The sequence below is a fragment of the Albibacillus kandeliae genome (assembly GCF_003116585.1).
GTDB classification, from domain to species: domain Bacteria; phylum Pseudomonadota; class Alphaproteobacteria; order Rhodobacterales; family Rhodobacteraceae; genus Albibacillus; species Albibacillus kandeliae.
This window is the reverse complement of the sequence record NZ_QEHM01000004.1, coordinates 164,928-273,204: the sequence shown is the minus strand read 5'-3', so window position 1 is coordinate 273,204 and position 108,277 is coordinate 164,928. Positions and strand designations below refer to the sequence as shown.

The window sequence follows — 108,277 nt, the reverse complement described above, 5'->3', positions numbered from 1 at the left end:
CGCCTGCGGGCCAAGGGCGCGCAACCGGCGGTCGACCTCTTCCTCAGCCGCGACGCGGTGTCTCCCGCCGCCCTCAGGGCCTACCTGTCCGACCGCGCGGCGCGGCGCCTCTGCGACCGGCTGGTCAGCCTTGGCGTGGTGCGCGAACTGACCGGGCGGGACAGCTTCCGCCTTTACGGGCTCTGACATGGCGCGCGCCGCGAAACCCGCCGGACTTGACCGCGACCTCGCCGCGCTGCCGCCAGAGCGCCGCTGGCGCGAGTGGATGGGCCGGATCGAGGCGGTTCTCTTCGCCTCGGCCAGCCCCGTCCCGCGCGAGGCGCTGGCGCGCGTGGTGGGCGCGGATGCCCCGGTGGAACTGCTGGTCGATGACCTTGCCGCTGATCTGGCCGACCGCGCCTTCGAGGTCGTCCGCACCCCCGAGGGCTGGTTCATGCGGACGCGGCCCGCCTATGCCGCCGCAGTGCGCGAGGCGGCGGACGTTTCGGGGCAGGAACTGGACCTGAAGGAATTCGATGCCGCTGTCCTCGCCGCCATCGCCTATTACCAGCCCATCACCCGCGAGGGGCTGCGCGAGATATTCGGCAAGGAGATCGCGCGCGACCTGATCGGGCGGCTGCACGCCCGCGACCTGATCGCCACCGGGCCGCGCGACCCGCGCCGGGGCGCGCCCTATACCTTTGTCACCACTGCCCACTTCCTGACGGTCTTCGGAATGGAGAGCCTGCGCGACCTGCCGGACCGTGAACAGCTCGATGACGCCGGTCTGGGCCGGGCCGCTGCCAGCCCCTAACGCTGGCCGCGCTCGTGATCGAGCCGCTGGCGCGCGATTTCCTCGTTGCGCCTCGCGCGTTGCTGGTCCCGCAACGCCTGTTCGACATAGTCGAGATGCGCGCGCACCGCCCGCGCCGCGCCCTCTGGGTCGCGGGCCTGCAGCGCATCGTTGATGGCGCGGTGCTGGTCCAGCAGGGCGGTCCGCGAGGTGCGCTGCGCGAACATGACCTGCCGGTTGTAGAACACGCCCTCGCGCAGCAGGTCGTACATCGAACGCATCATGTGCAGCATCACCACGTTGTGGCTGGCCTCGATGATGGACGAATGGAACTGCGCGTCCAGCTTGGCCTCTTCCTTGGCGTTGCGCTTGGTCAGGCTCGCTTCCATCTTGTCAAAGACGGTCTGGATCACCTGCAGATCACTGTCCGAGCCGTAGCGCGCCGCGCGCTCGGCGGCGAGCGCCTCCATGTCGCGGCGAAAGGCGACATAGTCGAACATCGCTTCCTCGTGGGTGGCGAAGAGGCGTTGCAGGGCAGGGGAAAAGGCCGAACCCAGCACCTCGGCCACGTAGATTCCCGACCCCGCGCGCGCCGTCAGCAGCCCCTCGTCCTGCAACTCGGCAATCGCCTCGCGCAGCGAGGGGCGCGAGACGCCAAGGCGCTCCGCCAGTTCGCGTTCGGCGGGCAGCCGTTCTCCGGGGCGCAGAATGCCGCGCAGGATGAGCAGTTCGATCTGGCGCACCACCGAGGTCGAGAGTTTCTCAGGCTGCACTTTCTGAAACGGCATGGCTCGTCCTGTTGTCGTTTCGCCTTCATAGGCCCCGCCCCGGGGCGGCTCAATGGATTTTGCCCGCTGCGCAAGGGATTGTTAACCCGTCCCGTGCAAGTCTGGCGGCATGATCCGTGCCCTGCTCCTGCTTCTCGTGATGCTCGCCGCCTGCGATACGCCCGGCCTCGCCTTTCGCGACCGGGCCGTGACCCGCATCGCCATAGCGGGGGACATCTTTGATGTGCGTCTCAGTGGCCGCCTGGCCGAGGCGATCCGCCTCAACACGCGCTATGCGCCCCGCGCGGGCCCGATTGCAGCCCGCGCCGTCGCCGCCATGACCCTTGCCAGCGGCTGCGTTGTGTCCGACCTGCGCGGCGATCAAGCGGTGTTCACGGGCCTCCTCGCCTGCAAGGGCGTGCGCGACCCGACCGCGCCTCTCTCCGTGCCGTCCGGGTACAGTTGCCTCGAAACCCGCGCCACGGGAACAGGCGGCCGCCGCTACGCGGAGTTCGACTGTGACCCGATCTAGGCCCCGGGCGGCCCGTGCCTCACAGGTGCTTTTCCATGAAGATGCTGCTGCCCTCGGCGGTGAACCCGCCATAGGGCGGGCAGGGTACGAACCCCTGACGCTCGTAGAGCCTGCGCGCGGCTTCCAGCAGGGGGCCGGTCTCCAGCTTGAGCATCGCCAGCCCGATCTCGCGCGCCCGCTCCTCCAGCCGGTCGAGCAGGGCAGTGCCCACACCGCGCCCGCGCGCCGCATCGGTCACGAACATCGACTTGACCTCGCCATAGGCGTGCTTGTCGACCAGCGCGGCGCAGCCCAGCGGCACGCCCTCCGCCTCGGCCACGTAGAAGCTGACGTCGTCGCCCGCCAGGGCGACGAGCGGCAGGAACCGGATCACCTCCGGGTGGAACAGGTCGCGGATCATGGCCTGACCGCTTTCAATCAGGGCACGCGCGCCGGGTTCCCTTGGGTCGGCCTCGCGGATCGTGATCGCCATCGTCTTGCCCCCGTTTCAAAGCTTTGACAGAAAAGCGGGGCACCCCGCCGGGGTCAAGCCGGTTCACCGGCGAGAATCCGCAACATCTTGTGGATAACCCGGGGCCAAATCCCAGATACAGCGGCGCAACCTTGACTCACGGGGCCCTCGCGCCCCAATCTGAACGGCAAACCGGAATCAAGGGACCAGCCGCAGCCTTGCGTTTCACCAAACTCAGACTGACCGGGTTCAAGAGCTTCGTCGACCCCACCGATCTGATCATCGCCGATGGTCTGACCGGCGTGGTCGGCCCGAACGGCTGTGGCAAGTCCAACCTGCTCGAAGCGCTGCGCTGGGTCATGGGCGAGAACCGCCCGACCGCGATGCGCGGCGGCGGCATGGAAGACGTGATCTTTGCCGGGGCCGCCACCCGCCCGGCCCGCAACTTTGCCGAGGTGTCGCTGATCCTCGACAACTCCGAGCGCCTCGCGCCCGCCGGGTTCAACGATCAGGACCAGCTGGAGATCATCCGCCGCATCACCCGCGACGTCGGCTCGGCCTACAAGGCCAACACCAAGGACGTGCGCGCCCGCGACGTCCAGATGCTGTTCGCCGATGCCTCCACCGGCGCGCATTCGCCCGCTCTCGTGCGGCAGGGCCAGATTTCCGAGCTGATCAACGCCAAGCCGCAGGCCCGCCGCCGCATCCTCGAAGAGGCCGCCGGCATCTCGGGCCTCTACCAGCGCCGGCACGAGGCCGAGCTGAAGCTGAACGGCGCCGAGAGCAACCTGACCCGCGTCGACGACGTGCTGGAACAGCTCGCCCAACAATTGGCCCAGCTGGCCCGGCAGGCCCGTCAGGCCGCCCGCTACCGCGAGATCGGCGAGGCGCTGCGCCAGTCCGAAGGCATGCTGCTCTATCGCCGCTGGCGCGACGCCGACGAGGCCCGCTCTGCCGCCGAGGAAGCGCTGCGCGAGCGCACCACCGCCGCGGCCCGCGCCGAGACGCTGGCCCAACAATCGATCAAGGCCCGCGCCGCCGCCGAAGAGGCCCTGCCGCCCCTGCGCGAGGAGGAGGCCATCGCCTCCGCCGTGCTCCAGCGCATCTCGGTCCAGCGCGACGCCCTGAAGGATCAGGAAGAGCGCGCGCGCCAGCAGATCCAGACCCTGATGGGCCGGATCGAACAGCTGACCCGGGATATCGAGCGCGAGAGCGGCCTCAACCGCGACGCGGGCGAGACGATCGAGCGGCTGGAATGGGAGCAGAAGGAACTCGCCAAGGCTGGCGAGGGACATGCGGACAAGCTGGCCGAGGCGTCTGACGCCTCGCACGAGGCGGCGCATGTGCTGCAGGACCGCGAGAGCCTGCTGAGCGAAGAAACCGAGGACGTCGCCCGCCTCGCCGCGCGCCACCAGTCGGCGCAGCGCCTGCTGGACGACAGCCAGAAGACCCTGGCCCGTGCCGAGGGCGAGGCGATCAAGGCCCGCACCGCCGTCGAGGATGCGCGCGCCGCCCTCGGCAAGGCCGGGTCCGACTTCGAGACCGCGCAGTCCGCCGAGGAAGAGGCGGTCGCCGCCGCCGAGGCCGCCGAGGAAGCGCTCGCCGCCGCCGACGACGCCCGTGCCGAGACCCAGTCGCGCGAGGCCGACGCCCGCGCCCAGAGGTCCGAGGCCGAGGGCGAGGCCGGGGCGCTGCGCGCCGAGGTCACCGCGCTGGCCAAGCTGCTCAGCCGCGACACCGCCGAGGGCGGGCAGGTCCTCGACGACATGAAGGTGGCGCCCGGCTACGAAAAGGCGCTCGGCGCTGCTCTGGCCGACGATCTGCGCGCCCCGCTGGTCGAGGCCGACGGCCCCTCCGGCTGGGTCGAGATCGGCAATTACACCACCGCGCAGGCGCTGCCCGCCGGGGTGATCCCGCTCTCGCTCCACGTCAAGGGCCCCGCCGCGCTGTCCCGCCGGATCGACCAGATCGGGCTGGTGGACGCCGACGAGGGCGCCGCGCTGCAGGCCCAGCTCAAGCCCGGCCAGCGCCTCGTTTCGCTCGAGGGCGACCTCTGGCGCTGGGACGGCTACCGCGCGTGGTCCGAGGATGCGCCCTCGGCCGCCGCCCTGCGGCTGGAGCAGCTGAACCGGCTCGAAGCGCTCAAGCAGGAGATGGCCGAGGTCACCGCCCGCGTCGAAGGCGCGACCGCCGCGCACGAGACGCTGAAACGCCTGCTGGCCGAGCGCACCGAGGCCGACCGCCTTGCCCGCGAGGCGCGCCGCCGCGCCGATCAGGCCGTGGCCGAGGCGGCCCGCGCCCTATCCCGCGCCGAGTCCGAGCGCAACCTTGCGCAGGGTCGGCTGGAAAACCTCGCGCTGGCGGTTGCGCGGCACAACGAGGATGCCCTCTCGGCCCGGTCGCAGGTCAAGGAAGCCGAGACCGCGCTGGCCGGGCTGGGCGACCTCGCCAGCGCCCGTGACCGGATCGAGGAGATCAAGCAGACGGTCGAGGCCGCGCGGATCACCATGATGACCCGCCGGTCGCACCACGACGAGATCCGCCGCGAGGGCGAGGCCCGCACCCGGCGCGCGCAGGAGGTCACCAAGGAGATCAGCGGCTGGCGTCACCGGCTCGACACCGCCGAGCGCCGCATCGCCGAACTGGTGGAGCGCAAGGACGAAACGCAGGAGGAACTGGAGGAGGCGAGCGCTACCCCCGAACGGCTGGCCGAGGAGCGCGACGAGCTCTCGATCCAGATCGCCCATGCCGAGAAGCGCCGCGCCGGAGCCGCCGATGCGCTGACGCAGGGCGAGGCGACGCTGCGCGAGACCTCCCAGGCCGAACGCGATGCGGAGCGTGCCGCCTCCGAGGCCCGCGAGGCCCGCGCCGCCGCCCAGGCCCGCGCCGAGGCCGCGCGCGAGACGGTCGCGCAGGCGGCCGAGCGCATCGCCGAAGATCAGCAGGTCACGCCGAACCAGCTGCTCAACCGGCTCGACACCGCGCCCGACCAGATGCCGACCACCGACACGCTGGAAGCCGATGTGAACCGCTACAAGCGCCAGCGTGACGCGCTTGGGGCCGTGAACCTGCGCGCCGAGGAAGACGCGCGCGAGGTGCAGGAAGAGCACGACACGCTGCAGAGCGAGAAGGCCGACCTCGAGGAGGCGATCAAGGCGCTGCGCACCGGCATCGCCAGCCTCAACCGCGAGGGGCGCGAGCGTCTGCTGACTGCCTTCGAGCAGGTGAACTCGAACTTCTCGATGCTGTTCCGTCACCTCTTCGGCGGCGGCGAGGCGAACCTCGTCATGGTCGAGAGCGACGACCCGCTCGAGGCCGGGCTCGAGATCATGTGCCAGCCGCCGGGCAAGAAGCTGTCGACCCTCTCGCTGCTCTCGGGCGGCGAACAGACCCTGACCGCGATGGCGCTGATCTTCGCCGTCTTCCTCGCCAACCCGGCCCCGATCTGCGTGCTCGACGAGGTCGACGCGCCGCTCGACGACGCCAACGTGACCCGCTTCTGCGATCTGCTGGACGAGATGTGCCGCCGGACGGAAACGCGGTTCCTGATCATCACCCACCACGCGGTGACGATGAGCCGGATGGACCGCCTGTTCGGCGTGACGATGCAGGAACAGGGCGTGAGCCAGCTGGTCTCGGTCGACCTCAAGAAGGCCGAGCAACTGGTGGCGTAAGCCCGGGCACTGCCCGCCGAACTTGGCTGTCACCGCTGGGCTTGGGCCTTTCTTAACCGTGCTGCGATTAGCCTGCCGATGCCGCGACCCTTCGCGGTGATCGGAGGTGATGAAGCTGAGCGAACAAACCTATTGGAAATGGATGGTGATCCTCTCGGCAGCCATGCTGCTGGTGACCGTCATCCGGCTCCTGACCGGCCAATAGGCCGAAAAGGAAAGGCCGCGCAGGGAAAGCCCCCCTGCGCGGCCAACTATTCAAGCGATGAAGCTAGAACGACATATTGGAGACCCTTAGTCTATCACGCCCCCCGTCACCGGTAAACGAATTCCCAATTCGTGGTTTACAGCTGGTTGCCGGCCGGGGTCACAGCCGGTTCAGCAGCGCCGAGGTCGGCCAGCCGTCCTCGATCATGCCCAGCCGCTTCTGTTCCGCCCGCACGGCGTCGCGGGTATTGGCCCCCAGGATGCCGTCCACCGTGCCCACATGGTACCCCCGCGCCTGCAACTTCTGCTGCAGCGCCTTCATCTGCTGGCCCGACAGGCCCGCATCCGGGGTGCCCGCGTCAAAGACCGACGCGCCTTCGAGTCGGTTCGCGAAATAGGCGGCGGTCAGGACATAGGTAAAGCTCTGGTTCCACTCGAAGTAGACCCGGAAGTTCGGATACGCGATGAAGGCAGGTCCCTTGTAGCCCTGCGGAATGATGATCGAGGCGGGCAGCTTGCCGTTCCCGAGACGCCCCTCGCGCGGGCGGACCCCCATCTGGGTCCACTGGTCGACGGTGCGGGTTTCATCCAGCCCGGTCAGCGACCAGTCCATCCCCTGCGGCAGCACGACCTCCTGCAGCCAGGGTTCGCCCTTGCGCCAGCCGAGCGTGCTGAGCATCCGCCCGCCCGACATCAGCGCGTCCGGGGCCGAGGTCTTGAGCCTGACGTGGCCGTCGCCGTCGCCATCCACCCCGTTCTCGAGGATGTCGAGCGGCAGCATCTGCACCATCCCGATCTCTCCGGCCCAGGCGCCCGTGGTGGTCTGCGGGTCGAAATCGCCGTGTTCGTACAGCTCGATCGCCCCGAAGATCTGCGGGCGGAACAGGTTCGGGCGGCGGCAGTCATGCGCCAGCGTCACCAGCGCGTTGCGGGTGTTGAAGTTGCCCTGAAACCCGCCGTAGTCGGTCTCGAAGGCCCAGAAGGCCAGCAGCACACCACGGGAAACGCCGTAGTCGCGCTCGATCCGATTGAAGACGGCATCGTACTTCTTGGCGTTCTGACGGCCCTTGTTCAGCCGGTCCTGCGAGATCAGGTGGCGGGTGAAATCAATGAAGGGCTTCTGGAACACCCCCTGCGCCCGGTCGGCCTTGAGCACCGCGCCATCCTGCTGAACCCCGCGAAAGAAGGCATCGACGGTGGCGGGGGCGTGCCCCTTGGCCACGGCCTCCTGTTTCAGGCCCGCCACAAAGGCGGAAAACGAACCGCCACATTGCGCGAGGGCGGGCGAGGTCGAAAGGCAGAGGGCGGCAAGGACGGCAAGAAAACGCATGGGCTCAAATCCATTGGTGACAGACGGGGCTCAGGTGAAGGACAGACCACATGCCACGAGGATCGTAAAGATCATCACCGCCCACCACGCCCGCCAGAGCAGCGAAACCGCGCCGTCGATCTCGGCCGGCCCGATGGACTTGCGGCCGCTCTCGTTGACCCAGGCCAAGTGCCGCAGCTGGCCATCGTAGCTGCGCGGGCCCGCCAGAGCCACGTCCAGCGCGCGCGCCATCACGGCCTCTGGCCAGCCCGCATTGGGAGAGCGGTGCCGCCGCGCATCGGCGATCATCGCGCCCCAGCCGGTCCATTGCCCTGACAGCAGGACAAGGATCAGCGCGGTCAGGCGCGCGGGGACGAGGTTCAGCAGGTCGTCCAGCCGCGCGGCGGCCCAGCCATAGGCCGCGTAACGGGTGTTGCGATACCCGACCATGCTGTCCGCCGTGTTGGTCACCTTGTAGAGCAAAAGGCCCGGCAGCCCGCCCACGAGGAACCAGAAGGCGGGCGCGATCACACCGTCCGAAAAGTTCTCGGCCCCGCTCTCGATGGCGGCGCGGGCCACCTGCGAGGCGTCCATGTCGGCGGTGTCGCGGCTGACGATCATCGCCACTGCCCGCCGTCCTTCGCCGACCGATAGTCGCAGGCCCGCCGCCACCGCGCTCACATGCTGGACGAGCGATTTCTGCGCCAGCAGGACCGCGACGCAGAGGGCCTGTACCACGACGCCACCCAGTTCCAGCAGCGCCCCCAGCGCCAGCGCGCCTGCCGCCAGCACCAGCATGGCCGCCACGCCCTTGGCCTTGCGGTGCCTGCCGGTGTTCCAGCGCCGCTCCAGCGCGCCCACGACCCGGCCCATCAGCACGGCAGGATGCGGCAGCCGGTTCCACAGCCAGCGGGGCTCGCCCAGCCAGCCGTCCAGCAGCATCCCAGCGGCAAGCCCGAGCGCGTTGCTCACAGGGCCGCGTCCAGTTGCTGCCAGCCCTCGCCGTCGGGCAGGCCCAGCCGCAGAAAGCGTTCGGAATAGGGGAACACGCGGGTCCAGATGCAATGGCGAGCCAGACGCTCCTGCCATGCGACGGCATCGTCCACGTCATAGAGGCGGAACAGGTCGGTTCCCCCCGCGCGTCCGGCCCCGGCACGGGCCATCATCGCGTCGAGCCGGAGCGCATCCTGCGCCAGCCGCGCCCGGGTATCCTCGGCCCAGGCCGGGTTGCTGAGCGCCTGCGCGCCGATCCGCAGGGCAGGCCCCGAGACCGCCCAGGGCCCAATCAGGTCGCCCAGCCGGGCGATGGTCGCAGGCGTGGCGATGGCAAACCCCAGCCGCAGCCCCGCGAGGCCCCAGAACTTGCCAAAGCTCTTCAGCACCACGACACGCTCCTGCGCCGCGAGATGCACCAGCGAGGCACCCGGCATCACGTCGCAAAAGCTCTCGTCGATCACGGTCAGTCCGCCGCCCACGTCCGCCTCGGTCCACAGACGGCCATCGGGGTTGTTGGGGTGGACCATAACGCGGGCCTCGGCGGCACCATCCTCGACGACCTCCCAGCCCTGCAGGGCAAAGGACGCCGCGTGCTCGTTGTAGGTCGGTATCTCGATCCGAACCCGCGCGGCGGGGGCCAGCGCCGGGATGCGGGCGATCAGCGCCGATGCGCCGGGTGCTGCAAGAACGGCGGCCGCCTGCGGGATGCGCCAGAACCGTCGCGCCGCCGTCTCCAGCCGGGCAAAGGCGTTGCGGTCGGGCAGGGCGGTCCAGTCCGTTGGAGCGAAACCGGTGATCTTGTAGGGGCGGGGATTGATGCCGGTCGACAGGTCAATCCAATCCGCCCGGTCACCGCCAAATCGGGCGATTGCGGCGTCCAGTCCTCCGCCATGATCGCGTGGCGTTGCAGTCGCGTCGGTCATGAAAAGCCATCGGTCCCTTGCGGCGTTTCCGCAGGTTCAAGCGGAAAACAGCCAGAAAAACAAGCGCGGCTTTCAAACTCCTTGATTCGTTATCCACCGGTTAAGGATTTGTTAACCACTTGGGCACATCACCAAGGCAGAAGGAAACGGCACCGTCAGGCCCCGGCGGATGGAACCCCGGTGGCAACCCCCTGCCGATTGCGCGCCATGCTAGTGATGATCGTTCAAGGCAACGCCGACCTTGGCGGCCTCTGGAAGGCCCACCTGGAACGCCAGGGGTTCGAGGTCACCCTGGTCTCGAACCAGGAAGAGGCCATCGCGGCCCTGCAGAACACGGCCTATGATGTCATCATCCTCGATCTGATCCTGCCGCAGGGCAGCGCGCTCGCGGTGTCCGATTTTGCCAGCTACCGCCATCCCCGCACGCGGGTGATCTTCGTGACCAACACCACATTCTTCTCGGACGGGTCGATCTTTGCCCACAGCCCGAATGCCTGCGCCTATGTGCAGAGCGAGACCCCGCCGGAGGATCTCGCCGCGATGGTCGACTACTACGCCGCCGAACGCTGATCGCGCCGGTGCGGCTCGTCGTAATCCAGCACCGGGTTGATTGGGAGGATCCGGTTGGGGTTTATGGTCGCGTGGCTGTAGTGGTAGTGCCGCACGAAATGGTCCACCCGCACCGTCCCTGACACACCCGGCCACTGGTAAAGCTCGCGGGTATAGGCCCAGAGGTTGGGGTAGTCGATCAGCCGCCGCCGGTTGCACTTGAAGTGCAGGTGATAGACCGGGTCGAAGCGGATCAGGGTGGTGAACAGGCGCCAGTCGGCCTCGGTGATCCGGTCGCCCATCAGGTAGCGGTTGCGCGCAAGGCGCTCCTCCAGCCAGTCGAGCGAGTCAAACAGCGGATGCACCGCCTCGTCGTAGGCCTCCTGCGTGGTGGCGAAACCGGCCTTGTAGACGCCGTTGTTGACCGTGTCGTAAACCCGCGCGTTGACCTCCTCGATGCCGTCGCGCAGCGCCTCGGGCCAGTAGTCGTCGGTGTTGCCGGTGATGCCGTCGAAGGCCGAGTTGAACATCCGGATGATCTCGGAGCTTTCGTTCGACACGATGGTGCCGCGTTCCTTGTCCCACAGCACCGGAACCGTCACCCGCCCGCTCATGTCGGGCCGGGCCCGGGTGTAGACCTGATGCATGTAGGCGTGGCCGAACAGCCGGTCCCCGGTGGCGCCGTCGAAGTCGGTCGAAAAGGTCCAGCCGTGCTCCAGCATGTCGGGATGCACCACACTGACCCCGATATGATCCTCGAGGCCCTTCAGGGCGCGGAAAATCAGTGTGCGGTGCGCCCAGGGGCAGGCGTAGCTGACGTAGAGGTGGTAGCGGCCCGATTCGGCCTTGAACCCGCCCTCGCCGCTGGGGCCTGCCGATCCGTCCTGCGTGACCCAGTTGCGGAACCCCGCATCCTGTCGCTTGAATTTCCCACCTGTGGACTTGGTGTCATACCAGTCGTTCTGCCACTGTCCGTCTACGAGAATGCCCATCTGGTCCTCCGCCTGTCGTTCCCCCAACAAAATAACGCCCCGGCGCGAAATCCCACCCCGGTTGTGCGCGCAGACGCGGTGCAGTGCTGCACAGCAGAGGATTGTGGCTGCGCAGGAAACGATTTTTCCGTGCCGACCCACTCTTGATTTTCAACAGGCTTGGGGCATCCTTAATCATGGCCGCCTGGGAGTAACGTGCCATGTCTACATTTTTGTCGAAAGAGGTGCAGGAGGGGCTGCACGCCGCCCGCCTCGCCAGTTTGAAGAAAGCCTCCCGCCTGCGTGTGCAGGTCGGAGACGATATTTTCCCCGTGCTCTGCCTCAAACGTGACGGGTTTTCCGTCGAGGCGGGGACGGTACCGCCGCTGCGCGGCCTGGTCGATCTCTACGACGGGGCCAACCATCTCTACCAATGCCTGATCGTCGCCTCCGAGGAGGAACTGGGCGAGATGCGCTACGAGTTCAAGCGGTCTACCGTGGTCCACGACCACGCGCCGCTGGACTTCTACCGTGACCCGGACGGGCCGGTTGCGCTGATCGGCAACTGAGACGGTCGGGTTAACCGATCTCGGCTTCGGTTAACCCGATGTCAGGACGTGTGACCGCGCGTTAAGATGTTTCGCGCGCGAAACAATTTTTCCGCAAGGTTTTGGAAAGGCGTGACCAGCCGCGCCCGGAATGGGCACTTTAGACCCGTCGCATTCCATCATTGGCATGTGTTTAGGGTGACGGATGCGGGCCAGAACCGGGCGCGTCGCCGCGCCCGTTCACACTTTACCTGCAATCACTGCAGATCGGCAAAGGCGTCCCTGAGACGGCGGCAAGCTTCCTCGACCCGGGCCCGCTGGGTCCCGATGTTGAAGCGTGCGCAGTATTCGCCGCCCACGCCGAAGGTCGCGCCGTGGTTCACGGCGATCTTCGCCTCTTCGTTCACGCGGCGATAGAACTCCTCGGGCGACATGCCGGTCCCCTCGAAATCCACCCAGCTCAGGTAGGTCCCCTCCAGCCGCATCGAGCTCAGCCCCGGAATGTCGGCGATGGTCGCGTCGAGGATCTTCCGGTTCTCGTCGAGATACACCATCAGCGCATCCACCCACGCGGCGCCCTCGGGCGAATAGGCGGCGGCGAGCACCATGTCCCCGACCGAGTTGCCGGCAAGGTTGATCGCCAGCATCGCGGCGCGGAAGGTCTCGTTCAGCTTCGGATCCGAGATGATCACGTTCCCGGTGTGCAGCCCGGCCACGTTGAAGGTCTTGGAGGGCGCGGTCAGCATGATCAGCCGGTCGTGGATCGACGGGTCGACCAGCGGCATCGGGATGTGCTTGTGGCCGGGGTAGACGAGGTCATGGTGGATCTCGTCCGAGACCAGCAGCAGGTCGTGTTTCTTCGCGAAATCGGCCACCGCCTGCAGTTCTTCCCGCGACCAGACCCGGCCGCCGGGGTTATGCGGCGAGCAGAGGATGATCATCTTCTCCTTGCCCGTCAGCATCCCCTCGTAGGCGTCGAAATCCATCCGGTAGAGACCCCCGGCATCCTTCACCAGCGGCATTTCCACCAGCTCGCGGCCCGCGTTGCGCACCACCTTGCCGAAGGCATGGTAGACCGGCGCAAAGACGATGATCCCGTCGCCCTTCCGGGTAAAGGCGTTCAGGCACATGCCCACCGCGTTGACGATCCCGGTGGTGGTAAAGATCCAGTCGTTCTCGACGGTCCAGCCATGCCGGTTCTGCATCCACCACTTGATCGAGGCGTTGAACTCGTCGGCATTGGTGAAATAGCCGAATATGCCGTGCTCGGCGGCCTGCTTCACCCGGTCCAGCACCACCTGCGGCGGGCGGAAATCGGTATCGGCCACCCACATCGGAATGCCGTCCTTCGGAGAGACCCCGTACACCTCCTCCATCTTGTCCCACTTGGAACTGCCCGTTCCGACCCGGTCGATGAGGGTGTCGAAATCCATCTGGTCTTCTCCTTGCCTGATCCGCCCGCGGGCGGTCCTTCCAACTGGGGCACGCTAGAGCGTTTGTCGTCAGGTGCAAGGGGGGCGTTGCGGTGCTCCCGGCAATCCCCTAAATCGTGAACATGAAGCGAGATATCCTGATCCACCCCGATCCCCGGCTGAAAAAGCTCTGCAGCCCCGTCGATGACCTGAACGACGAGCTGCGCAAGCTGGCGGATGACATGCTGGAAACCATGTACGACGCGCCCGGCATCGGCCTTGCGGCGCCGCAGGTGGGTGTGCTCTCGCGCCTGATCGTCCTCGACTGCGTCAAGGAAGAGGGCGAGAAGCCCCGCCCGCTGATCATGTTCAACCCCGAGGTCACCGCCTCTTCGGACGAAACCAGTGTCTACGAGGAAGGCTGCCTGTCGATCCCGCAGGAATACGCCGAGGTCACCCGCCCCGCCGAGGTCGAGGTGAGCTGGCTCGACCGCGACGGCAAGCTGCAGAAGGAGGGCTTCTCGGGCCTCTGGGCCACCTGCGTCCAGCACGAGATCGACCACCTGAACGGCAAGCTGTTCATCGACTACCTGAAACCGATGAGGCGCCAGATGATCACCCGCCGCATGGTCAAGCTGAAGCGCGAAAAGGCGCGGGGCTGAGCGTGGCGGTCCTGCCGATCCTGCGCTGGCCCGATCCGCGCCTCGCCACCCGCTGCGAACCGGTGCATGACGTCGCCGAGGTCTCGCAACTGGTCAGGGACATGTTCGAGACGATGTACGACGCCCCGGGCCGCGGCCTCGCCGCGCCGCAGGTCGGTGTGCTGAAACGCCTCTTCGTCATGGACTGCACCTGGAAAGAGGGCGAGAAGACCCCGATCGCCATGATCAACCCGGTCATCATGGCCGTGGAACGCCGCTACGAGGTGATGGAAGAGGGTTGCCTCTCGATCCCCGGCATCCTCACCCCCATCAGCCGCCCGGTCGCCGTCACCGTGCAATGGACCGCCCCCTCGGGCGAGATCCACATGAACGACTTCGACGGCTTCGAAGCCCGCTGCATCCAGCACGAGTTCGACCACCTGCAGGGGATGGTCACCTTCGACCATCTCTCGCCCGAGGATCGCGCCCGGGCCGAGACCGCCTACGAGGAGGCCGGCGCATGACCGTCCGCACCTGCCTGCCCTGGCCCGACAAGCGCCTGCGCACCGCCGCCGCCGACGTGACCGGGATCACCGACGAGGTCCGCGCCACCTGGACCGACATGATCGACACGATGGAGGCGATGCCCGGCGTCGGCCTCGCCGCCACCCAGATCGGCGTGATGCTCCGCCTCGCCGTGGTCGATGCCTCCTCCGAACGGGGCCGCGCCGTCCGCATGGCCAACCCCGAGGTGCTGCACGCCTCGATCGAGTTGCGCGACCACGAGGAAGCCAGCCCCAACCTTCCCGGCGTCTCGGCGGTCATCAAGCGGCCCCGCGCCGTCACCGTGCGCTTCCTGAACGAAGATGGGGTGATGGAAGACCGCGATTTCGTCGGCCTCTGGGCCACCAGCGTCCAGCACCAGATCGACCATCTCGCGGGCAGGATGTACTTCGACCGCCTCGGCAAGGTGAAGCGCGACATGCTGATCCGCAAGGCGAAGAAACTGGGCGGCTGACAGGGCCGCCGCTACCCGAACAGCTCGCGGAACCCCCGCGCGCCCGGCGGCGTAAAGACCAGGTGACGGCCGGTCTCGCGCCGCCTGATCCAGCCCTGCGCCCGGAACCGCTCCAGCATCGCCGCCCCCAGCGCGCCCGAGAGATGCGAGCGCCGCTCGCTCCAGTCGAGGCAGACACGGCACAGCGGCCGCCGCGCCGCCCGCAACGGGCCGAGGTCGACCCCGAGGTCCGCGACGAAATCCGCGCCCGCCTCGGTCAGGTCGATCTCCTCCCGCGCCACGGTCAGAAAGCCGCGCCCGGCCATGCTCTCGAACATCCGCACCGCCGCCGCCCCGGCGAGGTGATCGTAGCAGATCCGCGCCTCGCGCAGGGCCGCGTCGTTGGGGCCGGGCCGGGTGCGCAGATGCCCGCGCGAGGCGGCGAGCCCCGCCAGTGTCTCCAGCGCCTGGGCCACGTCCTCGCCGGCCAGCGCGAAATAGCGGTGGCGCCCCTGCTTCCTTGGCCAGAGCAGCCCGGCCTCGGCCAACTGCCCAAGATGGCCGGAGGCAGTCGCCGGGGTCACCCCCGCCGCCTCGGCCAGTTCACGCGCGGTCAGGGCCTGCCCGCCCAGCAGGGCGGAGAGCATGTTGGCGCGCGCGGGTTCGCCGATCAGCGCGGCGATACGGGTGATGTCTGGTCCCTGTTGCATGGCGCCATCCTGCGCCGCGCCGCCTCGCCCGGCAAGTCCGCAGGCTTCGGTCCCGGCCGAACCGTCGCGCGCCCCGCCCGTGGCAGAGCAGGGGCCGAAAGGACCGCTGCCATGACCGCCCGTGCCCTCACCCGCGATCGCCGTCCCCGGAGGGGTCTCGCCCTCCTGCGACTCTGGCACCGCCGCAGGGTGACCCGCCGCCACCTGCGCGCCCTGCCGCCGGAGCGGTTCGCCGATGTCGGGCTGACGGCCAAGCAGGCCCGGGCCGAGGCGCGCCGCTGGTTCTGGCAGGGCTGAACCCTCTTCTTTGGGTCGATAAATATCCCCGCCGGAGGCATGGCGCCGCGAGGCGCCATCGAGGTCACATTCTGGCCAAGCCGCGCGGTGCCTGCTACATCGCGCCCAAAGCCAGGCCAGCGGAGACCCCACATGCGCATCATCTTCATGGGCACCCCCGATTTCTCGGTCCCCGTCCTCGACGCGCTGGTGCAGGCCGGTCACGAGATCGCAGCCGTCTACTGCCAGCCGCCCCGGCCCGCCGGGCGCGGCAAGAAGGACCGCCCCTCGCCGGTCCAGGCCCGGGCCGAGGCGCTGGGGCTGCCGGTGCGCCATCCGGTCTCGCTGAAGTCACCCGAGGAACAGCAGGCCTTCGCCGCGCTCGGCGCCGATGTCGCCGTGGTGGTCGCCTACGGGCTGATCCTGCCGCAGGCGATCCTTGATGCGCCCGCGCAGGGTTGCCTCAATATCCATGCCTCGCTGCTGCCGCGCTGGCGCGGCGCTGCGCCGATCCACCGGGCGATCATGGCGGGCGATGCCCGGACCGGGGTCTGCATCATGCAGATGGAAGCCGGGCTCGACACCGGCCCGGTGCTGCTCAGCGATGCGACGCCCATCGGTGTCGCCGAGACGACGGACCAGCTGCACGACCGCCTTTCTGCAATGGGGGCGGCGCTGATCGTCGAGGCGCTGGCCAAGCTGCCAACCCTCACGCCCGAGCCGCAACCCGAGGAGGGGGTCACCTATGCCGCCAAGATCGACAAGGCCGAGGCGCGGGTCGACTGGAGCCAGCCGGCCGAGGCGGTCGATCGGCTGATCCGGGGTCTCTCGCCGTTTCCGGGCGCTTGGTGCGAGATCGGCGGCGAGCGGGTCAAGCTGCTGCATTCCGAACCGGCCGAGGGGCAGGGCGCGCCGGGCGACGTGCTCGACGACGCGCTTACCGTGGCCTGCGGCAGCGGGGCAGTTCGTCTCACCCGCTTGCAAAGGGCCGGCAAGGCGGCGCAGGATAGCCAGACCTTCCTGCGCGGCTGGCCGGTTGCGCGGGGCACGCGGCTCTGAAGGGAACGCCATGTTCTTCACCATGATGGGAACGGTGGTCATCGCCGGGATCGTCGGCTACCTCGCCGAGCGCTCGGGGTTCACCCGCAACGGCTATCTCGCCTCCATCATCATCTGTGTCGGCGGCGCCTTCCTGTTCTTCCTGTTCCGGCGCATGTTCCACATCGGTTTCGGCTCTCCGGGGCTCGACGCGATCCTGTCCTCGGTGGGCGCTCTGGTGATCGTCCCCTTCCACTGGCGGCGGAGGTAGTCCGATGGGGATCATCGCCCTGGTCATCATCGGCGCTGCCGCCGGGTTTCTCGCCACCCGGCTGATGCGGATCGAGGCGGATATCCCGACCACCATTCTCGTCGGTGTCGTCGGGGCGCTGATCGGCGGGCTGATGCTGCGCGCGCTGCTCTTCGTCACCGGCATGGTCGGCGGGCTGATCGGGGCGGTGCTGGGCGCGATGCTGCTGATCTGGGTCTGGCAGACCTATTTCCGCAGGTAGCCCCCCATGTTGCATCAGCTTGCCATCGGCTCCGGCCTCCTGGTTCTGTCCGTGCTGCTGTCCGGCACGATCTTCCTCGGGCTGGAACTGGTCCTCGGGCGGTTCCGGCTCTGGCTGCTGAGGCCGCCCCTGCGGCTCAAGGCGTCGGTGATGCTGGTGCTTGTCGTGCTGCTCGCGCTCGGCATGATCACCGCCTCGGTCTGGCTCTGGGCCGCGGCCTATCTCTTTCTCGGCGTTTTCGACACGCTGGAGCCGTCGCTCTACTTTTCGCTTGTCTGTTTCACCACGCTTGGCTTTGGCGACATCGTCCTGCCGCTGGAGTGGCGGCTGCTCTCGGCGATGAACGCGGCCAACGGGTTCCTGAACATCGGCATCATTTCCACCATCACCCTCGAGGCGCTGCGGCGCGTGCGCAAGATGCAGCTGGACGGGCCCGGCGACTGACGCCGGACCGGGGCGGGTTCAGCTCTTGAAGGGCTTCATCCCGGCGCGGGCCAGTTCGTCGGCGCGCTCGTTCTCGGCATGGCCCGCGTGGCCCTTGACCCACTTCCAGGTCACCTTGTGGCGGGCCTGCGCCGCGTCCAGACGCTGCCACAGTTCGGCATTGGCCACCGGTTTCTTGGCGGCGTTCTTCCAGCCGTTCTTCTTCCAGCCGAAGATCCAGCCGGTGATGCCGTTCTTGACGTAGTTGCTGTCGGTCACGACGGTGATCTGGGTCGGGCGTTCCAGCGCTTCGAGCGCGTTGATCGCGGCCAGCAGTTCCATCCGGTTGTTGGTGGTCTGCGCCTCGCCGCCCTTCAGCTCGCGTTCCTTGACGATCTCGTCGCCATTCATGGCGCGCAGCAAAACGCCCCAGCCACCGGGGCCGGGATTGCCGGAGCAGGCTCCGTCGGTATAGGCAAACAGGTCTGTCATGTGATCCTTCAGGCAAGCGCCCGCATCACGATCCAGTCGGCGTCCACGCCATCCAGTCCCTTGTCGCGCCCGTAGGCCCGGAACTGTACGGCGAAACCGGCGTCGCTCAGCAGGTCTTCGAGTTCTGCCTCGGTGTAATAGGTGTAGAAGCGACCGAGCGCATCCCGTTTTTCACCGGTTCCGGTCTTGAGCCCGATATGGAACAGCCCGCCGGGTTTCAGCGCTGCGTGCAGCGCGGCGAGGTGGCGGGGCATGTCCGCGCGGGGCGCGTGGAGCAGGCAGAAATTGGCCCAGATCCCATCGTAGAGGGCGCTCCCCTCGATCTCGTCGAAACTCGCCTGCCATGCGGTGACGCCGGGGCGGCGCGCGGCCAGCGCGACCATCTCGGGCGAGGCATCGGTGGCATCGACCTCGAACCCGGCCTGTGCCAGCACACCGGCAGCGACGCCCGGACCGCAGCCGAGGTCGAGCACCCGGCCACCGGCCTCGCATTCCTCGATGAAGGCGGTAAGGTGGGGGTCGCTGGCCTGGCTCTCGCCGGTCAGCCGGGCGTATTCGGCGGCGCGGGCGTCGTAGACCTTGAGGGTGTCCCTGTCGCTCATGACGAAGCTCCCGGGGTCAGGCGCGTTCTGCCATCAGTCGCGCGGCGAGGCCCGCGAAGGTGGCCGCGAAGGCCCGGCGCATCCATGTCATGGCGCGGAGGTTCTCGACCAGATGAAGCCGCAGCGCGCCCGCGACGAGGGCGTAACCCGCCATCACCACCCCCGTCGTGGCGACGAAGCCGACACCCAGTTCCAGCATCAGCGCGGTCGGGTCGGCGGCGTCGGCGGGAATGAACTGGGGCAGGAAGGCCACGAAGAACAACGGCAGCTTGGGGTTCAGCAGGTTCAGCAGAATGCCCCGCAGCACGATCGAAAGCGGCGTTACCTCGCGCGCGCGGCCGTCCGGCGTGACCTGCAGCGCGCCGGTGCCGCGCAGTGTGGTCCATGCCATCCACAGCAGGTAGGCGACCCCGGCGAACTTGATCGCCTGAAACAGCAGGGCGGAGGTATGGAGTACTGCGGCGAGACCGGCGAGCGCGGCGACGAGGTGGAGCCCGGTGACGAGGGTGCAGCCTAGCGCCGCCCAGAGCCCTCGTGCCAGCCCGCCGCCAAGTGCCGTGGAGAGGGTGTAGATCACCCCGATGCCGGGCGCGAGGCATACGATCAGGGCGGTGGCCAGGAATTCGAGGGTCATGGATCGGTCCTCCGGTTCGCTCGACCGAAGTTCTGGCACGGCCGGAGGGCAGGTGGCAAGGCCGGGGCCGGGAGACCGTGGTCAGAGGCGCCTGTCGGGGACGCTCGCCTTGGATGTGGCGCGCGGGGGCGGACCGGCTGTCAGGCCGGTTCGCGCAGGACGCGGGGGATCTTGAATTCGACGTGCTCGACGGCGGTCTCCACCATCTCGACGGTGACGTCGTGGCGTGCCTTCAGGGCGTCGATGACCTCGTTCACCAGCGTCTCGGGGGCAGAGGCCCCGGCGGTGAGGCCGATGGCCCGGACGCCCTCGATGGCGCGCCAGTCGATGTCGCCCGCGCGCTGCACCAGCATGGAGTAGGCGCAGCCGTTGCGGGCCGCGACCTCGACGAGGCGCTTGGAGTTGGAGGAGTTCGGCGCGCCGACCACCAGCATGGCCTGCACCTTGGGCGCGATGGCCTTGACCGCGTGCTGGCGGTTGGTGGTGGCGTAGCAGATGTCTTCCTTGTGCGGGCCGACGATGGCCGGGAAACGCGCCTGCAACGCGGCGACGATCCCGGCGGTGTCGTCGATGGAGAGCGTCGTCTGGGTGACGTAGGCGATGCGTTCGGGGTCGCGGACCTCGACGGTGGCCACGTCCTCGACCGTTTCCACCAGCACCACGTCACCGGGGGGCAGCTGGCCCATGGTGCCGATGGTCTCGGGGTGGCCGCGGTGGCCGATCATGATCATCTGGAGGCCGTTCTCGGCGTGGCGCTGGGCCTCGATATGAACCTTGGAGACGAGGGGGCAGGTGGCGTCGACGTAGATCATCTCGCGCGCGGCGGCCTCGGCGGGCACCGACTTGGGCACCCCGTGGGCCGAGAAGATCACCGGGCGGTCGTCGGGGCAGTCTTCCAGCTCTTCGACAAAGACGGCGCCCTTGGCCTTGAGCCCGTCGACCACGTACTTGTTGTGCACGATCTCGTGGCGCACGTAGACCGGCGCGCCCCATTTCTCGAGCGCCGTCTCGACGATCTTGATGGCACGGTCGACCCCGGCACAGAACCCGCGCGGGGCTGCGAGGTAGAGAGTGAGGGGCGGTTTTGCTGTGGTCATCGTCGTCTCCTTGCGGAGAGAGGTAGTGCACCCGGGCGGCGGCGTAAAGCGGGCCGGGCGCGGTTCGGGGCGCGCAATCTGCATCCCGGTGGCGCGCCCGGCGCGTCGCCGCCTGTCTGGTCAGGGGGCGGCACGGACGGGGCCAATCCTTCCCGTCCGTGCCTTTGTCCTGTTTTAGCGTGCGGCCGCGACGCGGGTGTCTTCGGCTGCGTTGTCGCGCGGCGGGCGACCGATGACTTCCTTGAGCTCTTCGAGTTCGATGAAGTTGTCGGCCTGGCGGCGCAGGTCGTCCGAGATCATCGGCGGCTGGCTGCGGATCGTGGAAACGACAGAGACCCTAACACCCTGACGTTGTAGGCTTTCCACCAGCGGACGGAAATCGCCGTCGCCAGAGAAGAGCACGATGTGATCCACGCGCGGTGCCAGTTCCATGGCGTCCACGGCAAGCTCGATATCCATGTTGCCCTTGACCTTACGCCGACCCATGCTGTCGGTGTATTCCTTGGCAGGCTTCGTCACCATGGTGAAACCGTTGTAATGCAGCCAGTCGACCAGGGGGCGGATCGGAGAGTATTCATCGTTCTCGAGCAGGGCAGTGTAGTAAAATGCGCGCAGCATCTTCCCGCGGCGCATGAACTCCTGCCGCAGCAGCTTGTAGTCGATATCAAATCCAAGTGCTTTCGCGGCCGCATACAGATTCGAGCCATCGATGAACAGCGCGAGCCGTTCGTCTTTGTAAAACATCAAATTGTCCTTCCGGTAAGCCGCTTCGCCTTGTTTTCCGTGAGTGAGTGCTAAATAAGTCGGCGAAACGGGTGGACACAAAATAAGGCAGATCGGTCCATTCGCAAGTGTAAAGACTTTACGTCGCGGCGTCAAAAATGGATGAGTTTGGCTCAAAATCGCTCATCGCATTAGGAAGTAATCAGAAACTTCCCGGAAGCGACCCGGCGGAAATTCTCCGTGAAGCGATCGTTACCATGGCGCGCGGCGGCCTCGTGATTCGCGCGGTCAGCCGGTTTTTCGCGACCCCCTGCTTTCCTGCCGGCGCTGGGCCCGACTATGTGAATGCGGCGGTGCTGGCCACCGGCGGGGACTCGCCCGGGGCGGTGCTGGACCTGCTGCATGAGATCGAGGCCGGGGCAGGGCGGGAGCGGGTGCAGCGCTGGGGGATGCGGACGCTCGACCTCGACCTGCTGGATTTCGACGGCCGGGTCCTGCCGGATGCCGAGACTCATGCGCTCTGGCGCGACCTGCCGCTGGAGGAGCAGATGCGTCGCGCGCCCGAGCAGCTGATCCTGCCCCACCCCCGGATCCAGGACCGGGCCTTCGTGCTGGTTCCGGTGATGGACATTTGTCCCGATTGGGTGCATCCTCTCCTGAACCTGACGGTCAGCGAGATGCTGGCGGCGCTGCCGCCGGGCGAAATTGACGCGGTCAGACCTTTGTGAACCGGTTGGCCTTGTCATTGCCCGGATTCGCCTATATTCAGCGTCCTTCTACCCGGATTATTCCAGACTGGAGATTTTCATGGCCCGCGTGACGGTTGAAGACTGCGTCGACAAGGTTCCGAACCGATTCGAGCTGGTGATGCTCGCCGCCCATCGTGCGCGCGAGATCTCTTCCGGTGCGCCGATCACCGTGGACCGCGACAACGACAAGAACCCGGTCGTGGCCCTGCGCGAGATCGCCGACGAGACCCAGCGCGCTGACGACCTGCGCGAGCGTCTGATCGAGAGCAACCAGAGCCAGATCGAGATCGACGAGCCCGAGGAAGACTCGATGGCGCTGCTGATGGGCGCCGAGTCCGACAAGCCGGCCACCGACGACATGTCGGAAGAGAAGCTGCTGCGGGCACTGATGGAGGCCCAGGGCCAGGGCTAAGCCCCGCATGGGTGAGGTGCGGACCGAATGATTTCTGCCGACGACCTGATCGAGCTGGTCCGCAACTACAATCCAAAGACAAATGCCAAGCGCATCGCCGAAGCCTATGCCTATGGGGCGGCGATGCACGAAGGTCAGTTCCGCCACTCGGGCGAGCCCTACTTCAGCCACCCCGTTGCCGTCGCGGCGATCCTGACCGAACAGCGGCTGGATGATGCCACCATCATCACCGCGCTCCTGCACGATACCATCGAAGACACCAAGGCCTCCTACAACGAGGTCGCCTCGCGCTTTGGCGACGAGGTGGCGATGCTTGTCGATGGCGTCACCAAGCTGACCAACCTGCAGCTTTCCAGCGTCGAGACCAAGCAGGCCGAGAACTTCCGCAAGCTGTTCATGGCCATGTCCAAGGACCTGCGGGTGATCCTCGTCAAGCTGGCCGACCGCCTGCACAACATGCGCACCATCAAGTCGATGCGCCCCGAAAAGCAGGTGCAGAAGGCGCGCGAGACGATGGACATCTTTGCCCCGCTGGCGGGCCGGATGGGCATGCAGTGGATGCGCGAGGAACTGGAAGACCTGTCGTTCCGGGTGCTGAACCCCGAGGGGCGCCAGTCGATCATCCGCCGCTTCATCACGCTGCAGCGCGAGTCCGGCGACGTGATCCCGCGCATCACCCGCGACATGCGGACCGAACTCGCCAAGGCCCATGTCGAGGCCGAGGTCTTCGGGCGGGCCAAGAAGCCCTATTCGATCTGGCGCAAGATGCAGGAGAAGGAGCAGGGGTTCTCGCGGCTCTCAGACATCTACGGGTTCCGCATCATCACCGGCTCGGAAGAGGACTGCTACCGCGCGCTCGGGGCGATCCACCAGCGCTGGCGCGCCGTACCGGGGCGGTTCAAGGACTACATTAGCCAGCCCAAGACCAACGGCTACCGCTCGATCCATACGACGGTGTCGGGGCGTGACGGCAAGCGGGTCGAGGTGCAGATCCGCACCCGCCAGATGCATGACGTGGCCGAGACCGGGGTGGCAGCGCACTGGTCCTACCGCGACGGCGTGCGCTCGGAGAACCCCTTTGCCGTCGATCCGGCCAAGTGGATCGCCTCGCTGACCGAACAGTTCAACGCCGAGGAGGATCACGAGGATTTCCTCGAGGCGGTGAAGCTCGAGATGTACTCGGACCAGGTGTTCTGCTTCACCCCCAAGGGCGACGTCATCAAGCTGCCCCGGGGCGCGACGCCGATCGACTACGCCTATGCGATCCATACCCGCATCGGCAACGGCTGCGTCGGGGCCAAGGTGGATGGCATCCGGGTGCCGCTGTGGACCCGGCTGAAGAACGGCCAGTCGGTCGAGATCATCACCGCCGAGGGGCAGGTGCCGCAGGTCAGCTGGCTTGAGATCGCCACCACCGGCAAGGCGCGCACCGCGATCCGCCGCGCCCTGCGCGAGGTCGACCGCGAACGCTTCATCAAGCTGGGCAACGAACTGGCGCGCGCCGCCTTCGAGCATGTGGGGCGCAAGGCCACCGACAAGGTGCTGGAGACGGCGGCCAAGGCGCTGCGCGTCAAGGACCGCTCGGAACTGCTGGCCCGGATCGGCAGCGCCGAACTCACCGCGCACGAGGTGGTCCAGGCGGTCTACCCGGACCTGGTGCAGCACGAGGGCGATCAGATCTCGCCCCGGCGCGCGGTGATCGGCCTGGAACCGGGGCAGAGCTTTGAGCGGGCGGCCTGCTGCCAGCCGCTGCCGGGCGAGCGCATCGTGGGCATCACCTTTCGCGGCAAGGGCGTGGTGGTGCACGCCATCGACTGCGAGCGGCTGAGCGAATACGAGGACCAGCCCGAACGCTGGATCGACCTGCACTGGCACGACGGCACCCACCCGGCGGTCTATGGCGCGACGGTGGAGCTGACCATCGGCAACGACGCGGGGGTGCTGGGACGTATTTGCACATTGATCGGAGAGAAGAAGGCCAATATCTCGGACCTGAAGATCGTGGACCGAAAACCGGATTTCTACCGTGTGATGATTGACGTTGAACTGCGCGACGCCGAACAACTCCATTCCCTTATGCTGACGCTGGAGGCCGACAACGACGTGGCCGCGGTCGAGCGCTACCGGGAGAAACCGCAAGCCCGGGCCCGCGCCAGCTAGGACCGTTATCGATCAAAGGGACGTATCCTTGGTTTTCAGACGCCGTGACCGCCGCCCTCCCCTGCGCGTGCTCGCGGAAGTGCTGTACCCGAAGGGCGGCTGGAAACGGGCGTTTCACTACGTCAAGCACCGCGTCCGCCGCCTGCCCGACACGCCCGAGCGCATCGCGCGCGGCATCTGGGTCGGGGTCTTTACCACCTTCACGCCGTTCTACGGGCTGCACTTCCTGGTGGCGGCCCTGCTGGCGACCATCTTCCGTGGCAACATCCTCGCCTCGCTGATGGCGACCTTCTTCGGCAACCCGCTGACCTACGTGCCGATCGGTGTGATCTCGCTGAAGACCGGCCACCTGATCCTCGGGACCGAGTTCCGCGAGGGCGAGCACCGCTCGTTCGGCGGCAAGTTCGTGGACGCGGCGGACGACCTCTGGGAAAACTTCATGGCCATCTTCTCGGACCGCGTCGCCGACTGGCACGGCATCAGCGTGTTCTGGCACGAGGTGTTCTTTCCCTACATGATCGGCGGTATCCTCCCGGGCTTCGTTGCCGGGGGCATCGCCTATTTCCTCTCGCTGCCGCTGATCCGCGCCTACAAGAACCGCCGCCGCCGGGTGCTGAAGGCCAAGTTCGACGCCATCAAGAAGCGCGCGGAAGTGGCAACCGACACGCCGCCCGCGCGCGACTGACGCGCCCGGCCTCGATCGCCCTGCCTGCGTCGAGGTCAGGGCCGTTTGAGTATTTGAGAAGAGAATAAACGAGGGAGCGGGCGCGCTTTCTTCTCTTTGCAAATACTCATGCCCGGCCATGCCGCCAGCGCAGGTTTCCCCTTGCCGGGCAATCCGCTAACCTCCGGTCAACGGATGAAAAGGAGTCGGTCATGGCGGCGAAGGATCTGCGGCTGGGCGTGAATATCGATCATGTGGCGACGGTGCGGAACGCGCGGGGCGGGGCCTACCCGGATCCGCTGCGCGCGGCGAGGATCGCCGAGGCGGCGGGCGCCGACGGGATCACCGCGCACCTGCGCGAGGACCGGCGCCATATCTCGGACGCGGACATCGACGGGCTGATGGAGGTGTTGTCGATCCCGCTGAACTTCGAGATGGCGGCGACTGCCGAGATGCAGGCGATTGCCCTGCGTCACAAGCCGCACGCGGTCTGCATCGTGCCTGAGAAGCGCGAGGAGCGGACCACCGAGGGCGGGCTGGAAGTGGCGCGAGAGGAGAACAAGCTGGCGCATTTCATCGCGCCGCTGCGCGAGGCGGGCTGCCGGGTGTCGATCTTCATCGCCGCCGACCGGCGCCAGATCGAGGCGGCGCACCGGATCGGGGCCGAGGTGATCGAGCTGCACACCGGGGCCTATTGCGACGCCCATGCGGAGGGGCATTTCACCGAGCGCGACCGCGAGCTCGAGTCGCTGCGCGAGATGTCGGCCTTTGCCCATTCGCTGGGGCTGGAGGTGCATGCGGGGCATGGTCTGACCTATGACACGGTGCAGCCGGTCGCGGCCTTCCCGGAGGTGCGCGAGCTGAACATCGGGCATTTCCTGATCGGCGAGGCGATCTTCCGGGGGCTGGAGCCGGCCATTGCCGAGATGCGCCGTCTGATGGACGAGGCGCGGCTGAGGCTGGCGGCGGGCTGATGGCGGACGTGGGTCTCCTTGCCTCGGTGCTGACCTTCGCCGTCGCGGCGGGGTCGCCCGGACCGGCGACGCTGGCGGTATCGGGCACTGCCATGGCGCGGGGCGCGCGCAGCGGTGTCGGGATGGCGCTGGGCCTGACTCTCGGGCTGGCGGCATGGGGCCTGCTGGCGGGGCTGGGGTTTGGCGCGCTGGTGGCGCGGATCGGCGCGGCGCTGGTGGTGCTGAAGCTGATCGGGGGCGCCTACCTGCTGTACCTCGCGTGGAAGATGGCGCGGAGTGCCATGACGCCCGGAGTTGAGACCGCCGACCCGGTGGGCGGGCGCAATGCGCTGCGCAGCGGGGTGATCCTGAACCTTGGCAATCCCAAGGCGGTGCTGGTCTGGGTGGCGGTGCTGGGCCTTTCGGGGCAGGCCGAGCCGCTGGCCGTGGCCGCGACGGTGGCCGCCTGTACCGCCGCGGGCGCGGCTATCTACCTGGCCTATGCGCTGATCTTCTCACGGGCGCCTGTCATGGCCTTCTACCGGCGGCAGCGCCGACGCCTTGAAGCGGGGTTTGCCGCGCTCTTCGGGCTGGCGGGGCTGCGCCTGCTGTTGTGGCGCGGCACGCCGGGCTGAGCGGCGTTGCCAAGCGGGCGGAATGGTGCCACATCGCGATAGGGCCACGGCAGGGCAAGGGAAGCGCACATGATCCTCGGTATCGGGACGGACCTGGCGAACATCGACCGGATCGCGGCGACGCTGGAGCGCTTTGGCGACCGGTTCCGTGACCGCGTGTTCACCGAGATCGAGCAGGCCAAGGCCGAGCGGCGCGCCGATACGCCGGGCACCTATGCCAAGCGCTGGGCGGCCAAGGAGGCCTGCTCCAAGGCGCTGGGCACCGGGCTGCGCATGGGCATCTCGTGGAAGGACATGTCGGTCAAGAACCTGCGCACCGGGCAGCCGGTGATGGAGGTCACGGGCTGGGCCAAGGACCGGCTGGACCAGATGACTCCGCCGGGACACGAGGCGATCATTCACGTCACCCTGACCGACGATCACCCCTGGGCGCAGGCCATGGTGGTGATCGAGGCGCGACCGCTGGCGTCGGCGCCCGCCGAGCCTCAGTAGAGCGTGTAGTCGAAGCTGAACATGTAGTCGCTGACCATGCTGCGGGCGAAGCCCGACAGCGTGACCGAGCCGCCGTCCCAGGCGATGATGGCTGCGGTCTCGTCGCCCATGACGGTCAGATCCTCCCAGGACGAGGGGCCATCGGTGAAGGCGATGGTGTCGAAGTCGCCGTAGAAGTCGAAGTCGTAGATCCGGTCCTGGCCGCTGTTGCCGTCGAAGACGAAGGTGTCGCTGCCGTCGCCGCCCCTGAGGCGGTCGCGGCCGGTGCCGCCGACGAGAACGTCCATGCCGTCGCCGCCCAGCAGCCGGTCGCGCCCGCCTTCGCCGTAGAGGTAGTTGGGAGTGTAGGCGGTGTCGCCATCGCCCGCGATCAGCCAGTCGCTGCCCTTGCCGCCATAGAGCCGGTCGGTTCCGGCGCCGCCGTTCAGCGTATCGTCGCCGCTGCCGCCGTAGAGCCAGTCGTTGCCGCCATTGCCTTGCAGGCTGTCGTCGCCATCGCCCCCGTAGAGCTTGTCGAGACCGGCGCCGCCCTTGAGGATGTCCTCTCCCGCGCCGCCATTGAGCGTGTCGTTGCCCGCCTCGCCCAGCAGCCGGTCATCGCCGCTGCCGCCGAAGAGGTCGTCGCTGCCCTTGCCGCCCTTGAGGATGTCGTCGTGCTGGCCGCCGTAGAGTTCGTCGTCATGCGCGCCGCCATCGAGGGTGTCCTTGCCCTTGCCGCCCGACAGCCTGTCATTTCCGGCACCGCCATAGAGCGTGTCGCGGCCCGCACCGCCGACGAGGTCGTCGTTGCCGCTGAGGCCCTTGAGGATGTCGTTGCCGCCCCGGCCATCCAGCGCGTCGTCATCGCCGGTGCCGCGCATCCGGTTGTCGTGGCCATTGCCGTAGTCGAAGCGCGCGGTGTTCCAGGGCAGGTCGTCCTCGGTCACGTCGGCGTGGTCGATGTAGGTGATCTGGCCCGATGACACGACGCTTTGAAGCTGGTCTTCGAGGATGTCGTACTCGGGGTTGTAGAGGATGGCCGAGATATCGAGCACCTGAACACCGTCGTCCTCGCCGTTGTTGTAGAGGATGAAGCTGGTATCGGTGGCGGCGTTGGTCAGCACCTCGTAGTCGTCGCCACCGGTCTGGATGCGCACCCCGATGGACGAGACGAAATAGGCGTCGTCGATGGCGACCACGAGGGTTTCGCCGTTCAGGGTGACGCCCTCGGCCTCGGTGCCGAAGTTGATGGTCGAGATGTCGGAGCTGTCGAGTCCTTCGAGCGTCAGCGAGGCGGTCGTGGTCATGCCGGTGTGCGGCGTCTCGATGAAGTCGCTGTCATCCATCGCCCCGAAGTAGAGGTAGACCACATCGCCCTCGTAGACGGTGAGGGTGGTGTTGGGGATGGAGAGGTTGACGTAGCCCACGACCGAGGGAACGTCGTAGGTCACCGAGTTGTAGTCGGAGTGAAAGACCTGGGCGAAGATGATCCAGTCCTCGCCGTCGTTCAGGTAGTCTTGAAGATAGCTTGCCATCGCAGCGCCCCGCGGAGTCTTGTCGTCGGGATTTCGATAGCCAGCGGAAGGGCTTGGCCAAAGGATGAATGCGCCCACGGGCGGGTTCCGTCGCGTCAGGCCGGTGTGGAATGCCCGCTTGTCGGGCTGTCCGGAGGCGAGCGGCAACCGGCGGTGGTGCCCGGGCCGGGCGATTGCGTGCAGCCGCGTCGGAGACGGCGGCACATAAGGGGTGGGGCCGCTTTGCCGAGGCGGCAGCCTTCGCCTTGACACCAGCGGGGCACAGCCGCATGTAGCCGGGGTATCCATACCAAGCCCGGAGCGCCGCATGGCCAGCAAAGCCAAACAGGGAAATGCCGTCGTCGAGACGATCAAGACGATCGTCTACGCCCTCTTGATCGCCGGTATCTTCCGCACTCTGTTCTTTCAGCCGTTCTGGATTCCCTCGGGCTCGATGAAGGAAACGCTGCTGATCGGGGATTTCCTCTTCGTCAACAAGATGGCCTACGGCTATTCCTACGCCTCGTGCCCGAGCATCAAGCTGCGCCGGTTCGGGATCGACATCGACGCCGAGGACCTCTGCGGCTGGATGAAGAACGACAACGGCCGGATCATGGGCGGCGATCCCGAGCGCGGCGATGTCGTGGTGTTCCGTCACCCGGTCTCGGGCGTGGACTTCATCAAGCGCCTGATCGGCCTGCCGGGCGATCGCATCCAGGTGCGCAACGGGCTGCTCTACATCAACGACGAGGCGGTGAAGGTGCAGGATGACGGCGTCTTTACCGAGCTGATGGAGGCCCAGGGGCCGGAAGGCAATCCGCCGCGCTGCGCCAACGGGCCGGTGGGCATGGGCGGCGCCTGCGAGAAAGAGCGCCAGATCGAAACGCTGCCGGGCGGGGTGTCGCACAAGATCCTGAACATCGGCAACGAGCCTCTGGACAACACCGGCGTCTACGTGGTGCCCGAGGGCTATTACTTCTTCATGGGTGACAACCGTGACAACTCGACCGACAGCCGCGTTCCGCGCACGGCCGGTGGCGTCGGCTTTGTTCCCTACGAGAACCTGATCGGCCGCGCCGATCGCATCATCTTCTCTTCCGCTGGCCGGTCCATGCTCTACTTCTGGACCTGGCGGGGCGACCGCTTCTTCAAGGGGATCGAGTGAAACTCTCTGCCGAGCTGCGCGCGTTTCAGGACCGGATCGGACATGAGTTTGCCGATCCGGAACTGCTGATCCGCGCGCTGACGCACGGCTCGATTTCCTCTTCGGTGCGGGGCGACAACCAGCGGCTCGAGTTCCTGGGCGACCGGGTGCTGGGGCTGGTGATGGCCACCGCGCTGCTGGAGCAGGACCGCGACGCGACCGAGGGGCAGCTTGCCCCCCGGTTCAACGCGCTGGTGCGCAAGGAGACCTGCGCCGACGTGGCCCGCGAGGTCAGCCTGGGCGACGTGCTCAAGCTCGGGCGGTCCGAGATGATGTCGGGCGGGCGCCGCAAGCAGGCGCTGCTGGGCGATGCCATCGAGGCGGTGATCGCGGCGGTCTACAAGGATGCCGGGTTCGACGCGGCGCAGGGCGTGATCCTGCGGCTCTGGGGCAAGCGCATCGTGAATGTCGAGGAAGACGCGAAGGATTCCAAGACTGCGTTGCAGGAGTGGGCGCAGGCGCGGGGCATGAGCCCGCCGCGCTATGTCCAACTGGCGCGCTCGGGTCCGGACCATGCCCCGGTCTTTACCATTTCGGCCGAGCTGGAAGACGGGAGCAAGGCCGAGGCGACGGCCCGGTCCAAGCGCAATGCCGAGCAGGCGGCGGCTGCCGCGCTGCTGGAAGCCCTGCCCAAGAACTAGGCGGATTCCTTGCAAAAGCGGGATTTCGCGGGGGCCGTTCGCGGCCAGTCCGGTCAAAAGTGTGGGATTTCACATAGCGACAGGATGCTGCCCTAATTTCGTCTCAAACCGATCCTAGCGAATTAACCAAGAGCAATACTGGTTAATCCGCCGCCGGCCTTCGCGCCCCAACGAGCGGGACATCGAGGGCAGGCCAAATGTCTGGCGAAGCGATCCTACTTTCCGGCGACCAGATCGCCACCTATGCGACCACCAAGGTCACCTACGACTCGGACGGCAACACCATCCGCCTCAACGGTTACCAGACCCTCGGCGACTCCGATTCCCGCTACTTTCTCGTCCGCACGCAGGGCGATGGCGATACGGTGACCAACGGCCAGTGGTTCGAGGTGCGCGAGGCGGTGGAGGACGAGAACGGCAATCTCGTTCCGGGCAACGTCGTGCTCTCGGCCAACTACGCGACCCCGGATGGTTACGAGGGGATCTGCGGCGGCGACGACTACCAGATCTTCGGTGTCTTCGGCGGGACCAAGTTCGCGGTGAACCTCGACGGCTTTCCCAAGCAGGGCGGGACCTACACCTTTCCGCATGACACCGATGCCTGCGAACAGGGCGATGGCGAGTTGCAGATGTCCGAGATCTCGGCTGCCAGCCCCGCGACCGCCGTCTGTTTCGCGCGCGGTACGCTGGTCGACACCCCGGAGGGCGAGCGCGCCATCGAAACGCTGCAGCCCGGCGACACGGTGCTGACGGCCGATCACGGGGCGCAGGTGATCCGCTGGATCGGCAGCACCCGCGTCCGCCTGCACGCACGTAACCGGCACCTGCGGCCGGTGACCATCCGTGCCGGCGCCCTCGGGCGGGGCCTGCCGGCCCGCGATGTGACGGTCTCGCCCGCGCATCAGGTGGTGATCGGCGGCGGAGCGCTGGAGCTGCACCTCGGCACCGGCGAGGCGCTGGCGGCGGCGCGCTTTCTCGAGAACGGTTCGACCATCGCCCGCGACGACAGCGCGGCAGAGGTCGAGTACTGGCACATCGTCTTCGACCGGCACGAGATCGTCTTTACCTCTGGTCTCGCGACCGAGAGCTTCCACCCGGGCGGCTATGCGCTGACCGCCCTTGGGCAGGCGCAGCGGCAGGAGCTGATCGAGCTGTTTCCCGAATGGTCGGAGCGCAATGCCCCGGCCTATGGCGAGACCGCGCGCCCCGTCCTGCGCCGCTTCGAGGCCCGTGCCCTGCCCGAGATGCTGGCGGCCTGAGGGCGCCGCTCTGCGCTCTGGTGCCGGGCGGGTAAATCCTGTATGGGCTGCCCGGTCAAACCCCGGGATAGAACCATGACCACAAGAGCCGGCTTTGTCGCCCTGATCGGCGAGCCCAACGCGGGCAAGTCCACCCTGCTGAACCGCATGGTGGGCGCAAAGGTGTCCATCGTCACCCACAAGGTGCAGACCACCCGCGCCCGCATCCGCGGCGTCGCGATGGAGGGCGAGAGCCAGATCGTCTTTGTCGACACGCCCGGTCTGTTCCAGCCGCGCCGCCGGCTCGACCGCGCGATGGTCGCCGCCGCATGGGGCGGGGCCTCGGACGCCGATGTGATCGTGCTGATGGTCGAGGCCCACCGGGGCATCACCGACGGGGTGGAGCGCATCCTCGAGGGGCTGGCCGATGTCGGGCAGGGCCGCAAGGTCGCGCTCGCCATCAACAAGATCGACCGGGTGCCGTCCGAGGCGCTGCTGGGCCTGACCAAGGACCTGAACGACCGCTACGCCTTTGCCGAGACCTTCATGATCTCGGCCGAGAAGGGCTATGGTGTCGATGCATTGCGCGAATGGCTGGCGGGCGAGCTGCCCGAGGGGCCGTGGCTTTATCCCGAGGACCAGATCGCCGACCTGCCGATGCGCATGATCGCCGCCGAGATGACCCGCGAGAAGCTGACGCTGCGCCTGCATCAGGAACTGCCCTACCAGATGACGGTCGAGACCGAGAACTGGGAAGAGCGCAAGGACGGCTCGGCCCGCATCGACCAGGTGATCTACGTGGTGCGCGACGGGCACAAGGGCATCGTGCTGGGCCACAAGGGCGAGACCATCAAGGCGGTGGGCAAGGCCGCGCGGGAAGAGATGGAAGAGTTTCTCGGGCGCAAGGTGCACCTGTTCCTGCAGGTGAAGGTGCGCCCGAACTGGCTGGAAGAGGCCGAGCGTTATTCCGAGATGGGGCTCGACTTCAAGGATGGGAACTGAGCCCTTGGGCCTCTTTCCCCTGCAAGTGCTCAAGCCCCGCGCCCGATGACCCGCCTGACCTCCGAGTTCTGGGTGCAGGCCTATCTGACCCGCCTGCGACTGACCGATATCCCGGCCTTTGTCACCGCCCACGGCGACAACACGGCGGGCGCCGTGCTGGTCAAGCTCAACACGCTGGACGGGCAGGCGGTGGCCTTCCAGCGCAGTTTCGACCTGATGAGCGGCGACCGCACCTGGGTGGAACTGGCCAGGGGCGCGGAACGGGATGTGGACGAGGCAATCCGCCGTCAGCGCGGGTTCGACCCGGACCTCTGGGTCATCGAGGTCGAGGATCGCGCCGGGCGCCACCTGCTGGACCAGCCGGGCCTCGCTGACTGACCCCTTGGCATTCCGCCCGCGCTGGTGTGACATGCGCCGGAGCACGGCGGAGACGACATGGACTGGCGCGATCACGGCATCCTTCTGAGCGTAAGGCGCCACGGCGAGACCTCGGCCATCATCGAGGTCTTTACCGAGGGCCACGGACGCCACGCGGGCGTGGTGCGCGGTGGCACCAGCCGCAAGGCCGCCCCGGTGTTGCAGCCGGGCAGCCAGCTTGACGTGGAATGGCGCGCGCGGCTGGAGGACCACATCGGGACCTTTCGGGTCGAACCCCTGCGCAGCCGCGCCGCCGCCGCCATGTCGGGCCGCCTCGCGCTCTCCGGCCTGAACGCGGTCTGCGCCCTGCTGGGCTTCGCGCTGGGCGAACGCGAGACGCACCCGGCGCTCTACACCCGCACCGAGCGCCTGCTGGACCTGCTGGGGCAGGACGAGGTCTGGCCGCTGGCCTATCTGAAGTGGGAACTGGCGCTGCTGGAGGAACTGGGCTTCGGCCTAGACCTCAGCCGTTGCGCCGCCACGGGGGTGAACGACGAGCTGATCTACGTCTCGCCCAAGTCGGGCCGCGCCGTCTCGCGCCACGGGGCGGGGGAATGGGCCGACCGTATGCTGCCGCTGCCCGCCTTCCTGCGCGACGAGGGGCCGGCGACGGATGAGGCGATCTCCGAGGGCTTTCGCCTGTCTGGGCATTTCCTCGAGAACCGGCTCGCGCCCGCGCTGGGGCACAAGCCCCTGCCGGAGGCGCGGGCGCGCTTCGTGGAGGCGTTTCAGCGGACCCTCTGACGGCGCGCGTGGGGAGGCTGCGGGATTTGAGTATTTAACGAGAAAAGATGAATAAGGGTCATCCTTCCATCTTTTCTCTTCAAATACTCACCTGCGCGACCGTGCCGCGCAGGCGACGATCAGGCCAGCAGGCGGCGGGCGATCACCTGCGCCTGGATCTCGGCAGCACCTTCGAAGATGTTCAGGATGCGCGCGTCGCAGAGCAGGCGGGAGATCTTGTACTCCAGCGCGAAGCCGTTGCCGCCGTGGATCTGCAGCCCGTTGTCTGTCGCCGCCCAGGCGACGCGGGCGCCGAGGAGCTTGGCCATGCCGGCCTCGAGATCGCAGCGGTGGCCGTGGTCCTTTTCCCATGCCGAGAAGTAGGTGAGCTGGCGCGCCACCATGATCTCGACCGCCATCATCGCGAGCTTGCCCGAGACGCGGGGGAATTCGATCAGGGCCTTGCCGAACTGCTTGCGGTCGAGCGCGTATTGCATCGCGGTATCCAGCGCCGACTGGGCCACGCCGATGGCGCGGGCGGCGGTCTGGATGCGGGCGCTTTCGAAGGTTTCCATGAGCTGCTTGAAGCCCTTGCCCTCCTCGCCGCCGAGCAGGTTCTCGCCCTTGACCTTGAAGTTGTCGAAGCCGAGTTCGTATTCCTTCATGCCGCGGTAGCCCAGCACCTCGATCTCACCGCCGGTCATGCCTTCGGTGGGGAAGGGGGCCTCGTCGGTGCCGGGGATCTTCTCGGCGAGGAACATCGAGAGGCCGCGGTGGTCCTTGCTGTCGGGATCGGTGCGGGCCAGCAGGGTCATCACGTGGGTGCGGGCCGCATGGGTGATCCATGTCTTGTTGCCGGTGATGGCATAGTCGCCGTCCGCGCCCTTGACCGCGCGGGTGCGCAGCGAGCCGAGGTCGGAGCCGGTGTTGGGCTCGGTGAAGACGGCCGTGGGCAGGATTTCTCCCGAGGCGATCCGGGGCAGCCACTGGGCTTTTTGCGCGTCGGTGCCACCGCAGAGGATCAGCTCGGCCGCGATCTCGGAGCGGGTGCCGAGCGAGCCGACGCCGATGTAGCCGCGCGAGAGTTCCTCGGAGACCACGACCATCGACGCCTTGGAGAGGCCGAAGCCGCCGAGGTCCTCGGGGATGGTCAGGCCGAAGACGCCCATCTCGGCCAGTTCGCCGATCACCTCCATCGGGATCAGCTCGTCCTTGAGGTGCCACTCGTGGGCGAAGGGTTCGACCTTGTCGATGACATAGCGGCGGAACTGCTCGCGGATCATCTCGAGTTCTTCGTCGAGGCCGGAGGCGCCGACGGTGATGTTGGCGGCCTGTTCCTGCATCAGCGCGACGAGACGGGTGCGCGCGGCCTGGCTGTTGCCCCGGCGGGCGAGCGTGGTCACCGCCTCGGCGGACAGCGGGGCCAGCGCCTCGGGGGCGACGCCGATGTCGCCGAGCCGGATGATCTCGCCCTGGCTCATGGGGATGCCGCCGATGATCTGGGCGAGGAATTCGCCGAAGGCGATCTGGTGGATCAGCTGCTCGATCTCGCCGAACTTGCCCTCGGCGGAGAGCTTCTCGGCCCACTTCTGCATCTGCCGCAGGCTCTCGGCGTAGGTGGCCAGCCACGAGAGGCCGTGCGCCGCCGTCTGGTTGGCCTCGATCAGCCCGGCGGAGACCTTGCCGTCGCGGCTCACGGTGGCGCGGAGCGCTTCGCGCGCCGCTTCGAAGACCTGTTCCACCGGCGCGACTGCGGCGCCCGTGAGGCTGAGCAGGTCGGGGAGGAGAATGGCGGCGTCCTGGGGCAAGTCCTGACCGTCGTGGGGCATGAATCGGCTCCTTGTCTGATGTCGTCCGGTCCTAATCCCTTCGCAGGTGCAGCGCAACAAAAATACCCATGATAATCTCTGCAAGACCGAAAGTTACGCAGTGATTTTTGCCGTGCAGCCGCCGGGGAGGGTGATATGAGGAGGGAATGAGCAGTTTCCTGACCTTTCTGAGCCCTGTCGAGCTGGGCTTTGCCGTTCTCGTCGTGCTGGTGGCCGGGGTGGTCAAGGGCATGGTGGGCTTTGCCATGCCGATGATCATGATCTCGGGGCTGAGTTTCTTCCTGCCGCCGGAACTGGCGCTGGCGGGGCTGCTGTTTCCCACCGTGGCGACCAACGGGTTCCAGGCGCTGCGGCAGGGCGCGGCGGCGGCCTGGGAGTCGATCGTGCGGTTCCGGCTGTTCCTGATCGTGGGCGGCGTGCTGCTGCTCTCCAGCGCCCAGCTGGTGCGGGTGCTGGAGCCCGACACGCTGCTGGTGATGATCGGGGGGCCGGTGGTCTTCTTCGCGGTGATCCAGTTGCTGGGCCTGCGCCTGCGGCTGTCGTCGCGCAGTGCGGTGGTCGAAGGGCTGGTGGCCTCGGTCGCGGGGTTCGTCGGTGGCATGTCGGGGATCTGGGGGCCGCCGACGGTGATGTACCTGACCGCGCTCGACACGCCCAAGGACGAGCAGATGCGCGTGCAGGGGGTGATCTACGGCCTGGGCGCGGTGATGCTGGTGGCGGCGCATATCGGGTCGGGTGTGCTGACCACGGCGACGGCGCCCTTCTCGGCGCTGATGGTGGTGCCGGCGCTGGTGGGGATGTGGGTCGGCGGGCGTTTGCAGGACCGGATCGACCAGGCGACCTTCCGCAAGGCGACTCTGGCGGTGTTGCTGATCGCGGGGCTCAACCTGCTGCGGCGCGGGCTGATGGGCTGATCAGCTGCCGAGGTAGCCGATGCAGCCGTTGGCGATCTCGGGCAGGGCCTCGGCCGGGACCACTTCGAAATTCACGCTGTAGAGCACGTCGCCCGCGTAGACGGCGGTGAGCGTCCAGGTGCCGGTCACCAGTTCCTCGGGGAGATCGAAGCTGTAGGCGTTGATCGAGGCGTCGGAGCCTCCGAGGGTGGTGTAGTAGGTCTGGTGGCTGGTGCCGGACTCGGTGAAGGCCGGGTGGGTAAGCTCGATCATCACCGGCCAGAGGCTCTCGGCATCGTGGGTCATGGTGCGGACCCCGAAGGAGATGCCGGGCGCGGCCGGGATCACGTGGCCGGGCCAGCGGATCTCGGGCGTTCCGTCGATCAGGTCGATCTTCTTGGCGGCGGTGTCGGGGGCCGGGACCTCGCCCACCGAGGGGCGCTGGCAGAAGGCGCCGAAGGTGATCGTGAGGCGGCTGGCGTCATACTGCGCGGCGTTGTCCCCGTTGGCGTCGGCCAGGGCCGGTGCGGGCAGCAGCAGGAGGGCGGAGAGGACGAAAGCGCGCATGGCGCCAAGTGGCCTGTTGCATGGGCGCGAGTCAAGCGGCGGATGGTGCGGCATGGGCGGGTGGTGGCCGGTTGTCCCGGCGGGAGCGCCCGCCGGGACCGGTGGTGTGCGAGCGCCTAGTGGGCGAGCATCGCGTCGACGATGTCTTCGGGGCTGAGGGCGGAGGGGTAGTAGGTGGGCCAGTTGGTCACTTCCTCCAGCAGCGCGGCGCGGTCATCGCCCCAGTAGAGGTGGTAGTGGTCGGCCTGCGCCGGGGCGATGCGGTGGTCGCTGAACTGGATGAAGGCGGGCGCGGCGGCATCGCCCCCGGTCTTGGCAAAGATGAAGCGGACGCCTCGGTTGCCCTTCTTGTAGGTCAGGACTTCGTAGCCGTCATGGGCATAGTGGCCGACCAGCGGGGTGCCGTTCTGGTAGAAGGTCACCGTGTCGCCCTCGATGGTGATCCGCTCGACGCCGGTGCGGTAGCCGACCTCGTAGTAGGCGCGGTAGTCTTTGGCGGACATCGTGCCGCTGTCGGCCTTGTGCGCCATGACCGGGGCGAGCGTGCCGTCCATCAGCAGCGGGTACACCGATTGCCAGTCGCCCTGCCAGTCCGCGAGGGGGCGGTCGGCGATCTGGTCGTCGTTGAAGTAGCCCTTGTAGATCGACGCCTGGTCGCCGTGGTCATGAGTGTGATCGTGGGCGTGGTCGTGAGTATGATCGTGGGCCTTGTCGCTGGCGTTGGCCGCGCCGGCGGCCATCAGGAGGGCGATCGACAGGGCCCGGGCAGCCGGGGAGATGACGGAGTGCAGCATTCTGAACCTCTTCGCTTGGGCATCCATGATTCGTTATGTTATAACGTAACAATCATGGAGCTACGCGAGATCGGCGCAGGGCGCAAGGCGGGCGAGGGCGAATGCAAGTCGCAGGAGTGCAACGAAAAACGCCCCCGGAAACCGGGGGCGTCATGGTCGTTGCGCGGTGTCGTGGGCTTAGCCGATGGCGGCGGCCTTCACGTCATCGTCGATGTAGGGAACGTACTGTTCGAAGTTGTCGGCGAACATCTGGACCAGCTTGGCGGCCTGCCTGTCGTAGCCTTCCGGGTTGCCCCAGGTGCGGCGCGGGTCGAGCAGGACCTGCGGCACGCCCGGCACGTCGACCGGGACATCGAAGCCGAAGTTCGGGTCCTTGCGGAATTCGACCTCGGCCAGGGTGCCGTCGAGCGCTGCGGTCAGCAGGCTGCGGGTGGCCTTGATCGGCATCCGGTTGCCGGTGCCGTAGGCGCCGCCGGTCCAGCCGGTGTTGACCAGCCAGCAGGTCGCGCCGTGCTGGGCGATCTTGTCGCGCAGCAGGTTGCCGTAGACCTCGGGGCGACGCGGCATGAAGGGCGCGCCGAAGCAGGTGGAGAAGGTCGGCTCGGGCTCGGTCACGCCGCGCTCGGTGCCGGCCACCTTGGAGGTGAAGCCCGACAGGAAGTGGTACATGGCCTGCGCCGGGGTCAGCCGCGCGATCGGGGGGAGAACCCCGAAGGCGTCGCAGGTCAGCATGATGATGTTCTTGGGGTGGCCGCCAAGCGCGGTGGACGACGCGTTGGAGATGTACTCCAGCGGGTAGGCGCAGCGCATGTTGGCGGTCAGCGAGTCATCGTCGAAGTCGAGTTCGAAGGTCTCGGGATCGAAGATCATGTTCTCGATCACGGTGCCGAACTTCTCGGTGGTCGCGTAGATTTCCGGCTCGGCTTCCTCGGAGAGGTTGATGGTCTTGGCGTAGCAGCCGCCCTCGAAGTTGAAGGTGCCACGGTCGGACCAGCCGTGCTCGTCGTCGCCGATCAGCACGCGCTCGGGGTCGGCCGAGAGGGTGGTCTTGCCGGTGCCGGAGAGGCCGAAGAAGATCGCGGTGTCGACCGGGTTGCCGACCGCGTGGTTGGCCGAGCAGTGCATCGGCATGATGCCCTTCTCGGGCAGCAGGTAGTTCAGCAGGGTGAAGACCGATTTCTTGTTCTCGCCCGCGTATTCGGTGCCGCCGATCAGGATCAGCTTGCGGTCGAAGTTCAGCGCGATGACGGTATCGGTGCGGCAGTCGTGCTTCTTGGGGTCGGCCTTGAAGCTCGGGCAGTTGATGATGGTGAAATCGGCGGTGAATTCGTCGAGGTCGGCCAGCTCGGGGCGGCGCAGCAGGTGGCGGATGAACAGCCCGTGCCAGGCCAGTTCGGTCACCATGCGCACGTCGATGGAATTCGCCGGATCAGCGCCGCCGACGAGATCCTGGACGTAGTAGTCGCGGCCCTTCATGTGCTCGAGCATGTCGGTGTAGAGGGCGTCGAAGCCTTCCGGCGACATTTCTGCGTTGTTTTCCCACCAGATCTTGTCGGCGACCGAGTCGGTCTTGACCACGTGCTTGTCCTTGGGGGACCGGCCGGTGAACTTGCCGGTGGTGACCAGCAGCGCCCCGCCCTTGCCGAGCGTGCCCTCACCGCGCTTCAGCGCTGCTTCGACCAGGGCCGGCTCCATGAGATTGTAATAGACATTGCCCAGGCCCTCGATCCCCTGATCTTCGAGGCGAAAGTTCGGGTTTACCCGTCCAGATGTCATGTGTGTATTCTCCTTTGGCGGCGCAGGCCGGTTCGTTGCACGCGAGCGGTGCCGGTGCCGCGCCTCATAACATGTCGTTTTAAAGTATGAACAGGACGCTTTGTTGCAGTTAGCGCAACCAAGGCAAACTTTAGCGCAACCATCTGGAGGGGCTGCCTAACGCCGGAGTCGGAACTGCGACAATTCAGCCAATCCTAACACTTTTTTGCCAGTTTCGAAAGCGAACGCACGGGCGATTCGCAGTTAAGGATTGATTCGAATGGCCAAAGAGGCGATGAATATCCAAAAAATAGCGATATACAGAGCAGAATAGGGGCATTCGATGTCTAAAATCGCGTTGGTCGACGACGACAGGAACATCCTGACGTCCGTTTCCATGACTCTCGAGGCCGAGGGCTTCGAGGTCGAGACCTACAACGACGGGCAGGCGGCCCTTGACGCCTTTAACAAGAAGCTGCCGGACATGGCCGTGCTCGACATCAAGATGCCGCGCATGGATGGCATGGATCTGCTGCAGCGCCTGCGCCAGAAGACCCAGATGCCGGTGATCTTCCTGACCTCGAAGGACGACGAGATCGACGAGGTTCTCGGCCTGCGCATGGGGGCCGACGACTACGTCAAGAAACCCTTCTCGCAGCGTCTGCTGGTCGAGCGCATCCGCGCCCTGCTGCGCCGCCAGGAAGCGGTCGAGGGCGACGCCACCGGCACCGGGCCCGAGGCCAAGGTGATGGAGCGGGGGCACCTGCGGATGGACCCGCTGCGCCACTCGGTCAGCTGGAAGGGCCGGGACGTGTCGCTGACCGTGACCGAGTTCCTGCTGCTGCAGGCACTGGCCCAGCGGCCCGGCTTCGTGAAGTCGCGGGACCAGCTGATGGACGTGGCCTATGACGACCAGGTCTACGTCGACGACCGGACCATCGACAGCCATATCAAGCGGCTCCGCAAGAAGATGCGCAGCGCCGACGACGACTTCTCGGCGATTGAGACGCTTTACGGCATCGGCTACAGGTACAACGAAGAATAGAAAGCTCGAATGAGCATCGCCGAAAGGACTTTTGTGCGTGATACCGTGAGTTCTCCGGCTGACCGTGGGGACAATAACGATGTTGTTCTGGGCGACGACTGGGTCGCCCCCCAGAGCACGGTAGCGGCTGAACTGCGCCACAAGAGGGCGCGGCGGAACTTCTTTTCCCTGAAGGGATCGCCGCTTACCCGCAAGATCATCATGTTCAACCTGATCGCGCTGGTGATCCTGACGGCAGGCATCCTGTACCTCAGCGACACCCGCGACAGCCTTGTGACCCAGCGCGCCAACGCGCTGGTGGGCGAGACCGGACTGGTCGCCAACGTCTTTGAGGTCCAGCTGGCCGAGGGGACCCAAGGCGATCTCGGGCGGGATCTGGGCGCGACCGCGCAGGCCACGCTGGACGGGCTGAGCCTGCGCAACGGTGTCGAGGTCTTTGTCTTCGACGCCAGCGGCGCGCAGACGGCCCGCATCATCGGGAGCGACGAGGGGCGGCGGCTGACCGCGCTGACGCGCGAGCCGGCGGGTCCGACGATCATCACCGATGGGCTGTCCAAGGTATGGGACGGCGTTTCGTCGGTGCTGGCGCCCAAGCGCAAGGTCGCGCCGGAACCGCTGGAAGCGCAGCTGCAACGGCTGAGCGTGCAGGCGATGGAGAACGCCTCCATGCTGGAAGTCGGGCTCGACACGCCGGGCGGTACCGTGCTGTCGGTCACCGCGCCGATCCTGGTGGACGGCAAGCCGGTCGGCGTTGTCGCCATGGCCAGCCGCTCGGGCGAGATCGACGCGCTGGTGCGGGGCGAGCGCGAGCGCGTCCTGCAGATGTTCATCGTGGCGATCCTGGTGTCCATCGGGCTGAGCCTCGTGCTGGCCTCGACCATCGCCAACCCGCTGGCGGACCTCGCCGAGGCTGCGGAGCTGGGCCGCGACCGCGATGGCGGCAAGGTCACGCCGGGCCGCATCCGCATTCCCGACCTTTCGGCCCGTCCGGACGAGATCGGCCGCCTTAGCCGGGCGCTGCGCGGCATGGTTTCGGCGCTCTACAACCGGATCGACGGGAACGAGCAGTTCGCGGCGGACGTGGCGCATGAGATCAAGAACCCGCTGGCGAGCCTGCAGTCCGCGGTCGGCACCCTGCGGCTGGTGACCCGCGAGGATCAGCGCGAGAAGCTGCTGAACGTCATCGAGCATGACGTGCGCCGGCTGGACCGGCTGGTCAGCGACATCTCCAACGCCTCGCGGCTGGACGCGGAACTGGTCAAGGAGGAGGAGGAATCCTTCGACCTGCTGGTGATGCTGAACAACCTGAACCAGTACCTGAGCGAGGACGCGCTGGCGCGGGGGATCGACTATATCACCGACATGCCCAAGGGCCCGATCATGGTGCACGGGCTGGAGGCGCGGCTGGCGCAGGTCTTTGTCAACCTGATCACCAACGCCATCAGCTTCTGCGGCGAGGGCGACGCCATCCGGGTCTGGGTGCGCAAGCGCGAGAACCGGGTGCTGGCGGTGGTCGAGGACACCGGGCCGGGCATTCCGGACCAGGCGCTGAACAAGGTCTTCAAGCGGTTCTATTCCCAGCGCCCGGAAGAGCATTTCGGAAACAACTCGGGCCTTGGCCTCGCGATCTCCAAGCAGATCGTCGAGGCGCATGGCGGGGTGATCTGGGCCGAGAACATCCGCCCGACCGATGCCGACATCAACTCCGACCCGCTGGGCGCGCGCTTTGTCGTGGGCCTGCCGGTCTGACAGGAGCGCAGGGGCCCGCCGGAGCGGACCCCGCAGCCGATCATGACGCGCGAGACCATCCTTCATGCGAGCTGTGTCGCCCTTGGCGGGCGCGCGGTGCTGATCATGGGGGCCAGCGGCAGCGGCAAGTCGGGCCTGGCCCTTGCGCTGATGGGGCTTGGCTGTGGCCTTGTCGCGGACGACCGGGTGGTGATCCGGAGCGAGGGCGAGGCGCCCGTCGCCGATGCCCCGGAGCCGATCCGGGGCGTGATCGAGGCGCGCGGGATCGGTCTGCTGAACGCAGCTCCCGCCGGGCCGGCGCGGGTGGTGCTGGCGGTGGATCTTGACCGGACCGAGACGGCCCGGATGCCGCAAGCGCGAAATTTTGATCTCGCCGGGCACCCTATCCCCTTGCTTCTGCGGGTGGATGGCCCCCATTTTCCCTATGCCGTCCTTCAGTATCTGAAGGCCGGCAGATGGGAAGACACGTGATGCAGCCGCAAGCCACCCGGGAGAAACTCGTGCTGGTGACCGGGCCCTCGGGCGCCGGACGCTCGACCGCGACCCATGTTCTCGAAGACCTCGGGTTCGAAGCCATCGACAACCTGCCGCTGGGGTTGCTGCCGCGCCTGCTGGAAGGCGGGCGGACCGACCGCCCGCTGGCGCTGGGCATCGACGCGCGCAACCGCGACTTTTCGACCGCCGGGCTGATCGAGGCCATCGACACCCTGCGCCGCAGGCCCGAGTTCGACGTGACGGTGCTCTATCTCGACTGCCAGACCGAGGTGCTGCTGCGCCGCTTCTCCGAGACCCGGCGCCGCCATCCGCTGGCCCCGGCGGAGAGCCCGGAAACCGGCGTCGCCCGCGAACTCGACCTGCTGGCACCGGTGCGCGACCGGGCGGACACGCTGATCGACACATCGGAGCTGAACGTCCACGAACTGCGCGCCGAGATCGAGCAGTGGTTCGCGCCGGACAAGGCCGGACGGCTGGCGGTGTCGCTCCATTCGTTTTCATACAAACGGGGCCTGCCGCGCGGAATCGACATGGTGTTCGACTGCCGGTTCCTGAACAATCCCTACTGGCGCCCCGAATTGCGCGCGCTGGATGGACGGGACGAGACGGTGGCCGCCTATGTCGGTGCAGACCCCCGATTCCCGCCGTTTTACGAGAAAGTGCTGGATCTGATCCGTTTCCTGCTGCCGGCTTATGTCGACGAGGGAAAGTCGCACCTGTCGATCGCCTTCGGGTGTACCGGCGGGCAACACAGGTCTGTTGCACTTGCAGAAACCCTGGCCAAGGCCCTTGCGGAGGATGGTCAGCAAGTGTCAATTAGGCATCGCGAGCTGAAAGCTCCACGTGGTTGATGAGAGCAGGCCGTGATCGGGATCGTTATCGTTGCACATGGTGGGTTGGCCAAGGAGTACCTGGCCGCCATCGAGCATGTGGTGGGCAAGCAGCCCGGCATGGTGGCGATCGCGATCGAACCGGAGCATGACCGCGCGGCCAAGGAACGCGAAATCTGCGAGGCCGCGGATGCGGTCGACAGCGGCGACGGCGTTGTGGTGGTCACCGACCTCTTCGGCGGGTCGCCCTCGAACCTGAGCCTGCTGGCCTGCCGCCCCGATGACAGGCGCATCCTGTACGGGGCCAATCTTCCCATGTTGATCAAGCTGGCGAAAAGCCGCCAGCAGCCGGTGGGCGACGCTGTGCGCTCGGCGATGGATGCCGGTAAGAAGTACATCAATACCCAGAATGTGAGCCACGATTAGGCTCCCCGAGCAGAAACGACTGAACATGACCCACAAGACCCTGAAAATCGTCAATGAAAAGGGTCTCCACGCCCGCGCCTCTGCCAAGCTGGTCGAGGTGGTGGAGGCTTTCGACGCCCAGGCCGAGGTCTCGAAGGACGGGCTTTCCGCCTCCGGCGACAGCATTATGGGACTTTTGATGTTGGCAGCGTCCAAGGGAACCTCTATTGACGTGGCAACGTCGGGACCGGATGCAGAGGCCCTGGCAAGTGCCATCGAAGCCTTGGTGGCAGACAGGTTCGGCGAAGGGATGTAATCTGTCCCGCAGGCCGGACAGCGTTGAAACGGGAATGGGGTATCCCTGTGGTAGACCGCTTTCATGACAGCTCACCCATATTGACCGGTTCCGAGAGCGAGGACCTGGTCGAGTTCAAGACCTACGACCGGGCGACACTGTCTTATGCATCGACCTTCGAGGAGCCTTGGAAGCGGAACGTGATCCGCTCCATCGAGGCGCTGACGGGCAAGATGACCATCATCCGCCTGATCCGGAAGTTCGAGAAGCGCGGCGCGCCGCGCGGGCAGGCTTTCTGGCGGGCCTGTCTGGACGTGATGGGAATCGACCTCACGACCCCGGACTACCAGCTGGCGCGCATTCCGAAGGAAGGCCCGGTGATCGTCGTGGCGAACCACCCGCACGGGATGGTCGATGGCATGATCTTCGGCGACCTGATCGGCCGGGTGCGGCTGGACTACAAGATCCTGACCCGCTCGCTGCTGACCGCCATCGACGACGTGGCCGGCAGCTTCATGATCCCCGTGCCGTTCCCGCACGACCCGGATGCGCAGCGCAAGGGCGTCGCCATGCGGGCGGAGGCCATGCAGCACCTGAAGGACGGCGGGCTGGTCGCGCTGTTCCCCTCGGGCGTCGTGGCGCATTCGAAGGGCTGGTGGGGCCCGGCGGTCGAGGCCGAGTGGAACGTCTTTACCGCCAAGATGATCCGTCGTTCGGGCGCGACCGTGGTGCCGATGAAGTTCCCCGGCGCCAACTCGCGCGCCTACCAGATCGCCAATCAGGTGTCGCCGCTGCTGCGGCAGGGGCTGCTGTTGCACGAGATCGTGCATTCGCTGAACAAGCCGCAGGGGCCCATCGTGGGCGACCCGATCCCGCAGGAGACCATCGACCGCTACGCGGACGATCCGCGCGGGTTCATGGCCTACCTGCGTGAACATACCCTCGGTCTTACCGACTGAGGAGGCGCACGGCGGTCAGTCCGCCGTGCTGGCCCGCCCCCTCGACAGCCGCGCCCGCAGGCCGGGCAGGAAGACCGAGGCGAGGAAGATCAGGCTGATCACCATGAACACCGCGCTGATCGGGCGTTCGAAGAAGATCAGGATGTTTCCCTTCGACAGCAGCATGGCGCGACGGAAGTGCTCTTCGAGCAGCGGCCCGAGGATGAAGCCGAGCAGCACCGGCGTTGCCGGGAAGCCGGTGCGCCGCATGACGTAGCCGATGATCCCGAAGCCGAGCACCACGAAGATGTCGAACACGTTGTTGTCGGCGGAGTAGACGCCGAGGCAGATGAAGATCAGCACACCGGGGTAGAGCAGGTGGTAGGGGATCGTCAGCAGCTTTACCCAGAGCCCGATCAGCGGGATGTTCAGCACCAGCAGCATCAGGTTGCCGACCCAGAAGCTGATGATCAGACCCCAGAACATCTGGGGCTGGTCGTTGATCAGGTTGGGGCCGGGCGTGATGCCGTGCAGGATCATCGCGCCGAGCAGGACGGCGACCACCGCGTCGCCGGGGATGCCGAGGCTGAGGGTGGGAATGAAGGCGGCCTGCACCGAGGCGTTGTTGGCGGCCTCGGGTGACGAGATGCCCTCCAGCGCGCCGTTGCCGAAGCGCTCGGGCGTCTTGGAGATGCGTTTCTCGACCGCGTAGGCCATCAGCGAGGCGATGCCGGGGCCGGTGCCGGGCAGCGCGCCGATGAACGAGCCGATGCCGGTGCCACGCAGGGTGGGCCACCAGATCTGTTTCCACTCGGAGCGGTTGGGCCACATGTCGGCAAAGCGGATCTTGCCGACCTTGTGCAGCACGCCCTGCGGCTGGCCGATGTTGGCGATGATCTCGGCCACGCCGAAGAGGCCCATGGCGACGGCGACGAGGCTGAAGCCGTCGGCCAGTTCGAGGATGCCGAAGGTATAGCGGAACTGACCGGTGTTGATGTCCGTCCCGACCTGCCCGAGGGCGAGGCCGAAGACCACCATCGCCAGCGCCTTGAAGGGCGAGCCGAGGGTCATGGTGGAGGCGGCGACGAGGCCGAGCAGGATCACGGCGAAATACTCGGCCGAGCCGAATTCGAGCGCGAACTCGGCAATGACCGGGGCAAAGCCCATGACCAGCACGATGGCGAGCGACGAGCCGACGAAGCTGTTGACGGCGGTGACGAAGAGCGCGAGCGGGGCCTTGCCCTGCTGCGCCAGCGGGTAGCCGTCGAGACAGGTGATGGCCGCCGTGGCGGTGCCGGGCAGGTTCAGCAGGATCGAGGCGGTGGAGCCGCCGTACTGGGCGCCGTAGAAGATGCCCGCGAGCATGATCAGCGCATCGGTCGGGTCGATGTAGTAGGTCAGCGGCAGCGCCAGCGAGATGGCGGCCAGGGCGCCGATCCCGGGCAGCACGCCGACGAAGGTGCCAACGGTCACGCCGATGAAGCAGAACATCAGGGTGTGCCAGCTGAGGGCCGTCTGAAGGCCGATCTGGATGCCGTGCCAAAGGTCCATCAGGAGGCTCCGAACGCGCGAATGGGAAGGCCGAGGCCCCAGATGAAGACGGCGGTGCCGAAGAACGCCATGAAGGCCGCGACGACCGCCATCATGATCCAGTCGTTGTCGCGCTCTCCGAGGGCGGCGGTGCCGATCAGCAGGAGCGAGGCCGGAACGTAGCCGATGCGTTCGACGAGGAACGCGAAGAGCAGGATGCCGGCGGAAGTGCAGAGCACGGCGCGCCATGCGAAGGGCTCACGATCCTCGGGGGGCAGGGCGGCGCGGGCCTCGACCATCACGCCGACGCCGAGGGCCGCGAGGATCAGGGCGATCACGAGGGGGAAGAAGCCCGGTCCGGGCCGCAGCAGCGACCCCAGCGGGTAGGTGACGGCGACCGAGGCCATGGCGAGGCCAAAGGCGACGACGGTGAGACCGGGGAGGTATCGGGTGAGGGAGGGCTTGGGCAATTTCCGCTCCGGAACGGGCAGGACGGGGGACGGCATGGGCCGGCGCATGGGGGACGCCGGCCCGCTGTGGCGGGCAGGTTAGTTCTTCAGACCTGCTGCATCCACGACTTTCGTCCACTTCTCGACTTCGGAGGCGATGAAGGTCTTGGACTCGGCGGGCGGCATACCCTCGACGAGGAAGCCGCGCTCCTTGAACAGGGCCTGAAGGTCATCGCTGGCCACCGCGTCGGAGATGGCGCCGTAGAGCTTGTCGAGCACCTCGGGCGGGGTGCCCGCCGGGGCGAAGATGCCCTGCCACGAGAAGGCGGCGTAATTGGTCAGCCCGGCTTCGGCCATCGTCGGCACGCCTTCGAGCAGGTAGTGCTCCTTGGTTCCGGTCACCGCCAGCGGACGGAGCCGCCCGGCCTTGACGTATTCCGAGGTCACGAGGATGTCGCCGAACATGGAGTCGATCTGGCCGCCCAGCAGGTCCTGCAGGGCCGCGGCGCTGCCCTTGTAGGGGACGTGCACCAGCTTGGTGCCGGATTCGAGACCGAAGAGCTCGGCCGCCATGTGCATCGAGGTGCCGACGCCCGGGGTGCCGTGGGTGAAGGTCTCGGGGTTTTCCTTGGCGTAGGCGATGACGTCCTCGACCGAGGTGTAGGGGCTCTCTGAGTTCACCACGAGGACCAGCGGCGAGGAGATCACGATGCTGACCGGGTCGAAGTCCTCGGTCGGGCTGTAGGGCAGGTCGTCGCGCAGCGCGGCGCTGATGGCGTTCGAGCCGGTGACGCCCATCAGCAGGGTATAGCCGTCGGGGTCGGACTGGGCGACGTAGTTGGCGCCCACGGTGCCGCCCGCGCCGCCGCGGTTCTCGACTACGACGGGCTGGCCCAGCGGGCCCGAGATGGCCTCGCCGATCTTGCGCGCCAGCAGGTCGGTGGAGCCGCCCGGCGGGAAGGGCACGACGATGGTGATCGGTTTCTCGGGGTAACCCTGGGCCTGTGCGGCGGGGCCGGCGAACGTGGCTGCCAGGGCGAGCGCGCCAAGGCCGAAGCCCTTGATCAGGTTGCGCATTTGCAAGTCTCCTTTTCTCTCCTGTTGGTCATGCTGGTCCTTGTTGCGGACCACTATGGTCTTTGGGTCGTCAGCGGTAGCCGCACCTTACGCGGCGCGGCCAAATCGGAAGCGGTCGGGGCGGAATGGCGCGAGATCGACCAGCGGCGCACGTCCGGCAACCAGGTTGGCGATCTCGCGGCCGGTGGTGGCGCCCCCGCACATGCCCACGTGGCCGTGGCCGAAGCCGAGCCAGGCGTTTTCGACGCCGGGGGCGGCGCCGATCACCGGCATCGAGTCGGGCATGCAGGGGCGGTGGCCCATCCAGGCCGAGTAGTCGGCCCCGTTGAGCTTGGGGAACATGGTCTTGCCAACCGAGAGCAGCGACTCGGCGCGGCGGTAGTTCGGCGGGGCCTTGAGCCCGGCGAGTTCCACGGTGCCTGCCAGCCGCAGGCCCATCGACATCGGGTTGACCATGATGTTCTGCTCGACCGCCATCACGTTGCGGCCAAGCGAAACGCCGGGATTGCGCACCGTGACATGGTAGCCGCGCTGGGATTCGAGCGGGACGCGGGTGCCGAGCATCCGCGCCAGCGCGCCAGACCATGCGCCCGCCGCGACGACGACGCCATCGACGTCGAGATCGGGGCCGCCGTCGGTTTCGATGGCGTCGATGCGCCCGCCCTTGCGGCGAAAGCCGGTGACCGAGGCGCGCAGGTGGCTTGCGCCGTCCTCCATCGCCTGCCGGTAGATCGCCTTGACGAGGCCCGAGGGGTCAGGGGTCGAGCCGTTCTCGGGCGCGAATTGTCCGAAGCCGAAGAGGCCGCGCAGGTCGGGCTCCATCTCCCACAGTGCTTCGCTGTCGAGTTCCTCCATCTCGACCCCGAGACTGCGGCGCAGGTTCGCGCCCCAGGACCAGCGCTGGGCGGACTGGCGCGAGGAATAGACGTAGAGGCAGCCGTCGCGGCGCATCAGGCTGGTCGCGCCCGCGCGTTGCAGCAGCGGCAGGTAGGCGTCGAAGACCGGCAGCAGCAGGCCGCGCATGGCGGTGGCGATCCGCGTGACCTCCTTTTCGTTGGCGTAGCGCAGGAACTGCATCAGCCAGGGCAGGACGGTCGGGAGGTAGTGGGTGCGGATGACCAGCGGGCCGTCCGGGTCCAGCAGCCACTTGGGCACCTTCTTCCACATGCCGGGCATCGCGACCGGAAGCACGGCGCTGGGGGAGAGCGAGCCGGCATTGCCGAAGGAACAGGCCTCGCCGGCCTCCTTCGGGTCGATGAAGGTCACCCGGTGGCCGTCGCGCTGGAGCCAGCCAGCGGTGGTGACGCCGACGATTCCGGTTCCGATTATTCCGATGTGCATTGCTGGGGCAGGTCTCGCGGCCGTTCGTGGGAGGGATCACGAGGATTGTTTAATGCATGAAAGGTTAATACAAACGAAATGATCTTACCGAGTCATAAGGTTTGCTGATGACACTGTCCGTCAGACAGATCCGCGCCTTTCAGGAAGTCGCCGAGGCCGCGAGTTTCACCGGGGCGGCGGAACGGCTGAACCTGACCCAGTCGGCGGTCAGCATGCTGATCCGGCAGCTGGAGGAAGAGCTGGGCATCCCCCTCTTCGTGCGCACAGGGCGGGGGGCGCGGCTGACCGAGTTCGGTATCCAGATACGGCCGACCGTGCTGCGCGTGCTGGCCGACTTGCAGAACATCACCGACGGGGCCGCCGACCTGCGCTCGCTGCGGCGGGGGCATCTGCGGATGGCCGTGCCGCAGATGCTAGGCTGTTGCTGGCTGCCGCCGGTGCTGGCCGCGTTCCGCAGCCGGTTTCCCGATGTCGGGGTCAGCGTGCTGGACACCACCGGCGACCGCGTGGTGCAGGCTGTGGCGGATGGCGATGCCGAGATCGGCATCGGGCCGGAGCGGCCGCTGGCGAACGGGGTCGCCGGATCGTTCATGTGGAACGTTCCGATGCAGGTGGTCGTCTCGAGCCAGTCCGAACATGCCCGCCACGACCGCGCGCCGGGGCTGGAGGAGCTGGGGCAGGCGCGGTGGATCCACTACTCGGACGATTTCAGCAACCTGCTGGTGCGCACGATTCTGACCCAGCATCAGGAATTCGGGCAGCAGGACATGCGGGTGCGGGGGATGACGACCGCGCTGGCGCTGGTGGCGACGGCCGAGTTCATGACCGTGGCGCCGGGCTATGCCAGCCTGTTCGAAGAGACCTTTGGTGTGCGGTTCCTCGATTTCGAAGGACCGGCCTCGCGCCGGACCTTCCTGCAGTACAGCCGCGATGGGCACGAGCTGTCTCCGGCGGCGCAGGCCTTCCTCGACATTGCCCGGTCGGCGGGCCCCAGGGGCGCCCGCGCCAGAGATTGACCGGGCGCGCCCGGTCTTTCGGTCAGAGGAGGAAGTCGTCCGCCCCGAGGGTGAGCGTGCCGTCGAGCGTGATGGTGAAATCGGCCGTGCCGTCGCCATCGGTGTCGCCCGCCACGAAGGTCTGGCCCGCGTCGGACCAGACTCGCAGTTCGCGGACGCTGCCCGAGAAATCGTCGTCGCCGATCAGGCGGAAGGACTGGTCGCCGCCCTTGGCCTCGTTGGCGTCGATCGCGCTGAGGTCGATGATATCGCCCTGCTTGCTGCGGAAATCGGTGATGGTGTCGCCATCGGCCTGTGCGGCGGAGGAGAAGATGAAGGTATCGGCCCCCTTGCCGCCGGTCAGCGTGTCGGCGCCCTGACCGCCGTTGAGCCTGTCGTCTCCGGCGCCGCCGTTCAGGATATCGCGGCCGTTGCCGCCGAGCAGACGGTCGTTGCCATTGCCGCCGGCCAGCCTGTCGTTGCCGCCGCCCCCGTTCAGGGTGTCGTTGCCCGCGTTGCCGAAGAGCCGGTCGTTGCCTGCGTTGCCGTAGAGCTTGTCGGCACCGCCGCCGCCATAGAGACGGTCGTTCCCGGCATCGCCATAGAGCCTGTCGTTGCCGCCGTTGCCCGAGAGCGTGTCGTCGCCGCCCTTGCCGTGCACCACGTCGCCGAAGCGGGTGCCCGAATAGGTGTCGTCGCCAGTGGAGCCGGTCACGTTGTGGGCCTCGGACCAGATCACGTCGTAGATCGGGTCGGGGTCGGCCTCGGTTCCGTCGAGGCCGCCGCCCATCATGCCGGCGACGATCTCGTGGACGTCCCCGGCCACCCCGGCGGCGTTCTGGATGTTCAGACCCGAGATGGTGATGATGTCGGACATGTCGGTGACCAGCCCGTCCTCGAGCGCGAGGTCGCTGGTGGATTCGTCCCAGGCGTCGCCGAGCGTGCCGATGTGGATGGTCTCGATGGTGCCGCTGACGGTGTGGTTGGCGAAGGTGTAGTAGAAATCGGCCCCTTCCAGCAGCACCACGCGGGTGTCCTCCTCCTCGCCTTCGGTGGGGGTGTCGAGGTGCAGGATCTGGGTGGTCTCGTCGCTGCCGTCCTCTTCGAGGAAGACCGGCATCTGGTAGGGGGTGAAGTCCTCGAAGAACGAGACCAGCTCGGCGTTGAAGTCGACGCCCTCGCCGGTTTCGGCATCGGCGGTCAGTTTGATCTTGATGGTCATGGCATGTCCTTTCGGGCCGTCCCGCTCAGAACCGGAGAGTCAGCGAGGCAAGCGCGTTGAACCCGGGGTAGGGGCGGGTTTCGAGGTGGGGCGTGTAGGTTTCGTCGAAGATGTTGTTCAGGGCGAGACTGACGCTGGCGCGGTCCGAGACCTGCTGGGTCAGGAAGAGGTCCATGGTCTGCCAGCCCTTGGACGGCTCGTCGCCGCCCTCCTTGGCGCTGACGAAGGTCAGGCGAGCGCCGCCCTGACGGCGGCGGTCGGCGCTGCGCATCCCGGCGGTGAGGACGAGGCGGTCGGGGGCGACCTTGGTCAGTTCGCTGCCGTCGGAGAGGTCCTCGCTCTCGGTGATCTGGCCCGCGAGGCTGCCGAAGAAGCGGCCGGTATCGTAGGTGCCTTCCAGTTCGAGGCCCTTGATGCGGACGTGATCGACGTTGTTGTACTGGTAGTAGCTGTTGAAGACGGTCCCGAGCGATTCAAGGTCGATGTAGTCGTCGACATTGCTCTGGTAGATCGCGGCGCGGAGCGAGAGGCTGTCGCCCGGCACCAGCAGACCGTCGCGGGCATAGCTGACGCCAAGCTCGATGGTGCGGGCGCGTTCGGGCACGAGGTCGGGGTTGGGGATGATCGGGAAGTCGGCCGGTTCGGGGTGCATCCCGCTGACCAGCGTTTCGTTGAGCGATGGCGGGCGGTAGGCCATCGCGGCGGAGGCGTTGACGGTAAAGCCCGCGCCCAGCGGGTATTCCAGCGCGATGCTGGGCGAGACCGCATCGCCGCTGGCGGTGCCGTCGTCGCTGTCGAGCCCGTAGCTGTCGGCGGTCAGGCCAAAGGTGACAGCGAGCGCGCCGAAGCTGACCGTGTCCTCGGCGGTCAGCGACCAGACATCGCGGTTGCCCGAGGGGGTGAGGGAGCCGGAATCGTCGAGCGTTCGGGCAGTGTCGCGGAAGGCTTCGAGGCGGAGGGCGATATCGTGGGTCCGGTTGCCGAGCAGGAAATCGCGCTCGGCTTCTAGCAGCAGGCCGAGGGTGCGTGTCTGGTAGGAGCGGGTGATGCCGGTGCCATTGAGGTCGTCGTCCAGCCGTTCCTGCCAGAGCCGGGTGCGGGTGTCGTAGAGGGTGCCGTTCACGTCCCAGCCGCCGAGGATGTCCTTGGCTTCGTAGCCGAGCGAGAAGCTGTGCTGGCGCAGGTCGGTGTCGCGCGGAAAGCCCGAGTAGCTGCCGGTGATGTAGTCCTCGGAGAGCTGGCTGGCGGTGAAGGTCAGCCGCTGCCCGTTCGCGGTGTTGTAGCCCAGCGTGGCAAGGCCGCTGCGGATCAGGTTGCGCGAGATGACCTTTGTGCCGTCCGGCGCGGTATAGTCGTCGTCCTCGGACCGGGTTCCGGCGACGGTCAGGTCGAAGGCCTCGCCCAGGCGGGTGGCGTAGGCGCCGTGCACGGTGGGTGTGGCGAGGTCGGAGCCGTAGCGCAGGCGGAACTCGCCGCCGCTGTCGCCGCCGTCTTCGGGCAGCAGGTCCTCGGCGGCGACGCGGCGCAGTTCGAGGGCGCCGCCGATGGCGCCGCTCTTGGCGCCGGGGCCACGGGTGACGGTGACCTCGCGCAGCATCTCGGGGTCGACGGCGAAGCTGCCGTTCGCCGAGTGCCCGGAGCGTGCGAAGTTCTGGCGCATGCCGTCGATGGTTACCGCGACGCGGCCGAATTCCTGCATGCCCCGGATGTTGACGCTGATCTCGCCGCCCTCGGCCTTGCCGCCCTGGGTGGTGACACCGGCCATGCCGCGCAGGATCGTGTCGAGCCCGGCGCCCTGGTACTCGGTCTCGAGCTTGTCCTTGTCGAAGGTGGTGGCCGAGGGGCTTGCCTGCTCGTCCTCCGCGCGCACGACGATGGTGCCGAGATCGACCGCATCGGTCGGCGTGTCCTGCGCGCGCGCGGCCAGCGGTACGGCGAGGACGAGGAGGGGCAGGGCAATTCGGGAACGCAGCGGGTGCGTCATGGGCAACTCGGCTTTGAAACTGTCTTGGGAAATGGAAAAAGGGGCGACCGAGGGAGACCGCCCCTTTCCGGATCAGAAGGCGAAGATATCGTCCGAGAGATCCGCCTCGGTCAGTCCGACCAGGCGAATGGAGACATCGTTCACCGACAGTTCCACCCAGTTGCCGCCTTCGGTGACGGCGAAATCGTCAAGGCTGTCGACGCCGAGAGCGGAGACGTCGAGTGTGTCTTCGCCGACGGTGAAGTCGCGGACCACGTCGCTGCCGCCGTGCTTGGCGAACACGAAGGTGTCCTCGCCTTCGCCGCCGATGAGCACGTCGTCGCCGCGCCCGCCGACCAGCGTGTCGTTGCCGGCGTCGCCCACCAGCCGGTCGTTCCCGGCGTTGCCCTTGAGCACGTCGTCGCCACGGCCGCCCTTGAGGATGTCGTTGCCGTCGCCGCCCCGGAGGATGTCGTCCCCTGCGCTGCGCAGCAGGCGGTCGTCGCCGTCGCCACCGATCAGGAGGTCATTGCCCTTGAAGCCCTTGAGCACGTCGTCGCCGGAGGTGCCGACTTCGCGCACGTCGTAGCCCGAGAGCAGGTCCTTGAGGCCGTCGGCGTCGCCGTTCTGGATGATCTTGTAGAGCGCGTAGACCGCGTTGGTCGTGGCGTCGGAGCCGGAGCCCGGTTCGGCCGAGAGGTTGAGGTTGTCGATCACGACCTCGGTGGCAAGGCCGGCGATCTCGCCGTCTTCGCCGGTGCCTTGTTCGCCGGTGGTCTCGCCCTCGACCCAGTCGCCGAAGGTCACGCTGTCGACTTCGCCGGTGATGCCGTGGCCGTAGGTGGAGCCGTAGTGGATGAAGTCATAGGCCAGATCTTCACCGTCGATCACGACGACGGAATCGAGCGCGGCCTCTTCGGCGTCTTCGTAGGTCGCCAGGACCTGAGAGCCGTTCATGTAATAGGTGCCGCCGAATGCGGAATCCGGCGTGCCGCCGTAGAAGGTCATCGAGCCCGCGGTTGCGGCGTCGGCGAAGTAGTTGCTGAAATAGGTGGTGATATCGAAGCCGCTCTCGGCGAGCGCCGAGGCGTCGATCAGAAGTCTCTGAGCCATGTCCATGTCCTGTCGTTCGAGGCTTAACAACGAATGCTGACTGGCAAAGAGCTCGCTACATCTGTCGAGGCGACTTAGTAGAATCTTATGTTTTTTGTCAACTATATTGCTGTGGACGTCGGGTATGTTTCCCGGCTTCCTCTCGGGATGTGCCGTATCGGGGGTCGCCATGTGTCGTTGGCCGCAACCGGGAGGAGAGGGGCAGCCGAAGCGCCTGAAAGCGGGGCCAGATCACGAGAAAGTGCGGTCTTGGCTGCATCTAGTTGCGAATGCCTCGCATTTGCATTTGACTTTTGAGAATGGTTCGCATTTGCATTGGCGGAGAGTTTTACCGCGAGGAGCCGCGATGACGTCCCGACCGACCAGACTTGTGCTTGCCGCCGTGCTGTCTGCCCTGATGGCCCCCTCGGCGATGGCCGCCGACCGGATGAAGGTGGTGACGACCTTTACCGTGCTGGCCGACATGGCCCGCAACGTTGCGGGCGACGCCGCCGAGGTGGTCTCGATCACCAAGCCGGGGGCGGAGATCCACGGCTATGAACCGACGCCGCAGGATATCGTGCGCGCCCATGATGCCGACCTGATCCTGTGGAACGGTCTGAACCTCGAACTGTGGTTCAAGCAGTTCCTGTCGAACCTCGGCGAGGTGCCCTCCGTCACGCTGAGTGACGGGATCGACCCGATCTCGATCTCGGAAGGGGCCTATGAGGGCAAGCCGAACCCCCATGCCTGGATGGGGCTGGCCAATGCCCAGATCTATGTCGACAACATCGCCAGGGCCTTTGCCGCGCAGGACCCGGACAATGCCGCGCTCTACGAGGCCAATGCCGAGACCTACAAGCAGGAGCTGCGGCAGACCATCGAGCCGCTGCGCGACCGGGTTGCGCAGATACCGGAGGACAAGCGCTGGCTGGTGACCTGCGAGGGGGCGTTCAGCTATCTCGCGCGCGACTTCGGGATGCAGGAGCTCTATCTCTGGCCGATCAATGCCGACCAGGTGGGCACGCCGAAGCAGGTGCGCTCGGTCATCGACGGGGTGAGGGAGCACGACATTCCGGTGGTCTTCTGCGAGAGCACGGTGAACACGGGACCGGCCGAGCAGGTCGCCCGCGAGACCGGGGCCACCTATGGCGGCGTGCTCTACGTTGACAGCCTGAGCGAGGCGAACGGGCCCGTACCGACCTATCTGGACCTTTTGCGCGTTACCTCCGAGACTATCGCGAAGGGTCTCGAAGACGGGACCAACTGAGCCGATCCCGCCAGACTGCCCGCCGCCGGCGAGATCGGCGGAGGGCGCCAGCCACCGATCAACACCGAAGGCCATCATGCCCGAAGACCAACTGCTGAAAGAGACCCCCGCCCCGCTGACCCCCTCCGCCAATGGCGGTGACGACGGGATACGCGCGGAGCACCTGACCGTGACCTATCGCAATGGTCACACCGCCCTGACCGATGCGAGCTTTCACATTCCGCGCGGCACCGTGACGGCGCTGGTCGGGGTGAATGGCGCGGGCAAGTCGACGCTGTTCAAGGCGATCATGGGCTTCGTGCCCGTCGCGCGCGGCGATATCCGTCTGCTGGGGCTGAGCGTCAAGGACGCGCTGCGCCAGAACCTCGTCGCCTACGTGCCGCAGTCGGAAGAGGTCGACTGGGCCTTTCCGGTTCTGGTGGAAGACGTGGTGATGATGGGCCGCTATGGCCACATGGGCTTTCTCCGGCGTCCCCGTGCCGCCGACCGCGCGGCGGTGGACGAGGCGCTGCGCCGGGTGAACATGCTCGACTACCGCCACCGCCAGATCGGCGAGCTGTCGGGCGGGCAGAAGAAGCGCGTCTTCCTCGCCCGGGCGCTGGCGCAGGACGGCAAGGTGATCTTGCTGGACGAACCCTTTACCGGCGTCGACGTGAAGACCGAGGAGCAGATCATCGAACTGCTGCGCGAGTTGAAGCGCGAGGGGCGGGTGATGCTGGTCTCGACCCACAACCTTGGTTCGGTGCCGGAGTTCTGCGACCGGACGGTGCTGATCAAGGGCACCGTGCTGGCCTTTGGTCCGACCGACACGACGTTTACCCGGGCCAACCTTGAACAGGCCTTTGGCGGCGTGCTGCGCCACTTCACCCTTGGTGGCGATGCGCTGCACGACGACGACGATCCGCGGCAGGTCACCATCTTTACCGACGACGAGCGGCCCTTTGTGCAATACGGCGACCAGACCCACCGGCAGCGGGAGCGCAAGAAGTGATGAGCCTGCTGCTGGAGCCGTTCGGCTATGGCTACATGACCAACGCCATGTGGGTCTCGGCCCTTGTCGGCGCGGTCTGCGCCTTCCTGTCGTCCTACCTGATGCTGAAGGGCTGGTCGCTGATCAGTGACGCGCTCTCGCACTCGGTGGTGCCCGGCGTGGCCGGGGCCTACATGCTGGGGCTGCCCTTTGCGCTGGGCGCCTTCCTGTCCGGCGGGCTGGCGGCGGCGGCGATGTTGTTCCTGTCGGACCGGTCGGGGCTGAAGGTGGATGTGATCATCGGGATCATCTTCACCTCGTTCTTCGGGCTCGGGCTGTTCATGGTCTCGGTCAACCCGATGGCGATTTCGGTCCAGACCATCATCATGGGCAACATCCTTGCGATCACGCCGCAGGATACGCTGCAGCTGGCGATCATCGGGATCGCGTCGCTAGTGATCCTGCTGGCCAAGTGGAAGGACCTGATGGTCACTTTCTTCGACGAGAGCCACGCGCGGTCGATCGGGTTGCGGCCCGGTGTGCTGAAGGTGGTGTTCTTTACCCTGTTGTCGGCCTCGGTCGTGGCGGCGATGCAGACCGTTGGCGCCTTCCTCGTGATCGCCATGGTGGTGACGCCGGGCGCGACGGCCTACCTGCTGTGCGACCGCTTTCCGCGGCTGATCGCGCTCTCGGTGCTGATCGGGGCGCTGACCGGCTTTGGCGGGGCCTACATCAGCTACTTCCTCGACGGGGCGACCGGCGGGGTGATCGTGAGCCTGCAGACCGTGATCTTTCTTGCCGCCTTTGTCTTTGCGCCCAAGCACGGGCTGCTGGCGGCGCGGCGGCGCGCGGCCGAGGCGCTGCGGGCGCAGGAGGCGGCATGATGGATTCGCTGCTGCTGCCCTTTCAGTTCCCGTTCATGCAGAACGCCTTTCTGATCTGCGCCATCGTCGCCGTGCCGACGGCGCTGCTGTCGTGCTTTCTCGTCCTGAAGGGCTGGGCGCTGATGGGCGATGCGATCAGTCATGCGACCCTGCCGGGGATCGTGCTGGCCTATATCTTTGGCATCCCGCTGATCGTCGGCGCCTTTGGGGCGGGCATGGTCACGGCGCTGATGACCGGGTTTCTCTCGGATAACAGTCGGGTCAAGCAGGACACGGTGATGGGCGTCGTGTTCTCGGGTATGTTCGGGGCGGGCATCGTCCTTTACAGCTCGATCACCAGCGACGCGCACCTCGACCACATCCTGTTCGGCAACATGCTGGGCGTCGGCACCGATGACCTGTGGACCGCCGGGCTGATCTCGCTGGTGGTGAGCGCGGCGCTGCTGCTCAAGTGGCGCGACCTGCTGCTTCATGCCTTTGACCCGGCGCAGGCGCGGGCCTCGGGCCTCTGGGTCGGGATGCTGCACTACGGGCTGCTGACGCTGCTGTCGCTGACCATCGTGGCGACGCTGACGGCGACGGGGCTGATCCTGGCCGTGGGTCTGCTGATCTCGCCCGGGGCGATCGCCTTTCTCACTGTCCGGCGGTTCGGCGCGATGCTGGTGCTGTCGGTGGTGGTCTGCCTTGGCGCGATGTTGGGCGGGACCTACGCCAGCTTCTTCCTCGACAGTGCCCCGGCGCCGACGATCATCCTGATCTTCACCGTGCTGTTCGTGCTGGCCTTTGGCTGGCGCATGTACCAGACGCGGCGCGCCTCGATGCTGTTGCAGGGGCAGGGCTGACCGGGGCGGATAAGCTCCGCCAGGGCGTTGACCCGGAACGTGCATGGGCGCAGGCTGCCCTGTGCGCGGGCCCTTTGCCTGCCCGCCGTGATTGACAAGCTTGAGCGTTTTGGTCAGGGACAGGGCATCGCCCGGCAGCAGGCTGCCGGTGACGGCGCGCGCCGGGGCATTCCCCGGGCGCGGGCCTGACATTACGGGAAAGAGACCGACATGCTGCGCCAGTTCTTCGCCTATTACCGCCCCTGGATCGGTCTGTTCTGGCTCGATTTCGGTTGTGCCGTGCTGTCGGGCCTGCTGGAGCTGGCGTTTCCGCTGGCGATTACCGGCTTCATCGACCACCTGCTGCCGATGGGTGACTGGAGCCTGACGCTGACCGCCGCCGTGGCGCTGCTGGTCATCTACCTGCTGAACACCGGCCTGATGGCGATCGTGATCTACTGGGGTCACATGCTGGGCATCAATATCGAGACCGAGATGCGCTCGCGCGCCTTTGCCCACCTCACGCGGCTGTCGTGGCGCTGGTTCGACAGTTCGGCCACCGGCAAGCTGGTGGCGCGGGTGACCCGCGACCTCGAGGAGATCGGCGAGGTGGCGCACCACGGGCCCGAGGACCTGTTCATCGCCATCATGACCTTTGCCGGGGCTTTTCTGCTGATGTTCTGGCTGCATCCCGGCCTTGCCGTGATCACCGGCGTCATCGTGCCGCTGACGGGCTGGATCATTGCCTTTTACGGCGGGCGGATGACCAACGCATGGCAGGCGATCTATGCCCGTGTCGGGGCCTTCAACGTGCGGCTGGAAGAGACCATCGGCGGTATCCGCGTGGTGCAGGCCTTTGCCAACGAGCGGCACGAGCACGGGCTCTTTGCCGACGACAATGCCAAGTACCGCAGCACCAAGCTCAGCGCCTACAAGCTGATGGCCGCCTCGACCTCGATCAACTACATGGGGATGCGGCTGGTGCAGGTGGTGGTGATGGTCGCCGGTGCCTACTTTGTGCTGACCGGCGCGATGACCACCGGCACCTTCGTCGGTTTCCTGCTGCTGGTGAACGTGTTCTTCCGGCCGCTGGAAAAGATCGCGGCGGTGATCGAGACCTATCCGCGCGGCATTGCCGGGTTCCGCCGCTACCTTGAACTGCTGGCGACCGAGCAGGAGATCGCGGACCGCCCCGATGCCACTGCCGCGCCCGCGCTGAAGGGCGAGATCGTGCTGGACCACGTGAGCTTTGCCTATGACGAGACGCGGCCGATCCTGCACGATATCTCGCTGACGGTGCGTCCGGGCGAGACGGTGGCGCTGGTCGGCCCCTCGGGGGCGGGCAAGTCCACCCTGCTAGCGCTGGTGCCGCGGTTCTACGAGCCGGTGACCGGCGAGGTGCGCATCGACGGGCGGCCGCTGGCCTCGATGACGCTGGAGTCGCTGCGCTCGCAGATCGGGCTGGTGTCGCAGGACGTGTTCCTGTTCGGCGGGACGCTGCGCGAGAACATCGCCTACGGGCGGCTCGGGGCCAGCGAGGCGGACATTCTCGAAGCGGCGCGGCTGGCCCAGCTTGGGCCGATGATCGAGCAACTGCCGAACGGGCTCGACACCATCGTGGGCGAGCGGGGCGTGATGCTGTCGGGCGGTCAGAAGCAGCGGGTGGCGATCGCGCGGGTCTTCCTGCTGGACCCGCCGATCCTGTTGCTGGACGAGGCGACCTCGGCACTGGACCGCGAGACCGAGCGGGAGATCCAGCAGGCGCTGAACACCCTGTCCGAGGGGCGCACGACGCTGGTCATCGCACATCGGCTGGGCACTATCCGGGACGCCGACCGTATCCTCGTGATGGAGTCGGGCCGGATCGTCGAGCAGGGCAGCCACGAGGAACTGCTGGCGCGTCAGGCGGCCTACGCGCGGCTGTCGGCCTGAGCGAAGATCGTTGGCGGAAACGAAAAACGCGCCGCTGTAGCGGCGCGTTTCTGCGTTTGGGGATGACCCGGATCAGATCGTCTGGTCGTAATCGCCGACGCCCGGCTCGGTGCGGATGACCGCGTCGATATCGGCGAAGATCGCGCGCATCTCCTCGTCGCTCTCGGAGCTTTCGCAGACCACCACGAGGTTCGGCGTGTTCGAGGAGGCGCGGACGAGGCCCCAGGACCCGTTGTCGAGGATCACGCGGGCGCCGTTGACGGTGACCACTTCCTTGATCGCGCGCCCGGCGAAGGTTTCGCCTGACTCGCCTTTGGCGACCAGCTTCTGCACCAGCCGTTCGAGAATGTCGTATTTCTCGGTGTCGGCGGCATAGGGCGACATGGTAGGGGTCGACCATGTTTTCGGCAGGGCTTTGCGCAGGTCCGACATCTTCATGTCGGGGTTGCGGTCCATCAGCTTGCAGATCTCGACCGCGACGCGCATTCCGTCGTCGTAGCCGCGGCCCACCGGCTCGGCCATGAAGTAGTGGCCGGACTTTTCGAAGCCCGCCAGCGCGCCCAGTTCATGCACGCGCCGCTTCATGTGGCTGTGCCCGGTCTTCCAGTAGTCGGCCTTGACTCCGTTGGCGATCAGCTCCGGGTCGGAGGCGAAGAGGCCGGTCGACTTGACGTCGGCCACGAAGGTCGCGCCCGGATAGATCTTGGACAGGTCACGGGCCATGATCACGCCGACCTTGTCGGCGAAGATTTCCTCGCCTTCATCGTCCACCACACCGCAGCGGTCGCCGTCGCCGTCGAAGCCGAGCGCGAAGTCGGCGCCCGACGCCTTGACCGAGTGGGCCATGTCATGGAGCATCTCCATGGCCTCGGGGTTCGGGTTGTAGTTGGGGAAGGTGTAGTCGAGCGTGTTGTGGCTCTCGACCACTTCGACGCCGATGCGTTCGAACAGGGCCGGGGCATAGGCGCAGGCCGTGCCGTTGCCGGTGGCGCAGACGACCTTGAGCTTGCGGGACATTTTGAAGTCGCCCACGAGGTCGTCCATGTAGGCATCCCACACGCCGTCGACGAACTCGTACTTGCCGCCGTCGCGGGTTTCCCAGTCGCCGTTCAGGACGATCTCCTTGAGCTCGCCCATCTCGTCGGGGCCGTGGGTCAGGGGCATGTTGAAGCCCATCTTGACCCCAGTCCAGCCGTTCGGGTTGTGGCTGGCGGTGACCATCGCCACGGCGCAGCCGCCGAGGTGGAAGGAGGAGAAGTAGGCCATCGGCGTGATGCAGGGGCCGATGTCCTTGACCGTGATCCCGGCCCGCATCAGGCCGAGGATCAGGGCGTTCTTGATGGTCAGCGAGTAGTCGCGATAGTCGTTGCCGACCGCGATCACCGGCGCGATGCCGCGGCGGATCATCTGGGTGCCGAGGCCGAGGCCGAGGGCCGTCATGCCGGGAAGGTTGATCTCTTCGGGGTACTTCCAGCGTGCGTCGTATTCACGAAAGCCCGTCGGGGTGATCATCGGGTCGCGCAGGAACTCCCAGGTGTTCGGTGTCACCTTGGCGGCAGGTTTGGTCATGAAAAACTCGCTGTTGGTTCAGAGGAGGATGGGATCAGACTTAGCAATACCATCCAGAGCCATCAACGTTCCGATCAGGTGGTCCATCTGATCCAGAGGGATCATGTTCGGCCCATCCGAAGGGGCGTTGTCCGGGTCTTCGTGCGTTTCGATGAAGACCGCGCCGACGCCGATCGCCACCGCTGCACGCGCCATTACAGGGGCAAACTCGCGCTGGCCGCCGGACGAGCCGCCCTGGCCGCCCGGCTGCTGGACCGAGTGGGTGGCGTCCATGACCACCGGGTAGCCGGTCTTGGCCATCTCCGGCAATGAGCGCATATCCGCCACCAGAGTGTTGTAGCCGAAAGATGCGCCACGTTCGGTCAGCAGGATCTTCTCGTTGCCGGTGCTCTCGATCTTGGCGACCACGTTCACCATGTCCCACGGTGCGAGAAACTGGCCCTTCTTCACGTTGATGACCGCGCCGGTCTCGCCCGCGGCGAGCAGCATGTCGGTCTGGCGGCAGAGGAAGGCCGGGATCTGGATGATGTCCACGGCCTCGGCCGCGGGGGCGCACTGGTCGGGCATGTGCACGTCCGTCAGCGTCGGCACGCCGAATTCGCGGCCGACGTCGGAGAGGATTTTCAGGCCCGCGTCCATGCCGAGCCCGCGCTTGCCCTTGAGCGAGGTGCGGTTGGCCTTGTCGTAGCTGGCCTTGAAAACGAATTGCGCGCCGTGCTTGTCGCAGACGGTCTTCATGGTCTCCGCGATCATGCGCGCGTGGTCTGCGCTTTCCAGCTGGCAGGGGCCCGCGATCACGGTCAGCGGGCGGTCGTTGCCGATCGTGAGACCGGCGGCTTGGACATGTTTCATGGCTATGAGGTGACCTGTTCTCGAAGGATGGATGCCGTCAGTGAGAACATAAGGTATATCCCGGAAAATATAAGGAAGGCCAGAATGGTGTCCTCGAAGCTGCGCGGGTAGGAGGGCGACTGGCTTGCCACCGGCTGGACCGAGGTGGTCAGGTAGCGCACCTGCCGGTTGGCCTCCATCCGGGTCTGTTCGACTTGTTGCAGCGCCGATTGCAGCATCATGTCCCGCGTGGCGAGGTCGGCCTGCGCCATCTGGATCCGCACCGTCAGTTCGGCCAGCGAATTCTCGCCCGCCGAGGCGTCGATCATCTTGCGGTTCAGCTCGGCCAGCAGGTTCTCGATCCGCCGCACGTCGCCCTTGGCGCCCTCGACCCGCGCCTCGTTGGGGCGGAGGTTGTCCTGCAGCGCGGCCAGTTGCAGCTGCTTCTCCTGCAGCTGCATTTCCATGTTGTTGATCTGCGCGCGCAGCCCGGCGATGACGCCCTCGGGGTCCAGCATCGCGCCCTGCTGCTGCAGCTTGACCAGAGCCTCCTGCGCGGCGCGGCGTTCCTGCTGGGCGGTCTCGAAGCCCGACATGGCATCGCGCATCTGGTCGCCGCGTTTCTGTTGCGAGAGATTGTTCACCCGATCCTCGGCATAGGAGATCAGGTGGGTCGCGAAGGACGTGGCGACCTCGGGGTTGGCGGCGACGACCTCCATCCGGATCACGCCCTCGGTCGGGTCATAGCCGATCTGGACGTTCTTCTTGTAGATCTTGTAGGCCTCTTCGTTGGTCGCATCGGGCGAGAGGCGCTGGATCGGGTCGATCCAGGGTTGCGAGAAGTGCGACTTGAAGCCAACATCGCCGTCGAGCCGCAGCATGGCGTCCTTGGACTGGAGATAGGATTGCGTCGCGATGGAATCCTGGCTGGTGGCGAACTGGGTGCCCGACAGCAGGCCGCCGAGCCCCGAGCCGCCCACGTTGTCGGCCTGCAGGATCAGGAACTCGGACTTGGTGGAGAACATCGGCGTGGCGACGGCGTAGAAGTAGTAGCCGGCGAGCACGGTGGGGAGGAAGACGAAGAAGGCGAGGCGGCTGATCAGCAGCATCAGGCGGCGCCGCCGCCGCTTGGCGATGTCGCGCTGGATCTGGCCGATTTCCAGCTCGCGCTGGTGGGCCGGGCTCATCTCGGGCGAGGGGCGGAGATATTCGCGCCCGGCGGGCAGGTTGCCGCCGCCGCGCACCGTCTGGGGCAGTTGCTGGAGCGCGTCGGGCTCGCCGTCGTGGGAGGCGCCGCCCTGCGGCACCACCAGTTCCAGCATGTTCGAGCGTGCGAAGGGGTCGATACCCTGTTCGCGCAGCAGGCGGACCGCGTCGAAGTCGGAGGTGGCGGGCAGGTTGTGTTTCTGCGCCACGCGCCGGGCCATGCGCAGCTGGCGGCCGGTCAGACCTTCGCGGCGGATCGCTTCGATATCGTTGTCGGCACCGGCCTCGCGCGCCGAGGCGACCTCTCCCTGGCGGGCGGGCTCGGGGCTGGTCTCGGGCCGGGGGGCGGGAACCTCGGCGCGGGTGCTGGCGGGCTTCTCGGGTGCGGGCGGAGCGCTCGGGGGCGGGGCCTTTGCGGGTTCGGCGGCCGCCGACGCGGGAGCGCTCTTGGCGGGTTCGGTGGCGGCGACGGGGTCTTTCAGCAGCAGCGCCTCGCGTTCCTGCACGGCACGGCGGAGGGAGCGGGCGGCGCTGGTGCCGGAGGCGGCCGGGGAAGTTGCGGGGGAAGCTGCGGGTGCAGCCTCGGGGCCGGGCACCGGGCGCGCGACGCTGCGGGGTCTTTCGGCCTCTTTGCGGGGGGCCGCGGCGGTGGGGGCGGCGGGGACGCTGCCCAACTGTTCGCGCTCTGCCTGCTCGGCCCGTTCGGCGGCAACCGCCAGGGCACGGAACCTCGACGACACCGTGGTACTGCGTTTCACGCGGAATTTCCGGGCCTTAGGCTTCGTAGTCATAAAGCTGTTTTGCCTCTTCGAGGGTGTCGAACATGTAGAGCTTGCCGTGTTTCAGCACGGCGGCGGAGCGGGCGAACTTTTCCAGCGTGCGGGCCTGGTGCGAGACGATGATGATGGTCGTCGTGCGCAGCCGTTCCTCGAGGATTGCGCCGGCCTTCTTGTTGAATTCCACGTCGGTGGTGCCGGGCATGCCTTCGTCGATCAGGTAGATGTCGAAGTCGAGCGCCAGCATCAGCGCGAAGGAAAACCGCGACTTCATGCCCTGCGAGTAGGTGCCGAGCGGCTGGTCGAAGTATTCCCCGAGATTGCAGAGCCAGCGGCAGTACGCCTCCACGTAGTCGGGGTCGAGCCCGTAGAGCTTGGCGATGTAGCGCGAGTTCTCCATCGCCGAGATACGGCTGATCACCCCGCCCATGAACCCGAGGGGAAAGGAGATCTTGCACATGCGGCGGACCTCTCCCTCGTCGGGTTTTTCGAGTCCTGCCATCATGTTGATCAGGGTGGTCTTGCCGGTGCCGTTGGGCGCGAGAATGCCGAGCGAATTGCCCAGATCGACGCGGAAGGACACCTTGTCGAGGATCACCTTGCGCTGCGTTCCGGTCCAGAACGATTTGCTGACATTCACGAACTCAAGCATTCGCCTACGCTGCCGTCCCCGCGTGCCCTGTTCCCGCGAACCCGTCCCTACGGTCGCTTTCGCCTCGGATCCCTCTTTAGCAGAGGTGTGTTAATGCTCCATATACCGTGCCTAGAGGCCGATATTGACCATATTATGTCGTAAAGACAAAGCTGTGTCCAAGGGTGTTGCGACCCCTTCGCCGCGATTGCCGACCGGTGCGGCCCGAATGTGCCATTTGACGCCGCCCGCGCGGCCCCCCACATTCAGCGCATGCGCCATGACACTGCCCCGGCCCAGTCCCCCGGTGAGGATCTGATCGCCCGCATTAGGGCCTGCCACCTCTGCGCGGACCGCTTTGCCGCGACCCATACCGCCCATGCGCCGCGTCCTGTCGCGTGGTTCCGGCCCGGCGCGCGCATCCTCGTCGCGGGGCAGGCGCCGGGTGCGCGCGTTCACCTGTCGGGGAGGCCCTTTACCGACCCGTCCGGCGACCGCTTGCGCGACTGGCTCGGCATGGACGAGGCGACGTTCTACGACCGGGACCGGGTCGCGGTGGTGCCGATGGCCTTCTGCTTTCCCGGCTACGATGCCAGGAAGGCCGACCTGCCGCCCCCGCCGATCTGCGCCAGGACATGGCACGGCGAGGTGATGGAGGCGCTGGGGGACGTCGACCTGATGGTGCTGGTGGGCGGCCACGCCCACAAGTGGCACATCGGGGCAAGGACCGGCGTGACCGAGACCGTCGCGGACTGGCGCCGCCATGCGCCGCGCGTCTTCCCCTTGCCTCATCCGTCCTGGCGCAATACCGCATGGCTGAAACGCAATCCCTGGTTCGAGGCCGACCTGCTGCCGGTGCTGCGGGCCCGGGTCCGAGAGATCCTGTGAAGGAGAGACAGACGTGAGCGACATCACCCCGCTCGATACCGCCCACGCGGCGATGGAGGCCGCCCCGGACGATGGCGCGGCCCGCCTGCGGTTCTATGAGCGCCTCGCCGATGGCGAGCTGTTCCTGATGCTGACCGAAGAGGCTGATGGCGACAGCATCAGCCCCGAGGTCTTCGAACTGGCGGATGGCACCTTTGTCCTCGCCTTCGACCGCCCCGACCGGCTGGCCGCCTTTGCCGGCCGCCCGGCGCCCTACGCGGCGATGTCGGGCCGGGCGCTGGCGCAGATGCTGGTGACGCAGGGGATCGGGCTGGGCCTGAACCTCGAGGTTGCGCCGTCGTCCATCCTGATCCCTGCCGAAGCGATCGCGTGGCTGGTGGAGACGCTGGGCAACGTGCCGGCCGAGATCGAGGCGCAGATCGCCGAGGTTTCGCCGCCCCGTGGCTTGCCCGAGAGCCTTGTCGCCGCGCTCGACACCAAGCTGGCGACGGCGACGGGGCTGGCGGCCTCCGCCTATCTCGTCGGGGTCACCTACGAGACCGGGGCCAAGGGGCACATGCTGGCCTTTGTCGATGCGGTGGACGGGGCGAAATCGGCGCTCGCCAATGCCACCGGCGAGGCGCTCACCTTCTCCGGGATCGAAGCGGGGGCGCTGGATGTCGGCTTCTTCGCCGCCTCCGACCCCATCGCGGCAAGTCTCGCCCGGGCCGGGTTGCGGTTCGACCTGCCGGTGCCGCAGCAGCCCGAGATGGTCCGCGCGGCGCCCGGCAGCGACCCGGCCAAGCCGCCGATCCTGCGCTGAGCCGCGCTAGGCGGCCGCGCCGCCGAGCCCTGCAAGGTGGCGCCGGTCGTCGAGCGTCGACAGCAGGATCGCGGTCGCAAGCCCGACGCTGGCCCCGAGCAGCGTGTCCAGAACCCGCTCGGGCGCCATCGCCGCGCCCGCCGCGCCGGGGGTGGCGAGCGAGGTCATCACCAGCGCCATCGGGGTGACGAAGATCAGCCCGAGCGCGTAGTTGAAGCCGATCACCACCTCGGTCAGCAGCTGCAGCAGCATGATCACCGCCACGATCTCCCACAGGCCGGGCTCCTGCAGCAGGATCACCCAGGCGAGGACCGACCCCACCACCGTGCCCGCCATCCGCTGCACCGCGCGGCTGAGGTTCACGTGCAGGTAGGCGCCCTGCAGCACCGCCAGCGCGCCCATCGCCGCCCAGACCGGATGATCGGCGCCGAAGGCATGGCTGGCCAGCCCGGCGATCGCGGTGGCGATGCAGATGCGGCTGGCGGCGAAGAGGCGGTGGGAGAGGGGGCGGCGCGGCTCTGCCGGGAAGGGGCGCGCTTCGCTCGGGAGCGGACGCCAGCCCTCGGTCAGGGCGCAGACCAGCAGGGCGAGACCGGCGACCGCAGCGGTCGCGGCCCCCCGCGCCGCGATCTCCGGCAGCGTCGGCTCGCCATGCAGGGCGGCCCCGGCGGCAAAGACAAAGATCAGCGCGCCGGGCGCGCCGACGTCGGAACTGGCCGTCAGCAGGTAGAAGAGCCCGCAGGCCAGCGCCAGCGCCAGCAGCTGCATCCCCATCGGGAGCGCCAGCGCCGCCAGGGCAGACATCGAGAGCACCGCCAGCATCTGCCAGAGCGCGCAGAGCCAGAGCAGCCCGAGGCGACGGCCACGGGGCGCGAAGCGGGCGAAGAGGGCGACCAGCGCACCAAGCGCGCCGTAGCCGGTCAGCTCGGGCCAGGGCGAAAAGTGCAGCACCGGCACGGCAAGGCCCGCGGTCACCGCGGTCTGGGCCCCGGCGAGGACAGAATTGCCGAGTGAGGCCTGCCTTGCAAGGGCGAGGCTGGCGCCAAAGTGATCGCGCCGCAGCAGGCGGCGGGCGGTTGCGATGCGACCGGCAGATGCGGAGAGGAGGGGTTGGGTGGACGCGCTCATCCGGCGGTCTCCTTGTCGCCGGTTGCGATGCGCGCGGCGAGATTGGTTTCGATCTGCGCGATTCCCTCGAGCATCCGTTCGAGTGCGGCGTCGTCGAGACCGGCCAGCATCGCCTGCTCGGCCCGGATCAGTTCGGTCCGGATCTCGCGGACGCGCGCCTCGCCCGCCGGGGTCAGGAACAGCAGCCGGGCGCGGCCGTCGTTGGCGTCGCGGCGGCGCTCGATCAGGCCCTGCCGTTCGAGGATGTCGAGCACGCGTACGAGGCTGGAGCCGTCGACCCCGACCCGCTGGGCGAGGTCCTTCTGGGCAATGCCGCCGCCGCTGTCCTCGAGGTGCACCAGCGGCACCCAGGTTGCGTCGGTCATGCCGGAGGCGGCGAGATGGGCGTCCAGCGCCTGCCGCCAGCGGCGGGCGAGCATCGAGAAGCGCAGGCCGAAGCGCGCACGGGGAGAGGAGAGATCGGGCATGAGTCGTATCTAGGGAAAAGTAATTTGATTTGCAATTCAAATCATATTGCGCTGCAGCGAAAATGTTTCAGACCGGGCTGTTGCTGCGAGTTCGGCAGGGGCGAACATGGCCGAGCTGAAACAATCCGCGCCCTTTCCCTCACGCCCGCGCCGCCCTCGTCACGGATGCGTCAGCGGGGCTCCCCGCACTGAAGCCGGGCGCCTATCCTGATTGCGCAGGGGGCCGGGCGGATCGGCCCGGAGAGGAGACCCTTCCTATGACAGCACGAAACACCACCGCCCTGACGCTCGCGCTCGCCGCGCTCTGGGGCGTGTCGGCCCATGCGGGACCGCAGTTCGTGGACGAGACCGGCTTTGCCGTCTCCGGCTACGACGTCGTCTCCTACCGCGCCCTCGACCAGTCGCCGGTGGGGCAGCACCAGCCCGAACCGCTGCCGGGCCGCGCGTCGATCACCGCAGAATACAACGGCGCCACCTTCGCCTTCGCCAGCGAAGAGAACCGCGCCGCCTTCCTGCAGGATCCGGCGCGCTATGCGCCGCAATACGACGGGCACTGCGCCTATGGCGTGTCGAAAGGCGGAAAGGTGCCCGGCAACCCGACCCTCTGGCGGATCGTCGATGACAGGCTCTACCTCAACATCACGGAAAACGTGGTCGGTTTCTGGGAAGAGGACATCCCGGGCAACATCTCGCTGGCCGAGGGCAACTGGCCGGGGATCGAGGCCGGGGCCGCCTCGGAGAGCCCGATCCCAAACTACACCTCGCCCGCGCCGTCGAGCGAGTAAGGGGGCGCTGCCCCCTTCTTGGCCTGCGGCCAATTCATCCCCCGGGATACTTGAAAACCCAAAGAAGGACGGCGCGGAACCGGCTTCTTTGGGTTTCGAAATATCCCGGGGGAGTCGCGCATCGCGCGACGGGGGCAGCGCCCCCTGGCGGTTCCGGCCGCGTTACCGCTTGCGGTCGCGCCGTGCGCTCATCGGCTGGAAGGCGACGCCGACATGGGCCTCGCAATAGGGTTTGCCCGCCTGCACCGGCAGGCCGCAGAACCAGAAATCGGGGGTTGCCGGGTCGCCGACGGGCCATTTGCAGGTCCGCTCGGTCAGTTCCATCAGGCTGATCTTCTTGGCCTTCTTCTCGACCTCGTTGACCTTGGCGAGCGCCTCGGGGCTGATCTCGTTGGCCGAGGGCTGCGGCGGCAGCGGCTGGCCTGCGGGGATGATCTGGCGCCGGGCGGGCACCGCGGACTTGGTCTCGGGCGCCGGGGTTGCCGGGCGGGCGGCCTCGGTCTTGGGCGCGGGCTTGGCCTTGGGTTCCGCCTTGGCGGCGGGGGCGGGCTTGGACTTGACCTCGGGCTTGGCCGCGGGCGCGGGGGCGCCGGCGGTGCGGTTCGAGAGGCCGAGGCGATGCACCTTGCCGATCACCGCGTTGCGCGTCACGCCGCCCAGCTCCTTGGCGATCTGGCTGGCCGACTGGCCATCGCTCCACATTTTCTTGAGCAGTTCAACGCGCTCGTCAGTCCAGGACATCGCAGGCCTTTCCAGATAAAAAGCGGCCCGCTGGCCGCTCCCGATTGTTCGACAGTCCCCTATTCTAGTCACTCCGGGGCGAGTTACAAGGCATGGCGGTGCCGCTCAGGTCCCGGCGGGGGCGGGCTGGGCGCCGCGGGCGCGGCCAAGGCGGGGGTGCATCCGCGCGGCGATGGCGCTGGCGGTGAACATGGCAAGGCCCCCGGCGGCGAAGATGCCGAAGAGCGGGGTCACCTGCAGCACCGCCCAGGCAACCCCGGGGGTCATGATGCCCGAGACGTCGCGGAAGCTGGAATAGACCGCCGACATCTCGGTGCGTTCCGAGGGTTTCACCGCCATCAGGAAGGGCAGCCCGGCGCAGACGTCCAGCACGATGAGCCAGCAGGAGCAGAGCATCAGCAGCGCCACGGCGACCATCGGCAGGCCCGAGAGCGCGGCGGCGGCGAGGAAGAGGATTCCGGCGGCGGCGAAGCCGGTCTGCACCGCCTGCTTGAGGCTGCGCCGTCGCATCCAGGCCTGGATCAGTGGCGTGCCGAAGAGGCAGCCGTTGGTGATCGACAGGACGATGCCGCCGAGTTCGGGCGAGAGGCCGGATTCGATGGCGTAGATCGGCAGGTAGACCACGTAGACCCACCAGCCGCAGGAGCGGATCACGGCGAAGAGCCAGCCTGCGACCAGCCGGGGCTGGTGAAAGAAACGCGGCAGGAAAGCCAGCGGGTTCTGCGGCGGTCGCGTCGCCCGGGTGATCAGCCGCCCGTTGCCGAGGCGCATGTACCAGAACACCGCCAGCATGGTGAGGGCGGCGACGGCCGAGATCACGAAGGGCGCGGGTGCCCAGAGCCGCATCAGGGTGACCCCGGCGACCGGTCCGATGGTCCAGCCAAGGGCGCTGTAGAACAGCCGCGCGGTTTCGGCCCGGCCCAGTTCGACCCGGGCCACGTAGTCGAGCACGTAGGCGTTGAAGCAGACGAAGGTGGTGACCGTCGCCACGGTATTGGCCGCCAGCGCCGCGACGACCATCGTCGGGCTGCCCGCGATGGCGAGGGCCGAGCCGAGGACGTAGAACAGCGCCCCGGTGGTATAGACCCAGCGGCGCGGCACGAAGCGGATCAGCCAGGGCACCATGAGGCCGGTGCAGAGCGACACGATACCGATTACGAAATAGGTCGAGGAGACCGTCTCGGCGGCACCGAGGGCGCGGTACATGATGATCGGGAAGACCGAGATCAGGATGCCGCGCACCACTGCCTCGAGCCCGGCGAGGGTGGCAAAGCCCCGGATGCCCGGGGCGGGGGGGTGGCGCAGCCATTCGGGGATGCGGCGTTCATGCATGGGTCGTCTTCCTCTCCACCCCGCTCTCGCGCTTTCGGCGCGGCCTGTCCCCGCCGAAAGCGACACCGGGGCGGGTTGTTTTGCGACCTTTCCGGGATCGGGCGGAGCGGCGCCGGTCGGTCAGGGCGTGTTGGCCGGGGGCAGGGGCGGCGGGACGGCGAGGCGGCGGGCCCGGGCCTCGCGCAGGACCAGCAGCAGCGCGCCGGACAGGATGATGGCGGCGCCGAGCAGCGATACCGCGTCGGGCACCGCGCGGAAGCCGAGGAAGTCGTAGAGCGCGGCGAAGATCAGCGTGCAGTAGCTGAAGGGCGCGGCAAAGGAGGCGTCGGCCCGGGCCATGCCGTTGATGAAGAGGGCTTGGGCGCAGGCCATGATCACCCCGATGGCGGCGAGGGCGAGCCATTGCAGCGGTTCGGGTGTCTGCCAGACCGGAAAGGCCACGGCGCTGGCGATGCAGGCGCCGATCAGGTTGTTGACCAGCAGGATCTGCGCCAGCGGTTCCCGCCGCGACAGTGTCTTGATGAAGATCAGTTCGAGCCCCATGAACCCGGCGGCGACCAGTGCCAGCAGGGCCGCGGGCTGGAAACTGCCGGGCGTGGGGCGCAGCAGGATCAGCGCCCCGGCAAAGGCGATGGCGGCGGCGGTCCAGCGCACGGGGCCGACCTTTTCGCCCAGCAGCGGGATGGCGAGGATCATGGCGAAGACCGGGTTCAGGAAGCTGATCGCGGTGGCGTCGGTCAGCGGGATCCGGGTGACCGCGGTGAACATCAGGGTCAGCCCGGCCCAGCCGCAGAGCGTGCGGCCGAGGTTCAGGCCCCAGTGCACCTTCTTGAAGCCGGGGCGGCGCAGCAGGAAGAAACCTGCGAAGACGAGGAAGGCGAAAACGAAGCGCGCCTGGCTGACCTGCAGCGGATGCAGCGCCGGGCCGAGCGCGCCGGTCGCCAGAGCCTTGGCGATCAGCGTGGTCGCCGCGATGAAGGCGGTGGCCGAGCTGATCATCAGCGCCGCGAGCAGCGGGTTATCGGGGGTCTGCTGGGTCATGATCCGCCTATGACGCGGGTCCTGCACCTCGGCAAGGGGCCACGTGCAGTTGACCGGTCAGGGGCGGCTCCGCCATGCTGACGGGGGCGGCCGAGACAGGGAGACGGCGATGAGCGCGAAATGCCAGAGTTGCGGGATGCCGTTGTCGCGGGACCCGTTGGGAGGGGGTGCCGAGGCCGATGGCAGCCGCAGCCGGACCTATTGCTCGCACTGCTACGACAACGGGGCCTTTCGTGCGCCCGATGCCAGCTTTGCCGAGTTCCAGGCCCATTGCATCGAGATGCTGGTCGCGAAGCGCGTGCCGCGCCCGCTGGCCTGGCTCATGACCCGGGGCATGCAGCGGCTCGACCGCTGGCGTGGGGACTGATGAGACGCTACGCGGGCGGTTGCCATTGCGGCGCGCTGGCGCTGGTCTTCGAGACAGAGCGGGATCCGGGCGAGATTGCCGTGCGGGCCTGTCAGTGCAGCTTTTGCCGCAAGCACGCCACGCGGGCGATCACCGACCCCGGGGGGCGGATCACGCTGGGTCTGATCGTACCCGATGCCGTTTCGCGCTACAGCTTCGGGCTCGGCACGGCCGACTATTACCTCTGCGCCCGCTGCGGTGTCTACGTGGCCGCCGTGGCCCGGGCCGAGCCGCCCACCGCGATCGCGATCCTGAATGCGCTGGACGAGGCCGGGGCCTTTGTCGCGCCGCCGCGCCCAACGGTCTACGATGAGGAAACCGCCGACATGCGCCGGGACCGCCGGGCGCGATCCTGGACGCCCGCGCGGATCCTCGGGGCCGACGATTTTTCCTCTTTCCGCAAGGGCGGTGCGGCGCTATAAGCCGCCGCATGAGCATTCACGCGATCACCACGATTGTCCGACGCCGACGCTGAGATTCAGCGCTCGCGCCCCTATGCTCCCGGCCTGCGACTCTGCAGGCCCCCCCGAACTCACGATATTGACGTCACCGCCTGACATGGGGCAACCATGAAGGCTCTGTTCCCAAGAGGATGATCCCTATGATCCCGTCCGTTCTGCCGACCTACAACCGCGCGCCGTTTTCCTTCGTCAAGGGCGAAGGCTCCTGGCTGATCGAGGCGGATGGCCGACGTTTCCTCGACCTCGGAGCCGGCATCGCGGTCAACGCGCTGGGCCATGCGCATCCGGCGCTGGTCAAGGCGATCACCGATCAGGCCAACGCGCTCTGGCACACCTCGAACCTCTACCGGATCCCGAACCAGGAAGCGCTGGCCGACCGGCTGGTCGAGCACACCTTTGCCGACACTGTCTTCTTCACCAACTCGGGCACCGAGGCCTGCGAGCTGGCGGTGAAGATGGCGCGCAAGTACTGGTACGAGAAGGGCAAGCCGGAAAAGACCGATATCATCACCTTCGACGGCTCGTTCCACGGCCGGTCCGCTGCGGGTATCGCGGCAGCGGGGACCGAGAAGATGGTCAAGGGCTTTGGCCCGCTGCTGCCGGGCTTTGTCCACCTCGCCTGGAACGACTGGGACGCGCTCGAGGCCGCCGTGGGCGAGACCACCGGCGCGATCCTGATCGAGCCGGTGCAGGGCGAGGGCGGCATCCGCCCGCTGCCGGATGCCGACCTGAAGAAGCTGCGCGCCTTCTGCGACGACAAGGGCCTGCTGCTGATCCTCGACGAGGTGCAGTGCGGCGTGGGCCGGACCGGACGCCTCTTTGCCCATGAATATGCCGGCATCGCGCCCGACATCATGATGGTGGCCAAGGGCATCGGCGGCGGTTTCCCCCTCGGGGCCGTTCTGGCGACCGAAGAGGCCGCCTCGGGCATGACCGCGGGCACCCACGGGTCGACCTATGGTGGCAACCCGCTGGGCTGTGCCGTGGGCTGCGCGGTGATGGACGAGGTGACTGCGCCGGGCTTTCTCGAGTCGGTCAACGCCAAGGCGGGCCTGTTCCGCCAGAAGCTCGAGGGGCTGGTCGCCGATCACCCCGAGGTCTTCGAGAGCGTGCGCGGCTCGGGCCTGATGCTTGGCCTCAAGTGCAAGGCACCCAACACCGATATCGTGGCCGCGGGTTATGACAATCTGGTGCTGACGGTGCCGGCCGCCGACAACGTGATCCGCATCCTGCCGCCGCTCACCATCAGCGAGGAGGAGATCGCCGAGGCCGTCACCCGCCTCGATGCCGCGGCCAGCGCCGTCGAGTCCGCCAGCGCGGCGGCCTGACATCTTTTCTCCGAAAGTACTCTCGGGGGGTGCGGGGGGCAGATGGCCCCCCGCCTCGCCAACAGACAAGAAGCATGACCAGATGACCCATTTTCTCGATATCCACACCACTTCCCCGGAGGATCTCCGGGGCATCATCGATCAGGCCGGGGCGATGAAGCAGGCGCGCAAGGACCGGCCCAAGGGAGCGCCCGACGACGACCAGCCCCTCAAGGGCCGCATGGTGGCGCTGATCTTCGAAAAGCCCTCGACCCGGACCCGCGTGTCCTTTGACGTGGGCGTGCGCCAGATGGGCGGCGAGACCATGGTGCTCTCGGGGGCCGACATGCAGCTGGGTCACGGCGAGACCATCGCCGACACCGCGCGGGTGATGTCGCGCTATGTGGATCTGATCATGATCCGGACCTTCGAGGAACAGACGCTGCTCGAAATGGCTGAACACGCCACCGTGCCGGTGATCAACGGTCTGACCAACCGCACCCATCCCTGCCAGATCATGGCCGATGTCATGACCTTTGAAGAGCATCGCGGCCCGATCGCGGGCAAGAAGGTCGTGTGGTCCGGCGATGGCAACAACGTCTTTGCCTCCTTCGCCCATGCCGCCGGGCAGTTCGGCTTCGACCTGACCTTTACCGGCCCCGAGACGCTGGACCCGGAAAAGACCTGGCTCGACTGGGCTGCGGCCAAGGGCCGGCCGGTCACCATCGACCGCAACCCCGAGCGGGCCGTCGCAGGCGCCGACCTCGTGGTGACGGACACCTGGGTGTCGATGCATGACCCGCAGTCCGCGCGCGAGCGGCGCCACAACCAGCTGCGCCCCTACCAGGTGAACGAGGCGCTGATGGCGCATGCCAAGCCGGACGCGCTGTTCATGCACTGCCTGCCGGCGCATCGTGACGACGAGGCGACCAGCGCGGTGATGGATGGGCCCCATTCGGTGATCTTCGACGAGGCCGAGAACCGCCTGCACGCGCAGAAGGCGGTCATGCGGTACTGCCTCGGGGTCTGACCCCGTTCCGGTGCGGCGCGCCTAGCGCGCGCTGCACTTGTAGGTCGAGCGGGCCAGCCACTCCGGCGTGACCTCGATACCCCAGCCGGGGGCATCGCTGACCGTGACCTGACCGTCGCGCACCGTGTAGGGATCTTCGACGAAGAGCCCGCGCTGCCACGGGTAGTAGTCGTCGCCCTCGATCGAGAATTCGAGATAGCGCCCCGGGTTTGGCACCGCGCGCAGCAGGTGCATGGTGAACAGCGTCACCAGCGACAGGTTGGCCGCGTGCGGGGTGCAGGGCAGGTTTGCCGCCGCGCCCATGCGCGCCACCTCCATGCTGCGGATCATGCCACCGAGGTAGAGGATGTCGGGCTGGACGATATCCACCGATTTCAGCGCGATCATCCGTTTCCAGTTCTGCAGGTCCCAGTCCTGTTCGCCGCCCGCCACGTCGATGATCAGGGCGCGGGCGACTTCGGCGGTCTGTTCCAGCTCCCAGTAGGGGCAGGGTTCCTCGAAATGTTCGTAGCCGTTGTCTTCGAGGATGCGCCCGACCTCGATGGCGCGGGCGGGTGAAAAGCCCGAGTTCGCATCCACCAGCAGCGCTGCATCGTCGCCGAGCGCGTTGCGGATCGCGGGAATGATCTCTTCCGTGCGGCCCGGCCATTCGTCGCGGTCCTGCCCGCATTCGGCCCCGACCCGTACCTTGAAGGCGTCGAAGCCGAACCTTTCGCGCAGGTCGGTCATCCGCCGTGCCTCGTCCTCTGGCGTGATGTCGCGCCGCATCGAGGAGGCATAGGCGCGGATCGGCCCGGCGGACCCGCCCAGCAGCTCGGCTACGGGCTTGCCCGCCGCCTTGCCGCGCCAGTCCCAGACGGCGGTGTCGAGCCCCGCCATCGCGCGGCGCAGGTAGGTGCCGGGGAACTTGTGCTCGCGCAGCGGGATCTCGGCGATCACCGCCTCCAGCGCATCCATGCCGCGCCCCAGTGCCCAGGGCGCGACCTGGCGATGCAGGATCTCGCAGGTGATGTCGCTGCTGTAGGTCGAGACCTGGCCCCAGCCCTGTGTTCCGTCCTCGGCGGTGACGCGGACGAAGCCGATCAGCGGGGTGCAGAAGGTCTCGATCCTGTCGATGCGGAGGCCGGTGTCGTCGCTGCCCCGGTCGTAGGTGACGGGGACGGCGCCCGAGGCGGAATAGGGGGTGGTCATGCGTCCTCCAGGATCAGGTCTGCGGCCCGGTGGGCCAGCATCATCGTCGGGGCATTGGTATTGCCCGAGGTGACATTGGGAAAGGCCGAGGCGTCGACCACGCGCAGGCCGCCGAGCCCGTGCACCTTGAGCCGGTGGTCGGTGACCGAGGTCGCCGGGTCGCTGCCCATCCGGCAGGTGCTGGTCGGGTGGAACACGGTGCCGCAGCGCTGGCGAAAGTCGGCGAGCAAGGCGTCGTCGTCCATGGTCAGCAGGTTCGGTTCCATCGCGCTTTCGACGAGCTTCTGCAGGGCCGTAGTGCGCATGATGCGCTGGCACAGCCGGGCCCCGGCCAGCACCTCGGCGATGTCGCTGTCGGTGCTGAGCGAGTTGGGCCGGATGAGCGGGCGGTCCATCGGGTTCGGGCCGCTGATGTCGATGCGGCCCCGGCTGGTGGGGCGCGAGGGCTGGAAGCTGATGATGAAGCCGGGGAAGGGGTCCGGCTGGACCACGGTGCGCTTGCCGTTCGGGGTGAGCGTGTAGGTCACCGGGTTGAAGTAGAGCTGCTGGTCGGGTTCGGCGAGGTCGGGGGTGGAGCGGAAGAAGCCGCCGCACTGGTTGACCGAAAGGGCCAGCGGGCCACGCCGGGTGAGCATGTAGCGCAGCGCCGCCGCCGCCTTGCCGTGGAACGGGCGCAGGGCGTTGTTCAGCGTCGGTTCGGTGGCGCGGAAGTAGTAGTTGATGCCGAGATGGTCCTGCAGGTTGCCGCCCACGTTGGGCTGGTCGAGCAGCGTGGCGATGCCGTGCTGGCGCAGCAGGTCGGCGGGACCGACGCCCGAGAGTTGCAGCAGGCGCGGCGAGTTGACCGACCCGGCGGCGAGGATCACCTCGCGTCCGGCGCGATAGCTGACGGGCTTGCCGCCGACACGCGCGTTCACGCCCACGGCGAGGCGGCCCTCGAACTGGATCGTCTCGACCATGACATCGGTGATCAGCGTGACATTCGACCGCCGGAGCGCGGGCGACAGGAAGGCGCGGGCCGAGTGCATCCGCCGCCCGCCGCTGGTGTTGATCCGGTAGATCGCGGCGCCTTCGTTGGTGTCGCTGTTGATGTCCTCGGTTACCGGCAGGCCCAGTTCGCGGACGCCCGCGAAATAGTGGCGCGTGGCCGGGTGGATCTGGTCGGAGACGTCCTGGACATGCAGCGGCCCCTTGCCCCTGCGCTGGCCATCGGCGCCGATCTGAGTCTCCATCTCCTCGTAGGTGGCGCGCACCGTGTCCCAGCCCCAGCCGTTGGCGCCGGCGGCTTCCCAGTCCTCGAAGTCGCGGGGCAGGCCGCGCGCGTAGACCAGCGCGTTGATGGCCCCGGAACCGCCGACCACCTTGCCGCGCGGCCAGTAGGCGCGACGTCCGCCGAGCGCCTCTTCCGGTTCTGCCTCGAACTTCCAGTTCACGGCCGGGTCGAAGTAGGTCTTGCCGTAGCCCACGGGCAGCGCGATCCAGGGCGACCGGCCTCGACCGCCGGCTTCGAGGATCAGCACGCGGTTGCGTCCCGACGCGCTCAGACGTTCCGCGAGGACGCAGCCTGCCGAGCCTGCGCCGACGATGATGTAGTCGTATTCTCTCACTGGGGAATTGCCTGTCAGGAGTGGTGTCGCACAACCGTTACAAAGCCTTCCGCCGAAACCAAAACGAAAAAAATTTTGCCATTACCTCGAAAAAATTCTCGGCTACTCTCGGACGCAATGTATAGCCAATTGCCCCCTCTGAGCTGGCTGCGCGCCTTCGATGCCAGCGCGCGCCTCGGCAGCTTTACCCTGGCCGCCGAGGAACTCGGGCTGACGCCCTCGGCGGTGAGCTACCAGGTGCGCGGACTGGAGGCGAAGCTGGGTCACGCGCTGTTCCGGCGCGAGCACCGGATGCTGCAGCTGACACGGCTTGGGCAGGCCTATCTGCCGGTGGTGGCGAAGGCCTTTGCCGATATCGACGCGACCACATCGAGCCTGTTCGGCAAGGCGGCGGAGGCCGAGATCACCCTGCGCTGCGTCAGCTCGCTGAGCCTGTTGTGGCTGGTGCCGAGGCTGGAGCGGTTCCGGGCGGCCTTTCCCGAGAGCCGCCTGCGGTTCCTCTCGGCCTCGTGGTCGGAGATGCCGGAGGGCGAGGAGATCGACGTCGATATCCGCTTTGGGGACGGCACATGGACCGATGGCGAGGTGCTGCCGCTGATGCACAGCGAGGTGATTGCCGTCGGCACGGCGGGGCGGGTGCAGGATGGCGTGCCGGATACGCTGGTCACCGCGCCGCTGATCGAACTGGTCGGGGTGGTAGATGGCTGGCAGCAGTTCTTTGCCCACCATCTGCCCGGCCTGACGGCGCCGGAGCCTGCCTACAAGGTCGACCAGTCGCTGATCGCGCTGGAACTGGCGTGCCGGGGGCTTGGCGTGGCGCTGGTCGCCGAGGTCTTTGCACGGCCCTACCTGGCCGACGGACGGCTGGTCCGCGCCGCGGCGGCGCCGTTGCCCGCGCGGCAGGGGCACTACCTTGTGCTGCCCGCCAGCCGCAACAGCCGACGGCGCGAGGTGGCGAGCCTGGTGGCCTGGCTACGGGCCGAGGCGGCGAACGAGGAGCAGGCGGGGGATGCATGAAAAACGCGCCATACGCCCGTTTCACTCTCAGCCCACGCAAAAATTCACCTGTCGGGGCTGCTTAATGCGCGCTTTCCGCACCAGCTTGGGGGTATCAACGGCAGGGCATCATCGGAGTAGGACCACATGAGCGGCAAGATCCACGTCTATCAATCCATTGCGCAGGCGGTGAGCGACCACGGCGTCGACACCATGTTCGGCCTGATGGGCGATGCGAACCTGTTCATGGTGGACCACTTTGTGAGGGAGTGCGGCGGGCGCTTTGTTCCGGTGTCGCACGAGGGCAGCTGTGTGCTGATGGCGCTGGCCTATGCCCATGTGGCGGGCAAGGTCGGGGTGGCGACGGTGACCCACGGCCCGGCGCTGACCAACTGCGTGACCGCCCTGACCGAGGCGGCGCGGGGGCATATCCCGGTGGTCCTGCTGGCCGGGGATACGCCGGTGGTGAACCCCCGCCATCCGCAGAGCATCGACCAGCGCGAGGTGGTCAAGGCGACCGGCGCCGGGTTCGAGCAGGTGCGCGCGCCCAACACCGTGGGCGCCGATATCGCGCGCGCCTTCTATCGCGCCCGGGTGGAGCGCCGCCCCATCGTGCTGAACATGCCCGCCGACTACATGTGGCAGGACATCAACCACGAGGTTCGCGTGCTGGACGTGTTCAGCGCGCCCGGCGGTGTGGCCGAGGGGGACATCCTTGACGAGGCCATCGGCATGATCGCTTCGGCGCGTCGCCCGCTGATCCTCGCCGGGGCGGGTGCAGTCGCCGCGCGCGACAAGATCATCAAGCTGGCCGACCGGCTGGAGGCCCCGCTGGCCACGACGCTGAAGGCCAAGGGGCTGTTCACCGGCCACCCCTACGACATGGACATCTTTGGCACCCTGTCGACGCAGGCGGCCTATGACCTGATTGCCAAGACCGACTGCATCATCTGTTTCGGCGCCGGGCTGAACGACCTGACCACCGACCGTGGCAAGCTGACCAAGGACAAGCGGATCGTGCAGATCGACATCGAGCCGACGGCGATCGGGGGCGGCGTGCATCCGGATGCCGCATTGCTGGCCGATGCCGGGCTGACTGCCGATACCATCCTCTACTGGCTGGACGAGGCCGAGATCGCGCCCAGCGGTTTCACCCGCGAACTCGACACGGCAACCCTGCGCCTGCATCCCATCGGGCCCGACAAGACTGCCGATGGCTGCGTCAACTACGTGCAGGCACTGGAGCGGCTGGAAGAGGCGCTGCCCCGCAACCGCGTGCTGGTCACCGACGGCGGCCGCTTCATGACCGAGGTCTGGTGCCGCATCACCGCGCCCGATCCGCAGAGTTTCGTGGTGACGGCCAACTTCGGCTCCATCGGCCTTGGGCTGCAGGAGGCCATCGGAGCGGGTGTCGCGGCGCCCGACCGCCCGGTGGTCCTGTTCACCGGCGACGGTGGTTTCATGATGGGCGGTCTGAACGAATTCAACACGGCGGTCCGGCTGGGGCTGGACCTGATCGTGATCGTCGCCAACGACTCGGCCTACGGGGCCGAGCACATCCAGTTCATGGACCGGCAGATGGACCCGAGCCTGACGCAGTTCGACTGGCCCTCTTTCGCCGAGGTCGCGACCGCGCTGGGCGGGCAGGGGATCATGGTGACCTCGATGACCGAACTGGACGCGGCGCTGAAGGGGCTGGAGCAGCGTGACCGGCCTGTCCTGATCGAGCTGAGGCTCGACCCGAACGACGTGCCGCGGATGCGCATCTGAGCGAAACCGGCCCTTCGGGGGTCGGTGACCGGAGCGATAATGACTGCCCGTGCATTGAGCGCCGGGGCTGGCAATCCGCCGGTCCCGGCGTTCGCTTTATTGAGATAATTGGTTTTCATGTTAGCCTTATGAGGCGCGCACTGCGGGCCGGGATGACCGGGACGGATCATCGTCAGGTCGCCTGGGTCCCGTGACTGGATTGCGCGCACCGTGCCCGGAATTTCAAGGGGTGCGGGAAGATCCGAATTTCGAGTTTCAGTTCGTAAAAGTGATTTGTAGTCAACATGTTGCAGGTTAACCCAGCAGAATTCAGAAGGCCGGCAAGCGGCAATCAGGCGCGGTATGTCAAGGCCGAGCTGGCCGGGGCAGGCACCTACATGATCCCGATGGGGCACCTCGTTCAGGGGCCTCTGGACCGGGCGCGGCTGCGGTTTGCAGCAGATTCGCTGGTGCGCCGCCACGATGCTTTGCGGACACGATTCGAGATCAATGATGGTCAGGTGGCCGCATTGATCACGCCGGAGGCGGAGTTCTGCTTTGACCTTCTGGAGCTCTCCGACCGGGATTTCGAGCACTTCCGCGCCCAGGCGGTGCCGTTGCTGTTCGACCGCGTCGATCCCCGCGTTCCCGGCTCGCTGGTGCGCTTCGTGGTTGCGGATTACGGGGATTGCTGGCGCTTCACCATCGCCGCGCATCACGCGATTACCGATGGCTTCTCGCGTGGCGTCATGAACCGGGAACTGCTCAAGCTCTACGCGGGCGAGGAGCTGACGGCGCCTGGGTCCTACTACGAACATTCGACGACGACCGGCCCTGCGCAGGACCTCGCGGAGGAGATCGGCGCCCTGATCGGTGGCCTGCCGAACCCGGTGCGGCTGGTGGGGGATGGTCTTGGCACCGGTTCGGACGACGACACCGGCCAGATCGCGGTGCGGTCCTTCGACGGGCTCAGCCGGTCGTTGCGGATGCTTGGCAAATCCTCGGGCGTGACCAAGTTCGGGCTGCTGGCGGCGGCCTATGCGCTCGGGCTCAGGGGCTTTTCGGGCGAGTCCGGGGTGTCGAGCTTCTTCCAGACCGAGGGGCGCAAGGGGCTTGGCGCGTCGAATTCGGTCGTGGGGCCGTTTTCCAATACCCTGCCGCTGGACCTGAGCGTGGATCTCGACAGCGACTTCGTGACCTTCGCGCGGGAGATCTCGGAGCGGACGAAGGCGACGGTTGCGCTGGAGAGCGGGCCGGTTCTCGAGGGCACGCTGGCGGCGGGCAAGGCGCCCAGCGTCTCGCTCAACATGTTTCCGCCGGCCAGCCGTATCCGGGCCGGGGACCTTGAGATCGGGCCGCGCGAGTTCCTCGACAGGCGGACCGAGTTCGACCTGAACCTTGTCTGGTCCGAGGATGGCGACGTGATGACGGCGCGGGCGTTCTTTGATCGTGCGCAGCTGACCGCGCGCCGGGCGGAGTTGTTCGTGGAGTTCCAGGGGCGGCTGCTGGCGGCCGCGATCGAGACGCCGGGGATCGGCTGCCGCGCGTTGCTCGCAGCGGCGCGGCGTGGGCACGAGGCGATGTTGCCGCAGACCACGCTGGAGCCGGAACCGACGGAACGGCTGCACGAGGCCTTCTTTGCCACGGCGGCGCGCAGTCCCGAGGCAACGGCGGTGATCACCAGCAGGGGCGAGATCAGCTATGGCGCGCTGGCCGAGCGGGCCCGGTCGGTAACCGCCGCGCTCCAGTCGGCCGGGGCGGGCGAGGGCGACCGGGTCGTGCTCTACGCGCAGCGCGATCCTGCGCTTGTCGCAGCGATGCTGGGGGTATCGGCCTCGGGGGCGTCCTTTGCCCTTGTCGACGCGACCTATCCGCAGGAGCGGGTGCGCTACATGATCGAACGGCTGGGCGCCCGCTACTTGGTCGAGGCGGGGGCCGCGCTGCCGCCGGAACTTACCGAAGGACTGTGCGTGGTCTCGCCGGATGATGGGAGGGCGGCGGAGGCCGTGGTCGTGAACGGTGCCCCGCGCGCCGAGGCCTATCACATGTTCACCTCGGGCACGACGGGCCATCCGAAGCTGCTGACCCACCCTGAAACCACCCTTGCGCGGTTCAACAGCTGGCAGGCCGCCACGCTGGACCTGCCCGGTCGCATCACCACCCTGATGATGGCGGGGCTCGCCCACGATCCGACGCTGCGCGACGTGTTCATGCCGCTCTCGCACGGGGGCGCGGTGGCCGTGCCGATGCCCTGCGAGATGGCGCAGCCGAAGGACCTGCGCGCGCTGCTGGCGCGGGCGGGGTGCAACGTGGTGCGGTTCAGTTCCTCCACCGCGCGGCTCCTGTCGGCCGGGATCGAGGAGGCGGGCGAGGTTCGGTCGCTGAAGGCGATCTTCTGGGGCGGCGAGCGCCTGTCACACGCCGATGCCGAGCGCTGGCGGGCGCTGGTTCCGCAGGCGCGGCAGTTCAATGTCTTTGGCACCACCGAGACGCCGCAGGCCTTCCTCGTGCACGAGATCGATGGCTCGGAGGAGGGGCGGGACATTCCGATCGGGCGGCCGCTGCCCTGGACCGGTGTCAGGCTGATTGACGACGACGGTGCCCCGGTCTCGATGGGAGAGGTCGGCGAGATCGTCGCCGAACTGGCCGATCCGGTGATCGGAGTCAGCCAGAGGATCGAGCTGCCCGGGATGCATGCGCCCTGTCACCACTTCACCGGCGATCAGGGCTACCAGACGCCAGATGGCGCCATCTGCTTTGCCGGTCGCCGGGACTGGCAGGTCAAGATCAACGGGTTCCGGGTGGAACTGGGCGAGATCGAGGCGGCGGCGGAGGCCCTGAACGGGGTCGAGCGCGCCTGTGCCATCCTGTCCGATGACCGGCTGCTGTTGTTTGTCCTAGCCCCCACGGATGATGTGGAGGACCGGCGTGTGCGCGGGGCGCTGTCGCGCAGCCTGCCGTCCTACATGATCCCGGCGCAGATCGTGGTCCTCGGGACATTTCCCGCCACGGCCAACGGCAAGGTCGACCGCGACGGGCTGGTTGCCCTTGCATTGCAGGCCGAGGCAGCGCGCGAGGAGCGGGGCGCGGCGACGCCTCCCGCCGGGGCGGATGAGCAGGCGGTCGCAAAGGTCTACGCCCGCCGGACCGCGCGGCGGCAGGTTCATCGTGACGACTCGCTCTTCGACCTCGGTGCCGACAGCCTCTCGACCATCGAGATCCGGCTCGAGCTCGAGGCCCTCGGCTTTGACCTGCCCGAGATGTGGGAATGGCTGCCGGTCTCGGAACTGGCGCAGCATGGCCCGGCCAACGCCCCGCCTGCGGAGGCGAAGGGCTGGCTGGACCGCTTCCGCCGCCTCGACACCTTCATCGTTCTGCGCAGCCTCGCCATCATTGTCGTCGTGCTGCACCACGAGGGGCTCAAGCTCGGGGTCGGGGCGTCGCTTGTCCTGATCGCGCTGGCCGGGTTCTCCTTTGGCCGCATGCACCTGCCCGCGATCATGACCGATGGCCGGACCGGTCGCATCTGGGCGCTCATCGCCAAGCTGCTGGTGCCGCTGGTCCCGGTGTCGCTGGTGCTCTACGTGGCGCACCTCTACCTCGGCGACAATCCGGCTCTTTCCACCATCCTGCCCTACGAGAACCTCTGGCGCCTGGCCGACTTCCTGTTCCCCGACCCGGGGACCGAGTACCTGCACGTCGGCTGGCTGTGGTTCCTGCATGTCTACCTGCAGATCTTTGTTCTGCTCGGGGTGCTGCTGGGGGTGCCGCGCATCCTGGCCGCGCTGAAGCGGGACCCCTGGCGTGGGACGCTGGTGTTCTTTGGCATCGCCGAGGGCGTCGGGATCCTGCTGACAGGGCTGATGCTGGGGCCGCTGCAGGTCGGAAACCTCTGGGAGGTGGCCGTGCTGCTGATGCGCTCGCCGACAACGATCCTGCCCTTCTTCACGCTGGGCGCACTGCTGGCGGTGGCCGATACGGACCGGCGCAGGAACGTGGCACTGGCGCTGGCCGTCGCGCATTTCGCCCTGGCACAGCTGATCTACACCACCAACGGTGAGGTCGCGTGGATGGTCGCACTGGCGCTTTGCGTCTTCGTGCCCTACGTCCGGCTGCCGCGGCTGCTGTCGACCGTGCTGATGGCGATCTCGGGCTATGCGCTGATGATCTACCTCGGCCACCGCGTCATCGCCTTTGTCATTGACGGGGTTGCGCCGGGGTTGGTGCCGCTGCCCCTCCTCGTCGCGCTGCAACTGGCGGGCGGTGTCCTGCTGGGCATGGCCCTGCGGCCGGTCACCGACTGGCTGGGCATCAACAGGCTTGCCAGCAAGCGCATAACCTTTGGCGCGCGCAACCGCCCGCAGGGCTCGAACCGGGAAGAAACGACCTCATGACATCGCTGAACATTCTTGTGCTGGGCGCGGCTTACGGCCTGTTGCCCGCGGTCCGCATCTGCCTTGCGGGGCATCGCGTGACCCTCGTCTGCCGTGATCAGGAGCAGGCCCAGATCTCGGATCATGGCGCCTCGGTCACCCTGCTGCGGCGGGGCGGTCAGATCGAAAAGCGCCTGCACGTGCCCGCACGGCGCGGACTGGCCGCCGAGGGCGTGCTGGGGCTGACCGGGACGGAGGTGTCGCCGAAGGGCTTCGACCTCGTGCTGCTGGCCATGGGCGAGCCGCAGTATGCCGCCCCCGAGGTCACCGCGCTGGTGCAGCGGATCGGCGAGGCCGGTCTGCCGGTGATCTCGCTGATGAACGCCCCGCCGCCGCCCTTCCTGCGTCGCCTCTCGACCTTCGACGTGGCGGAACTGGAGCCGGCCTATCGCAGCTGGGAGGCATGGCAGGCGATCGACCCGGAGCGCATCACCGCCGCCAGCCCCGATGCCCAGGCGGTCCGGCTGGACCCCGGGCGCCCGAACGACCTGACCGTGACGCTGACCTCGAACTTCAAGGTCGCGCCCTTTGCCCGACCCGCGCACCAGGAGATGCTGGAAACGCTGGCGCGCGATGTCTCGGCCTATCGCGTCGAGGGCGCGCCGCTGCCGGTGCGCATCCTGTCCCACCGCGCGGTGCACGTGCCGCTGGCGAAATGGCCGATGCTGATCGCGGGCAACTGCCGCTGCCTGCGCCCGGACGGCACCATTGTGACGATCCGCGAGGCGGTGCACACGGACCTTGAGGAAAGCCGGGCGCTCTACGACTGGACGCTGGACGTGGTCCTCGGCGCCGGTGCCGAGCGCGACGACCTCGTCCCCTTCGAGCCCTACGCCAAGGCGGCGCTGGCCCTCACCCGGCCCTCGTCCTTCGCCAAGGCCATCGGCGCCGGGGCCCCGGCCGTGGAACGAGTCGACAAGATGGTGCAACGCACCGCACAGGCCCTCGGCCTTGATGCGACCCCGGGTCTCGATGCCCTCGTCGGACAGGTCGACGCTGTCCTTGCCACGCGCAACGGGTAGGGGGCGGGCGCCAGAGCGGCGCGGCTCATATTGGGTGGATGGCGGAGACGAAGGGATTCGAACCCTCGATACCGTTTCCGGTATACTCCCTTAGCAGGGGAGCGCCTTCGACCACTCGGCCACGTCTCCGTCGACCCGTGTAGCGGCGATGCGGGGGGGAGACAAGGCGAAATTGTCCGGGGTCGGGGATGCGCGGCGAATTTGTCGTGGGGGTGGGAAATTGGTGCGCCGGGCCGGGGGCTTGCGGGGGAGCGGAGCTTTTGCGGGGGCGCGGTGGTGGGGCTGGTTCTGGTGGTTGAGTGGTTCGCGCGCCTTGTCGCGGGATGGGGCTTCGACGGTTCCCTTGTGGGTGTGGCTCCCGGAGTCAGGAGCCTGCGGGTGGCATTGCTGCCGAGAGGTGCGCGTTGATGCCGGCGGCGCAGAAGGCGATCAGGGCCTCGGCGGTTCCCGTGGCGCCGGTGTCGCCGGCGAGGGCGCCGATGCGCCAGTGCGAGGTCTGGTAGGCCAGCATGGCGGAGACCGAGTAGACGAAGGCTTCGGACACGTCGGCAGTACGCACGCCGGGATAGAGGCGCGCGATCCCGGCAATGAAGCGGCGGGCGGTCGGGTCGAAGTAGGTCTCGGAGAGGTGGTGCCACGTGGGGTCGGCCGAGACCTGCGCCACCAGCCTTGCGTAGGCGCGCCACTTGGCGTCGGCCCCGGCCCGGTCGAGGTAGGGGCGGAAGAAGGCGCCGAGCAGGCGGTCGAGCGTGATCCCGTCCTCGCGCTCGAGGGTGTCGAGCGCGTCAAGGCGCGCGGTCGAAAGCTCCTCGGCGCGGCGGCCGACCACCGTCTGGAACAGTGCTTCCTTGCTACCCATGTGGTGGTTCACCAGACCCAGCGGCACCCCGGCCAGCTCGGCGATCCGGCGGATCGTCGCGCCGTCGAATCCATCCCGCGCAAAGACCTGTTCGGCGGCGTCCAGGATGCGGGCGCGGTTCTCCAGCGCCCGTTGCGACGGGGCTCTTTGTCTTTGTTTCGGCGTGGTTTTCCCGGCTCCCATGAAAACAGCTTGCCTTATATTGAACAAATGTTCAAGCTAAGAGGCGGAGAATGGGAGGAACAGGATGACGCAGCCTGAGGGCAAGTTTGCCCTGATCGGCGCCGGCCCGATGGGGCTCGCCGCCGCCAAGGTACTGAAACAGCAGGGAATCGATTTCCAGGGGTTCGAGCTGCACTCGGATGTGGGCGGCCTCTGGGATATCGATGCGCCACGCTCGACGATGTACGAGTCGGCGCACCTGATTTCGTCCAAGACGATGACGGAGTTCACCGACTTCCCGATGGCGCCCGAGGTGGCGGAGTATCCCTCGCACCGCGAGATGGCGCGGTATTTCCGGGCCTTCGCCGATCACTTCGGTCTGCGCGACCACTACCGCTTCGGGGCGGAGGTGCTGCGGGTCGAGCCGCTGGGCGGCAGTGGTGAAGGCTGGCGGCTGCGCTGGCGCGACGCTGGGGGGGAGCACGAGGAGATCTTTGCCGGGGTGATGATTGCCAACGGCACGCTCTCGGAGCCGAACCTGCCCGCGTTCCCGGGCACGTTCGACGGCGAGCTGATCCACTCGGCCGCGTACCGGTCGGCCGAGCAGTTCCGCGACAAGCGGGTGCTGGTGATCGGTGCGGGCAACTCCGGCTGTGACATCGCGGTGGACGCGATCCACCACGGCAAGAGCTGCGATATCTCGATGCGGCGCGGCTATTACTTCGTGCCGAAGTACGTGTTCGGGCGGCCCGCCGATACGCTGGGCGGAGCGATCAAGCTGCCCATGTGGCTCAAGCGCAAGGTCGACGGGATGATCCTGAAATGGTTCGTCGGCAACCCGCAGAAGTACGGGTTTCCCGCGCCGGATTACCGGCTGTACGAGAGCCACCCCATCGTCAACTCGCTGATCCTGTTCCATGCGGGACATGGCGACCTGAAGGTGCGCGCGGATATCGAGCGGTTCGATGGCAACACCGTGTACTTCAAGGATGGCAGCGCGTCGGATTACGACATGATCCTCGCGGCCACCGGGTATCGGCTGCACTATCCCTTCATCGACACGGCAGAGCTGAACTGGCAGGGCGATGCCCCGCATCTCTATCTCAACTGCATGCACCCCGACCGCGACGACCTCTTTGTCCTCGGCATGGTCGAGGCGAGCGGGCTGGGCTGGCAGGGGCGGCACGAACAGGCCGAGATGGTGGCGCGCTATCTGAACGGGCTGCGCGCCGGGGAGGCCGGGGCGCTGAAGCTGCAGGCCGAAAAGGCCGCCGGGTTCGACCGGGCCACGGGGGGGATGCAGTACCTCAAGCTGCCCCGCATGGCCTATTACGTCGACAAGGCGACTTATCGCAGCGCGGTGACAGGCTGGATCCGGGCGCTGGGCGGAAAGGCCGCGGCATGACCCCCATCGACGACGTCGTCCTGAACTTCGACGAGGGGTCGCTGACCCTGCTGAACGCAATCCTCGCCATCGTGATGTTCTCGGTGGCCATCGACCTGACCCCGCGCGATTTCCGCGCGCTGGCAAAGACGCCGCGCCCGCTGGTGGTGGGGTTCCTGTCGCAGTTCCTCGTGCTGCCGGTGCTGACCTTTCTGCTGGTGCTGGCGCTGCAGCCCGCGCCCTCCATCGCGCTGGGCCTGATCCTCGTGGCGGCCTGCCCGGGTGGCAATATCTCGAACTTCTTCACCAACCGGGCGGGGGGCAATGCCGCGCTCTCGGTGTCGATGACGGCGCTGGCGACGGTGATGGCGATCCTGCTCACGCCGCTCAACATCGCGCTCTGGGGCGGGCTTTATGCGCCGACCCGTGCGATCCTGCAGGAAACCGCGATCGACCCCGTTTCGGTCGCGATCACGGTGGGGCTGATGCTGGTGCTGCCGCTGATCCTTGGCGTGACGCTGAACACGCGGCGTCCGGACATCACGGCGCGGCTGAGGAAGCCGCTGCAGTGGCTGTCGATGGCGATCTTCATCCTGTTCGTCGCCCTCGCGCTGGCGGGGAACTGGCAGTACTTCCTCGACTACGGCGTCGGCATCTCGTGGTACGTGATCCTGCACAACTCGCTGGCGCTGGCCGGAGGGTTCCTGTTTGCGACGCTCGCGGGGCTCTCGCCTTATAACCGGCGCGCGGTGACCATCGAGACCGGCATCCAGAATTCCGGTCTCGGGCTGGTGCTGATCTTTGCCTTCTTCCACGGGTTGGGCGGCATGGCGATCATCGCCGCCTTCTGGGGCATCTGGCACGTGATCTCGGGCTTTGCCGTATCCGGCCTGATGTCCCGGAGTGAGGCGGCGCGATGACACGGATCCTCGTGACCGGTGCGGCCGGGATGATCGGCCGCGCCCTGCTGTCAGACCTTGAGGGGCATGAGATCATCGCCACCGACCTCAAGGCGCCGGCCGACCTGCCTGCGGGCGTCCGCTTTGAGCCGCTGGATGTGACGGGCGAGGACCCGGACCGGGTGATCGGCGAAACCCGCCCGGAGGTCGTCGTGCATCTGGCCTCCATCGTGACGCCGGGGCCGGGGATGGGGCGCGCGTTTGCGCACCGCGTCGACGTGGAGGGCACGCGCCGGGTGATCGACGCCGCACTGGCGCACGGGGTGCGGCGGCTGGTCGTGACCTCGTCGGGCGCCGCCTATGGTTATCATGCCGACAACCCGGTGCCGCTGAGCGAGGGCGATGCGCTGCGGGGCAACCCGGAGTTCGCCTATGCCGACCACAAGCGGCAGGTGGAGGAGATGCTGGCCGAGGCCCGGGCCGCGCATCCGGAGCTGGAGCAGGTTGTGCTGCGCGTCGGCACCGTGCTGGGTGCGGGGACCGACAACCAGATCACGGCCCTGTTCCGCAAGCCTCGGCTGCTGGCGATCCGGGGCAGCGACAGCCCCTTCGTCTTCATCTGGACCCGCGATCTCGCCCGCATCCTGGCGCGCGCGGCGACCGACGGGCCCGCGGGTATCTACAACGTGGCAGGTGACGGCGCCCTGGGGGTGGATCAGCTGGCCGCGCGGCTTGGCAAGTCGGTCATGCGCCTTCCGGCCTGGGGCCTGAAGGCGGCGCTTGCCGTCGCGCATCCCCTGCGCCTGAGCCGCTATGGACCCGAGCAGGTGCGGTTTCTTCAATACCGCCCAGTGCTGGACAACGCGGCGCTGAAGCGGGACTTCGGCTACACACCCGAGAAGACGAGCGTCGAGGTCTTCGATCTCTGGTGCAGGGAGGCGGGGCTGTGAAGACGGCAGTGATTTCCGGCGGCGCCGGGGGACTCGGGCAGGCTCTGTCCGCCGCGCTGCAGGCGGCGGGCTGGCACGTGGTGCTGATTGACCTGAACATCGAGGGGCTGGCCCAGACCGTGGCGCAGACGCCCATCGGCTGCGATCTGACCGATGCGGACCAGCTGGACGCCGCCTGCGCGCGGATCGCGCAGGCGCATCCCCGCATCGACCTGGTGATCTACAACGCCGGGATCACCCAGATCGGGGCCATCGACACGCTGAGCGATGCGGCGCATCGCAAGGTCTTTGAGATCAACTACTTTGCCGCGGTGAACATGGCCCGGGCGCTGTTGGGGCCGGTCCGCGCGGCGGCGGGTACTCACCTCGCGATTTCCTCGGTGGCGGGGTTCACGCCGCTCTACCACCGCACCGCCTATGCCGCGTCCAAGCACGCGCTGGAGGGGTTTTTCAAGTCGCTCCGCTCGGAGGAACGCGGCCACGGGGTTCGGGTCCTGATCGCCGCGCCGTCGTTCGTTGCCACCAACATCGGGCGGTCCGAGCGGCAGGAGGACGGCACCGCCCGCCCGGGTTCGGCCGCGGACGGGATGGACTACATGACGCCCGATGCCGCTGCCGCCGAGATCCTGAAGGGCCTGCGGCGGGGCAGACCGATGATCCCGGTGGGGCGTGTCGCGCGGCTGGCCTGGTGGATCAACCGCGCCTCGCCGCGTCTGTTCCAGCGTTTGATGGAGCGCAGCGTCGAGGGGCACGGGGGCTGACCCCGATCGACGCGCGTGCGGGTCGGGTGGCTCATTCGAGTATTTGAAGAGAAAAGATGGGCGGGGGGCGCGGTCTTGAGGCCGCGTTTCCTGCCCCGGTCCCGCTCGCCGAACTGGACCTGCGGGCGCTTCCCTGTCAGCATTCCCGCGATCCCGTTCTGAACAGGCGCACAGACCCTGTTCCGCGATGCCGGTTTATGGAGGCGCCGGCAGTTGCGATCTAGGCGGGGACAGAAGAGGAGTTCATCATGGATCCCCGTATCGAAGGGTTTCACGCCCACGTCTATTACGACGCCGAGACCATCGGCACCGCCCGCCGGGTCTGCGAGGCCGCGCGCGACCAGCTGCCGGTGGTGATGGGGCGCATGCACGAAAAGCCGGTGGGGCCGCACCCGATGTGGAGCTGCCAGCTGGCCTTTGCGCCCGAGGCCTTTGCCGATGTGGTGACATGGCTTGCCCTGCACCGGGAGGGGCTGACGGTGTTTGCCCATCTCGAGACCGGCGACGAGCTGGCGGACCACCGCGATCACGGCATCTGGATGGGCAGCATGCCCGCGCTGGACCTGAGCCTGTTCGAGAAGGCGGAGGGAGAAACGGCATGAGAAAGCTTCAGGCCCAGGGGGTTCACCACATCACGCTGACCGGCGCCGACCGGCAGACCTCGATCGATTTCTGGGAGGGGGTGCTGGGCATGCCCTTCGTCTTCGATCAGCCCAACCTCGACAACGCGGACGAGGGGCATCTCTATTTCGATCCGGGCGACGGGCGGCTGATCACGGTCTTTACCAACGAGACGCGCAAGCCCGATCCGCGGCGCACTCCGACCGAGCCGGGCTGTGTGCATCACCTGGCCTTCAACGTATCCAAGGCGACCTTTTCGCAGGCGGTGACCCGGCTGGACGAGCGCGGCATCACCCATTCTGGGCCGAAGGACCGGGGTTTCATGGATTCGATCTACTTCAAGGACCCGATGGGACTGCTGATCGAACTGGCCTGCTATCGCTTCGAGCCGCCGGAGGGGTTTCGCCATGCCGACGTGATGATCGAGGCGCACCGTATCCGGGTGGATCGGGGCGATCGGAACATCGAGGAGGTGCACCTTGCCGACGCCATCGAACTGCTGGTGCAGCGCGGGCAGCAGACCCTGTCGGCGGATCGCGGGGCGAAGAACCCGTACTGAGGCTGGCCCGTCAGGGCCGGCCTGCCGTCAGAAGTTCACCTCGACGCCGGGCAGCTTCAGCTCCTTCATCATGTCGCGCAGTTCCTGACGCGCGGCGACGTTGGAGATGTTCAGCTGCTTGACCCCGATATCCTTGAGGTCGAGCAGCGTGAGGCCGCGCGGGAACAACTCGCGGAAAATCACCCGCTCGCTGAAGCCGGGCACGATGCGGAAGCCGACGCGCTTGGCGAGCATTTTCACCGCGCGTTCCATCTTTTCCTTGTTCACCATGCGCTGGGTGCCGACCCGGTTGCGCATCACCGCCCAGTCGATGGGCTTGAGCCCCGCCTGCGCGCGCAGTTGCCGCGCGCTCCAGACCATTTCGGAGTAGACCGAGGGGCCGGTGATCTTTTCGCCCTTGGCATCGGTATGGGCCAGCAGGTCGAAGTCGATGAAGCTGTCGTTCAGAGGGGTGATCAGCGTGTCGGCCAGCGAATGGGCCACCTGGCTCAACCGGGTGTGCGAGCCGGGGCAGTCGATCAGGATGAAATCGCTGTCGGGCTCGAGCGCGGCGACGGCGGCCGACAGGCGGTGGTCGTAGATGTTTTCGCCCGGGCGCAGCTCGGACGGGTCGATCTCGGGCAGGTCGTGATACTCGGCCGAGGGCAGGCTGAGCCCGCTGGTGCGCAGGAACTCCTTGCGGTTCTCGGCATAGCGGCCAAGGGTCCGCTGGCGCAGGTCGAGGTCGAGTGCGCTGACCTTGTGGCCGAGCCGCGCGAGGGCCGTGGCCACGTGCATCGACACCGTCGATTTCCCGGCTCCGCCCTTTTCGTTTCCGACCACGATGATATGCGCCATGCCCGTTTCCCCGACTTGTGCCGTCCCTGCACGGCCTGCCTGTTCCGGCCACTATATGTTGTGGAGGGGTCAATGGGAAGCAGAACAGGGCCATTTCGAGTCTAACTTGGTGAAATTTGCACCAGCCCGGCTGCGGTGAGGGCGGTGGCGAGCGGGCGGAGCTGCGGGGCATAGGCGTGCCATGCCGTGTCGTGCCCGGGGCGGATCGGCTGGCGGACCTGCGCGGCACTGGCGGTCAGCACAGCGCCCGTCGCGTGATGCGGGGTGAGGCAGTCCTCGGACCAGTCCAGGCCCAGATCGCCGATCAGCCGGCGGATCGCCTGTTCTGGCTCGGAGGTCAGGGTGGCGTAGTCGAGACTGAGGAGCCGTGGTTCGAACCGGGTGGACCATGCCGCCGTCATCTCCTGCGCGAGGCGCATGAAGGCGGCGATGTCCACGACGTCATGGGCGAACCCGTTGCCGCGCCCGCCGAACATGTGGCGGTAGAGCGACCAGCCGACGGCCATCGGGTTGCGGTGGAGGTGAACGGCGCGCGCCTCTGGCAGGGCGGCGAGCACAAGGCCGAGCCAGCGGAAGTTCAGCGGCATCTTGTCCACCACGATGGGCTGCCCTTCGGCCCGCTGGTGCAGCCCGGCACGGACCTCCTCGCGGAAGGTCCGGAAGACATCGGGTGCGACGTGACCCTCGCCGCGCGCCTGTGTCTCGCGCAGCAGGCGGGCGGCGGCGGTGGTGACAATGGAGAGTTCGCCGCAGGGGCGCACGCCGGGCGACCCGGCGAGGATACGTTCCACGAGGGTCGTGCCGGAGCGGGGCAGCCCGGTGACGAAGATCACCCTTGGCCCGGGGGGAGGTTCGTCGGGCAGCGGGGGCAGGTCGGCGCAGAGCTTCATCACCGCGCCGCTGACCGCGATGTCGCGGGTGATATCGTAGCCGAGCCATGCCTTGCGCAGCCGGTTCGCGGTGACGAGGTGGCCAAAGGCCTCGTCCCGTTCGCCGAGGTCGTCGAGAGCGCGGAACAGGGCGAAGTGGAGCGGCGCCTGCGCAGGGTCCGCGCCAGCGCGGCGCGCCTGAGCGCGGAGGTCGGCGAGGTGGGGCTCTCCCGGGTGGTAGGTGATGGCGCGCGAGAGGTTGTGGTGCAGGTCGGCAGAGGCGGGGGCAAGGACGAGGGCCTGCCGGAAGTACGCGGCGGCGGCGGGCCGGTCGTCCTGCGCGAGGGCGAGGATGCCGAGGTGGTTGAGGGGGCCAGCATCGGCGGACCCGTGACCCAGAGCGGCGCGGTGGCAGTTGGCAGCTTCCGTGACGCGCCCGAGGTCGCGCAGGCAGCGGCCCCGGAGATCGAGGGCGGCGGGCAGGGCCGGGCAGGCATCGAGAAGGCGGTCGACCGCGTTCAGCGCATCATCGGGGCGGCCGAGGCCGAGGCGGCATTCGGCCAGCGCCAGCCCGGCCTCGGCGTCTTCCGGTTGCCGGGCGAGCTCGGCCCAGAGCGGTTCTGCGGCCCCGAAGGCGCCGGACACCAGCAGCCGACGCGCCTCTGCCCGCTTGTCCGCGGGGTTGCCGGCGACCGTTCGCAGCCCCTCTCGCGCGGCGCGGTTGCCGGGGAAGCGCGTCAGGACCTCGCGGAACAGCCGTTCCGCCCCGGCACTGTCACCGGATCTGAGGGCGCGACGTGCTGCGCGCAGCGCGGTCCCGATGGATTGCGGGCTGGGCATGGCGTCTCCGACCGTGGTTCCTGGCCCCGGACCCTGCGGCAAAACCCCGAATATTCCGTCAACACGGCGCATCGGCCCGCACCAGTGCTCTGGCGGGGGGCGGCATGGCGCGCTAGGACGGGAGGATGAGCGACGATCCGATTCAGAACCCGACATCCCCGGCAAGGTCCCATGGGCGCAAGACGCTACGGCCCGTGCTGAAGCCGCGCGAGCTGATGACCCCGGCGCCTGACTTGAGCGGCGTGTGGAAGGCCAAGGTGCTGACCCTGTTCCCGAACGCCTTTCCCGGCGTGCTGGGAGAGAGTCTGACGGGGCGGGCCCTGACCGAGGGGCTGTGGCAGCTGGAGGCCATCGACCTGCGCGACTACGGGATCGGCAAGCATCGCAATGTCGACGATACGCCCGCCGGGGGCGGCGCGGGCATGGTGCTGCGCGCCGACGTGCTGGGCACGGCGATCGAGGATTGCATGGCGGGCGTCCGGGGCAACTGGCCGCTGATCTATCTGAGCCCGCGCGGGCGGCGGATGGATCAGGCGTTGATGCGGCGGCTGGCGCGTGCCGATGGCGTGACCCTGCTGTGCGGCCGCTTCGAAGGCGTCGACGAGCGGGTGCTGGAGCATTACGGCATCGAGGAGGTCAGCCTTGGCGATTTCGTCATGACGGGCGGCGAGATCGCGGCGCAGGCGCTGATCGACGCGACGGTGCGGCTGATGCCGAACGTGCTGGGCAACGCGGCCTCGACCGAGGAAGAGAGCTTTTCGCAGGGGCTGCTGGAACATCCGCAGTATACTAGGCCCGCCGAATGGCAGGGCCGCCCGATCCCCGATGTGCTGATGTCGGGCCATCACGGCGAGATCGCGCGGTGGCGCAGGCGCAAGTCGGAAGAGATCACCGAGGCGCGGCGCCCGGACCTGTGGCAGGCGCATCTCGATCGCGAGGCGGGTGGCGGCGACGACTGAACTCAGGTTGCCGCTGACGTCAGGTTAGTCATGACAGGCTGCCCGGGGACCGGCATGATCCGGCCGCATGACCCGGGGAGGCGACCTATGCGCATCGTGAAATATGTCCTGGCCGTGATCGGCCTGCTTGTGGTGGCGCTGGCTGCCGTGCTTGTCGTGAACACGCTACGCTACCGGCCCGCGCCGGTGACCGGGGTGGAGCCCTACAGCCTTGGGGTGGATGCCGAGGCAGCAGCGGGAACGCTGGCGCGCGCGGTGCAGTTCCGGACCGTGTCGGACGATCTGAGCCGCCCCGACTTTCCGGCCTTCCTCGCCTTTCTCGACGAGACCTTTCCGGGGGTGACGGCGGCGACCGAGAAGGTCGTGCTCGAGGCCAACACGCCGCTCTACAAGTGGCAGGGCAGCGATGACAGCCTGCCGCCGGTCCTGCTGGCGGCGCATTACGACGTGGTGCCGATCCCGCCGGGCTCCCTGGAGCGGTGGGATTACGATCCTTTCGCCGGTGAGATCGCCGACGGTTACGTCTGGGGACGCGGCACGCTGGACAACAAGGGCGCGCTGATCGCGCTGCTGACTGCCGCCGAGACGCTTGTCGGTCAGGGCTTTGCGCCCAAGCGAACGATCTATTTCAGCTTCGGCGGTGACGAGGAGATTGGCGGCGCGGGCGCCAAGGCGGTGGCCGCGTACCTGAACGGGCAGGGCGTCAAGCTGGCCTGGGCGCTGGACGAGGGCTCTTTCGTGCTCGACGGGATCATCCCCGGGCTGGACCAGCCGGTCGCCTCGATCAACCTGTCGGAAAAGGGCTACATGACCGCCCGGCTGGTGGCGACGGGGGCAGGGGGCCATTCCTCGATGCCGCCGCGCGTGACGGCGGTGGGGGAGCTGGCGGGCGCGCTGGACCGTTTGCAGAAGGCGCCGGTGCCGGGCGGGCTGACCGATGTTTCGGCCACCTTCTTCGACACGCTCGGCCGGTATTTCCCGTTCGGTCAACGCATCGTCTTTGCCAACACCTGGCTGTTCAAACCGGTACTGGAGGGCATCCTCTCCGGCTCGGCCTCGACCGACGCCATGCTGCGCACCACCACGGCGCCGACGATGCTGGAAGGCTCCAGCACCGAGAACGTGCTGCCGACGCGCGCGACGGCGGTGATCAACTTCCGCCTGCATCCGCGCGACAGCATCGACGACGTTGTGGCCCATGTGCATGAGGCGGTCGCCGACGAGGGGATCGCGGTGGAGGTCGACCGCGAGACCGCCGCGGAGGCCTCGCCGGTGTCGAGCGCGACATCGCAGGGGTACAAGGATATCGAGGGTTCGATCCTTGCCGCCTTCGGTCCGCTGGCGACCGTGCCGGGGCTGACCATCGCCGCGACCGACGCGCGCCACTATGCGATGGCCGCCGAGGACACCTACCGCATCAATCCCTTCAAGATCACCGGGGACGACCTCGAGCGGTTCCACGGCATCAACGAGCGGCTCTCGATCGAGAACCTCGGGCTTGGCATCGACTTCTACGGCGCGCTGCTGAGCAAGCAGTAGGCGCGCCGCGCGCCGACTTGATCGCCGTCAAGGCAGCGCCTCCCGTGATGTGATCTCTTCAGAGGAAGAGTTGCGTCACGGGGAGACGGTGCCATGAAGCTGCTGGTTGGCTACGCCACGACAGAGGGGCAGGCGCGCAAGATCGCGCGGCATGTCGCGGATCGGCTTTCGGATCTTGGACACATGGTCGAGCTCTTGCCCCTAGCGGAAGCCGAGGGGTTGGACCTCGCGCGGTTCGACCGGGCGATCCTCGTGGCCTCGGTCCACGTCGGGCACTACCAGACGGCGCTGGCGGCCTTCGTCGTCGCGCAGCGGGAGGCGCTGGCCGCCATGCCGACGCTGTTCCTGTCCGTCTCGCTTGCGGCTGCGGGGCATGACGCGGCGGACTGGCTGGGGCTGGACGAGGTGCTGGCCGATTTCACCGAGGCGACGGGCTGGACCCCCGGACATGTCGAGCAGGTGGCGGGCGCCTATGCGCCGGAGCGCTACGACATCCTGCGCCGCTTCGTCATGCGGCGCATCGTGGCCCGCAAGGACCCCGGCGCCGACCTTGACCACGGCAGGGAATACACCGACTGGCCCGCGCTTGACGGAGCGGTGGACGGGTGGCTCGAAGCCTAGGGCGTTTAGCGCGGCACGAGGGCCCGTGGTGCATGTAAGTATCACGTCAACGTGACAGAAACTGCGACCTTGTGTCGCCACGATTCCGTGCTACGCTCTTTCCTTAGGGAGGAACGTTAACATGCTTGTATTCGCGATCGGACTGTCCATAGGGCTTTTCATCATGACCCCGCTCATCGCCATGGTGCTCGTCGCCGGTGCGGTGTCGCGGCAGACCAGGGAAGGCGAGGCCGAGGCGCCGCGTTCGCGCCAGGATGTCCGCGCCGGCCTGCGGGTCTACGAGGGCGGTCTGCGCAAGGTCACCGGCTGACCGACACGGACTGACCCCGCCCAAGTGGCGGGGAGTCGCGGCGGAGGAGGTCGCGACAACAGGCTCCCGGGCGTCACGTCCGGGAGCGATCTGTACTTGATCCACCAGAGATATTGCCGTAAGCAGCGCCGATCCGGATTGGCTTTGGCGAATCCGGTGGTTCGCCATTGCATCCAATGCTGCCCGGCCTTCTTCCGCCACCGGCAGCGCGAGACGCGGACACCCGAAGGAACCGACGACCTGATCTCTGGCGGGCGCGCGCCCTTGGCGCAGCGGACCCGGACGAAGACCAAGAGCTCTCTGGCCGCGTAACCTCTGTGGGCAAAACCACGGGCATGATCTAGGAGACGATGCGATGGATCTGATCGCACAACTCGAGGCGGAGCAAATTGCCGCCCTGGGGAAAACCATCCCCGATTTCAAAGCCGGCGACACCATTCGCGTCGGCTACAAGGTGACCGAAGGCACGCGGACCCGCGTGCAGAACTACGAAGGCGTCTGCATCAGCCGCAAGAACGGCAAGGGCATTGCCGGTTCGTTCACCGTTCGCAAGATTTCCTTCGGTGAAGGCGTGGAACGTATCTTCCCGCTCTACTCGACCAACATCGACAGCATCGAAGTCGTGCGCCGCGGTAAAGTCCGTCGCGCCAAGCTGTATTACCTGCGTGCGCGTCGCGGCAAGTCGGCCCGTATTGCCGAGGTGACCAACTACAAGCCCGCTGCGGGCGCAGAAGCGTAAGGAACCGGAGCGATGAGAAAAGACATCCACCCCGATTACCACCTGATCAACGTCAAGATGACCGACGGTACCGTGATCCAGATGAAATCGACCTGGGGCAAGGAAGGCGACCAGATGTCGCTCGACATCGACCCCACCGTGCACCCCGCATGGACCGGCGGCAGCTCGCGCCTGCTGGACACCGGCGGCCGCGTGTCGAAGTTCAAGAAGAAATACGAGGGACTCGGGTTCTGATCGCAGACCCCGGATCAATAAACGAAGCGCCGCTCCCTCGGGGGCGGCGTTTTTCGTTCTGCCTGCCGGATGGCGCGGCGGCGGGGCGGACGGGACTTGAGTATTTGGAAAGAGAAGAAGGCGGGCCCCGGTCACCAGCGCCGGTTCGTGCTATGCTGGGGGGCGAGACGACTTGGTCTCAAGGCATGGGAGGACAACGAGATGATCATGCGGATTTTTCAGGTCGTGGTGCGCCCGGGCAAGGAGGAGGAATTCGGGCGCTTCTTTCACCAGACGGCGATCCCGCTGATGAAGCGGACGCGCGGCCTTGCGCAGGTGCTGCCCGGGGCGGCGCGCCCCGAAAGCCCGAGGGAGTTCAGCTTTGTCATGGTGTGGGAGGACCTGCACGCGCTCAAGGCCTTCGTCGGCGAGGACATCGCGAGCCCGCATATCGACGCGGCGGAGGCGGAGCTGGTCGAGTCGCGCACCATCCGGCACTACGATCTGGTCGGGGCGTGAGGGACCTGAGTATTTGGGGAGAAAAGATGCAGGGCGGGACCGCCCTGTCGCGGAACGCATTGCGCCTGACAGGACGGCCGTCGAATACAGGAGAGACACCTGTCGATGGGTGACCCCTGGAGCGATATTGCCTGCGACTGGGACGGCAGGCCGGAGGTCGGCGACAAGACCTTTGGACTGGCGACGGAGTTGGTGACCGCACTGCGTGCGAAAGGGTGCCTGCCGAAAGCGGCTGGGGTCGGCTACTGGCCGACCATCCGTTTGGTCTGGGACGGGGGGGACCTGCGAGATCGAGGTTTTCGATGACCACTTCGAGCTTACTCGGCTGGATGCCAAGGGCGCCCCGGGTGGTTTCGAGGTCACGGAGTTCGACGCAAAGGTGCCGGGCGCCATTTCAGCTCTGGTGGTCGCCCTCTTGGCGGGCCGGGCGGCCTAGAACAGCCCTTCGGGCGGGTCGGCGACGATGCGGCCTGCCGCGAGGTCGACGGTGGGCACGTTCACCAGCGTGAAGGGGAGCAGAACGGAGTCCTTCCCGGCCGGGCGGATTTCCAGCAGGTCGCCGGCGCCGTGGTTCTGCACGGCGATGACCTTGCCCAGTTCAGCACCGCCGGTGTCATAGGCGGTCAGGCCGATCAGGTCGGCATGGTAGAATTCGTCATCCGGCAGCGAGGGCAGCCGGTCGCGCGGGGCGTAGAGCTTCAGGCCTTTCAGCGCGTCGGCCTGTTCCTTGGTGGCGACCCCGCCGAGGTTGGCGGCAAAGCCGTTGTTGATCGCGCGGGTCAGCTCGAGCGTGTAGCTGCGGCTGCCGTCCTCGGTGAGGAGGGGGGAGTAGTTCCCGATATCCTCGGGGATGGCGCAGAAACTCTTGATGCGCACCTCGCCGCGGACGCCGAAGGCCCCGGCTATGGCACCGACACAGATCAGCTCGGACATGGCGCACCCGTCATGAAGGATGGAACGGGGCGGCGGGCCGATGCCCGCCGCCCGACGCACGGATTACTCCGCGGAGGCTTCCTCGGCCGGAGCGGCAGCGGCTTCGGCTGCTTCCGCTTCCTTGGCGGCCTTGGCTTCGGCGCGCTCCTGGGCTTTCTTGCCCGGGGTGCCTTTCTTGGGGTTGTTGCGGTCGGCCTTCTCGCTCACGCCGGCTGCTTCGAGCATACGGGCAACGCGGTCGGTCGGGGTCGCGCCCTGGTCGAGCCAGTACTTGATGCGCTCCACGTCCATCTTGACGCGGTCTTCGCTGTCCTTGGCGAGCAGCGGGTTGTAGGTGCCCAGCTTCTCGATGAAGCGGCCGTCGCGCGGCATGCGCGAGTCAGCAGCGACGATGCGGTAGAAGGGGCGCTTTTTCGAGCCGCCGCGGGCGAGACGGATTTTCATAGCCATTGGGGTATCTCCTTGTGAATGGCGGTGTGACGGGACAGTCCCGTCAGGATTGGTGTTTCTCGTGGTGGTGGATGACTTCCTGAATGATGAAGTTCAGGAAAGCCTTGGCGAACTCGGGGTCGAGGTCGGCCTTGATCGCCAGGTCTTCGAGCCGTGCGATCTGCTGCGCCTCGCGCGCGGGATCGGACGGGGGAAGGTCGTGTTCGGCTTTCAGTTTCCCGACAGCCTGCGTGTGCTTGAACCGCTCGGCCAGCGTGAAGACGAGGATCGCGTCAAGCCGGTCGATGCTTTCGCGGTGCCCTTTCAGGAGCGTTGCCGCGCGGGTGATCACGTCGTCAGTCAATGGCCCAGCCTTTCGGTTTGAACAGCGGATCGGCGTAGTGGCCGATTTCCATTTCGATGCCGTGGGCGAGCTGGCTGTTCTCCAGCGCGCGCGGCGCGGGGTGGCGATAGACCGCGTCGTTGCCGTCGATCGTCGCCGCCTCCGGATCCTTTCTGGCGCCAAGGCGCTCGGCCAGCCGGATGCTGTCGAGGTTCTTGGGGTCGATGTAGCTGACGGCGGTTTCCCAGCCGTTGCGGTAGAAGTAGCCGCGCACCGCGTGGGTGGCCTCCAGCGCGTAGCCCTTGCCGGCCTTGTCAGGCCAGATGATCCAGGCGATCTCGCGCTCGGGCCAGCGGGCGGGCTGCCAGCCGCCGGCCATGCCGTAGGTCTCGTCGGTGGCGCGGTCGCGGATCATCCACATGCCGAAGCCGCGGATCTCCCAGTGGCCGATCTCGGCGGCATAGAGCATCCAGGCCTCGTAGGCGTTCAGCGGCCCGCCCATGAACCGCGAGCGGTAGGAGGCGAAGGTGGCCTTGAAGTCCGGGTAGTCCTGCGGCTCGGGGCCGCGCAGCGAGAGGCGCCGGGTTTCGATCGTCGGGATGGAGGCGAGGTTCATGCGGGCACCTCCGCAACGCGGGGGTGGCGCCAGACCTTGCAGGCGTGGCCCATCACCTCGCCGTCCCGCTCGATCACCGCGCCGAGCCGCGCCGCGAGGGCGGCGGAGCGGTGGTTGTCGGGAACGATGTAGGAGATCACCCCGTCGAGCCCCTGGTGGCGGGCGGCATGGTCGCGGGCGGCCAGCGCCGCCTCGTAGGCATAGCCCTTGCCCTCGAAGCCCTCGAAGACGTGCCAGCCAAGTTCGGGTTCGTCCCAACCGTCGTTGAAGATCATGCCGACGCGGCCCGCCGTGGCGCCAGTGGCGCGGTCTTCGAGCATCCACATGCCGTAGCCGCGCAGCGCCCAGTGGCCGAAGGTGTTGAGGAACCCGCCCCAGGCGCGGGCGCGCGGGTAGGGGCCGCCGACCCATTTCGCACGGTCGGAGGCGCTGAAGGCAGCGAAGGCCTCGAAGTCGCGTTCCTCGGGGCCGCGCAGGATCAGGCGCTCAGTCTCGATGACGGGGATGTCCTCGATCATGCGTAGGCCTCCATCCCGCCCTCGCCAAGCGCCTCGGGCGCCGGGTGGCGCCAGACGTGCATCAGCCCGTGGCGCTGGTGGGTGAAACTGCCGTCGCGGGTGCAGCCGAGTCGTTCGGCCACGCGGGCCGAGCCGGTGTTTTCGGGCTTTACCAGACTGATGGCCGTGGCCCAGCCGAGGACGTCATAGGCAAAGCCGCGGGCGGCGGTGCCGGCCTCGGTGGCATAGCCGCGACCCTCGTGGCCATCGAAGAGATCCCAGCCGATTTCGGGCTCGGGCCAGCCGAAGGGGCAGAACAGGCCGACCATGCCGATGGTCTCGCCGCTGTCGCGCGCCTCGACGATCCAGCGGCCGAAGCCCTTGAGCTGCCAGTGTCCCGCCTCCATCGCCAGCATCCGCCAGGCGGCCTCGTCACCGAGGGGGCCGCCGACGAAATGCGAACGTTCGCCCGCGTAGAAGGCGGCGAAGGGCGCGAAATCGCGCTCTTCCGGCGCCCGCAGGATCAGTCGCTGGGTATGGAGGGTGGGGATCTGCATCAGCCGCGCATCCTCACGGCCCGCAGCGCGGCCGGATGCCGGGGAAGCCTCCGGCGGGGATATTTATGACCCAAAGAAGCCATGGTCACTTCTTCTTGCCGAAGCCGGAGAGGCCCGAGGGCAGGCCCATGCCACCGCCGCCGAGGCCCGGCAGCCCGCCGCCGGGCAGCTTGCCGCCCATCTGCTTGGCCGCTGCCTCGAGCGCCTTGGGGTCCATCTGGGAGGGGTCCATGCCGCCGGGCAGGCCGCCCTTGCCGAACATGGCCTTCATGGCCTGTTTCATCATGCCACCCTTGCCCATCTTGCCCATCTTCTTCATCACGTCGCCCATCTGGCGGTGCATCTTCAGAAGCTTGTTGAGGTCGGAGACATCCATGCCCGCGCCGGCGGCGATGCGCTTCTTGCGCGAGGCCTGCAGGAGGGCCGGATTGGCGCGTTCCTTCTTGGTCATGGACTGGATCAGGGCGATCTGGCGCTTGAGCACCTTGTCGTCGAGCCCGGCATCCTCGGCCTGCTTGGCCATCTTGCCCATGCCGGGCATCATGGACATCATGCCTTCCATGCCGCCCATCTTGAGCATCTGTTCCAGCTGCATGCGCAGGTCGTTCATGTTGAACTGACCCTTCATCATGCGCTTCATCATCTTCTCGGCCTGTTCGGCCTCGATGGTTTCCTGCGCGCGCTCGACGAGGCTGACGATGTCGCCCATGCCGAGGATTCGGCCCGCGATACGCTCGGGCTCGAAGGTCTCGATGGCGTCCATCTTCTCGCCGAGGCCGACGAAGCGGATCGGCTTGCCGGTGATGGCGCGCATCGAGAGCGCGGCGCCGCCGCGGCCGTCGCCATCCATCCGGGTGAGGACAACACCGGTCACGCCGATCTTGTCGTCGAATTCGGTCGCGACGTTCACCGCGTCCTGACCGGTGAGGCCGTCGACCACCAGCAGCGTCTCGCGCGGGCTTACCACGTCGCGGACATCGGCGGCCTGCTGGATCAGCTCGGCGTCGATGTGCAGGCGGCCGGCGGTGTCGAGCATGTAGACGTCGTAGCCGCCGAGGGAGGCCTGGGTCTTGGCCCGTTTGGCGATCTGGACCGGGTTCTCGCCCTTGACGATCGGCAGGGTGTCGACGCCGATCTGCTTGCCGAGGATCGCCAGCTGCTCCATGGCCGCCGGGCGGTTGGTGTCGAGCGAGGCCATCAGAACGCGCTTGCCGTCGCGTTCCTTCATCCGCCGCGCGAGCTTGGCGGTGGTGGTGGTCTTGCCCGAGCCCTGCAGGCCGACCATCAGGATCGGCGCGGGCGGGTTGTCGATCTTGAGTTTGCCGGGGTCCTCGTCACCGCGCAGCACGTCGATCAGCGCGTCGTGCACGATCTTGACGACCTGCTGGCCCGGGGTCACCGACTTGGTGACCGCCTGGCCTGTGGCCTTGTCCTGCACCGCCTTGACGAAATCGCGCGCCACCGGCAGCGAGACGTCGGCCTCGAGCAGGGCGACGCGCACTTCGCGCAGGGCGGTCTTGACGTCCTCTTCCGAGAGCGCGCCCTGTTTCGTCAGGCGGTCGAAGACGCCGGAGAGGCGTTCTGACAGGCTTTCAAACATGTTCCGGCTCCTTAAGACCGTTGACCTTTGCCCCCTACTTAGGAAGGGGACGCGAAATGCACAAACGCCCCCACGGGCGTAACACGCTGGTGGGGGGCGATCCCTGCATGGCAAGGGACCGGAAGACAGATCTCTTCCGGATGTTCAGGCGGGCAATAGGCTGTCGGGGGCTGCGAGTCAAGGCTCGCGGTCGAGCCGGGCCGTGACCGCCCTGGCGATGCGGGCCGCCGCGATGCAGGCAGGCAAGGCGCGCCGCCTATTGGCTGGGCAATGCGCGGGCACCGCGCGCCGGATGTCGCTCCTGTCGTTGCGGCACCGGCGGAAAGCGCCTAGCGATTCCCCAATGACCTGAAGGAGAGGCCGCGATGCGCAACCTGGACCCCGTGAACTACGTCTCGCCGGAAATTCACCGCGAGGACGTGAAGACCATCTTTGCCGCCACTTGGCAGCTTGTCTGCCCTGTCTCGCGCCTGAAGGAGCGCGGGGACTACGTGGCGACCGAGATCGCGGGAAACAAGGTGTTCGTGGTGATGACCCGCGACGGCATCCGGGCCTTTCGCAATGTCTGCCGCCATCGCGGCGCGCGGCTGCTGCCCGAGGGGGCGGGGCGCTGTTCGACCCTCAGGTGCCCCTACCACCAGTGGGTCTGGGGCGAGGACGGGTCGCTGCTGAACGTGCCGTTCTGGGGCGATGATCCGGAGTTCAACAAGGACGACTGGGCGCTCGACACCGTCGCCTTCGACACATGGCGCGGGCTGCTGTTCGTCTGCCTCGCGCCGGAGAAGACACTGGCCGAGCAACTGGGCGCGGTGGTGCCGGAACTGCAGGACGAGCCGATGGAGACCTACAGCTGGATGCAGGAGGAACGGCTGGTCTTCGATGCGAACTGGAAGATCTACACCGACAACTTCGTCGAGGGCTATCACATCCCGGGGATCCACCCGGAGTTTCACCGGGCCATCGAGTTCGACCGGTTCGAGACCACGGCGCATGAGGGCATGGTGCGTATGACCGCGCCGCCGCGCGAGGGCTTGTTCTATCGCGGCAAGTGGCTGTGGATGTGGCCGAACTGGACGCTGTCGCTGTTCGAGGGCGGCATGAACACCAGCCGCATCAACCCGATCGACCATCGCCGGACCGAGCTGATCTACAACTTCTACTTTGCCGATACCTCCGAGGCCGCTGCGCCGAAGCGGGCCAAGACCATCGCCGACAACCTTGCCGTGGTGCGCGAGGATTTCGAGGTCTGCCTCGAAACCCAGAAGAACTATGAAAGTGGCGGTTATCGGTCCGGGCCGCTGTCGCCGCGTCACGAGGCGGGGGTCAAGTACTTCCAGGATCAGCTGCGCGCGGTTGGGGCGCGCTGAGGCCCGACAGCCGCAATTATGGGCTGGCAGGGCCCCGGTGAGGGGGCCGTGCCGGTCCGGTCGGGGGGGCTCTGGGCTATTCCGCCGCGAGCCCGGCGGTTGCCTCGGGCCGGTAGTTCAGGATCGGCGCCAGCCAGCGTTCGGCCTCTTCCAAGTCCATGCCCTTGCGCGCGGCATAGTCGGCGACCTGATCGCGTTCGACCTTGGCCACGCCGAAGTAGTAGGATTCCGGGTGCCCGATGTAGAGGCCCGAGACTGAGGAGCCGGGCCACATGGCCATGCTCTCGGTGAGTTGCACGCCGGTATTGGCCTCGGCGTCCAGCAGGTCGAAGAGGGTTCGCTTCTCGGTGTGGTCCGGTTGCGCGGGATAGCCCGGCGCGGGCCGGATGCCGCGATAGGGTTCGCCGATCAGTTCCTGCGGATCGAAGGTCTCGTCCGGGTCGTAGCCCCAGAACTCGCGCCGCACGCGCTGGTGCAGCATCTCGGCCATCGCCTCGGCAAAGCGGTCGGCGAGGGCCTTGACCATGATCGCGCCGTAGTCGTCGCCCGCCTTTTCGAAGCGTTCGGCGATGGCGGATTCCTCGGGGCCAGCCGTGACCACGAAGCCACCGACCCAGTCGGCCACGCCTTCGGGCGCCACGAAGTCGGCAAGGGCGAGGTTGGGGCTGTCCTTCCGCTTGGCCGTCTGCTGGCGCAGAGTGTGCAGAGTGGCGAGAGG

113 protein-coding genes and 1 tRNA gene (2 of these 114 only partly in view) are annotated in these 108,277 nt (G+C 67.4%); 66 read left to right on the top strand and 48 right to left on the bottom strand.

What is annotated here, in order from left to right; genetic code table 11:
• Both DDT93_RS12025 and scpB read left to right on the top strand, forming a co-directional pair.
• Nucleotides 1-186, top strand: partial view of a DUF1403 family protein gene (locus DDT93_RS12025; protein WP_109466089.1) — the end only. Its footprint begins 711 nt before the window's first position; the window shows 186 of its 897 coding nt (coding positions 712-897); the start codon falls outside the window, past its left edge; its stop codon occupies nucleotides 184-186.
• 1 nt (nucleotide 187) lies between these two features.
• Entirely contained in the window at nucleotides 188-793 is a 606-nt protein-coding gene (scpB, locus tag DDT93_RS12020; RefSeq protein WP_109466088.1) for an SMC-Scp complex subunit ScpB, read from the top strand.
• Here the strand turns inward: scpB and DDT93_RS12015 are convergent.
• Entirely contained in the window at nucleotides 790-1,560 is a 771-nt protein-coding gene (locus DDT93_RS12015) for a FadR/GntR family transcriptional regulator (protein WP_109466087.1), read from the bottom strand. The genes scpB and DDT93_RS12015 overlap by 4 nt on opposite strands.
• Before the next feature lie 109 nt (nucleotides 1,561-1,669).
• Between DDT93_RS12015 and DDT93_RS26745 the strand changes: the two genes are divergently transcribed.
• Nucleotides 1,670-2,071: a hypothetical protein gene (locus tag DDT93_RS26745; protein WP_198654829.1), complete on the top strand. Its 402-nt coding sequence runs from the start codon at nucleotides 1,670-1,672 to the stop codon at nucleotides 2,069-2,071.
• Between the two features lie 19 nt (nucleotides 2,072-2,090).
• Here the strand turns inward: DDT93_RS26745 and DDT93_RS12005 are convergent, their stop codons facing one another.
• Complete coding sequence (locus tag DDT93_RS12005) at nucleotides 2,091-2,543, bottom strand: GNAT family N-acetyltransferase (RefSeq protein ID WP_109466086.1); 453 nt, start codon at nucleotides 2,541-2,543, stop codon at nucleotides 2,091-2,093.
• Nucleotides 2,544-2,740: 197 nt separating this feature from the next.
• Between DDT93_RS12005 and DDT93_RS12000 the strand changes: the two genes are divergently transcribed.
• Nucleotides 2,741-6,196 carry a chromosome segregation SMC family protein gene (locus DDT93_RS12000; protein WP_109466085.1) on the top strand — a complete coding sequence of 1,152 codons (3,456 nt, stop codon included), beginning with the start codon at nucleotides 2,741-2,743 and terminating at the stop codon, nucleotides 6,194-6,196.
• Between the two features lie 364 nt (nucleotides 6,197-6,560).
• Here DDT93_RS12000 and DDT93_RS11995 read toward each other — a convergent pair whose 3' ends face one another.
• Genes DDT93_RS11995 through DDT93_RS11985 form a run of 3 tightly spaced genes read right to left on the bottom strand, consistent with a single transcriptional unit; the run spans nucleotide 6,561 to nucleotide 9,628 of the window.
• Nucleotides 6,561-7,730: a lytic murein transglycosylase gene (locus tag DDT93_RS11995; protein WP_109466084.1), complete on the bottom strand. Its 1,170-nt coding sequence runs from the start codon at nucleotides 7,728-7,730 to the stop codon at nucleotides 6,561-6,563.
• Between the two features lie 30 nt (nucleotides 7,731-7,760).
• Nucleotides 7,761-8,681, bottom strand: a complete 921-nt coding sequence (cbiB, locus tag DDT93_RS11990) for an adenosylcobinamide-phosphate synthase CbiB (protein ID WP_109466083.1) — start codon at nucleotides 8,679-8,681, stop codon at nucleotides 7,761-7,763.
• Nucleotides 8,678-9,628, bottom strand: a complete 951-nt coding sequence (locus tag DDT93_RS11985) for a threonine-phosphate decarboxylase (RefSeq protein ID WP_109466082.1) — start codon at nucleotides 9,626-9,628, stop codon at nucleotides 8,678-8,680. Before DDT93_RS11985 ends, cbiB begins: the two co-directional genes overlap by 4 nt.
• Before the next feature lie 207 nt (nucleotides 9,629-9,835).
• On the opposite strand from DDT93_RS11985, the gene DDT93_RS11980 reads away from it, so the two are divergent.
• Complete coding sequence (locus DDT93_RS11980) at nucleotides 9,836-10,198, top strand: response regulator transcription factor (protein ID WP_109466320.1); 363 nt, start codon at nucleotides 9,836-9,838, stop codon at nucleotides 10,196-10,198.
• Here the strand turns inward: DDT93_RS11980 and DDT93_RS11975 are convergent.
• Entirely contained in the window at nucleotides 10,180-11,169 is a 990-nt protein-coding gene (locus DDT93_RS11975; RefSeq protein WP_109466081.1) for a glutathione S-transferase family protein, read from the bottom strand. The genes DDT93_RS11980 and DDT93_RS11975 overlap by 19 nt on opposite strands.
• A gap of 200 nt (nucleotides 11,170-11,369) precedes the next feature.
• On the opposite strand from DDT93_RS11975, the gene DDT93_RS11970 reads away from it, so the two are divergent.
• The gene (locus tag DDT93_RS11970) at nucleotides 11,370-11,717 is read left to right on the top strand and encodes a hypothetical protein (RefSeq protein ID WP_109466080.1); all 348 of its coding nucleotides are present in this window, start codon (nucleotides 11,370-11,372) and stop codon (nucleotides 11,715-11,717) included.
• Between the two features lie 236 nt (nucleotides 11,718-11,953).
• Here the strand turns inward: DDT93_RS11970 and DDT93_RS11965 are convergent, their stop codons facing one another.
• The gene (locus tag DDT93_RS11965) at nucleotides 11,954-13,129 is read right to left on the bottom strand and encodes a MalY/PatB family protein (protein ID WP_109466079.1); all 1,176 of its coding nucleotides are present in this window, start codon (nucleotides 13,127-13,129) and stop codon (nucleotides 11,954-11,956) included.
• Between the two features lie 122 nt (nucleotides 13,130-13,251).
• Between DDT93_RS11965 and def (DDT93_RS11960) the strand changes: the two genes are divergently transcribed.
• Genes def (DDT93_RS11960) through def (DDT93_RS11950) form a run of 3 tightly spaced genes read left to right on the top strand, consistent with a single transcriptional unit; the run spans nucleotide 13,252 to nucleotide 14,767 of the window.
• Nucleotides 13,252-13,770, top strand: a complete 519-nt coding sequence (gene def, locus DDT93_RS11960) for a peptide deformylase (protein ID WP_109466078.1) — start codon at nucleotides 13,252-13,254, stop codon at nucleotides 13,768-13,770.
• Nucleotides 13,771-13,772: 2 nt separating this feature from the next.
• Nucleotides 13,773-14,273 carry a peptide deformylase gene (gene def / locus DDT93_RS11955; RefSeq protein WP_109466077.1) on the top strand — a complete coding sequence of 167 codons (501 nt, stop codon included), beginning with the start codon at nucleotides 13,773-13,775 and terminating at the stop codon, nucleotides 14,271-14,273.
• Nucleotides 14,270-14,767, top strand: coding sequence for a peptide deformylase (def, locus tag DDT93_RS11950; RefSeq protein ID WP_109466076.1), 498 nt, complete (start codon nucleotides 14,270-14,272; stop codon nucleotides 14,765-14,767). Before def (DDT93_RS11955) ends, def (DDT93_RS11950) begins: the two co-directional genes overlap by 4 nt.
• Nucleotides 14,768-14,778: 11 nt before the next feature.
• Here the strand turns inward: def (DDT93_RS11950) and DDT93_RS11945 are convergent, their stop codons facing one another.
• Nucleotides 14,779-15,456: an ArsR/SmtB family transcription factor gene (locus tag DDT93_RS11945; protein WP_109466075.1), complete on the bottom strand. Its 678-nt coding sequence runs from the start codon at nucleotides 15,454-15,456 to the stop codon at nucleotides 14,779-14,781.
• Nucleotides 15,457-15,567: 111 nt separating this feature from the next.
• Here DDT93_RS11945 and DDT93_RS11940 point away from each other — a divergent pair, with 111 nt between their 5' ends.
• The 5 genes from DDT93_RS11940 to DDT93_RS11920 all read left to right on the top strand — a co-directional run bounded on the left by DDT93_RS11940 (nucleotide 15,568) and on the right by DDT93_RS11920 (nucleotide 17,726).
• Nucleotides 15,568-15,753, top strand: a complete 186-nt coding sequence (locus tag DDT93_RS11940; RefSeq protein ID WP_109466074.1) for a DUF1127 domain-containing protein — start codon at nucleotides 15,568-15,570, stop codon at nucleotides 15,751-15,753.
• Between the two features lie 132 nt (nucleotides 15,754-15,885).
• A complete protein-coding gene (gene fmt / locus DDT93_RS11935) occupies nucleotides 15,886-16,791 on the top strand; it encodes a methionyl-tRNA formyltransferase (protein ID WP_109466073.1) in 906 nt (301 codons plus the stop codon).
• A gap of 10 nt (nucleotides 16,792-16,801) precedes the next feature.
• Complete coding sequence (locus DDT93_RS11930) at nucleotides 16,802-17,041, top strand: hypothetical protein (RefSeq protein WP_109466072.1); 240 nt, start codon at nucleotides 16,802-16,804, stop codon at nucleotides 17,039-17,041.
• A 4-nt stretch (nucleotides 17,042-17,045) separates the two neighbouring features.
• Nucleotides 17,046-17,282 (top strand): GlsB/YeaQ/YmgE family stress response membrane protein, encoded by a 237-nt coding sequence (locus tag DDT93_RS11925; RefSeq protein ID WP_109466071.1) that lies wholly within the window; start codon nucleotides 17,046-17,048, stop codon nucleotides 17,280-17,282.
• 6 nt (nucleotides 17,283-17,288) lie between these two features.
• Nucleotides 17,289-17,726, top strand: a complete 438-nt coding sequence (locus tag DDT93_RS11920; RefSeq protein WP_109466070.1) for an ion channel — start codon at nucleotides 17,289-17,291, stop codon at nucleotides 17,724-17,726.
• An 18-nt stretch (nucleotides 17,727-17,744) separates the two neighbouring features.
• On the opposite strand, the gene rnhA is transcribed toward DDT93_RS11920, so the two are convergent.
• The 5 genes from rnhA to DDT93_RS11895 all read right to left on the bottom strand — a co-directional run bounded on the left by rnhA (nucleotide 17,745) and on the right by DDT93_RS11895 (nucleotide 21,274).
• A complete protein-coding gene (gene rnhA / locus DDT93_RS11915; RefSeq protein ID WP_109466069.1) occupies nucleotides 17,745-18,197 on the bottom strand; it encodes a ribonuclease HI in 453 nt (150 codons plus the stop codon).
• Between the two features lie 8 nt (nucleotides 18,198-18,205).
• Nucleotides 18,206-18,799, bottom strand: a complete 594-nt coding sequence (locus DDT93_RS11910) for a class I SAM-dependent methyltransferase (RefSeq protein WP_109466068.1) — start codon at nucleotides 18,797-18,799, stop codon at nucleotides 18,206-18,208.
• Nucleotides 18,800-18,815: 16 nt separating this feature from the next.
• Nucleotides 18,816-19,433 carry a LysE family translocator gene (locus DDT93_RS11905; protein WP_109466067.1) on the bottom strand — a complete coding sequence of 206 codons (618 nt, stop codon included), beginning with the start codon at nucleotides 19,431-19,433 and terminating at the stop codon, nucleotides 18,816-18,818.
• A 140-nt stretch (nucleotides 19,434-19,573) separates the two neighbouring features.
• Nucleotides 19,574-20,530 (bottom strand): 4-hydroxy-3-methylbut-2-enyl diphosphate reductase, encoded by a 957-nt coding sequence (gene ispH / locus DDT93_RS11900; RefSeq protein ID WP_109466066.1) that lies wholly within the window; start codon nucleotides 20,528-20,530, stop codon nucleotides 19,574-19,576.
• 174 nt (nucleotides 20,531-20,704) lie between these two features.
• On the bottom strand, nucleotides 20,705-21,274 hold the full coding sequence (locus DDT93_RS11895) for a LabA-like NYN domain-containing protein (protein ID WP_109466065.1): 570 nt from the start codon (nucleotides 21,272-21,274) through the stop codon (nucleotides 20,705-20,707).
• A 137-nt stretch (nucleotides 21,275-21,411) separates the two neighbouring features.
• On the opposite strand from DDT93_RS11895, the gene folK reads away from it, so the two are divergent.
• The 7 genes from folK to acpS all read left to right on the top strand — a co-directional run bounded on the left by folK (nucleotide 21,412) and on the right by acpS (nucleotide 27,318).
• A complete protein-coding gene (gene folK / locus DDT93_RS11890) occupies nucleotides 21,412-21,981 on the top strand; it encodes a 2-amino-4-hydroxy-6-hydroxymethyldihydropteridine diphosphokinase (protein ID WP_109466064.1) in 570 nt (189 codons plus the stop codon).
• 79 nt (nucleotides 21,982-22,060) lie between these two features.
• The gene (gene rpoZ, locus DDT93_RS11885; protein ID WP_109466063.1) at nucleotides 22,061-22,414 is read left to right on the top strand and encodes a DNA-directed RNA polymerase subunit omega; all 354 of its coding nucleotides are present in this window, start codon (nucleotides 22,061-22,063) and stop codon (nucleotides 22,412-22,414) included.
• Nucleotides 22,415-22,441: 27 nt separating this feature from the next.
• Nucleotides 22,442-24,574: a RelA/SpoT family protein gene (locus DDT93_RS11880; protein WP_109466062.1), complete on the top strand. Its 2,133-nt coding sequence runs from the start codon at nucleotides 22,442-22,444 to the stop codon at nucleotides 24,572-24,574.
• Between the two features lie 28 nt (nucleotides 24,575-24,602).
• Nucleotides 24,603-25,259 (top strand): DUF2062 domain-containing protein, encoded by a 657-nt coding sequence (locus DDT93_RS11875; RefSeq protein WP_109466061.1) that lies wholly within the window; start codon nucleotides 24,603-24,605, stop codon nucleotides 25,257-25,259.
• Nucleotides 25,260-25,450: 191 nt separating this feature from the next.
• Nucleotides 25,451-26,212 (top strand): pyridoxine 5'-phosphate synthase, encoded by a 762-nt coding sequence (locus DDT93_RS11870; protein WP_109466060.1) that lies wholly within the window; start codon nucleotides 25,451-25,453, stop codon nucleotides 26,210-26,212.
• Nucleotides 26,212-26,826, top strand: a complete 615-nt coding sequence (locus DDT93_RS11865; RefSeq protein WP_109466059.1) for a LysE family translocator — start codon at nucleotides 26,212-26,214, stop codon at nucleotides 26,824-26,826. The genes DDT93_RS11870 and DDT93_RS11865 overlap by 1 nt, the downstream gene beginning before the upstream one ends.
• 69 nt (nucleotides 26,827-26,895) lie before the next feature.
• Nucleotides 26,896-27,318: a holo-ACP synthase gene (gene acpS, locus DDT93_RS11860; RefSeq protein WP_109466058.1), complete on the top strand. Its 423-nt coding sequence runs from the start codon at nucleotides 26,896-26,898 to the stop codon at nucleotides 27,316-27,318.
• Here acpS and DDT93_RS11855 read toward each other — a convergent pair.
• Nucleotides 27,312-28,832, bottom strand: coding sequence for a calcium-binding protein (locus tag DDT93_RS11855; RefSeq protein WP_109466057.1), 1,521 nt, complete (start codon nucleotides 28,830-28,832; stop codon nucleotides 27,312-27,314). The genes acpS and DDT93_RS11855 overlap by 7 nt on opposite strands.
• A 307-nt stretch (nucleotides 28,833-29,139) precedes the next feature.
• Between DDT93_RS11855 and lepB the strand changes: the two genes are divergently transcribed.
• From lepB to recO, 6 genes are all read left to right on the top strand, one after another.
• Nucleotides 29,140-29,976, top strand: coding sequence for a signal peptidase I (lepB, locus tag DDT93_RS11850; RefSeq protein ID WP_109466056.1), 837 nt, complete (start codon nucleotides 29,140-29,142; stop codon nucleotides 29,974-29,976).
• On the top strand, nucleotides 29,973-30,656 hold the full coding sequence (gene rnc, locus DDT93_RS11845; RefSeq protein ID WP_109466055.1) for a ribonuclease III: 684 nt from the start codon (nucleotides 29,973-29,975) through the stop codon (nucleotides 30,654-30,656). Before lepB ends, rnc begins: the two co-directional genes overlap by 4 nt.
• A 197-nt stretch (nucleotides 30,657-30,853) precedes the next feature.
• Entirely contained in the window at nucleotides 30,854-31,915 is a 1,062-nt protein-coding gene (locus DDT93_RS11840) for a Hint domain-containing protein (protein WP_109466054.1), read from the top strand.
• 75 nt (nucleotides 31,916-31,990) lie between these two features.
• Nucleotides 31,991-32,896 carry a GTPase Era gene (gene era / locus DDT93_RS11835; protein WP_109466053.1) on the top strand — a complete coding sequence of 302 codons (906 nt, stop codon included), beginning with the start codon at nucleotides 31,991-31,993 and terminating at the stop codon, nucleotides 32,894-32,896.
• 45 nt (nucleotides 32,897-32,941) lie between these two features.
• The gene (locus DDT93_RS11830) at nucleotides 32,942-33,274 is read left to right on the top strand and encodes a DUF1491 family protein (protein ID WP_109466052.1); all 333 of its coding nucleotides are present in this window, start codon (nucleotides 32,942-32,944) and stop codon (nucleotides 33,272-33,274) included.
• A 57-nt stretch (nucleotides 33,275-33,331) separates the two neighbouring features.
• Nucleotides 33,332-34,057, top strand: coding sequence for a DNA repair protein RecO (recO, locus tag DDT93_RS11825; protein ID WP_109466051.1), 726 nt, complete (start codon nucleotides 33,332-33,334; stop codon nucleotides 34,055-34,057).
• Between the two features lie 119 nt (nucleotides 34,058-34,176).
• Here the strand turns inward: recO and DDT93_RS11820 are convergent, their stop codons facing one another.
• The gene (locus DDT93_RS11820) at nucleotides 34,177-35,865 is read right to left on the bottom strand and encodes an acyl-CoA dehydrogenase family protein (RefSeq protein WP_109466050.1); all 1,689 of its coding nucleotides are present in this window, start codon (nucleotides 35,863-35,865) and stop codon (nucleotides 34,177-34,179) included.
• 146 nt (nucleotides 35,866-36,011) lie between these two features.
• Here DDT93_RS11820 and DDT93_RS11815 point away from each other — a divergent pair, with 146 nt between their 5' ends.
• Nucleotides 36,012-36,779 (top strand): sulfite exporter TauE/SafE family protein, encoded by a 768-nt coding sequence (locus DDT93_RS11815; protein ID WP_109466049.1) that lies wholly within the window; start codon nucleotides 36,012-36,014, stop codon nucleotides 36,777-36,779.
• Here DDT93_RS11815 and DDT93_RS11810 read toward each other — a convergent pair whose 3' ends face one another.
• The 3 genes from DDT93_RS11810 to DDT93_RS11800 all read right to left on the bottom strand — a co-directional run bounded on the left by DDT93_RS11810 (nucleotide 36,780) and on the right by DDT93_RS11800 (nucleotide 39,895).
• Nucleotides 36,780-37,325 (bottom strand): DUF3859 domain-containing protein, encoded by a 546-nt coding sequence (locus tag DDT93_RS11810; protein WP_157960156.1) that lies wholly within the window; start codon nucleotides 37,323-37,325, stop codon nucleotides 36,780-36,782.
• Between the two features lie 116 nt (nucleotides 37,326-37,441).
• The gene (locus DDT93_RS11805) at nucleotides 37,442-38,119 is read right to left on the bottom strand and encodes a ZinT family metal-binding protein (protein WP_109466047.1); all 678 of its coding nucleotides are present in this window, start codon (nucleotides 38,117-38,119) and stop codon (nucleotides 37,442-37,444) included.
• 177 nt (nucleotides 38,120-38,296) lie between these two features.
• Nucleotides 38,297-39,895, bottom strand: coding sequence for a phosphoenolpyruvate carboxykinase (locus DDT93_RS11800; RefSeq protein WP_109466046.1), 1,599 nt, complete (start codon nucleotides 39,893-39,895; stop codon nucleotides 38,297-38,299).
• Nucleotides 39,896-40,217: 322 nt separating this feature from the next.
• Between DDT93_RS11800 and DDT93_RS11795 the strand changes: the two genes are divergently transcribed.
• From DDT93_RS11795 to DDT93_RS11765, 7 genes are all read left to right on the top strand, one after another.
• Nucleotides 40,218-40,919, top strand: a complete 702-nt coding sequence (locus DDT93_RS11795; protein ID WP_109466045.1) for a response regulator transcription factor — start codon at nucleotides 40,218-40,220, stop codon at nucleotides 40,917-40,919.
• A gap of 9 nt (nucleotides 40,920-40,928) precedes the next feature.
• Complete coding sequence (locus DDT93_RS11790; protein ID WP_109466044.1) at nucleotides 40,929-42,668, top strand: sensor histidine kinase; 1,740 nt, start codon at nucleotides 40,929-40,931, stop codon at nucleotides 42,666-42,668.
• A 42-nt stretch (nucleotides 42,669-42,710) separates the two neighbouring features.
• Nucleotides 42,711-43,139, top strand: a complete 429-nt coding sequence (locus DDT93_RS11785) for an HPr kinase/phosphorylase (protein WP_109466043.1) — start codon at nucleotides 42,711-42,713, stop codon at nucleotides 43,137-43,139.
• Entirely contained in the window at nucleotides 43,139-44,014 is an 876-nt protein-coding gene (rapZ, locus tag DDT93_RS11780; RefSeq protein WP_198654828.1) for an RNase adapter RapZ, read from the top strand. Before DDT93_RS11785 ends, rapZ begins: the two co-directional genes overlap by 1 nt.
• Before the next feature lie 12 nt (nucleotides 44,015-44,026).
• Nucleotides 44,027-44,419 (top strand): PTS sugar transporter subunit IIA, encoded by a 393-nt coding sequence (locus tag DDT93_RS11775; RefSeq protein ID WP_109466041.1) that lies wholly within the window; start codon nucleotides 44,027-44,029, stop codon nucleotides 44,417-44,419.
• A gap of 25 nt (nucleotides 44,420-44,444) precedes the next feature.
• Complete coding sequence (locus DDT93_RS11770; protein ID WP_109466040.1) at nucleotides 44,445-44,714, top strand: HPr family phosphocarrier protein; 270 nt, start codon at nucleotides 44,445-44,447, stop codon at nucleotides 44,712-44,714.
• A gap of 80 nt (nucleotides 44,715-44,794) precedes the next feature.
• Nucleotides 44,795-45,652 (top strand): lysophospholipid acyltransferase family protein, encoded by an 858-nt coding sequence (locus DDT93_RS11765; protein WP_232825441.1) that lies wholly within the window; start codon nucleotides 44,795-44,797, stop codon nucleotides 45,650-45,652.
• Nucleotides 45,653-45,667: 15 nt separating this feature from the next.
• Here the strand turns inward: DDT93_RS11765 and DDT93_RS11760 are convergent, their stop codons facing one another.
• The 4 genes from DDT93_RS11760 to DDT93_RS11745 form a co-directional block, all read right to left on the bottom strand.
• Nucleotides 45,668-47,182: a tripartite tricarboxylate transporter permease gene (locus DDT93_RS11760; RefSeq protein ID WP_109466039.1), complete on the bottom strand. Its 1,515-nt coding sequence runs from the start codon at nucleotides 47,180-47,182 to the stop codon at nucleotides 45,668-45,670.
• Nucleotides 47,182-47,631 carry a tripartite tricarboxylate transporter TctB family protein gene (locus tag DDT93_RS11755; RefSeq protein WP_157960155.1) on the bottom strand — a complete coding sequence of 150 codons (450 nt, stop codon included), beginning with the start codon at nucleotides 47,629-47,631 and terminating at the stop codon, nucleotides 47,182-47,184. Before DDT93_RS11755 ends, DDT93_RS11760 begins: the two co-directional genes overlap by 1 nt.
• A gap of 78 nt (nucleotides 47,632-47,709) precedes the next feature.
• Nucleotides 47,710-48,687, bottom strand: a complete 978-nt coding sequence (locus tag DDT93_RS11750) for a Bug family tripartite tricarboxylate transporter substrate binding protein (protein WP_109466037.1) — start codon at nucleotides 48,685-48,687, stop codon at nucleotides 47,710-47,712.
• A gap of 87 nt (nucleotides 48,688-48,774) precedes the next feature.
• The gene (locus DDT93_RS11745) at nucleotides 48,775-50,028 is read right to left on the bottom strand and encodes an NAD(P)/FAD-dependent oxidoreductase (RefSeq protein ID WP_109466036.1); all 1,254 of its coding nucleotides are present in this window, start codon (nucleotides 50,026-50,028) and stop codon (nucleotides 48,775-48,777) included.
• 107 nt (nucleotides 50,029-50,135) lie between these two features.
• Between DDT93_RS11745 and DDT93_RS11740 the strand changes: the two genes are divergently transcribed.
• On the top strand, nucleotides 50,136-51,044 hold the full coding sequence (locus tag DDT93_RS11740; protein ID WP_157960154.1) for a LysR family transcriptional regulator: 909 nt from the start codon (nucleotides 50,136-50,138) through the stop codon (nucleotides 51,042-51,044).
• A 22-nt stretch (nucleotides 51,045-51,066) separates the two neighbouring features.
• Here the strand turns inward: DDT93_RS11740 and DDT93_RS11735 are convergent, their stop codons facing one another.
• The 3 genes from DDT93_RS11735 to DDT93_RS26930 all read right to left on the bottom strand — a co-directional run bounded on the left by DDT93_RS11735 (nucleotide 51,067) and on the right by DDT93_RS26930 (nucleotide 55,321).
• Entirely contained in the window at nucleotides 51,067-52,245 is a 1,179-nt protein-coding gene (locus DDT93_RS11735) for a calcium-binding protein (RefSeq protein ID WP_109466034.1), read from the bottom strand.
• A gap of 25 nt (nucleotides 52,246-52,270) precedes the next feature.
• The gene (locus tag DDT93_RS11730; RefSeq protein WP_109466033.1) at nucleotides 52,271-54,229 is read right to left on the bottom strand and encodes a TonB-dependent receptor domain-containing protein; all 1,959 of its coding nucleotides are present in this window, start codon (nucleotides 54,227-54,229) and stop codon (nucleotides 52,271-52,273) included.
• 72 nt (nucleotides 54,230-54,301) lie between these two features.
• Nucleotides 54,302-55,321, bottom strand: coding sequence for a calcium-binding protein (locus DDT93_RS26930; protein WP_232825440.1), 1,020 nt, complete (start codon nucleotides 55,319-55,321; stop codon nucleotides 54,302-54,304).
• A gap of 346 nt (nucleotides 55,322-55,667) precedes the next feature.
• Between DDT93_RS26930 and DDT93_RS11720 the strand changes: the two genes are divergently transcribed.
• From DDT93_RS11720 to DDT93_RS11700, 5 genes are all read left to right on the top strand, one after another.
• Nucleotides 55,668-56,570 carry a metal ABC transporter substrate-binding protein gene (locus DDT93_RS11720; protein ID WP_109466032.1) on the top strand — a complete coding sequence of 301 codons (903 nt, stop codon included), beginning with the start codon at nucleotides 55,668-55,670 and terminating at the stop codon, nucleotides 56,568-56,570.
• 76 nt (nucleotides 56,571-56,646) lie between these two features.
• On the top strand, nucleotides 56,647-57,561 hold the full coding sequence (locus DDT93_RS11715; RefSeq protein ID WP_109466031.1) for a manganese/iron ABC transporter ATP-binding protein: 915 nt from the start codon (nucleotides 56,647-56,649) through the stop codon (nucleotides 57,559-57,561).
• Nucleotides 57,561-58,424, top strand: coding sequence for a metal ABC transporter permease (locus DDT93_RS11710; protein ID WP_109466030.1), 864 nt, complete (start codon nucleotides 57,561-57,563; stop codon nucleotides 58,422-58,424). The genes DDT93_RS11715 and DDT93_RS11710 overlap by 1 nt, the downstream gene beginning before the upstream one ends.
• On the top strand, nucleotides 58,421-59,266 hold the full coding sequence (locus tag DDT93_RS11705) for a metal ABC transporter permease (protein ID WP_109466029.1): 846 nt from the start codon (nucleotides 58,421-58,423) through the stop codon (nucleotides 59,264-59,266). Before DDT93_RS11710 ends, DDT93_RS11705 begins: the two co-directional genes overlap by 4 nt.
• Before the next feature lie 210 nt (nucleotides 59,267-59,476).
• A complete protein-coding gene (locus DDT93_RS11700; RefSeq protein ID WP_109466028.1) occupies nucleotides 59,477-61,177 on the top strand; it encodes an ABC transporter ATP-binding protein in 1,701 nt (566 codons plus the stop codon).
• Nucleotides 61,178-61,249: 72 nt separating this feature from the next.
• Here the strand turns inward: DDT93_RS11700 and DDT93_RS11695 are convergent, their stop codons facing one another.
• From DDT93_RS11695 to DDT93_RS11680, 4 genes are read right to left on the bottom strand one after another with little or no spacing between them, the layout of a single operon-like run.
• Nucleotides 61,250-62,746: a phosphomannomutase/phosphoglucomutase gene (locus DDT93_RS11695; protein WP_109466027.1), complete on the bottom strand. Its 1,497-nt coding sequence runs from the start codon at nucleotides 62,744-62,746 to the stop codon at nucleotides 61,250-61,252.
• 18 nt (nucleotides 62,747-62,764) lie between these two features.
• The gene (kdsA, locus tag DDT93_RS11690; protein ID WP_109466026.1) at nucleotides 62,765-63,598 is read right to left on the bottom strand and encodes a 3-deoxy-8-phosphooctulonate synthase; all 834 of its coding nucleotides are present in this window, start codon (nucleotides 63,596-63,598) and stop codon (nucleotides 62,765-62,767) included.
• A 2-nt stretch (nucleotides 63,599-63,600) separates the two neighbouring features.
• Nucleotides 63,601-65,574, bottom strand: a complete 1,974-nt coding sequence (locus DDT93_RS11685; RefSeq protein ID WP_109466025.1) for a capsule biosynthesis protein — start codon at nucleotides 65,572-65,574, stop codon at nucleotides 63,601-63,603.
• The gene (locus tag DDT93_RS11680) at nucleotides 65,558-66,211 is read right to left on the bottom strand and encodes an ABC transporter ATP-binding protein (RefSeq protein ID WP_109466024.1); all 654 of its coding nucleotides are present in this window, start codon (nucleotides 66,209-66,211) and stop codon (nucleotides 65,558-65,560) included. Before DDT93_RS11680 ends, DDT93_RS11685 begins: the two co-directional genes overlap by 17 nt.
• Nucleotides 66,212-66,463: 252 nt before the next feature.
• On the opposite strand from DDT93_RS11680, the gene DDT93_RS11675 reads away from it, so the two are divergent.
• Nucleotides 66,464-67,078, top strand: a complete 615-nt coding sequence (locus tag DDT93_RS11675; protein ID WP_109466023.1) for a uracil-DNA glycosylase family protein — start codon at nucleotides 66,464-66,466, stop codon at nucleotides 67,076-67,078.
• A gap of 13 nt (nucleotides 67,079-67,091) precedes the next feature.
• Nucleotides 67,092-67,880 (top strand): SseB family protein, encoded by a 789-nt coding sequence (locus tag DDT93_RS11670; protein ID WP_109466022.1) that lies wholly within the window; start codon nucleotides 67,092-67,094, stop codon nucleotides 67,878-67,880.
• Nucleotides 67,881-67,886: 6 nt separating this feature from the next.
• Here DDT93_RS11670 and DDT93_RS11665 read toward each other — a convergent pair whose 3' ends face one another.
• Both DDT93_RS11665 and DDT93_RS11660 read right to left on the bottom strand, forming a co-directional pair.
• On the bottom strand, nucleotides 67,887-69,008 hold the full coding sequence (locus DDT93_RS11665; protein WP_109466021.1) for an FUSC family protein: 1,122 nt from the start codon (nucleotides 69,006-69,008) through the stop codon (nucleotides 67,887-67,889).
• On the bottom strand, nucleotides 69,005-69,475 hold the full coding sequence (locus DDT93_RS11660) for a MarR family winged helix-turn-helix transcriptional regulator (protein WP_109466020.1): 471 nt from the start codon (nucleotides 69,473-69,475) through the stop codon (nucleotides 69,005-69,007). Before DDT93_RS11660 ends, DDT93_RS11665 begins: the two co-directional genes overlap by 4 nt.
• A 257-nt stretch (nucleotides 69,476-69,732) precedes the next feature.
• Here DDT93_RS11660 and DDT93_RS11655 point away from each other — a divergent pair, with 257 nt between their 5' ends.
• Nucleotides 69,733-70,260 carry a YHS domain-containing (seleno)protein gene (locus tag DDT93_RS11655; protein ID WP_109466019.1) on the top strand — a complete coding sequence of 176 codons (528 nt, stop codon included), beginning with the start codon at nucleotides 69,733-69,735 and terminating at the stop codon, nucleotides 70,258-70,260.
• A 162-nt stretch (nucleotides 70,261-70,422) separates the two neighbouring features.
• Here DDT93_RS11655 and DDT93_RS11650 read toward each other — a convergent pair whose 3' ends face one another.
• From DDT93_RS11650 to DDT93_RS11640, 3 genes are all read right to left on the bottom strand, one after another.
• Nucleotides 70,423-71,001 (bottom strand): GcrA family cell cycle regulator, encoded by a 579-nt coding sequence (locus DDT93_RS11650; protein ID WP_109466018.1) that lies wholly within the window; start codon nucleotides 70,999-71,001, stop codon nucleotides 70,423-70,425.
• 105 nt (nucleotides 71,002-71,106) lie between these two features.
• A complete protein-coding gene (locus tag DDT93_RS11645) occupies nucleotides 71,107-72,333 on the bottom strand; it encodes an MFS transporter (protein WP_109466017.1) in 1,227 nt (408 codons plus the stop codon).
• Between the two features lie 120 nt (nucleotides 72,334-72,453).
• A complete protein-coding gene (locus DDT93_RS11640) occupies nucleotides 72,454-73,374 on the bottom strand; it encodes a DMT family transporter (RefSeq protein ID WP_109466016.1) in 921 nt (306 codons plus the stop codon).
• A 109-nt stretch (nucleotides 73,375-73,483) separates the two neighbouring features.
• Here DDT93_RS11640 and DDT93_RS11635 point away from each other — a divergent pair, with 109 nt between their 5' ends.
• From DDT93_RS11635 to argF, 4 genes are all read left to right on the top strand, one after another.
• The gene (locus tag DDT93_RS11635) at nucleotides 73,484-73,741 is read left to right on the top strand and encodes a zinc ribbon domain-containing protein (RefSeq protein WP_109466015.1); all 258 of its coding nucleotides are present in this window, start codon (nucleotides 73,484-73,486) and stop codon (nucleotides 73,739-73,741) included.
• On the top strand, nucleotides 73,741-74,202 hold the full coding sequence (locus tag DDT93_RS11630) for a GFA family protein (RefSeq protein ID WP_109466014.1): 462 nt from the start codon (nucleotides 73,741-73,743) through the stop codon (nucleotides 74,200-74,202). The genes DDT93_RS11635 and DDT93_RS11630 overlap by 1 nt, the downstream gene beginning before the upstream one ends.
• A 179-nt stretch (nucleotides 74,203-74,381) precedes the next feature.
• On the top strand, nucleotides 74,382-75,569 hold the full coding sequence (locus tag DDT93_RS11625; protein ID WP_109466013.1) for an aspartate aminotransferase family protein: 1,188 nt from the start codon (nucleotides 74,382-74,384) through the stop codon (nucleotides 75,567-75,569).
• Nucleotides 75,570-75,651: 82 nt separating this feature from the next.
• Nucleotides 75,652-76,578, top strand: coding sequence for an ornithine carbamoyltransferase (argF, locus tag DDT93_RS11620; RefSeq protein ID WP_109466012.1), 927 nt, complete (start codon nucleotides 75,652-75,654; stop codon nucleotides 76,576-76,578).
• 21 nt (nucleotides 76,579-76,599) lie between these two features.
• Here argF and DDT93_RS11615 read toward each other — a convergent pair whose 3' ends face one another.
• Complete coding sequence (locus tag DDT93_RS11615; RefSeq protein ID WP_109466011.1) at nucleotides 76,600-77,769, bottom strand: mandelate racemase/muconate lactonizing enzyme family protein; 1,170 nt, start codon at nucleotides 77,767-77,769, stop codon at nucleotides 76,600-76,602.
• Nucleotides 77,766-79,376 (bottom strand): GMC family oxidoreductase, encoded by a 1,611-nt coding sequence (locus tag DDT93_RS11610; protein ID WP_109466010.1) that lies wholly within the window; start codon nucleotides 79,374-79,376, stop codon nucleotides 77,766-77,768. The genes DDT93_RS11615 and DDT93_RS11610 overlap by 4 nt, the downstream gene beginning before the upstream one ends.
• A gap of 117 nt (nucleotides 79,377-79,493) precedes the next feature.
• Between DDT93_RS11610 and DDT93_RS11605 the strand changes: the two genes are divergently transcribed.
• From DDT93_RS11605 to DDT93_RS11590, 4 genes are all read left to right on the top strand, one after another.
• Nucleotides 79,494-80,393, top strand: coding sequence for a LysR substrate-binding domain-containing protein (locus tag DDT93_RS11605; RefSeq protein WP_109466009.1), 900 nt, complete (start codon nucleotides 79,494-79,496; stop codon nucleotides 80,391-80,393).
• A 126-nt stretch (nucleotides 80,394-80,519) separates the two neighbouring features.
• The gene (locus tag DDT93_RS11600) at nucleotides 80,520-82,142 is read left to right on the top strand and encodes a thiamine pyrophosphate-binding protein (RefSeq protein ID WP_109466008.1); all 1,623 of its coding nucleotides are present in this window, start codon (nucleotides 80,520-80,522) and stop codon (nucleotides 82,140-82,142) included.
• Nucleotides 82,143-82,426: 284 nt separating this feature from the next.
• Entirely contained in the window at nucleotides 82,427-86,515 is a 4,089-nt protein-coding gene (locus DDT93_RS11595; protein ID WP_109466007.1) for an AMP-binding protein, read from the top strand.
• Nucleotides 86,512-87,576 (top strand): ketopantoate reductase family protein, encoded by a 1,065-nt coding sequence (locus tag DDT93_RS11590; protein WP_109466006.1) that lies wholly within the window; start codon nucleotides 86,512-86,514, stop codon nucleotides 87,574-87,576. The genes DDT93_RS11595 and DDT93_RS11590 overlap by 4 nt, the downstream gene beginning before the upstream one ends.
• A 39-nt stretch (nucleotides 87,577-87,615) precedes the next feature.
• On the opposite strand, the gene DDT93_RS11585 is transcribed toward DDT93_RS11590, so the two are convergent.
• Both DDT93_RS11585 and DDT93_RS11580 read right to left on the bottom strand, forming a co-directional pair.
• Nucleotides 87,616-87,705, bottom strand: a tRNA-Ser gene (locus DDT93_RS11585).
• A 235-nt stretch (nucleotides 87,706-87,940) separates the two neighbouring features.
• The gene (locus DDT93_RS11580) at nucleotides 87,941-88,618 is read right to left on the bottom strand and encodes a TetR/AcrR family transcriptional regulator (RefSeq protein WP_109466005.1); all 678 of its coding nucleotides are present in this window, start codon (nucleotides 88,616-88,618) and stop codon (nucleotides 87,941-87,943) included.
• A 64-nt stretch (nucleotides 88,619-88,682) separates the two neighbouring features.
• On the opposite strand from DDT93_RS11580, the gene DDT93_RS11575 reads away from it, so the two are divergent.
• From DDT93_RS11575 to DDT93_RS11550, 6 genes are all read left to right on the top strand, one after another.
• Entirely contained in the window at nucleotides 88,683-90,002 is a 1,320-nt protein-coding gene (locus DDT93_RS11575) for a flavin-containing monooxygenase (RefSeq protein WP_109466004.1), read from the top strand.
• Nucleotides 89,999-90,901, top strand: coding sequence for a bile acid:sodium symporter family protein (locus DDT93_RS11570; RefSeq protein WP_109466003.1), 903 nt, complete (start codon nucleotides 89,999-90,001; stop codon nucleotides 90,899-90,901). Before DDT93_RS11575 ends, DDT93_RS11570 begins: the two co-directional genes overlap by 4 nt.
• Nucleotides 90,898-91,830, top strand: coding sequence for an SDR family oxidoreductase (locus tag DDT93_RS11565; RefSeq protein WP_109466002.1), 933 nt, complete (start codon nucleotides 90,898-90,900; stop codon nucleotides 91,828-91,830). Before DDT93_RS11570 ends, DDT93_RS11565 begins: the two co-directional genes overlap by 4 nt.
• Nucleotides 91,827-92,591, top strand: coding sequence for an SDR family NAD(P)-dependent oxidoreductase (locus DDT93_RS11560; protein WP_109466001.1), 765 nt, complete (start codon nucleotides 91,827-91,829; stop codon nucleotides 92,589-92,591). Before DDT93_RS11565 ends, DDT93_RS11560 begins: the two co-directional genes overlap by 4 nt.
• A 248-nt stretch (nucleotides 92,592-92,839) precedes the next feature.
• Nucleotides 92,840-93,193 carry a DOPA 4,5-dioxygenase family protein gene (locus DDT93_RS11555; protein ID WP_109466000.1) on the top strand — a complete coding sequence of 118 codons (354 nt, stop codon included), beginning with the start codon at nucleotides 92,840-92,842 and terminating at the stop codon, nucleotides 93,191-93,193.
• Nucleotides 93,190-93,771 (top strand): VOC family protein, encoded by a 582-nt coding sequence (locus DDT93_RS11550; protein ID WP_109465999.1) that lies wholly within the window; start codon nucleotides 93,190-93,192, stop codon nucleotides 93,769-93,771. Before DDT93_RS11555 ends, DDT93_RS11550 begins: the two co-directional genes overlap by 4 nt.
• A gap of 27 nt (nucleotides 93,772-93,798) precedes the next feature.
• Here the strand turns inward: DDT93_RS11550 and DDT93_RS11545 are convergent, their stop codons facing one another.
• Nucleotides 93,799-94,608: a division plane positioning ATPase MipZ gene (locus tag DDT93_RS11545; protein WP_109465998.1), complete on the bottom strand. Its 810-nt coding sequence runs from the start codon at nucleotides 94,606-94,608 to the stop codon at nucleotides 93,799-93,801.
• Nucleotides 94,609-94,709: 101 nt separating this feature from the next.
• Nucleotides 94,710-96,317 carry a tetratricopeptide repeat-containing sulfotransferase family protein gene (locus DDT93_RS26500; protein WP_157960153.1) on the bottom strand — a complete coding sequence of 536 codons (1,608 nt, stop codon included), beginning with the start codon at nucleotides 96,315-96,317 and terminating at the stop codon, nucleotides 94,710-94,712.
• Nucleotides 96,318-96,442: 125 nt separating this feature from the next.
• Between DDT93_RS26500 and trmD the strand changes: the two genes are divergently transcribed.
• From trmD to DDT93_RS11500, 7 genes are all read left to right on the top strand, one after another.
• Complete coding sequence (gene trmD / locus DDT93_RS11530) at nucleotides 96,443-97,276, top strand: tRNA (guanosine(37)-N1)-methyltransferase TrmD (RefSeq protein ID WP_109465997.1); 834 nt, start codon at nucleotides 96,443-96,445, stop codon at nucleotides 97,274-97,276.
• Between the two features lie 87 nt (nucleotides 97,277-97,363).
• Nucleotides 97,364-98,815: a M20 family peptidase gene (locus DDT93_RS11525; RefSeq protein ID WP_109465996.1), complete on the top strand. Its 1,452-nt coding sequence runs from the start codon at nucleotides 97,364-97,366 to the stop codon at nucleotides 98,813-98,815.
• A gap of 93 nt (nucleotides 98,816-98,908) precedes the next feature.
• Complete coding sequence (locus DDT93_RS11520) at nucleotides 98,909-99,436, top strand: flavodoxin domain-containing protein (RefSeq protein WP_109465995.1); 528 nt, start codon at nucleotides 98,909-98,911, stop codon at nucleotides 99,434-99,436.
• A 121-nt stretch (nucleotides 99,437-99,557) separates the two neighbouring features.
• Nucleotides 99,558-99,746, top strand: coding sequence for a hypothetical protein (locus tag DDT93_RS11515; RefSeq protein ID WP_109465994.1), 189 nt, complete (start codon nucleotides 99,558-99,560; stop codon nucleotides 99,744-99,746).
• Between the two features lie 355 nt (nucleotides 99,747-100,101).
• Nucleotides 100,102-100,485, top strand: a complete 384-nt coding sequence (gene rplS, locus DDT93_RS11510) for a 50S ribosomal protein L19 (protein WP_109465993.1) — start codon at nucleotides 100,102-100,104, stop codon at nucleotides 100,483-100,485.
• A gap of 12 nt (nucleotides 100,486-100,497) precedes the next feature.
• Nucleotides 100,498-100,719 (top strand): 50S ribosomal protein L31, encoded by a 222-nt coding sequence (rpmE, locus tag DDT93_RS11505; RefSeq protein ID WP_109465992.1) that lies wholly within the window; start codon nucleotides 100,498-100,500, stop codon nucleotides 100,717-100,719.
• A 201-nt stretch (nucleotides 100,720-100,920) separates the two neighbouring features.
• Nucleotides 100,921-101,217 (top strand): antibiotic biosynthesis monooxygenase family protein, encoded by a 297-nt coding sequence (locus DDT93_RS11500; protein WP_109465991.1) that lies wholly within the window; start codon nucleotides 100,921-100,923, stop codon nucleotides 101,215-101,217.
• A gap of 432 nt (nucleotides 101,218-101,649) precedes the next feature.
• Here the strand turns inward: DDT93_RS11500 and rimM are convergent, their stop codons facing one another.
• The 7 genes from rimM to ffh all read right to left on the bottom strand — a co-directional run bounded on the left by rimM (nucleotide 101,650) and on the right by ffh (nucleotide 106,192).
• On the bottom strand, nucleotides 101,650-102,150 hold the full coding sequence (gene rimM, locus DDT93_RS11490) for a ribosome maturation factor RimM (protein WP_109465989.1): 501 nt from the start codon (nucleotides 102,148-102,150) through the stop codon (nucleotides 101,650-101,652).
• A gap of 63 nt (nucleotides 102,151-102,213) precedes the next feature.
• Nucleotides 102,214-102,600 (bottom strand): 30S ribosomal protein S16, encoded by a 387-nt coding sequence (gene rpsP / locus DDT93_RS11485; protein WP_109465988.1) that lies wholly within the window; start codon nucleotides 102,598-102,600, stop codon nucleotides 102,214-102,216.
• Nucleotides 102,601-102,643: 43 nt separating this feature from the next.
• Nucleotides 102,644-102,943, bottom strand: coding sequence for a chorismate mutase (locus DDT93_RS11480; protein ID WP_109465987.1), 300 nt, complete (start codon nucleotides 102,941-102,943; stop codon nucleotides 102,644-102,646).
• Nucleotides 102,936-103,538, bottom strand: a complete 603-nt coding sequence (locus DDT93_RS11475) for a GNAT family N-acetyltransferase (protein WP_109465986.1) — start codon at nucleotides 103,536-103,538, stop codon at nucleotides 102,936-102,938. The genes DDT93_RS11480 and DDT93_RS11475 overlap by 8 nt, the downstream gene beginning before the upstream one ends.
• Complete coding sequence (locus DDT93_RS11470) at nucleotides 103,535-104,056, bottom strand: GNAT family N-acetyltransferase (RefSeq protein ID WP_109465985.1); 522 nt, start codon at nucleotides 104,054-104,056, stop codon at nucleotides 103,535-103,537. Before DDT93_RS11470 ends, DDT93_RS11475 begins: the two co-directional genes overlap by 4 nt.
• Nucleotides 104,053-104,592, bottom strand: coding sequence for a GNAT family N-acetyltransferase (locus tag DDT93_RS11465; RefSeq protein ID WP_109465984.1), 540 nt, complete (start codon nucleotides 104,590-104,592; stop codon nucleotides 104,053-104,055). The genes DDT93_RS11470 and DDT93_RS11465 overlap by 4 nt, the downstream gene beginning before the upstream one ends.
• Nucleotides 104,593-104,677: 85 nt before the next feature.
• Nucleotides 104,678-106,192 carry a signal recognition particle protein gene (ffh, locus tag DDT93_RS11460; RefSeq protein WP_109465983.1) on the bottom strand — a complete coding sequence of 505 codons (1,515 nt, stop codon included), beginning with the start codon at nucleotides 106,190-106,192 and terminating at the stop codon, nucleotides 104,678-104,680.
• Between the two features lie 365 nt (nucleotides 106,193-106,557).
• Between ffh and DDT93_RS11455 the strand changes: the two genes are divergently transcribed.
• Nucleotides 106,558-107,559, top strand: coding sequence for an aromatic ring-hydroxylating oxygenase subunit alpha (locus tag DDT93_RS11455; RefSeq protein ID WP_109465982.1), 1,002 nt, complete (start codon nucleotides 106,558-106,560; stop codon nucleotides 107,557-107,559).
• A gap of 76 nt (nucleotides 107,560-107,635) precedes the next feature.
• Here the strand turns inward: DDT93_RS11455 and metH are convergent, their stop codons facing one another.
• Nucleotides 107,636-108,277, bottom strand: partial view of a methionine synthase gene (metH, locus tag DDT93_RS11450; protein ID WP_109465981.1) — the 3' portion only. 2,088 nt of this gene lie beyond the right edge of the window; 642 of the gene's 2,730 nt are visible here — the last part of the coding sequence; the start codon falls outside the window, past its right edge; it ends in the stop codon at nucleotides 107,636-107,638.

Coding starts and splice junctions, on each gene's coding strand:
- scpB (WP_109466088.1), top strand. CDS start 188: ATGGCGCGCGCCGCGAAACCCGCCGGACTTGACCGCGACCTCGCCGCG.
- DDT93_RS12015 (WP_109466087.1), bottom strand. CDS start 1,560: ATGCCGTTTCAGAAAGTGCAGCCTGAGAAACTCTCGACCTCGGTGGTG.
- DDT93_RS26745 (WP_198654829.1), top strand. CDS start 1,670: ATGATCCGTGCCCTGCTCCTGCTTCTCGTGATGCTCGCCGCCTGCGAT.
- DDT93_RS12005 (WP_109466086.1), bottom strand. CDS start 2,543: ATGGCGATCACGATCCGCGAGGCCGACCCAAGGGAACCCGGCGCGCGT.
- DDT93_RS11995 (WP_109466084.1), bottom strand. CDS start 7,730: ATGCGTTTTCTTGCCGTCCTTGCCGCCCTCTGCCTTTCGACCTCGCCC.
- DDT93_RS11985 (WP_109466082.1), bottom strand. CDS start 9,628: ATGACCGACGCGACTGCAACGCCACGCGATCATGGCGGAGGACTGGAC.
- DDT93_RS11980 (WP_109466320.1), top strand. CDS start 9,836: ATGCTAGTGATGATCGTTCAAGGCAACGCCGACCTTGGCGGCCTCTGG.
- DDT93_RS11975 (WP_109466081.1), bottom strand. CDS start 11,169: ATGGGCATTCTCGTAGACGGACAGTGGCAGAACGACTGGTATGACACC.
- DDT93_RS11970 (WP_109466080.1), top strand. CDS start 11,370: ATGTCTACATTTTTGTCGAAAGAGGTGCAGGAGGGGCTGCACGCCGCC.
- DDT93_RS11965 (WP_109466079.1), bottom strand. CDS start 13,129: ATGGATTTCGACACCCTCATCGACCGGGTCGGAACGGGCAGTTCCAAG.
- def (WP_109466078.1), top strand. CDS start 13,252: ATGAAGCGAGATATCCTGATCCACCCCGATCCCCGGCTGAAAAAGCTC.
- def (WP_109466076.1), top strand. CDS start 14,270: ATGACCGTCCGCACCTGCCTGCCCTGGCCCGACAAGCGCCTGCGCACC.
- DDT93_RS11945 (WP_109466075.1), bottom strand. CDS start 15,456: ATGCAACAGGGACCAGACATCACCCGTATCGCCGCGCTGATCGGCGAA.
- DDT93_RS11940 (WP_109466074.1), top strand. CDS start 15,568: ATGACCGCCCGTGCCCTCACCCGCGATCGCCGTCCCCGGAGGGGTCTC.
- fmt (WP_109466073.1), top strand. CDS start 15,886: ATGCGCATCATCTTCATGGGCACCCCCGATTTCTCGGTCCCCGTCCTC.
- DDT93_RS11930 (WP_109466072.1), top strand. CDS start 16,802: ATGTTCTTCACCATGATGGGAACGGTGGTCATCGCCGGGATCGTCGGC.
- DDT93_RS11925 (WP_109466071.1), top strand. CDS start 17,046: ATGGGGATCATCGCCCTGGTCATCATCGGCGCTGCCGCCGGGTTTCTC.
- DDT93_RS11920 (WP_109466070.1), top strand. CDS start 17,289: ATGTTGCATCAGCTTGCCATCGGCTCCGGCCTCCTGGTTCTGTCCGTG.
- rnhA (WP_109466069.1), bottom strand. CDS start 18,197: ATGACAGACCTGTTTGCCTATACCGACGGAGCCTGCTCCGGCAATCCC.
- DDT93_RS11910 (WP_109466068.1), bottom strand. CDS start 18,799: ATGAGCGACAGGGACACCCTCAAGGTCTACGACGCCCGCGCCGCCGAA.
- DDT93_RS11905 (WP_109466067.1), bottom strand. CDS start 19,433: ATGACCCTCGAATTCCTGGCCACCGCCCTGATCGTATGCCTCGCGCCC.
- ispH (WP_109466066.1), bottom strand. CDS start 20,530: ATGACCACAGCAAAACCGCCCCTCACTCTCTACCTCGCAGCCCCGCGC.
- DDT93_RS11895 (WP_109466065.1), bottom strand. CDS start 21,274: ATGTTTTACAAAGACGAACGGCTCGCGCTGTTCATCGATGGCTCGAAT.
- folK (WP_109466064.1), top strand. CDS start 21,412: ATGGATGAGTTTGGCTCAAAATCGCTCATCGCATTAGGAAGTAATCAG.
- rpoZ (WP_109466063.1), top strand. CDS start 22,061: ATGGCCCGCGTGACGGTTGAAGACTGCGTCGACAAGGTTCCGAACCGA.
- DDT93_RS11880 (WP_109466062.1), top strand. CDS start 22,442: ATGATTTCTGCCGACGACCTGATCGAGCTGGTCCGCAACTACAATCCA.
- DDT93_RS11870 (WP_109466060.1), top strand. CDS start 25,451: ATGGCGGCGAAGGATCTGCGGCTGGGCGTGAATATCGATCATGTGGCG.
- DDT93_RS11865 (WP_109466059.1), top strand. CDS start 26,212: ATGGCGGACGTGGGTCTCCTTGCCTCGGTGCTGACCTTCGCCGTCGCG.
- acpS (WP_109466058.1), top strand. CDS start 26,896: ATGATCCTCGGTATCGGGACGGACCTGGCGAACATCGACCGGATCGCG.
- DDT93_RS11855 (WP_109466057.1), bottom strand. CDS start 28,832: ATGGCAAGCTATCTTCAAGACTACCTGAACGACGGCGAGGACTGGATC.
- lepB (WP_109466056.1), top strand. CDS start 29,140: ATGGCCAGCAAAGCCAAACAGGGAAATGCCGTCGTCGAGACGATCAAG.
- DDT93_RS11840 (WP_109466054.1), top strand. CDS start 30,854: ATGTCTGGCGAAGCGATCCTACTTTCCGGCGACCAGATCGCCACCTAT.
- era (WP_109466053.1), top strand. CDS start 31,991: ATGACCACAAGAGCCGGCTTTGTCGCCCTGATCGGCGAGCCCAACGCG.
- DDT93_RS11830 (WP_109466052.1), top strand. CDS start 32,942: ATGACCCGCCTGACCTCCGAGTTCTGGGTGCAGGCCTATCTGACCCGC.
- recO (WP_109466051.1), top strand. CDS start 33,332: ATGGACTGGCGCGATCACGGCATCCTTCTGAGCGTAAGGCGCCACGGC.
- DDT93_RS11820 (WP_109466050.1), bottom strand. CDS start 35,865: ATGCCCCACGACGGTCAGGACTTGCCCCAGGACGCCGCCATTCTCCTC.
- DDT93_RS11815 (WP_109466049.1), top strand. CDS start 36,012: ATGAGCAGTTTCCTGACCTTTCTGAGCCCTGTCGAGCTGGGCTTTGCC.
- DDT93_RS11810 (WP_157960156.1), bottom strand. CDS start 37,325: ATGCGCGCTTTCGTCCTCTCCGCCCTCCTGCTGCTGCCCGCACCGGCC.
- DDT93_RS11805 (WP_109466047.1), bottom strand. CDS start 38,119: ATGCTGCACTCCGTCATCTCCCCGGCTGCCCGGGCCCTGTCGATCGCC.
- DDT93_RS11800 (WP_109466046.1), bottom strand. CDS start 39,895: ATGACATCTGGACGGGTAAACCCGAACTTTCGCCTCGAAGATCAGGGG.
- DDT93_RS11795 (WP_109466045.1), top strand. CDS start 40,218: ATGTCTAAAATCGCGTTGGTCGACGACGACAGGAACATCCTGACGTCC.
- DDT93_RS11790 (WP_109466044.1), top strand. CDS start 40,929: ATGAGCATCGCCGAAAGGACTTTTGTGCGTGATACCGTGAGTTCTCCG.
- DDT93_RS11785 (WP_109466043.1), top strand. CDS start 42,711: ATGACGCGCGAGACCATCCTTCATGCGAGCTGTGTCGCCCTTGGCGGG.
- rapZ (WP_198654828.1), top strand. CDS start 43,139: ATGCAGCCGCAAGCCACCCGGGAGAAACTCGTGCTGGTGACCGGGCCC.
- DDT93_RS11770 (WP_109466040.1), top strand. CDS start 44,445: ATGACCCACAAGACCCTGAAAATCGTCAATGAAAAGGGTCTCCACGCC.
- DDT93_RS11760 (WP_109466039.1), bottom strand. CDS start 47,182: ATGGACCTTTGGCACGGCATCCAGATCGGCCTTCAGACGGCCCTCAGC.
- DDT93_RS11750 (WP_109466037.1), bottom strand. CDS start 48,687: ATGCGCAACCTGATCAAGGGCTTCGGCCTTGGCGCGCTCGCCCTGGCA.
- DDT93_RS11745 (WP_109466036.1), bottom strand. CDS start 50,028: ATGCACATCGGAATAATCGGAACCGGAATCGTCGGCGTCACCACCGCT.
- DDT93_RS11740 (WP_157960154.1), top strand. CDS start 50,136: ATGACACTGTCCGTCAGACAGATCCGCGCCTTTCAGGAAGTCGCCGAG.
- DDT93_RS11735 (WP_109466034.1), bottom strand. CDS start 52,245: ATGACCATCAAGATCAAACTGACCGCCGATGCCGAAACCGGCGAGGGC.
- DDT93_RS11730 (WP_109466033.1), bottom strand. CDS start 54,229: ATGACGCACCCGCTGCGTTCCCGAATTGCCCTGCCCCTCCTCGTCCTC.
- DDT93_RS26930 (WP_232825440.1), bottom strand. CDS start 55,321: ATGGCTCAGAGACTTCTGATCGACGCCTCGGCGCTCGCCGAGAGCGGC.
- DDT93_RS11720 (WP_109466032.1), top strand. CDS start 55,668: ATGACGTCCCGACCGACCAGACTTGTGCTTGCCGCCGTGCTGTCTGCC.
- DDT93_RS11715 (WP_109466031.1), top strand. CDS start 56,647: ATGCCCGAAGACCAACTGCTGAAAGAGACCCCCGCCCCGCTGACCCCC.
- DDT93_RS11710 (WP_109466030.1), top strand. CDS start 57,561: ATGAGCCTGCTGCTGGAGCCGTTCGGCTATGGCTACATGACCAACGCC.
- DDT93_RS11705 (WP_109466029.1), top strand. CDS start 58,421: ATGATGGATTCGCTGCTGCTGCCCTTTCAGTTCCCGTTCATGCAGAAC.
- DDT93_RS11700 (WP_109466028.1), top strand. CDS start 59,477: ATGCTGCGCCAGTTCTTCGCCTATTACCGCCCCTGGATCGGTCTGTTC.
- DDT93_RS11695 (WP_109466027.1), bottom strand. CDS start 62,746: ATGACCAAACCTGCCGCCAAGGTGACACCGAACACCTGGGAGTTCCTG.
- kdsA (WP_109466026.1), bottom strand. CDS start 63,598: ATGAAACATGTCCAAGCCGCCGGTCTCACGATCGGCAACGACCGCCCG.
- DDT93_RS11685 (WP_109466025.1), bottom strand. CDS start 65,574: ATGACTACGAAGCCTAAGGCCCGGAAATTCCGCGTGAAACGCAGTACC.
- DDT93_RS11680 (WP_109466024.1), bottom strand. CDS start 66,211: ATGCTTGAGTTCGTGAATGTCAGCAAATCGTTCTGGACCGGAACGCAG.
- DDT93_RS11675 (WP_109466023.1), top strand. CDS start 66,464: ATGCGCCATGACACTGCCCCGGCCCAGTCCCCCGGTGAGGATCTGATC.
- DDT93_RS11665 (WP_109466021.1), bottom strand. CDS start 69,008: ATGAGCGCGTCCACCCAACCCCTCCTCTCCGCATCTGCCGGTCGCATC.
- DDT93_RS11660 (WP_109466020.1), bottom strand. CDS start 69,475: ATGCCCGATCTCTCCTCTCCCCGTGCGCGCTTCGGCCTGCGCTTCTCG.
- DDT93_RS11655 (WP_109466019.1), top strand. CDS start 69,733: ATGACAGCACGAAACACCACCGCCCTGACGCTCGCGCTCGCCGCGCTC.
- DDT93_RS11650 (WP_109466018.1), bottom strand. CDS start 71,001: ATGTCCTGGACTGACGAGCGCGTTGAACTGCTCAAGAAAATGTGGAGC.
- DDT93_RS11645 (WP_109466017.1), bottom strand. CDS start 72,333: ATGCATGAACGCCGCATCCCCGAATGGCTGCGCCACCCCCCCGCCCCG.
- DDT93_RS11640 (WP_109466016.1), bottom strand. CDS start 73,374: ATGACCCAGCAGACCCCCGATAACCCGCTGCTCGCGGCGCTGATGATC.
- DDT93_RS11635 (WP_109466015.1), top strand. CDS start 73,484: ATGAGCGCGAAATGCCAGAGTTGCGGGATGCCGTTGTCGCGGGACCCG.
- DDT93_RS11630 (WP_109466014.1), top strand. CDS start 73,741: ATGAGACGCTACGCGGGCGGTTGCCATTGCGGCGCGCTGGCGCTGGTC.
- DDT93_RS11625 (WP_109466013.1), top strand. CDS start 74,382: ATGATCCCGTCCGTTCTGCCGACCTACAACCGCGCGCCGTTTTCCTTC.
- argF (WP_109466012.1), top strand. CDS start 75,652: ATGACCCATTTTCTCGATATCCACACCACTTCCCCGGAGGATCTCCGG.
- DDT93_RS11615 (WP_109466011.1), bottom strand. CDS start 77,769: ATGACCACCCCCTATTCCGCCTCGGGCGCCGTCCCCGTCACCTACGAC.
- DDT93_RS11605 (WP_109466009.1), top strand. CDS start 79,494: ATGTATAGCCAATTGCCCCCTCTGAGCTGGCTGCGCGCCTTCGATGCC.
- DDT93_RS11600 (WP_109466008.1), top strand. CDS start 80,520: ATGAGCGGCAAGATCCACGTCTATCAATCCATTGCGCAGGCGGTGAGC.
- DDT93_RS11595 (WP_109466007.1), top strand. CDS start 82,427: ATGTTGCAGGTTAACCCAGCAGAATTCAGAAGGCCGGCAAGCGGCAAT.
- DDT93_RS11590 (WP_109466006.1), top strand. CDS start 86,512: ATGACATCGCTGAACATTCTTGTGCTGGGCGCGGCTTACGGCCTGTTG.
- DDT93_RS11580 (WP_109466005.1), bottom strand. CDS start 88,618: ATGGGAGCCGGGAAAACCACGCCGAAACAAAGACAAAGAGCCCCGTCG.
- DDT93_RS11575 (WP_109466004.1), top strand. CDS start 88,683: ATGACGCAGCCTGAGGGCAAGTTTGCCCTGATCGGCGCCGGCCCGATG.
- DDT93_RS11570 (WP_109466003.1), top strand. CDS start 89,999: ATGACCCCCATCGACGACGTCGTCCTGAACTTCGACGAGGGGTCGCTG.
- DDT93_RS11565 (WP_109466002.1), top strand. CDS start 90,898: ATGACACGGATCCTCGTGACCGGTGCGGCCGGGATGATCGGCCGCGCC.
- DDT93_RS11555 (WP_109466000.1), top strand. CDS start 92,840: ATGGATCCCCGTATCGAAGGGTTTCACGCCCACGTCTATTACGACGCC.
- DDT93_RS11550 (WP_109465999.1), top strand. CDS start 93,190: ATGAGAAAGCTTCAGGCCCAGGGGGTTCACCACATCACGCTGACCGGC.
- DDT93_RS11545 (WP_109465998.1), bottom strand. CDS start 94,608: ATGGCGCATATCATCGTGGTCGGAAACGAAAAGGGCGGAGCCGGGAAA.
- DDT93_RS26500 (WP_157960153.1), bottom strand. CDS start 96,317: ATGCCCAGCCCGCAATCCATCGGGACCGCGCTGCGCGCAGCACGTCGC.
- trmD (WP_109465997.1), top strand. CDS start 96,443: ATGAGCGACGATCCGATTCAGAACCCGACATCCCCGGCAAGGTCCCAT.
- DDT93_RS11525 (WP_109465996.1), top strand. CDS start 97,364: ATGCGCATCGTGAAATATGTCCTGGCCGTGATCGGCCTGCTTGTGGTG.
- DDT93_RS11520 (WP_109465995.1), top strand. CDS start 98,909: ATGAAGCTGCTGGTTGGCTACGCCACGACAGAGGGGCAGGCGCGCAAG.
- DDT93_RS11515 (WP_109465994.1), top strand. CDS start 99,558: ATGCTTGTATTCGCGATCGGACTGTCCATAGGGCTTTTCATCATGACC.
- rplS (WP_109465993.1), top strand. CDS start 100,102: ATGGATCTGATCGCACAACTCGAGGCGGAGCAAATTGCCGCCCTGGGG.
- rpmE (WP_109465992.1), top strand. CDS start 100,498: ATGAGAAAAGACATCCACCCCGATTACCACCTGATCAACGTCAAGATG.
- DDT93_RS11500 (WP_109465991.1), top strand. CDS start 100,921: ATGATCATGCGGATTTTTCAGGTCGTGGTGCGCCCGGGCAAGGAGGAG.
- rimM (WP_109465989.1), bottom strand. CDS start 102,150: ATGTCCGAGCTGATCTGTGTCGGTGCCATAGCCGGGGCCTTCGGCGTC.
- rpsP (WP_109465988.1), bottom strand. CDS start 102,600: ATGGCTATGAAAATCCGTCTCGCCCGCGGCGGCTCGAAAAAGCGCCCC.
- DDT93_RS11475 (WP_109465986.1), bottom strand. CDS start 103,538: ATGAACCTCGCCTCCATCCCGACGATCGAAACCCGGCGCCTCTCGCTG.
- DDT93_RS11470 (WP_109465985.1), bottom strand. CDS start 104,056: ATGATCGAGGACATCCCCGTCATCGAGACTGAGCGCCTGATCCTGCGC.
- DDT93_RS11465 (WP_109465984.1), bottom strand. CDS start 104,592: ATGCAGATCCCCACCCTCCATACCCAGCGACTGATCCTGCGGGCGCCG.
- ffh (WP_109465983.1), bottom strand. CDS start 106,192: ATGTTTGAAAGCCTGTCAGAACGCCTCTCCGGCGTCTTCGACCGCCTG.
- DDT93_RS11455 (WP_109465982.1), top strand. CDS start 106,558: ATGCGCAACCTGGACCCCGTGAACTACGTCTCGCCGGAAATTCACCGC.